The organism is Candidatus Dependentiae bacterium, from assembly GCA_018266175.1.
In the GTDB taxonomy this organism is placed as follows: domain Bacteria; phylum Babelota; class Babeliae; order Babelales; family RVW-14; genus JAFEAY01.
On sequence record JAFEAY010000021.1, the window covers coordinates 1 to 115,343 of the forward strand.

Here is a 115,343-nt window from a genome sequence, read left to right on the forward strand (position 1 = left end):
ACCCGTTCGCCACTTTACTCATCCCGAAGGACTTTCGCGTTCGACTTGCATGTGTTAAGCACGCCGCCAGCGTTCATTCTGAGCCAGAATCAAACTCTCCATATCAAAATTTAACAGAGATCCTCTTAACTCAGGTAACTTTTTATCGTTACCTCTGCACATTTCAAAGACGATAATTTTTTATCTTCTTCATTTCGTATTTGTCATCAATCGCTTAATTCGCGACTGTTTAAGAAGTATACTTACTTATTTTTAAAATTACAAGAAAAATTTTCATTTATTTTTTTCTGTTTTTTAAAGCTTTTTAGATATCACGTTACAGGGCCTTGAAAGAAGATGTACTTCTTCGACAAACCCTTGCTGATCAACCTTTTGGGCAAGCAACTTTCGTATATGTCAACGAAGAGTATTATAAACCATCCTCACCCAATGTAAAGAAAAAGTTTCATCTTTTTTAATCTTTTTTTAACATCTTTTTTGGACTATTGATTTATGCCCTATTTAAAAGGGTTTTCTCATTTAAGGATCTTATTTTAAATTCTTGAATAAGCTTGATTTTGATATATTCCACAAGCTAAGCTCCCTGTAATATCGTACCTCAACCCATAGGGAGATCTTATGAAGTATCTATGCAGAGTAGTAATAACAATCATTATCTTATCAATACAAAAGCTGCCAGCCCGGGAAAATACGCATACTCAACCTCCTAATCAAATGAAAACAGCACCTACTACAACCAATACAGCTATAAATGTTACTTCTGATACTGAAAAAGTCCTTTATCACCTTCTTAAAGGATGCTTAACTCAATTTAGAAAAAATGGGCTCCAAGCTGCGCTTGATGAATTTTATGTACTAGCCCACAACCATATCTTTCCAGAAGACAACTTTTTCCCAGTTCAAGAAGGACATCTCTATCGCTGTCGTCAGCTATCTGGTCAACGCTTTGCTCATTACATTGATAAATTCGGCATTAAAACAATTATAAACCTCCGCGGCGTAGAATCTCGCCCAACCTGGTGGCAAGAAGAAATAGCAGTCTCTCGCAAAAAAAATGTAAATCACTATGATATCCACATGGATGCAAAAGTCATGACCCCTAAAAGTCAACTTTTAGAACTCCTCTATATATATGACAATGCACCTCGACCAATATTGATTCACTGCAAATCTGGCGCAGACCGCACAGGAGAAGCCGCCGCCATTTGGGTATTAGATCAGATGGGACGTAGCAATACAGAAGCAGCTCGACAATTAGCAGTTGATTTTGGACATAGCCCTGGACGCTTCCCTGCAAAAGACTTTTTGATTAAAATCTGGCAAAATCGTCAATGGCTTATACGCGAATATAATCCATCTAACTATCCACAATTTGCGCGGTCAGGAAAAGGCGTACAATGTTTACAGAACAGATCGATTACACCGGTTGTAATCACTGCTCAAAAATAAGGTTCAATAATTTCGATACCTCACAAGGAGTATGTGCGTGAACGTTTTAACGATTGGCGGAGCAACACAAGATATTTTTTTGCACTATCCAGGCGCAGGGTGCCTCACTCTCACCAAAAAAAATCTCACGCTCAACTATATGCTTTTTGAATCAGGTGAAAAAGTTGAAATTGATAAGATCTTTTATAGAACAGGTGGCGGAGCAACCAATTCAGCCGCATCATTCAAAAAGCTCGGACTTGATGTAAGCTGTCTTTCAATCGTAGGAAACGATCACAGCGGACAAGCAATTATAAAAGACTTAGAGGCAACCGGCATTAACACCTCACTTATACAAACAACCACCCAAGAACAATCTGCCGTTTCTTATATCATTAACACATTCAAGTCTGATCGCACCGTCTTTGTTTATCGAGGAGCCAATCAACTGCTTGATTTAAGCGCACTTACTCCTGAATTATTAAAAAATTATAAACAGCTTTACATTACATCACTGACTCAACAAGCCTCGGAACAGCTTCCAAGAATTCTTTCTCAAGCAAAAAAGCTTGGATTGTCCATAGCTATTAATCCAGGATCAAGTCAACTGATTCGGGGAACTTCACTCTTAAAATCATGCCTCTCATCAATTGATACGCTCATTATGAATAGCAGCGAAGCAAAAACATTTATGTTCGCGCTTGTTGGCCTTGATACACAATTTAAAAAAGCACTTGAAGAATGCCAGCTCCAGGGCCCCTGCAACATCGACAATGAACAACCGTACCTCCTTGAAAGCCCTATCCCCTACGAAGACATCTACTTCAGTATTACTAAGTTTTTTTCTGCAGTCTTAAAAATGGGTCCTAAAGTTGTTGTCATCACCAATGGAAGCAATGGCGTATACGCAGCAACCAAAGATGGTGGATTTTTTCATCCCAGCATAAAAACTGATGCAATTAGCCCTGTTGGCGCGGGCGATTCATTCGGCTCATGTTTTATCGCCCATTTAATGATGGGAGCATCAATTGATAATGCCCTACGGAGCGGCATTGTTAATAGCGCTTCGGTGATCAATCATATTGGAGCAAAAGAAGGATTACTAGACCGCAACTCACTCGCTGAAAAAGTTAAAGCACTCCCTTCTCATTTGCTGCAAAAGTTCTCCATTTAAGAGGATTTTTTATAAACAAAAAAGAAGAAAAAATTAGGAAAGTAAGGGTGTTATGATTTTATTCAAAAAGCCTTCTATATATATAGAGGTCACAGACGCCACTCTTACCCTTGCAATAATCAAGCATACAAGGGGCAAATATCACTTTAAAAATATTGAGACTCTACCTCTCAATAAGCTAGATGTTATCAATGGTATTATTTTTAACCCAACCACTCTTTTCACGTCGATTCTAAAGTTTATAGAGGGCATCAATCATGTCCCAAATAAGTGCAATGCGATTATTGCACTGCCAATCTTAAACAGCATCCACAAAACTCCACCACACTGCATCACACTGCAAGCTGCTCTATGTGCTGCAAAAACAGGGTTAGCTGTTACTCAAGTTATTCCTACCTCACTCAATCCAAACTCAACAACACCAATAAGCAAGAATGATCCACTTAAAAATATTCACAATCTCCTGCAGCCCTTCCAAGCACAAAATAAACCACCCCTTGCTTGGTGCGCACTGGGCATTATGCTCTTACTTGCAAGCACAGCTTTGTACTGCATAGAAAAGATAAAAGGACCACTGGCATCACTACACACTGGCAATACGCACTTATTGCAATTGCATGAGGAAATTAAAAACCTCAGTCAAGCTGATTACAAAATAGAACCCGTCAAAAAAAGCATGCATGAAGCGCAAGTCAATATTACCAAGTTACAAGACTTTTCACGCACAAATATAGAAGCATCTCCACTTCTTCGGGCAATTATTCAGCATATTCCTGATAATATTATACTGACAACACTTGAACTTGGAAAAAACAAAAACAAGAATAGTAAAAAAAACCTAACCAAAAGAAATCTTACCAAGCAGAAAAAACAAATATACCTGGGTCAAAATTTTATTCTTACACTTAAAGGACTTTCGTGTGATGCCGATCAAATCATTGCCTTTAATAAAGCTCTAGGCTCAGTAAAACAATTAAAAAATGTCAGACTCACTCAGCTCAAACAACTCAAACCTAAAAAAATAGATCTAAGAAGAAGAAAAACAAACTTTCGGTACGAGTTTACCCTGCAAGCAGGAGTACTTGAAAATCTGTCTTAATAAACGATAAAAGCTTGACCTAAGGGGATAATTCTTGAATAAAAGCAAGGTTGCCCTTCTTTTTTTTTTTGCTATACTACTTATACAAATGGCAATTTTAGCCAAGTTGTATGTTTTCAATTTAACGTTAAATTGAAAGCGATGTTAGTTTAACCCTGTAACCGGCTCTGTCGACCTCCAAACAGGTTCTCTGTTTAATCGACAAGCATGAGGTAACTCTGAATGCTTAAAGAAAAAGGCATGATTAGACTCGCTGAAATGCCAGACATGGATTTCATGAGCGACCTTCTTGAGCAACAAGAAGCAAAACGCGATCAACTTTCAGCTCTATTCCTGGACATATCCGACAAATTCCAGCTTGGAAAAGTCATTACCGGATTTGTTGTTGCTAAAGATAGCAATGGCGTTTTGGTAAACATCCACTATAAATCAGATGGCTTGATTCCAAACTATGAATTTTCTGACTATGAGCTTAAAAATTTAGCTCAAAATGCAGAAATCGAAGTGTTACTTGATAGACTTGAAGATGAAAACGGTCAAGTTATTCTTTCCTACCAAAAAGCAAAAGCACTCAAAGCTTGGGATAAAATTGCTGAATTGGCTGCTAAAGATGAACCCGTTCGCGGTATCGTTACCCACAAGGTAAAGGGTGGCTTGAACGTAGATGTTGGTATCCCAGCATTCTTGCCAGGCTCACAAGTTGATACACAAAGAGTTACCGACTTCGACCAATTCGTTGGCCAAGAAGTTGTTTGTAAGATCTTGAAAGTAAATAAAAAACGCGGAAATATCATTATTTCTCGTCGTAAATATCTTGAAGAACAACGCTTCGAAGATAAGAAGAAAGCACTTGATACCATCAGTGAAAATCAAGTTCTCCAAGGTGTTGTTAAAAACATCACCAGCTATGGCGTCTTCGTTGACGTTGGCGGAATTGATGGCTTGCTTCATATCACCGATATGTCATGGGGCAGAATTGCTCACCCAAGCGAACTTGTTCGCATTGGTGACACCATCACCGTCAAGGTAATTTCATTCGATAAAAAGCATGAAAAAATCTCTCTTGGCATGAAGCAATTGACACCAAATCCATGGGAACATGTTGATCAGAAGTACCCAGTTGGTGACAAAGTTAAAGGTCGCATTTCAAGCATTACCGACTACGGCTTGTTTGTTGAAGTTGAAAAAGGCGTTGAAGGCTTGGTTCATATTTCCGAAATTTCATGGACCGAACGTATCAACAACCTTGCTAAGTACTTCAACCTGAATGACGTTATTGAAGCGCTTGTTGTGGCTCTTGATAAAGAGAACCGCCGCATGTCACTCAGCGTTAAGCAGTTGAGAGAAGATCCTTGGAGAATGGTTGCTTCCAAATTCAAAGTTGGCGACAAAATTCAAGGCAAAATCAGCAACATCACCGACTTTGGTCTATTTGTTCAACTCCTTGAAGGCGTCGATGGCTTGGTCCATATCTCCGACATCTCATGGACTGACCATGTAACACACCCAAGTGATCGCTATAAAAAAGGCGATACTGTTGATGCTATCATCCTTGCTATCGATCCAGACAACCGCAAGGTTTCTTTGGGAATTAAGCAACTTGATAAAGATCCTTGGACCAATGTTGCTGCTGAATACTCAGTTGGCGAAACTGTTGAAGGTATTGTTTCAAAAATCACCAACTTTGGTGCTTTTGTTAAACTTCCAACGGGCATTGAAGGACTTGTTCACATCTCTGAACTTGCTGATAAAGAAATTGCTAAAGTTGAAGACATTCTTAAAGTTGGTCAAACTGAAAAGTTCCGTGTTATCAAGGTTAACCCAGAAGAGCGTAAGCTTGGCTTGAGCTTGAAACCCGCACGTGCTGAACGACCAACAGAGAGTCAAAACCAGCCACAGCAAAATCAGGCTCAGTATCAGTCTTCAGCTGAAGTATCTGAACAACGTCAAGCTAAAGAAGCTTCACGTCAGCCTCGTGAAAGATCTAACGACAAACGAGATCGAGAAGCTGCGCGTCCAACAAGAACCGAAGCTCCTGCAATGAAGAGTGCCTTGCAACAAGCTCTTGAGGAGCATGCTGCAAAAAATAAACAGCAAAACGACGAGGAATAAACGCGATGATGGAAACAACATTTGCAATTATCAAGCCTGATGCTGTTAAAGCTCACTTTGCTGGTAAAATAATTGATCGCATCGAACAAGAAGGTTTTGAGATTGTTGGCATGAGAAAAATGAATATCTCACGCGAACAAGCAGAACACTTCTATGCGGTACACAAAGAGCGTCCATTTTTTGGAGAGCTCGTTTCTTTCATGATTTCAGGTCCTGTTATTGTGATGGCATTACGTAAAGAAAATGCAATCATGGCATGGCGCGATCTCATGGGAGCAACAGATCCTGTGAAAGCAGCTGTAGGCACAATGCGCCGTACATTCGGTGCAAATGTCGGAGAAAATGCTACACATGGTTCTGATGCACCGGAAACAGCTGCGCAAGAAGTTGCGTTCTTTTTTCCAGAACTTGCATAAATTCATAGCTATCAGCTATGATTAGTTAAGGGGAGCCCTCAAAAGCTCCCCTTTTTTTATGTAAGAAACAGATGGAGTTTTATGATTATTGGAAAACGATTTTTTATACTTCTAGCCATGATCAGTTGTTCAGCTCAGCTCAGCTTTGCAGCCGCTCCCCTCATGCACCTGTGCTTAGCATCAAAGTTTCTTGCGCTCCATGGCACAAAATATACCCCAGAACAAAAAAATTCATTTCTTCGTGGAACCTCTTTTCCTGATATTCGCTATCTCGGATGTATTGCTCGTGAAAAAACTCATGACAAAGATGTTACCCTACAAACCATAAGCACTACAGTTTCTCCTTTTGAAGCGGGCAAAAAATTTCATGTCTGGGTTGATGAAGTCCGCGAACAGCTTATTGAACAATGGAGGATCTATGAAACACTTTCAGAACTCAGTAAGTCTCCTCACCATAATCGAGGTTTATTTTTAAAACTTATTGAAGATGCCGTTCTTTTCAATAATACAAGCAATAAAGCGCTGGATGCTCTAATGCTTTTTTCAACAATTGATCCTGAGGCCCATGAGTACGGGATAAGCAGCAAAAAAATCGTGCAGTGGCACGCGATACTCACAACGTACCTGAGTATTCAACCAAGCTGGCTTCTAAAACTCAATTCATTACTTCTCTCAAAAGTACCTAAACTTTGGAGTACCGATGTACCACGCTTAGCTGAAGAAAAAATTCTTATCGATTACGTTGATCGCTTGCTCACAGAATTTGAAAAGCGCATTGCCGACTTTAAGCCTTAATCATTCAAAAGCAAAAGCCTGAGGGTGGCATGAGACAAGACATTCTCTTATGGGTTATTATTTTTTTATGCGTACCTCACTTCACAGCTCGAACAGTGGTTATCATCATTCACGGCTCCTTTGCAACAACAACCTCCTGGCCACAACCAGACGGAGATTTTTTCAAAGAACTTGAAAATCAAGCGCATCAGCTTGGACAAAAGGTCATTTCGTTTTGTTGGTCGGGCATCCCGACCGATCAAGAGATTATTAAGGGCGGCAAAATGCTTGCCCAGCTGATTATGAGCTACCCACCAAGCGAAGAGATCTTTTTGGTTGGGCACAGCCACGGGGGTAATGTCATCAACATAGCAAGTCAGCTTTTATACAAGCTGGCCCAAGAAGAAAAGCCAGAATTCAAGCAAGAGGTCAACCCAATCATCATTGAGATTCCAATTTTAATCACAACACCAAGCTTCGAATTGCTCGCAACCACCAAGACTGGCTCTCAAACAAAAGATCACGTACCTTATCATGAACATGCAACTTATGAGAAAGATGTCATCCCGGCCTCCGAGCCGGGATCCAACCAATTCACTGGATGCCGGATCAAGGTCCGGCATGACACCGGTAATTTGAACGATCTATCACAATCTATAACCTTTCAGAGCCTGCTGGCTCAAGCAACCTCAGAGCTTAAGCTCTGGGGCTCAAAATTTTTGACCCGAAGCAACGCAATCCCATCGATCCAGTTTTCATACCTCTTGGGCACGCCGGTGAATATGGCCAAATTTTGGCCTCATATGGAAATTATAAAAAACATGATTTTGTTTTATTCAGATGGCGATTTGGTTCAACCGGTGCTCGGGATATTTGAAAAAACCTATCCAGACCACAAAAATCGAGTAAATATTAAAGTAAGACTTTACAATTCTGACTCAAAGGGCAAAACACCGTCACACTCAGACCTACACCACCCCACCATTGGACGCTGGCTTCTATGCATCCCCAAAGTTCTTAGTCAGCTCAGAATTGGAAATTTTGAAAATTTTAATTTTTTGATTGATGGAACAATGCATTTTTATGAAACGAAAGAACCTTACTACTTCAGCTCAAGAGAATTCTTGAGGTGACCCAGGTTTAGACACACATCACCAAGCTTATGTCTTTAAACCCAGAGATTGTATTACTCAACCTTCGTTACTATCGGTACAACTGACAATTCAGAGAGCCCCTGTACTACTCCAGCCTGCTCAGGATCGTCAACAAATTTAATAGTAACCTGGTCACTAGACTCTGGCTGAGCTACATCCAATGCAACATATTTCTCTTGGCGTTGAAGCTCCCTGCCAACAGGCTCAAGATTTATTTCATACGGCTTTAAAAGCCAGTCATCATACGTTGGACCAGTCGTCAAAATGCCAAAGCAATCATAGGGAACAACTTGTCCTTCGGTTGCCGAAGTAAAAGTAAATACGGGAACATATTTTGCTATCTGAAACCCATTTGGATTTACTTGATCATCAGCTGAAGTAACTCGTCGCCAATTGTATGGGCCACAGGAGTAATTGCGTTCCCGCTGAAATGATAAATCAGTATCCCAAGCTATTTGATAGACAAAATCATCCTTGAAAAACATTTTTAACCCAAAAAGCTGGTCTTGGTGTCCTCGAAAAAATGCTCGTAATTTATTTTTTTCTAGATAACGAAATGTAGAAACTATGTCAGCTATATAGCCACCACCACGCGAGACATTCCACACAATGTTGCCCTTAAGCATTTCAAAGCCCTTTTTCATAAAACTATTAAAATCTATTTGCTGAATTGATAGACCTTTTCCTTGAAGATGATCGAGTACATCTTGGCGCACTCTATCTTCAATCTCTTTATTGTTCGAGTAACTCTGCGCAAAGTCACTCCAATTAAACCCTGCATAGTTATTGGGCTTTTCATCTTCGTAATAAGGAAGCTCTTCCGTTTCATTTTGAGAAATTGTTAATGATATTAAATCAAACGACTTATCTGATGCTATAAATGGCTTAGGGTCATAACCTGGCTCAACACCACCGTGACAACACTGTACAAATGCAAGACCTTCACCTTCTCCAGAACCTAAGAACAGTGCAAAAGGAAGCATTTCAAAAAAACGCCAAACAAAGTCATAAGGATTGTGCATCTTACGCATAAGCTGTGCATTAAATTCCTCTACAACTGAAGACTTTTCTTTTTCTTTCAAACTTTTTAATGCCTTTATTTTGTTTACACTGGCCTTTCTAAATAGTTCATTTATTCTTTTACCCTGCTCACCAAGTACAGCGAAATGCTTTATCTCAGGTTTTAGGCGCTCAAACTCTTCAACCAAACGAGCATACTGCTGTTTCTCGACATCAAAAGAAATAATCTTATCGTAAGTACTTACATCCACTTTTTTTGCATTCGCAAGCAACGATTCCTTGTACACTTTTTTAATATCACCGATCTCAAATTTTGCTTCAAGTTCAGACAAAAAACCATCACGCTCATTTAAATCTTTATCTTCATGATTTCCACGTAAAAGATGGATTTTATCCCAATTTGCAAGCTTTAATCGCATAAGTGTATACAAAACCTCAACCCCATAACGCCCTCGATCGACAAAATCGCCATTAAAAATCATATAGAATTCTGGTTTTTTAATCACAAAATTCTCATCCAAATAGCCTAAAGTCACAAGCCTCCACAAATTGCGTAAAAGCGAATGAATACTTCCATGCAAGTCTCCTATAAAGCAAACCTTACTTCCTGATGGAACGATAAGTTTTTGTACGAATGGATGAATTGGTTCACTGTAGTCAAAGACTGCGTTCGCATTAAAAAGTTCTTTTTTCAGAGTGCTCTCAGACAGCCACTGAGAATCATCTGCAAAAGAGCTCTTGCTCATACGCCGAATGAATGCTCGCGTAATGCGTTTAAACTCTCTAAACTTTAAAAAAGTTCGCGGAATATCCGCTCCTCGCTGCTCAGGATTTATTCTTGTTTGATACTCTTTTAATTGTTTAAAACAGCTATTAGTCCATTCACTAAGTTTTGTAATACTTTTTTGCCTTGGTTGATAACCATAAGCATCAAGCCATAAACTACTGATCAATACAAACAATAATCCACTACTCAAAAACATTTTTTTTGTGAGAAGTTTAATCATTGCTTGTACCTTTTTTTAAAATTTCAGAGAGCTAAGAAACTGTATAGTCCCTTAGCCCTCTGTAGTTTATTACATCTAATAACGACTATTTACCTTGTTTTTGAAGGTCAGCTTTTCCAAGATCAATACCCTTTAATTCATCTAATTTTTTGAGCTTATCCTTACCTGCTGTTTCATGAATTTTTGCATTTGTCCGCGCTATGATATCAAGCTCTTCAGGGGTTAAATCTTCAAACTCAGCTGCTTCTGGAGCATCCGCAGGCTTTACACCCTTTGGATCATTCAAAGCGATATATTTCAATCCAGCTGCATCTTCAGGTTCTTCTGGAAGCTCTCCAACAAGAGCATCGCTGCTTCTTGAAATAACAACAATACGCTCATACCCATCTGCACGAACTGGAACATTTATTTTCACTTTCTCTGACGCAATAACACTCGGTCTAATGTAACGAATAAGCATTCCCGTTTCAGGATCGCGATAATAAACACCACACCACGTACTTGAAACATATTCTGGCTCTACACTCAGGATACATCCTGGATAACTAGCTGCCGCATAAATCGTATATCCAAATCCTGGGAATACCCATGCTGGCCATAAGCCTGTTGCTATTAACGCTGCGCTCCAAGGAAATAAAGCAGCACTCAAGAATGGATTATAATAACAACCCCAACTTGATAAGCCAAAAAACCCAATACCTGGGAACCAGCTACAACCTAAGCCACCCCAATATCCACCTCTAAACGCCCAACCTGTTCCACAGCCTCGGCCAAAATAGCCTCCGCCTGAAAAATAGCCTGTACCTATACCGAGTGAAACACCAATAGGAGTTCCAAGCGCAGTAGTGGCAAGACCAACCCGAGCATCACCCGCAAGAGCAACGCCTGCTGCAACTGAACTTGCTGTTCCTACGCCTGGCGATACGCTCGATGATGCTAAAGAATTTTGAACACTTGTTGCGCGAGCAGCACTCGATTGATTTGTACGCGATACTGGACGGCGACCACCAGCTCTTCTACCAGCTCTTCTGCCAGCAGATTTACCTCTCGAGCGACCCTTGCCCTTTGAACGACCCTTGCCCTTTGAGCGACTTTTGCTTCTTGAGCGACTTTTGCTTCTTGAGCGACTCTTACTTCTTGAGCGAGCTTTGCTTCTTGAGCGAGCTTTGCCTTTTGAGCGAGCTTTGCCTTTTGAGCGATTTTTATTTTTTGAACCAGAGCGAGCTCGTGCACGTGAAGCAGAACGCGATCCACTTTTAGACGACGAACGTGAACGAGATGAAGAACGACTTCTATTTTTTGCTCCTGAACCTGATGATGAACGAGCCCTTGTTACAGATCTGCTACGCGCTGCTCTGCTGGCAGATCTAGGCTTTGATGATCTACTCGATAGTCTACTCGATGATCGATTTGAAGATCTATTCGATGATCGGCTTACTCTATTTGATGCACGTGATCGACCTGAAGAACCGGCTGACGTACGACTTCCTTTATTTGTATTTCTAGCTGCGGCATAAACCGACATATCACCAAGCATCATGAGAACTGCTGCAAGCAGCATAAAGACCTTTGACAATCTATTCATTATTTTCATTACACGTCTCCTTTCTTACAGTAAGTTATTTCCAATTTTTACTCATCATCCTGACTTTGATTAGGATCAACTTTATTCATATCTAAACTGACCTCTCGCAATGTATCTTTATAATTCTTAGAACCTTTGGAAGAACCTTTTTTCTTGGCCTTTTTCTGAATGGCTGCATCCGTTTTTTTAACGTACCCTTGATCTTCATCACTTAAACTTTCAAAGCGCATGACAGCATCATTTTCTTCATCACTATCACCGGAATCTTTTAAAATTATGTAGCGAAGGTCTTCGCGATTGCCCGGGTCAGTAGGGAGCTGATTGATAAGCTCATTCTCTTTTTTTGAAATAACTAAAACACGCTTGCGCTTATCTGCGCGAACAGGGACGTGCACTTTAACTTGATCATCAGCAATAATACGTGGGTCAATATAACGAATCAACCTGCCAGCATCTTCATCTTGATAATAAACAGCGCAATAGAAATCAGACGCTTGAGCATCTCGAACGACAACACATCCTGGATAGTCATTTGCCAGATAAAGCGAAAATCCAAAACCTGGGAACCACCATGATGGCCATAAGCCTAGTCCAACCGTCCAAGGGAAAAACCAGCAACCTAATCCTGGATACCAATGGCAACCCCATGCTGGCCATAACCAGTAGCCAAGTCCTGCATACCAAAAGCATCCACCCCATCTACGAAAATGGTGTGATCTACGATATCCACGACCGTGTCTACCATGTCTACCATGCCTGCCATGCCTACCATGCCTACGATGCCTGCCGCTTCGTCTGCCACCACTTCGACGCCCGCCAGACCGTGAACGAGATCCTCCTGACCTTCGAACACCAGAAGACCGCCGGCCTCCCCCGCCGCCACTTCTTCTACCTCCACCACCTCGACCACCGCCACCACCTCGACCTCGAGCATTGAGTGGAGCTTCAAATATCACAAACAACGCAGCCAAAAGCATAAGCATCTTTGATAATTGACTAAAAAATTTCATATCCTACCTCTTTTCCCATGGATCACTTATTTGAAAATATAAAATCTCAATAAAATATAATTCTTATAATGATTCTAACAGTTATATTTCCAAATAAGCAATTGTTTTAAAACAAAAAAAAGAGGCTCAAAAGAGCCTCAATAGAAGTTTTTCAACATGAATAAGAGCGCGATCCTAAGAAGTCCCCCCAAAAATCAATGGCTTACGCTTCAAGCGCTTTCAAGTAATAGTCTAGTGCAACATCCCAATTAATAATATTCCACCATGCTGAAATATAGTCAGGGCGACGATTTTGATAAAGCAAATAATAAGCATGCTCCCACACATCAAGCCCAAGAACCGGGATCAACCCTTCAGATAAAGGACTATCTTGATTTAACGAAGAGGTAACTACCAACTTTTTATCTTTATTCATGCACAGCCATGCCCAGCCACTACCAAAACGACTCAACGCAGCTTTATTAAAAAGCTCCTTAAAACTTTCAAATGAACCGAAGTTGAGCTCAATCGCTTCAAGTAATGTTGCTTGTGGCAAACCACCACCTTGAGGTGAAAGCCATTCCCAAAAGCGAGTATGGTTAAAATGGCCACCACCATGGTTACGCACCGCATCACGAATATCAGCTGGAATAGCATTTAGGTCTGCAAGGAGCTCTACGAGAGTTTTCTTCTGCAAATGTGGATGTTTTTCCAGAGCAGCATTGAGATTATTCACGTAAGCCTGATGATGCTTGGTGTGATGAATATTCATAGTTTTTTCATCAAAATGCGGCTCAAGTGCATCATATTCATAGGGCAAATCTGGTAAAGAATACGGATAGGTCAACGCTTCAAATACTTGTTTTTTCATAAATATTCCTTGATTTTTTTGACCCGATGGGTTTTTTTGTTCAGATGCAACTTTTGTTGAATTGCACCCACTCATTAACGTTCCTGCGCCAACAATCATGGCGATTAATAATTGCTTCATCTTTCTTTCTCCTTTTTTCTATCAAACAGCAAACAAAGCCTATCATGTTCATTCTTTTTTTCAAAAATTGTATGATTTGATTGAAACTATTTTTTACAATCGTAGCGCACCGAAATAACAAAGCCATTAAAAAAAGAAAAGGTTTTTCATGAAGACACTTCTAACGATCCTATTCATCATCTTTTTGAGTTCACCAACATCACCACTCACGGCTGTTTATGATGAAGAAAAAGAAGAAGAAATTCCAACACTTAGTTATGGAAAAAAATTTAGACGCCTGTTGGGTAATTTGGGTAAGGAAACTGCACACTGGGCTGGTAATCATAAAAAGACTGTTGCATTTTCAACGCTCACTCTTTTTGCCTTAGCAACAATGTATCATACGCTCATTATGAGTGATGAAAGCCTTTTTAATTACTCACCTATTGACCCTTGTACTTTTAATAATGATGGCATTTTTGATATACATGCTTGTGCTCATTATCTTGAATCATCTGTTAACACCTCAACACTTAACCTATTTCTTGCTAGTGCACAGGAAAAGTTCGCTGATGCATGGGAAAACGTGCCAGACAGTGAAACACTCAAAAATTCGCTTCTTCAGGTATGGGAAGCCTTACAAAGTCATCACTGCCATATTCACGATGAGCTGTAAATAAATCTCTTCGACAGAGCTTAAGTAGCAATATTAAGTCATTGCTTGAGTGATATATTTGACAGAAAGCTTCTTGTTTTTGTAGTTAAAAGAAAGGCCAATAAGAAGAATAGATTTACCCTCATGTTGATACTTTTCGTAATACCGTATCTTGAGAATCTGCCTCATTGCTTCTTCCGGGGTCCTATTAAATTTGAATTCAAACACATAGATTCGATCTTTGGTTCGAACTACAATGCTTGAATATTTAACGATAGCTTTTTCACCGCTTTAATCCTTGGAATTACAGGCCTTTCAACGCACACTCTACCAGTCTAGCATAACCTACTTCCCAAGACACGCCTCAAAGCAGCTCACATAAAAGTAATTGTCCCCATGTACACAAGAAAAGGGCCCACATTCCTGCAGGCCCCACTCATTCATAGATAATAGTTACTTATTTTTTCATCTGCTTCTTCGTGCTCTTCGAGCTTTCATGAAGATAAAGCTATAGCCACCAACCCAGCGAGCCAGCAAATAGTCATTTGCCGTTTTATTTTCTAGATCGAGCAAAGAATCATTCGCGCCACGTTCAATGAGAAAATGATACAGCTCAAAAAAACCAGATTGTGCGGCAATATGAAGAGCTGTAGAATCGCTTCGATTTACCTTGTTAGGCTTAGCACCGTTTTTAAGCAAAAGCTCGACCATACGTACGTCATTATTCTTCGCGGCAATATGAAGAGCTGTTTCCCCATACACATCTCGTTTGTTTACACGAGCTCCTTTTTCGAGCAGGATCTTAGCAACTTCTCTGTTTTCTGATTTTACAGCAATATGAAGCGGTATAAGTTCAGGGTCAACGCCTAAAGAGTCACTGGCAACTTCTAAATTAATAATTGCACCTGAATCAATCAATAGGTTAATTATTTCGATATCCTCATTCTTTACAGCCTCTCTCAGAGGTGAACAGAGTTCGTAGTTACCATTCTGACGTTTTGGATTGATACTTGCTCCTGTATTTATTAATGTTTTGACTAGCTCAATTGAAAAGCGCCTATTCTTTTTATTTAAACAAGATCTTATAGCAATATTAAGTGGTAATTCAAAATCTTGATCAACCAAATTTGGATCTACTCCAGCATGAATCAATAGGTTTGCTATTTCAAAAAAACCATATCTTATAGCATCATGAAGAGGCTTTCTGGCAAATTTTCCATATCTCCTTCGACATCGTCCTTTGGCATATCGCAACTTGTTTTCTTTATATAAAGTTTCTCCTATAGCTTGAGCAATGTCACTCGATATATTGCCCCACATGCCCAAGTATTGATCGTATATCTTTGATAAATGATTAATCCCAGAAATATGAGTGGCGCCTTTCATCCACTCTTCTGCAAAGGTTAAATCTGGATTTTCTCTATAATTAATGACTATTGGTTCTGGTTGTGGCTCATTGAGGCCAATAATATTGTTATTGTCATTTTGAATAGCTTCTTCGCTATCATTTTTTTGTTTTTTCGTAATATTATAACCTGAATGCGCACCAACAACTTCCAGCTTACGCTTTTTATCGTTTTGCACTTGCATCGCAAAATCATCATCGCTAATAACATCATTATTATTGTTATTAATAGCAAAATTATTATTGTGGAATTCGTTTATCTGTAAATTTTGAGCAAATTCTTCGTCAAGTTCTGTGACCATATCAATGGCAAGAAATGAGCCTTCATGCTGGTAATTAAGCAATGCGGCAATTCGCTGCAATTGCATTTCAAATTGTTGCAAGTACGATGCATTTTCAAGAACAAGAATTTCACTCGAAAGAGGGTCACTGTTTTGAACAGCCTGCACAATGGTAAGCATGTGAGCACGAAGTGCTTCTACTGCTTGCACAACTGCAGCATGAATTGATGCACGCAAACCAATGATTGAATGACCATTAATTTTCTTTTCAAGCTCGGTAATGATATTGCCCAGAAGCGTAAAAATTGCTTCATAACTTTGCACATCGCCAAGACCACGCGTGAATGCTTTGATTTCGTTTTCAATTGCAGCAATAAACTCGAGTTGATTTTGAATTTCTCGTTCTTGCTCATCTGCAGCTTGTTGTTGCACAACTTGTCGCTGCGCATCACCCTGCATCAATCTTTTTCTACGCTCGGCAAGCTGCTTTGCATACTCAGGGTTCATTGCATACATTATTGAACCGGGCAAAACTGCCAACGTTCCAAAAACCAGTCCTAATAATTTGATACTTTTATTCACGAGAAACCTCCATATTCCACATCGTACACTCAATTGAGGAGACCCCTAATTGGCGGTAGGCAACAATAATTAATTATCTATCTGTTAATTTTAATAATTTTTTAGGAAAAACACAAATGGGGGGGGGGGGGGGAATTACACACGCAATTTATCTTTGGTAGAAAATAGAGTATGTTAAATTTGTATTTTAATTTAATAAGTCGAATTAATAATCAGCACTCAAGAAAACAGAGCTGATAAGAAAGGAAAAACCATGGTTCAGCAAATAACCATGACATCCATTTGCCAATCACTTGTGATACCAGGATCAATCCATTTCAATGGCCGCGACGCCAAGACCTATCCAAAAGTCGAATCTCTTCTTAAATCAAAACGATTTTCTAAACAGAGCTAATTTTTTATTTAAAAAGTAGCCTGTCTCCTTTTATTACTTGATGAAGTTTTTATTTTCATACAAGACTACTTTGCTTATTTTTTATTTTTTTACATATGAACTCGGGCTTAATGGACCATGGTGTACGTTATAACTCGTTATTGCACAGCGTGCAGTATCCATAAGCACCGTATTTCTTGATGCGTAATATTTTTTTTAATGTTAGGAATAAATCATGAATTCTGTTCGCCTGTACAGCCTCTTTGGCTGCATATTTTTTATATTGTTTTTATCGTCATGTCGCAATCCCTCAACATCTTATACTCAAATAAAAAAGACCATCACCTTTGGCATGCTCCCTGCCGATGCACCATTTATGGCGGTCAATGAGCACGGTGAATACGAAGGATTTGATGTTGATGTTGCCCGTGAAATAGGCAAAGTATTGGACCGCCCCATACGAATTATCGATCTGGGAATGGCTGAGCTTTTTATCGCCCTTGATCGCAAAAAAATCGACGTACTCATGTGTGGCCTCTCCATCACCACGCAGCGCCGAGAACGCTTTAACCTTGTTCATTATCAGGGTCATGGGGTTAAAACCTTCCCACTCGTTTTTTGGAATCAAGCACCTGCCAATATTGGCTCCATGGAGGACCTACGTGGACACAACATCACTATTGCCGTTCTTCCCGGAACCTTGCAAGAAGGATTTGCTCAGCAGTTCGATTTTGTAAAGACCAAGGCGATCAATACCTATGCAGATATTATCCTTGAGCTTCAGTACAAAAAGGTTGATGCTGCGCTCTTTGATGAGGCGATTGAGAGCTTTGTTAAGCAGTTTCCTCAATTTCGCGTTATCAATGTCCCACTTGGCGACTTTGAATCTCATGGGCATGGCATTGCGCTGCACAAGACAAATAGTGAGCTTACTCAACAAATTGAACAAGCAATGCAAACACTCAAAAATAATGGCACCATTGCCCGCTTAGAAAAAGCCTGGCAAATGAATGGGGAAAACAATGATTAACGGACTATTTCTCTTTATCAAAACGTCAGGGCCTCTTCTCATCCAGGGGCTCTGTTCAACCATCCTGCTTTCACTGTGCTCTATCACTATCGGACTTTCATGCGGCATGATTTTTGGCATTCTGCTTTCGCACAAACTTAGAGTTCCTTTGATGGCGCACATACTTGGCTTTTACGTTTTTTGCGTACGAGGAATCCCATTTTTTGTGCAGCTTTTGGTAATTTACTTTGTCTTGCCTGATCTTATCGGTATCGAGCTGTCCCCCTTCGCTGCCGGAGCACTTGCTCTGGGCAACTGCTCCACCGGCTATGTCGCAGAGATTGTTCGGGCCGGCATTAATGCACTCCCGATTGGGCAGTGGGAGGCAAGTAATGCGCTTGGCTATAGCACCTATGAAACCGTCCGCTGGATAATCATTCCCCAAATGCTTACCCATACAACTCCAGCACTTTTTAATGAGTTTATTTCACTCATTTTAAGCACATCAATTATTTCACAAATCGGAGAGCTGGAGTTGACCAAAGTCGGGGCCAATATTATTGCCCGTCACATGAATCCGCTGCCCGTGTATGCAGCACTTGCAATGCTCTATTTGCTCATCACAACAATTGTTTCCTGGACCGGAAAATATCTAGAACGGAGGTTACGTTATGGTCATCGCTCATAATCTTTCACTGCGCTATTCACGCAGAGAATCGTTGATACTTGATAATATCTCAGTCACCTTTTTCGCTGGACGCATTACTTTATTACTCGGAAAAAGTGGTGCAGGAAAAACAACGCTCTTGCGCTGCATTGCAGGGCTTGAAAAAGCTGCCCAGGGGACAATTACCATCGATAGAAAAAAGTTGTCCCAACTCACCCCAGCACAACGCGCAGGACAAGTTGGTATTGTATTCCAGCAATACAATCTCTTCCCTCACCTAACCGTAGAAGAGAATTGCATGCAACCACTTATGGTTACACATGGGATACTTGAAGATCATGCTCGAACACAAGCTCATGATTATTTAAAATTGGTCGACATGGAGGGTTTTGCTCATCGCTATCCAGCACAACTATCAGGTGGCCAGCAGCAACGCGTCGCACTTGCCCGGGCATTATGTCTTGAACCTCAAGTCTTGCTTTTGGATGAACCAACATCAGCACTTGATCCAACCAATACACAATCACTGGTATTATTGTTGCAACGCCTTGCAGCAGAGGGACTTGCAATTGTTATTTCAAGTCACGATATGGAATTTGTTCGGAGTATACTCGATCAAGCATACTTGATTGAGAAGGGAAAGCTCGTTGATAAATTTGACCGCCTTAATACTCCATTAAGGTCCGATTCACCGATCAATCGATTCTTGATGCCGAAAGCATAAACCGTATAAAAAAACTATAGAAGCTAAGCAGGGGGCAATTACCGGGCCCCCTTAGACAGAGCAAAAAAACATGTTAAAATAGGCACTTTAGAACGCTTTGCAGGGGAATTAAGCTCATGAATAAAAAGATATTACTGTATTACAAATATGTTCACATCGCCAATCCACAAGAAATTCGTGATTGGCAGCATGAACTGTGCTCAAAATTAAATCTTGAAGGCCGAATAATTCTGGCTCATGAAGGCATTAATGGCACCGTTGCTGGATCTGAAGCCAGCACAGACGCCTACATTGCTACTATGAATGAACACCCTTTATTTGGGAATATCGATTTCAAACAGACCCCTGTTCCAGCAGAACATAACTATTTTGACCGCTTGCGCGTTGTTGTTAAGTCTGAGATTGTTAACTTGGGTATTAACCCGGATCAATTAAAAGCCGAAGACTGTGCAACGCACCTGACCCCTGCGCAAGCACATGAACTCCTTAAAAATAAGCCTGATGACTTGGTCATCCTTGATGGAAGAAACTACTTCGAAGCTCGTGTTGGCAAGTTTGAAGGGGCAATAACTCCTGAAGTTAATACCTTCAGAGATTTTCCAAAATACATCGAGCAAAATCTTGAGCAATTCAAAGATAAACAAGTACTCATGTACTGCACGGGCGGCATTCGCTGCGAACGAGCTTCTGCGCTCCTTCAAGAAAAAGGCGTAGCAAAAAAAGTTTTCCAAATTTTAGGTGGTATCCACCGCTATGTTGAACAGTTCCCTGAAGGATTCTTTAGAGGGAAAAATTATGTCTTCGATCGTAGAATAACGGTCAAGGTTAATGATGACATTGTTGGCACCTGCGACTTATGCAATGCTCCTTGCGATGACTACACCAATTGTTGCAATGCTTTATGCAATAAACATTTTATTGGCTGTAAAAATTGTGTTGAAAGCTATGCTAATGCATGCAGTAGCCAGTGCAATCAACTGGTTAAAGAAAATAAAGTTTCCCAGCGCCCCTACAGAATACGCGTCCAAATCTAAATATACTTACTCACTTTACACCTACTCACAAGGCAAAATTCCCCATGAAGTACTTCAACACTGCTACGATTATTTGCTTACTCCTGCTTTCAAATCCAGTGAACATCAATGCTCAACCTACAAAGAAAAAATTAACTAAAAAAAGTACAGAACTCATCTCAAAAGCTCCTCTTAAACCATTACCCATAAATATTAACGACTTTAAAAAAATTATTCTTGGTAAGTATTTCTACGTTGATAAAACTCGAGCAATTCATAATCTGTATCGAGGGGAAAAACAACATTTTTATTTTTTAACACGTCCGCAGGGATTTGGTAAAACCACACTCCTTTCAACGATTAAAGCTTATTTTGGAAACGATGCCTCACTCTTGGAAGGACTTTATGTTGCCAAAAGAAAACGCTGGAAAGAGATGTCACCAAAATCTGTTATAACGCTAGATTTTTCAACCATACCTCACCGGACGTCTGCAGAAGAATTTAAAGAATTCTTAGCAGAATCGCTCGATACAATTACTGAAGAACTCAACTGCAATACAAGCAAAAGTAAATCCCCAATCTTGAAAATGCGGAATCTTGTTAATAAGCTCTATGGAAGAAAAAAGCGAAAAGTTGTTATTTTAATCGACAACTATGATACCCCAATCATGGTCAAGAGCTCACATCAGAAAGCAATCTACCAACAACTCAAAGATTTTTATTCCGCACTCCATGGCCTAGAAGATAAAATTGAATTTTTATTTATTACTGGATTGTGTAACTTTTGGGAAAAAGATCTCTTAGCGCAACTTAATCTCATCAATTTATCTCATGATGAAAGAAGTAAAAAGCTCATCGGTTTTTCTCAAAAAGAATTAGCAAAAAATTTTACTCCGTATGTTAATGAGTTTGCACAATCAAGTAAAATGACTGCAATTGATGTTCTTAAAAAATTAGAAACTTGGTATGGAGGTTATGATTTTACCACTCAGGATGACGAAACCGAATACGTTGCCAATCCAAAATCAATTTTAAAAGCACTTTCACAGAGCTCATATAGTAGTTTTTTTGAAAAAAGCAGTTTATATGGCTTACTCAGTGATGCTGAAAAAGATTCAGAATCAAAGCGTTTGATAGCAAAAATAACCTCAGATGAACCATGTGAAATAGATAGCATGAGCCTTGATCTACACCCTGAAACATCACTTGGTCAAGACCTAAGAGTCATTCCTGTTCTTCACCAGCTTGGGATAATTGCTGCTCAACAATTATCATTAAAACCACCACGCTACAACCTTACTTGCCCCAATAAGGAAGCTCGAAATATTTTAAAAGATAAAGAAATACTCAAGCTCATGACACCAGAATTGAGCACTGCAATTAACGAAAACTTTTTGGCTGTGAAGGAAGCAATTGCAAACCATAATCCTGAGCTTTTAATCAGCACAATTAATAAGATTATTTTTGCCATCCCATCAAAAATTCGTATTGCTAAAGAAGCATACTTTCAGTCAATCATTCACATTATTTTAATGGGATTGGACCTTTCTCCAAATTCTGAATATACCTCAGGAGAAGGTGTTGCTGACACCGTTTTGTACACCGATGAAATGGATTATATTTTTGAGTACAAGCTCAATAAAAAAAGCATACATGGCTTCAAGCAAATATATGACCGACGTTATGCTAATGGATTTGCTCATAGAAACAAGCCGATTACTTGCATTGCAATGTCATTTTATTGGAAAGGCGATGATTCTACAGAAAAAACAACTCCTCCCCTGAGAATATCGTATCGTATTGGCTATATTGACGTAGACGGTAATTGTATCGACCCCCATGAACTGATTACCTACAAATCAATCGATGATTTTAAAAAATACTGCCTTGACCACCCTAAAAATCAAAAAACTCCTACAAAGCGAGCAAAAACCTTCGCTGATGCTCAAAAAGAGGCTCTCCAAAAAAGTGATGCCGATATGGAGGCTGAACTCATGGGCTGGAAAAAAACGGGCCTACAATCTTCAAAAGCAATCGTTTTTAAATAATTAAATTATAAACTTATGTCCTGTTAAATCTAAAATTGACGTATCTTAAATTTAACAGGCACTCCCTTTTCAACACCCAATCACTTGCTTCCATTTACATTGACCTGCAAATAAAAAAATTGATAGTTTCAAAAAAGCACTTAGTTCTATCAATTTTGCACAGATTAATGCCTTAGGAGAGCAATGAACAGATTTTTTTTAAGCTTATTTAAACGAACCAATAATCCTTTAAATCTGGCAATACTCTTTGCACTTATAAGTTCATTTGTATGCCAAGGCATGAATGAATCAAGGGAAAAACGGAAACTAGGTGATGACCCATCACCTAGTTCGAGCTTATTACAAGAAAAACGAAGAAAAGTTCTAGGTGATTTCCAAGATAGCTCAGAATCAAATTCTGGAGATGAACAGATGACAACCTCTGTTGAGCCAGAAGAACTCTTACCACCCCTTATGCCTGTACCAGAATTTCTTGCACAACTCAAAAATGCTCTTGATCAAAATAATATTTTTACTATTACTCGGTCATTTGATGACCTGATTAAATGTATCCCTCAAACACTTCAAAATCCAAATCATAACGAGGGATTTTATCACAGCTTAATTCATACACTCTTAAGATTGACAAACTACACCGTTTGCTCAGATATTCCAACAGGAAGCGGAGAAGCTGACACCTATATTCGAACAGCCAACAATATTTATCTCTTTGAATTCAAGATCAATCAGAAAGAAGCTCAAGAAAAAAAACAAAAGAATACGGTTCTTAATGCACTTAAACAGATTTTTGAAAACGATTATTATAAACAAAATCATCAAGATGATGTACCTATGACGCTTGCTGGCATTTCTTTTCATGGAATATCAGATCATACAAAAATTCAAGACAATTTTACTCATCTCTCATGTGCCTCGTTGGAGCTTAAAAAGGACCCTACAACACTCAGGGCATACCCTTTTGCTCAGCCAATAAAATCAATTGGAAACCATAATAGAGCCCCAAATCTCTGTATCCTTAAGAATTGGAATCAATTCCATGTACACAAAGATGCTCCTCGAGAAGACCTTGAGGCCGTTAGTAATGAGTCCTATTCACAAATCAACCTCTATCATCCAAATTTATATAAGATTCAAGAGGGGCTTCTCAACAATAATGTCCCTCTTGTTGTTAAAAATATCGAATGTATTCTGCATGCAATTCCATGGTCATTACGCAAATTTAATCGTGAATACTTTCAAGCAATCATCTATACATCGCTGCTATGCTCTGGAATAAATATTACTACAAACGAAAATAACATTAAAATTCAGACCGATAACTGTAGGTATAAATTTATTATTAGTTTTAGTCGTGATTCCAATATTCAAAAAATCCAAACCAGCTTGCAAAAAAAACTTAATGCCCTTTCCCTGAAATATATCTCAATCAAAAAAGCCCGTAGTGAGTGTAAGCCAGAAATGTTAATCCTGCTCAATATTAATCAGCCACCACAAGGTGAAAGTAATGCAAGCAAAATTCAATTAATTAGTCAGGGGATCGTCATAAAGAATAGAGTTATATATCACCTGGATGGAGAAACAAAAATTACGAGCTTAAAAAAAGCGTTACCATCAAGCATAATCATCACCAGTCCAAGCACAGTCACAAGACCGGCAAGGCCAACTATCTTTCAAGATGACCCACCAAGTCCTTATCAGCCACCTCGAGCTAAAATTATGCTCAAAGAAACTATTCAAGAACATGGCGATCTTTATTGAAATCAAAAAATAAAAAGAGCCTCGAACAAATCGAGGCTCTTTTTATGAAATTACATTCTTGAAACTTTTTATCAAACTTCTTTTTTTATCGCGCTTCTGGAACAGGATTGCTTTTTGCCCATGCATCCAAATCAATCAAATAACTCACAAGCTTTTCAAGATCAGCATGACGAATCATATTGGGTCCGTCAGAATGAGCCTGCTCAGGATTTTCATGCACTTCCATAAAAATTCCAGCTATCCCTTGCACAACCGCTGCGGCTGCAAGCGTTGCCACAAACTCTCGATTTCCACCAGAAGCACCACCAAGTCCACCAGGTCGTTGAACCGCATGCGTTGCATCCAACACCACCGGTTTACCGGTGCTTTTCATAATTGGATAATTACGGGAATCAACAATTAAATTGTTGTAACCAAAGGTAAATCCACGCTCACAAAGCCAGGTATTCTGATTGCCCGTTGATTCTATTTTTGCAATCAATGGCTCCATATTTTCAGGAGCTAAAAACTGCCCCTTTTTCAAATGGATAGGAAGACCTGTTTTTCCGGCTGCAAGCAGTAAATCTGTTTGTCGACATAAAAATGCAGGAATTTGAATAATATCAACAACATCAGCTATTGCTGCCATTTGTGAAATATCGTGAACATCGGTAATAACAGGTAAATCAAACTCTTGCTTCACGTGTGCAAGAATTTTAAGACCTTGATCAATACCAACACCACGCTTACTCGTTAAAGAAATACGATTTGCTTTGTCAAAAGAACCTTTGAAGATGAGCTTAAACGAAAGCTTTTCTGAAAGTTTTTTAAGAAACTCAGCAGCTTTAAACGTAAAGCTTTCTCCTTCAATGGCGCAGGGTCCAAGAATAAAAAAAAGCTGTTGATCGTTTCCAACCTTATAAAGCCATTCATATGAAGATTTTTTTATCATGTTTTCCACGCGCTCCCATCCATGCATCATTTTTTAGCTTCAGCGTGAGCAATTTTTTGTTTGAAAAATTCATCCAGTACACCATTAACAAATTTGTAAGCATCTTTTTCTGCAAATGTTTTTGCAAGCTCAACCGCTTCGTTAATGATAATTGAATGAATCGCATTGTCCTGACGTAGTTCCCAAAGTGCAAGGCGTAGAATTAATCGAGTGCAGCAACCTAGTCGCTCAAGCCTCCAATTTTTAAGATATGGCTTAACCTGTTCATCAAGCTCATCTCTGCAGTCAATAGCACCACGAGCAAGATCTAAGGTAAATGGATGTTCATCAATGTCAATTTCAAACCAATTGTCAAAATCTCTTACAGCTTTTTCAAGTGAAATAGCATAATCAAAGCGATCAACCGCGTAACACAAATAAAATGCTACACATCGTTCATCTCGACGAGAATCAAGTTTAATTAAGACCTCTTCAGATTCAACTTCTTGTAAAGCTTCTGCTTGCTGTTGCTCGTGATCAAGCTCAGCATCAATAGGCAAAGTATTCAACTCTTCAGGCAACAGAGACGCATCTTCAGATAGTACATCCAGATCTTCTGTTGATATATCCGTATCTTCAGTAGATTCTTCTGTTTTTTCAGATACTTCGATATTTTCAGCAGGTACGTTTAACTCTTCTTCAGATGAAAGCGGTTTCTTTTTCATGGTTTGAAAATTCCATATGGTATAGTAACAATAAGCTTTTCGCGAATAGAGGCAGCTGGATTAGTCTACTTTTTCAATGTACTTGTCTTCTCGTGTATCGATTCTCACTTTGTGGCCTTCGCTCACAAAAAGAGGAACTTGAACAACTACACCGGATTCAAGCTTTGCAGGTTTTGTACCACCTTGTGCTGTATTACCTTTTACACCAGGAACAGTTTCAACAACTTCAAGAATCATAAATGTTGGTGGTTCTACCAAGATAGGTTTACCTTCAAAGCGAAGTACGGTGTAAATACTACCTTCTTTAAGATACTGCTTAACTGCTTCAATTTGATCTTCACTGAAGTCAACTTGCTCATAACTATCTTTGTCCATGAAATGATACAAATCATCCGCATACAAAAATTGAACTTCACTGTACTCAAGATCAGGTTCTTCAAATTTTTCAGCTGAACGGAAAGTCTCTTCAAGCATTCTGCCCGTAATGAGATTTCTCATTTTTGTACACAAATATGTTCCACCTTTACCAGGCTTAACCGATTGGTAATCAACAATAAGCCATGGCTCATTATTCCACAAAATTTTTGTTGATCGTTTGCGAAAGTCAGATGTTGAAATCACAGCAAGATCCTTTCTTTAATTTTCAAACATACAAGTCTAAATATAGTTTTCTAAGCGTACCTGATAGAAAAAGCCCTGTCTACCCAAAAATGGGACATTCCGCTGTCCTACTAACTCATTCGGGTTGTTATTTTTTCAAACTGAATCTTTTTATTCCATTCTCAATAGAATAGCCGCTTGGTCAAGCATTATAGGTATTGCTTGTTCTTCTTGAGGCGTAAAAGGGGTTAAAACAAAATCACCAACTTCATCGCGATCAACCGGCCGCCCAATACCACAACGGACACGCCAAAAGTCAGCACCTATCGTTGCTATAATTGAACGCAATCCATTATGCCCTTTAGCACTTCCACCAAATTTTAAGCTTGCATCACCAAATTTCTTTTCAAGCTCATCATGCGCAACAACAATCTGCTCAGGCTTAATTCCTTTTTTTTGCAGAAATGGGAGGACTTGCCCAGAGCTATTCATAAATGTTATCGGTTTAATGAGATGAATCTCTCCTCCGGCCTGACCTATCCGTATAGTTGCATGCTCCATGTTATTAACCGTACGCCATGAACCTCCGTAACGCTCGCATAATACATCAACAAGGCGAAACCCTATGTTATGACGCGTTCGCTCATATTTTTTTCCAGGGTTTCCTAAACCAATAACCGCGCGAATTACTGATTGATCAAACTGAGCTTGCATGATGGTTCCTTACGCATCATTTGATGAATAAAAATTTCAATCTGTTCTACAAGATATGATTCTACCGGCACAATATGCACCATACTTGGCAAATGAGCGGTATCAATCATCATGGTACTGGACAAGAAAACAGCATCAAAGCAGCTTTCTTCCAAGCGCTTAAGCGACCCTGCCGAAAGCACGGCATGCGAAAAGCAACCAATAACTCTATCGGCTCCATAATCACGAGCAATTTCACATGCCAAGACTGCAGTACGAGCAGTATCAAGAATATCATCAATAATAATGACCGTCTTACCTGCAACATTGCCAACAAGCCCTTGCATGACTACTCGGTTTTTCTCTGGCCGATGCTTATACATACAAGCAAAGTCTGTACCAAGCGCTGTTGCAACGGCACGTGCACGCGAAAGGCCTCCCTGATCGGGTGATAAAATAGCCACCTGATCAAAGGTTATGTTCTGCTTATGGCAGTATTCTTGTAAAAATTGTACCCATTGACTATCCAAACAAACTTCTTGAATCCCTTGCACGCCTGCTGCACCACCGTGTATATCGGTTGCAACCACACTTCGAACACCAACGTGAGCCAGTAAGCTTAACGCCAGTTCAAATGGACTTGCAGCACAACAGTCATCTTTTTTTTCTTGACGAGCGTAAGGTAGGTAAGGAAGTACAAGTATCATACCCGCAGGCTGATGCTGCTTGAGGCGCTGCACGAGAAAAAGAATATCCAGGAATTGATGATTAACGCAGGTATACCGATCACCACCCGCTTCACGGTTAGAAGGCAAAAACTGATATACAATCAGAACCAATTTATTGGCTACATCAGCGCCATGCGTAAATCGCATAATAGATTCTGTGTCTGCAAAGTAATCGTGCGAAAAAGTATACAGGGGCGCGTTCAAACGCGTTGCAAGCTCTGTAGCAAGCAAAGCATCCTGCTTTCCAACGACACAAATATCCATGCAAAGAACTCAATTAAAAATTTTTTTTACAAAATGGCTTATTGATCCAAAAATGCCACGCCGACCAGCCTGCTTTTCAAGGAGCGTCTTAACATCACCTGCAAGCTTCACTACTTCAGGTAATTTATTCAGCGCAACCATGCAGCGTTTCCACTGCAAAAACGGCATCGATGGAATTCCAGCAACCGTTGAACCGTCCACAAGATTGCTCATCACACCACTCTTGGAAACAACTTTTACCCCTTTTCCAACAACCACATTATCTTTTATGGCAACTTGGCCCCCAATTTGCGTACCAACACCAATGGTAACACTTCCTGCAATGCCGGTTTGTGCCAAAATAGCGCAGCCATCACCAATCGTGACATTATGCGCAATGTGCACCAAGTTATCAATTTTTACGCCATTCCCAATAAGCGTCTGGTCAAATGATGCACGATCGATGGTGCAGTTTGCCCCAATTTCCACAAATTTGCCAACGCGAACAATGCCAATTTGTGGAATTTTTCGCAGACCGATTTTGGTAATTTGATACCCAAAACCATCTGAACCGATCACGGCTCCTGCATGGATAATTGTCCCATCACCGATAATGCATCGATCCAAGATCTTTACTCCCGGATGCAACACAACACCAGCACCAATCTGACAATCGCGACCAACAACAACTTGTGCTCCAATAAAGGTATGTTGCCCAATTGTAGCACCTTGCTCTATCACTGCTGATGGATGAACTTGAGCTGTTGGCGCAATAAGCGGATCATTTTCTGATACTTTTTGAGCAATAACATCAACAAGCTTTTGAAACGCTATAACTTCATCTTTGACTAACAAATACCGCTTGCCATCAACAACAGCTTTGCTTGCAAGAAAAATGCCCGCATTGCTCTGCTTAATTTTTTCGGTACTTACTGCGTCAAAAACCGATTGATCCCCGCGGTCCATGATAATAGCAATATCATCTGGTCCAGCTTGTTCAAGTGAAGCAATTTTTTTGACTAAAAACGAAGGCTCGATGTGGCATTCAACCACATCGAGCAAGCAAATAATATCTTGTAAAGTAAGGTTCAGATTCATTATGCAGCTCGTACGCCTTCTGCAGGAGTCTTATCTTTTGCAGATGCAGTCTTTACGCTGCCACTTTTGATTGTATTTTTGGTCTGCTCAACATCGAATGCAGCATCCACTTTTTTCAATAAATCGTCGGTTTTGTCGATTGCTTTTGCAACACACAAAACACCTGGTGTATTTTTGTCGATCAAAAGACCCCACTGCTCTGACTCAAAAGTTGCATTAACAACTTTCATTTGTTTGTCGCGCAACGCAAGTTGGTCTTTTTGAATGCTCATTTTAAGAGCTTCTTCTTTGTCTGCCAATTTACGTTCAAGCACTTTACGTTTTGAAGCAAGCTCATCGCTCTTGCGTTCAAGCTCTTCTTTGCTTAACTTAGTTGACTTCTCTGCAAGTTCTTTTTGCAAATCGGCCATGTCTTTTTGAGCTAAAGACACTTCGTTTTGAAACTTTGAAATGTCATCTTGTAACTTTTTAGTGAGCTTTTGACCTTCTTGTGACTTTTGCATAATCAAAATGCTATCGATAGATACAAGAGACTCATTTTTTGCTGCAACAAAGGTAATTGCAAGTAATGACATTGCAACTGTAGATACGATCTTTTTCATACAAAACTCCTTAAAATAATCTACTCCTCAACACTCATCTTATCGTGAGAATGTAAAATCCTAGCGCGATTATTACTACTCGTCAATCGGAATTGCGTTCAGCAGAAGAGAAGGCTTGGCCAACCAGTACTTCGATCATTTTTACTCAATATAATTTTTGACGGCATAAAGCGCCCAAGCTGCTTTTTGCCACTGATCAACGATTTCTTCATAAGCTTTTTCAGGGATAATAGTAGTTTTGTATGTTGTACTTAAGGCCTTATTAATTGTGCTCTGCAAGCTTTGCTTAAGATGAGGATGTATATCTTTCGGATTATATTCACTCATATCAGCCGCTGACATTCTTTTTATAATAACATTAAAAGATTTAATAACAGTTTCAGGGTCATTTAAATTTTCCAACTCAAATTCATCAAAAAATCCGTCCGGCGTATCTACCTCTGACTCAAGATTGCCCCCTTCAAAATAGGCTTTTATTTTATGAAAAATTTTAAGGCGCTTAAAGACACGCCCTGCACCTCTGACAATTCTCTTAAAATCATCTGTTAATGTATCAGTAAGTATCTTATTCGCTTGTTGATGAACTGGTAGATGGTCAACATATCGTGCAGCTTCATCACCAAGCGCTTGCTTAACTTCTGCTTGCTTCTCAATGATATTTGCATATTGATTATCATTAAAAAGCTCACGCGCAACAGATGGTCTACCCAAGTGATTATAGTTTTGAACAGGGCTTGGATACAGAGTCCCATCACTCCTTTGAATCTGTTTATTAATTTTGGCCAAGAGTGCTTGCTTCATATAATTACTTACAACATCTCGGACTTCACCAATTTTCTTATTTTGAGCAAATTGCACAAGCTTTTGAAACAGAAGATAATAATCTTGCTCAAGGCTCTTGGTGTAATTTTCAATAAACTTGTTTATGAAATAAGAAATAAAATTATCTTTACTCCTCACAATCGATTGTATCAATGCTCTCTGGGGATAAGAATCATTCAAAAGCTCATACGTATTAAACGAATCACAGACAAATTCATACAATGTCTCATTTTGTTTTACCAAACAAACCGTACCAAAATGACCATTAAAAATGGTACTGTTAAATCCAATCGCCCACGTTAAAATTGCGTTTTTCTGATTCCTAAAAAAATCAACTGATGGGGCAACAACATCTGTAATATAACGAGGATCAAGATCGATAACCCCCTGGTCGGTCGCTTCAGGTAGAAATATAAAATGACCATTTTCAATAAGCTCTCTGATGTCCGAATCTTGTGCTGCAATAGCTCTGAAATAATCTGGGCTCAAATCGCTTGATGATGCATCAATATCTTTAAGACCAAGTCCTGTAAGAATTTCTTTTTTAAATTCGACCATTTTTTTAGTAAAAATAGGTGGCGAAACGTGACCTCTCTGTTCACTAAAATAATCAATCGTTTCATCTATTTTAGGGTTTGAGCCTTGATCGGGCAAATTATTAATATCTACTTGTGTAAAATACCGAATAAAATGAATCGCATTAAAAAGTGCGTGATAGCCGCAATAATTGGAATCTGGGGTATTAGGTTGCTCACCAACAATCACATGAAAAGTTCTTAAAGAAGTACTTGGAAAAAACCAGAACGGATAATCAGAAAAAACATTTTTCTGGCGTGACCAGTCAGTTTCTTGATGATAATTCTTATCTTTTCTGAATTTTTCAGTCTCACTACAAGTATGATAAATTGTAACAGGTTGTAGATTTTCTTTTGTCTTAGGCAAAGACAAAACCTTCTCTGGAGCCTTCTTGGGCAAGCATGTGGTGATATCAGCTTTAAAACTCTTTTCAACGTGCTTGTCCCCGTCAACATCACCGCCACCAAGCTTACCAGCTAAATCGGTGAGCTGTGTTCGAAGAGTCTGCAGCTTACCCTTAAGCACTACAAGATTACCCTTAAGTTTGCCCAGCGACTGATCAAGGGTCATTGTTTGTACGTATGGTGAAGATGAAAAACAAAGCAAGCACAACACCAAAATAATCTGTATTTTTTTTAGGTTCATATCACCCTCTACCTTTATAAAAAATTAGTTTTTAAACGTAATCAATTACAAAGAGGATACCGTGAGATATGTTGAAAATTCGATGCTTTTGATGAAGCGCTCAGAACTGCTAGAAAATCTCATCAATTGCTTGCTTCACATCTTTGAGTGTAACTAGACCACCCATGTCTTTGTAAAACTCGTCGTTGTATTCACGCGTTTTGACAATCACCGGCATTGGAACTGCATGGCCAAGCAGCAAGACCTGTTGTTTGGTATCAAGCGTAGCAAGCACCGTGCGCAGGCCGCTGGCATTGCTCACACCGGTAAGCACTGCTTGAATATCTTTTTCGTCACTGAGCAGAGCCACAACTTTGGTGCCAATTTGAGAAATAATTTCTGGGTCAATACCAGAAGGACGTTGGTCTACAACCAACAATGAAACGTAATATTTACGCATTTCACGGGCAATGGTACCAAAAATAGTTTGACGCGCTGCGCTTGGATTCAAAAATTTATGTGCTTCTTCAATGGTAATCATGAGCTTTTTAGGCTCTTCGTCCTTGCGCTGTGAAGCTAAAAACTTTTCAGTCTTAGCAATATATTCTTCGTGCACACGGCGAGTAATGATATTGGCAATCAGGAGATAACTGAGCATTGAAGTGTGCGTACCAAACTCAAGTACCACATGAATGCCCTTATCTAAATACTCCATCAGACGATCGATCATCGACGTTGCGCCGGAAGTCTTACGCAAGAATGGGAAGCGCTCAAGTCGCTTGAGCTTGCGATGCAATGCACCAACGGATTCTGCATGTGCACCAATTTCAGCGGCAAATTCTTTAATAGTTCCCTCTTGCTCCAACAAGACTTGGAGCCAATTATTTTTATATTTAGCGGCAATCAAGTAAGCAGCCTCAAGTGCTGTGGGATGTAAATTGAGCTCGTCTTGCAGAGGCATGACATCTTCTACTCGAATATCTTGATACCCAAGAACCACTTCAACATCGGGCGAACAGCCACGGCGGCGTGTTGAGTCTGGGTCCAGCGAAAAAATCGCCACTTTGTGGGGAAATAGGGTTTTGAGTCCCTTTACAAACATCTGCCCTTGGCCCTCTTTACGTGCCTGAAAGCCATACTCGCTATGCATGTCAAAAATGAGATTCACCGCTTTATCGCTTTTCACCATACCGGCAAGAATCAGACGCGTGATAAAGGTTTTACCGGTTCCAGTTTTTCCAAAAATTCCATTACTTCGCTCAGTAAAACGTTCAAGATCTAAACAGACGGGCGCTTGCATATCAAGCGGAGCACCAATATTAAAATATTTCGAACCCATTTTTTCATCGCCAAAAATTTCGGCAATATCTTGGTTACTTGCTTCATACACCGGAGCAAAGTGAAAGGGAATAGTTTTAACCGGCATATGCTTTCTATTTTTATCAAGCATAAGCATAGGGCGCAGGGTTACACGAGCATAAATGTCGCGCTTTTTGAGCAGCTGACCCAAAAGTTTTTCTTTTTCAGTTGGAGGAAATAACAGAATATCAGGATTGGTTACCTGAAGCTCAAGGTCGATGATCATAGAAAAAAAGGTGTATTGATCGCCAATTACTGAGACAAACTTGCCGGTCTTAATTTCTTCAAGACTGCAGTCGGCATCAAGGCGCATGACCATGCCTTCAAGAAGCGAACCGGAGAGAATGTGACCAAGACACTTTTTTGACATTTGTAATTCCAATTAAATAAGGGCACTCTGTAAACTTTGGTCAGTTTTGCAAAGTACCCTAGAAAAATCAAATAGTACTCAATTGTTTGATATTTTATCCAATGCGCTCAAGAAGCTTGGACAGAATCTGTAAAAGCTCTTGAGAAAAAGAGTACGTTTGATTAAGAAACTGAGCAACTAACTCGGGTTGATCCGGGTACTCATGAGCCAAGTGATTTCTCAGCTCTCTCATTTCTTGCCAAACATCCTTGTCATCAATGATGTGAAATTTTTCAAGTTTATTGAGCTTATCAATCATAGTTAGGGCCTCATGCGGCTCTTGAGAAACATCTAAAAAAAGATTAATTATTTTGCTTCCAACAAAATCTTGCAACTTGGAAAATCGGTTGGTCATTAATTCAACAACCAAAAAATCATGTTCGTTCAAATTAAGCACTTTTTCTGCGGTAAAAGGAATAAGGTGAACAAGAGATTTCAACGCATAAGATAGTCTCTTTTCGTGGACTTGCGCGATCTTAATAATCTCTTCTTTGATTATCTTCTTCATACTAACAATACTCCCGTTTGCCGAGCAACTTCGTGAATCGGTAATTTTACCTTACTGGCAAGCATATTAATAACAATATCAATTTTTTGCTCACCAATTTGCTCATAGAGGGCTAAAACAAATTTATTTTTTTTAGAAAGAACAACATCTGCCTGGGAAATCTCAGTTTCTATGTATAAATCAATATCACCACCACGAGCAGTAAGATTTGTACGCGACCCAAAGATCCATAAGTGATCATTCTGGTGGAAATATTCTTTAAATAAATTCACAATCGCATCAATTTCATACTGCTTTAATCTCACTAAATCAACCATGTAAAATACTTCTTCCATAAGCTATTGAGGGTACCCTACAAACTTTGATAAGTTTTGCAAAGTACCCTAGAAAAATCAAATGACGGATATTGACTATATTGTTTTTACCATCCACTCTTTTGCTTTGGAATAGTCTTAATTTCAGTTTCTTTTGAAAGCCTAAACCATTTGTAGCCACTCATATCAAGATTATACTTCTCACCTATGCCGGGCACGGCAGCAAGCTGATCTTCAAGAAACCCAAAATAGTTAAATAAATTCTGAAATTGCGCAATATCATTTTCGTGCAAAAATGTAATTAATTCATGCACTTGATTATTCAAGCTTTTAAGCTTACTGAGAAAAACCGTTGTTATAAGCATTGGATCAACTGCAAAACCCGGTGAAGAGAACCTTATGCGCCCATCTTCTTGCTCAACAAAAAAAACGTGCCCGAGATATCCGTTATCCTCATCGATCATTAGAAGAATTTTTCTTTCTCCTTGAGCAACCTCATCCCATACATGTTGTTTAAAATCATTTAATGCTGTTTCTTTGGTTTTACCAGCAGGAATAGCAACGGAGTGCATTTTTTGATAAAAAAAACCAACATCATAATCGCTTATATTAAAAGAATCGATAACCACACATTGCGCGGCTTCAACCACCTGTGCTTGGTTTTCTTGCATAGCACTACAAGACCCAATACTCATCACAAAAAACATAGCTGCTAAAAAATTCTTCATAGAAACCCCTCTTCAAACTTATTAATAATAATAATTTCACCTTAGCTAATAACATAAATAAAAAAAGGGCGTTGTGTAAAACTTTTGCAAATTTTATACAACGCCCAAGAAATTTAAAAAAATCTTATCAAAAACTACTTAATTTCTTGAGCACCCGACAAGATGAACCCCTGAAACTCTCCCAGTTCAGCCCTCAGTTCTTCACTGTAATACTTAGCTGCATGCCCGGCAGGAATAATGTCATCATTTCGCTCAAATCCAAAGAGCTGAATAAGAGGTTCGTACATGGAAACATTGTTTTCTGGCAAAATAAAGGTTATATCCCAGAGCTTATCTTCGGGCAAAAAACACATATGACTTCTTAATTTTTTAAAAAAGATTTTAAGGGCAGGGACCATCTGAGCAGGGTTAGCAAAACCAGGGGTTGCGAATCTGATCAGATGCTTTTCTGCCTGCACGGAATAATACATATGCCCAATATAAGATTCATCTTTGCTGAGCATCAAAAGAAGTCTTCGCTCTCCGCATCTTACTTCATCCCATACAGTCTTTTTTAGTTTTTGAGCAACTTCCTCATCTTCAGGCAAAGTTCCTTGGATAATGGAACGCCCGATCATTTCAGTGTACCGCGCATACTCATCAGCATTTTGTCCATCAACCCAAGCAAGCTTTTCTGTACCGTCCAGCATTGCCCCACATTGCCCAATCCCTGCAATTAAAAATACTATCGCTAATAACTTCTTCATACACCCTCCTTAATAAAAATTATCAAAATTATTATTTAATTTCTGTATCAACAGGGAGTCTAAATCGCCTCATCTGAGCAACATATTCTTTGCTGAAACCATATTTTTCTGGCTGATCTTCACCCTCTATTGCAATGGCTTGATCATTAATAAACCCGAAGCAATTGATAAGAGCTTGAAATGCTGCAACATTTTCAGGTGGGAGAGAAAAAATGATTTCAGCATTAAACTGATTTCTCAAATATTTGAAAAATGTTGATAGTACAAGAATTGCATATCCAGAATTTACAAAACCAGGTGTCGTAATCTTTACACGACCATCTTTTTGTATGGTAAAAAATGTATGGCCTGTATACTCTTTGCCATCTTTGAGTATTAAAAGAAGCTCTCGTTCTCCTTGTGCAACTTCATGCAAAACAATTTCCTTAATGTTTTCTGCATGCTCTTGATCCTCAGGCAAAGCTTTTTTCTCGATTTTTTCTTTAATAATCTGTATGTATTCTTGACATTTTTCCATACAACTACTATTAATCAAAACAAGCTCAAAATCACCCTGAATCATCGCCGAACACTGGCTCATTGCTCCAATAAACAGCAAGCTCAATAAACCTTTTTTCATACAATCTCCCCATAAATATTAATTTATAATGACATTGTTCAAGACTAAAAAATCAAAAGAGTTATTGTCAATTCTCAGACTCATTAAGATTTATAAAGCTCGCATACAACAAAAGCAAGTACATGCTCTCGCTCATGAGAAAGTGATAAATGAATGTGCAGTGATGGAAGCTTTACGCCAATTTTTTGTTCAAGGGCTGCACAATCAACATGAAACTCAGGTACACCCCAAATCGTTATTTGAACTGAAGAAATTTGTGCTAAAAAACGAAGTGAAAATGTTTTTTGAGTATGCCCAAGCCTTACCAACGTAGCGCTGAGCGCTTTGAAGAGCGCCTCTTTTGCCGCAAAACGCGTTGCCAGTTTTTCGGGCAAGAAGTGCTTGGAGTTCTTTGGGTCTTGCGCAGCCATAAGTTCTGCTTCTGAAAAGAAGGTACGTAAGCGATCATACGAAAATGTGCTCATTGCAGCAAAGCGATTGCTCCCCACAATATCAGTACCTACCCCAAGAATCATTAGGAAACTTCTTCCAACTTCTGCTGTGCTTTTTCCCAAGAAAAATTGATGAGCTCGAGAAGCTCTGTCAATTTTATTGCAATTCCAGAGTGTCTAATTTCGTGTAAAGCCCCATTTCTTAAGCGAATGGCAATATAATCAAACCGATGAACTTGTTGATGTCGGCCATATCCAATAATTTCTTGTTTATTTTTCATTTTTACACTTGAGACATTTTTCCATGCAAACCAAGAGCCATTGCAATTAAGTCCATTTTTATCAAACTCTAAAACCGGTTTTTCATAGTAATCAAAATTGTAAAGAACAACTCCACCAATTACTGAAGATGCAAAACCAACTGCTCCCAGCGCCGATAAGAGCAACAGCGAAATCTCATCGCTCAAGAAGTTATTATAATCATTATCAAATCGACTAGAAGCGATATTATACATACCAAGCCCTGTAACGGCCATTGCACCTATGCCGGCTGCAGTAAGTATTTGAAGTGTCTCTTTTGAAAGAAGTGGAATACTATAAAACTTTATTTTCCCGTGCTCTTTTTTAATGTATTCATTATTCGGAAGTTTATAGGAAAGTTCTGAATCTCTTTTTTCTGGAATTGACTTGGCTTGAGCTGCATCAACATTGAGACTTAAAAAAGCTGCGAATACTAACAGTACTACATTTTTTATAAGCATAAGCTACCTTTTTGAGTGGGTTAAATTAATGAAGACATCGTATCATTAAATCGATAAAAATAAAAAATTTTAAAAGTAAACCAAATTTTATATCGATATCTTTTCAAGCTTCTGGTCAAGCGAACGATAAGTAATTGCCTCTTGAATATGTCTGCGTTCGATAAGATCAGACGCATCAAGGTCAGCAATGGTACGCGCAATTTTTAAAATTTTGTGATATCCGCGCATGCTGATATTCAACCGCTCAAATGCTCGCTTCATGATATCCTGTGCCTCAGGCGTCAACACACAAAATTTCTCAACCAGATCTGATGACATGAATGCATTACGCATCTGACCAAACCGTTCTTCTTGCCGAGCAACTGCCCGCTGCACGTTTTCATACATTTGCATAGAAGTCAGCCCATTAGTCTGACCATTTTGCAGCTCATCGTAGTTAACCGATGCAACATTGATATGCAGATCAATGCGGTCAAGCAATGGACCCGAAAGCTTAGATAAATAGCGTCCAATTTGGGTTTCACTACACACGCATTTTTTCTTGGAGTCCCCATAAAAACCACAGGGGCATGGGTTGAGCGCAGCAATTAAAATAAATGATGCCGGATATTCAACCGCATAACTTGCACGCGAAATAAGCACATGCTTGTTTTCAAGCGGCTCGCGCAGGACCTCAAGGGTTTTACGGTTAAACTCAGTGAGCTCATCCAGAAAAAGTACCCCGTTGTGCGCCAAGCTAATTTCACCCGGCTTTGGCCGTGTGCCGCCACCAACAAGTCCTGCTTGAGAAATGGTGTGATGCGGACTTCGAAATGGCCGCTGCACAACCAACTGCTCCTTGCCCAACATGGCAGCAATTGAATAAATTTTGGTTGCTTCAATAATTTCATCAAAGCTCATGGGGGGCAAAATAGTTGCAAGCCGTTTGGCAAGCATCGTTTTACCTGAACCTGGAGGCCCAATGAATACAATGTTGTGCCTGCCGGCGGCCGCAATTTGCAATGCACGCTTGGCAAGCAGCTGGCCCTTAACCTGAGAAAAATCTAACATTGAGGAGGCAAGCCGCCCGGTTATGCGATCAAAAGTACAAGGTGTTGGTTGAATTGCAATCTCGCCACGCAAATAACCGACCAGCTCGACCAAACTTTCCACGCCAATGACATCAATCCCTTTAATCAAGCTTGCTTCATGCGCATTTGCCTTGGGAATAATGACACGTTTTTTTCCTTCACGTTGTGCGCTGTGCACAATAGAAAGCACCCCGCACACAGGCCTGATTAAGCCATCAAGCGCAAGCTCACCAAGAAATAATGTTTCTTGAATGAAGTCTGTTGATAGTTCAAGCAACTTTGCCGCTTGCAAGATAGCAACCGCTATTGGAACATCAAAAAGAATATCTTCTTTTTTTAAACTTGCAGGCGCAAGGTTAACGGTAATCAGTCGCTCAGGAAGTCGCAATCCACTATTTTTAAAAGCAGCACGAATACGATCCTTGCTTTCTTGAATAGCTTTGTCAGGCAGCCCAACAATAAAGAACTTGAGCATTCCCATTGAAAGGTCGGCTTCAACTTCTACTGAGTGCGCGTTGATGCCCACGGTTGTTGCGGAAAAAACTTTGGCGTGCATTTATTTATTTTCTATTAAAAACTTTATCAAACTATTTAATATTTAATCGAGATATTGTATAACACTATTTTTTCTTATGAGCAACAAATCTTAATGTCATGAAGAGCTCTCATGCTCCTTAAGGGAATATCTTGACTCACGCAAGACCCATTTTTGTATACTATAAAAAGAAATAATGAATCACATAAAATCCTCACGAGGTAGCCTTATCTGTTTTATATTATCAATCTGAATAAATTATTGCGGGGGAGATGTAATGAATTTTAGGTCTTTTAAAATTATGGGATACATCGCAGTATTAGCTTGTACACCTTGTAGCCTCTACCCCGTCATTTCGGCTGAGGAGGTTACAAGCTATTTTGCTTCTCTCAATCCACACGAAATTAATCCAGAAACGTTTCTTGAAGAGCTTGTAGCGGAAAATCCTGAGCTTGCTTGCATCATACAAGAAAATAGCTTACTTGAAGAAGCGGTTACCCCACTCATGATTGCACACACAATTAATCCTGACTGGCTTCCAGTACTTTTTACTCTTAAGAGCAACGGCATGGATATTGTGCGCGATCTTTGCACTCGGGTTACTCAACGTGTGCACAATCAACAAGAGCTCGCTCCTGTTCCAACATATGCGGCAAATTTTATACAACGGCAAGCTGACCGCATTCTAGGAAGCTTGCAGCAAATACTAGGTTTTGCATCACAAGAAGATTTTGAAAAACACTGCAACAATAGCTTCTTTATGACAACATTTCGCCATAGCCCCATTGATGCTGCAGGCAACAGCGTACTGAACTATGCTCTTCACTACCAGGACAAAACTTTTGAAGCGATTCTTACTATGTATCCTGCCACAAAGAGCAATCCTGAATTTAAAGAGCCGATACAACCATTAGAATAAATTTTTAATGCAAGATCTTAGGGGATTGATAATGAAAAGCTCTTCAAGAACTCAGCTATTCATCACACTGCTTTTGTTATTTTTAATAACCTCCCCATGCAGGCTTGCAGCAAGTAGTCTTGAAAGTAAGTTACAGACTTTAAGCACAGCGCTCACCGGGCTTAAGGGCAAACTTGGAACGCTCAAATCAAAGCTTGGAGAATTACAAGGTAATTTAGCAGGAGTTCTGATACCACCTACCTTTGATGATGATGAAGCGTCAACGGTTGTAACTATGAGCTGGACACAGATAGATCCAAAGGTAGGCGGAGCTTTAAAAATACAAAATCATAATGATTTCCTCAATCATATTGTTAATCCAAATCAGGAAAATAGCACAACTGATATCATTCTTGACATGGATAAGCTGCAGGATAAGCAATTTAAAAAAAATACATATTTCAGTGAAAATGATAAGTTCAAAGCTCTTCAGAAACTTTTACAGTCAAAAAAATATTACCCTCATCTTAAAAAAATTTGGATTTATAAGAAAAAAGATTTTGGGTTTTTTGGTTATATGGCCGATTCTTTTGGCAATACCAAAGGCTATAATTATCAGCATACGGATTGGGAAATTGACTACCCATTCGCCTCACCTCCTACAATTCCTGCTAGTCCAATCCCTCCATCAAGCTCTGCTCCAGCAACTCCTGCCCCACAAAGCAATCAAGTACTGATCACACTTGTGCGTGGAGATATCACTAAACAGGAATTTGCTCATAAAAATACTGCTGCTATTGTTAATGCCGCAAACGAACAGCTTGCAGCTGGCGGCGGAGTATGTGGCTCTATTTTTGCTGCAGTTAACCATGCAGCCCTTCAAGCTGAATGCTATGACAATGCTAAAAATCCGATCGTAAGATCAGATGAACGTTGCCTAACTGGACAAGCTCGCATCACAGGTGCTCATGAAGATCCAGCAAGAGCCGTAGGATTTTCATACATCATACACACTGCTGGACCTAAAGGAAGTAATCCAAACAAAGAAAAACTTCTAAAAGAGGCTTATCAAAATAGCCTTAGGCGCGCTGATGAAAACGGCATAACAGCAATTGCTTTTCCTGCAATTAGTACGGCACTCTTTGGATATGATATTAACGATGCAACACCTGTTGCAATCAAGGCAATACTTGATTATACCCAAACAAACGCTACAAAAATTCAAGAAATTCGCCTTGTTACTTTTTCTCAAAACGATTATTCACTCTACAAAAGTTTTTTGGATGCTCATCCAGACAAAATTACCGCTACCGTAACCTCTCTCCCTGCTTACCTGCAGACCAATAACAGCTCTACAGAGCCGCCTCTTGCCTTTCAGCTAACACCTCCAGCATCAGCCCCTGCTCCAAGCACTAGTTCTTCTTCAAGCAGTTCTTCTTGGCAAAGCCCTTTAATCAATAAAAAAGTACGTTTGGTATTGGTTGCTGGAGACATTACACAACAACATTTTCAAGACTCTGAAAAAGCGGCCATTGTTAATGGCGCAAGCTCTACTTTTATTTTTGGTGGTGGAGTCAGTGCTAAAATTAGCGAAGCCCTTGATTCCAAAGCACGTGATATAGGTAATTATCTCAAAGAATTAACGTGGCACCAATCTGGTAGTTTAAAAAGTAATATTTTTATAACAAATGGAATAACATCTTCAAACAAGAACTATGGTCAAATGGCTATTGCTTTCCCTCCTGAACAAGTAAAAAATTTTATTGAAAATGGAAGACATAGATGGAACTACAATGCTGGAGACCCAAAATCAGGAGGCTGTATTGGATCTGCTCTTATCCATGAAGCATATACAGAAGAAAAACAACCACTTCCTTTTAAATACCTAGTCCAAGCTATTGGGCCAAACATGACAGAAGTATCTGGTCTAACAATTACAAAATTAATAACACCAACAAGCTATCATCAAAATCAACTAAAATTTGCTTACCAAAATGGGCTTTTGTGCGCAGACCAATTTCAGCTTAAATCAATAGCCTTCCCTGTAGTCAGTGGTGGAGTATTTCGTTACCCAACTAAAGAAGCTATTGAAGTTGCAGTAAAAAGTTGCGTTGATTATCTGGAAGAAAATGCCGCAACAACAAACATCAAGGAAATTCGATTTGTTGTTTGGCCTAGAGAAAAAGATAAACAAGATTCATCAGGAAATACGATTGATGGTGCAATATTTAGACTGAATGAATTTGATCACCAGATTCAAAATAGTACAATCAATAAGAAAGAAATCACGCCCCTAGATCAACAATATTATGAAACAAACAACCTGACTCAAGCCCCAGATGGAACACTTCGTGGATTTATAAAAGTCTATGAATTTGACCTTGGGGCAAATCAATTGCCTTCGAGCTCAAGCAGCGCAGCACCCTCTGCGTCAATCGACACCACACTCCTTGAGCAGCTTGCTTCTGATTTAAAATACTACAAAACAAGTAATCAAGATCACTCTGGGCATTTGTATGAGCACTCAATCTGGACGGCAATGGTCATTGATCGGTGGTTTGAAGAAAAGAATGGTACCGCTCCTGATAGCGGCCAAAGCGCTTCGAACTGGCTTGAAGGAATTAATGAAAGCGATCGGAATACCCTTGTGCTTGCAGGCTTTTTGCATGACGTAGGAAAAGCTTCAAATGTAAACTCAAACTACAATTTTGTTAACGCAAGCGCTTCACTCAATACTTCAGCTCTTAATTGTGCACAATATCCAACATATCATGTTATTGGAAGCCACCCTCAAGATGGTTTTAATTTCCTCCGATTGATAGCACCTTATAACCTTTCGGTAATAAAAAATGCAGCGGGATTATATAATGCTCACTTTAAAGCCAACGGTCAGCTTGATTTTGCTCAAATGTTTCAAGAGCTTGGCCTCACCGAAGAACAACAACAAATCATACAAATTCTCACCGGCATCCACTGGAGCTTTGGGGCAGATTTAATGATCCATAACAATCCTCAAAATTTCTTACTCACCTTAAAAAAATATGTAGGCGAAACAGACTACAACAATAAGAAAATTGACGATCGAATCCTGCGCCTTGCTATTGCAATTGGTGCTGCAGACGTTTGCGGTATGCAGTCAGAACCTGATGCATATTTTAATGAATTCAAACAACGATCCCCATACTTCCAGTCACCCGTCTTTGAACAACCAAAACAATATCATGCCACCAAAAGCCCAAAACAACAGTTCAATGACTGGGGCTATCGAGCACGAGGTATTACGCAAAGAAATAGCTTGTTAGCTTTTTTTACCAAAAACCCACAGTTAGCTCTCATAGCGCCGGTAGAAGTTCCTCACTTCTTTCAAACACCCTTTTTATACGCTTCTACACTCTTTACTCAGTATCATGAAACACTTAACCCAGGTTGCTGCTAAAAATCTAAAAACTGCCTCCTTGCTTAAATCCGTATTGACAAATAGACACTTTTATGTAAAATAAAATTATTACACCAAGTAACGTCAGTCAAAAAAAAATTTTTTATACATTAAGAGTGCAGGGGTTATCAGTGCTTAAATCACTATTCATAAGTCTTGGCGTGTTATTTATCATTCAAGCAGGATTACCGCTCAATGGAATGGATTCAACAAGCAGCGTGCCCGAGTCTTCAATGAGCTACGCACCTGCAACCTCTCAAACAGATCTTGCAACATCAAAAACAATAGAATCTCTTTTTAGAGAAATTATCACATCAAATTTTGTACAAAATACTTGGGGAATAGATGATCAAGCAAAAATTATTAACCAAGAAAAATTTTTAGCCTGCATTCAAGAAATTGTTACTTATCTTAAAAGAAGTCCAACTGAGTGCAATATTTTTGCCAGCTATTTTTCAGGCAACCTTAAATATGAGTATATTCTTTTACGTATTCTTTTAAAAATTGGATTTCCAATAACAACTATTGTTATTGCTGAACCAGAAATAACTGCCGGCTTTTATGAAAAAGATAAAGCACTGTCACTTCCTTTACAAGAAGAAAAAGAATGTGATGGGGCCTTTGTAGCTTTTAGAAATGAATTTCTCAATCAAGATATTTTCGTTCATCGTGATCATTTAAACCACCAATACATCTGTCGATTTCACGAGAAACTTCGCGCTGACCTCGTATTTATGGCACATCCTCCGCATGGATGCGCACCTGATATTTCAATGGCCCTTCTTGCAGGAGGAAGTAATATTCCAAATGCACAATACGATAAGTATAATGACGTAATTTTATTCAAAGCACCTACATCACGTGATACAAAACCCAATGCCCCAATTATCATCTACAACGATCACGCTCGCTCGCCCTTCGCCATTATGCCTCTTGATGAATGGGAATCTATAGCAATCGCCTACGCAAAGCTTATGTATTGTTATCATGAAAATGATTTGTCTGAATGGGTTATCGAGATAGAATTTATGTTTCAAGAAATTTCAAACCAAATAGCAGACAGCGTAGACACTATTGATAAAAAAGTGAAAAGTCTCAACTATCTCAGACAACGCGCAATTAATTTAATTGATCATATCAAACAAGAAATATTTCCTCGAATACTCTTAACACCTGAAATATCCCTAGAAATGCTTAATCAGATAGAAGACATTAAGATATCAATTGAATCATACGATCCATGGAACAATGAAAATGTAATACAATTTACATGGTCCCCAAACTTAGATTAAGCCACCGTTGGTGTAATAAAAATAAGAATTTGCTTATCTACTAAATGCTTGCGTGAACCTTTAAAAAGCCATCCAAGCACGGGAACATCTTGCAAATATGGAATTCCGGTTTTCATGCGTTGTTCACTTTTGACAATCAACCCGCTAATCAATGTGGTTTGACCACTCCGCAAAAGTACACGATTTTTTGAACGCGATGTCTCAATGGTATAGGTAAATAACCCGCCATTATTCACGGTCTGCCCTCCCGCAAGCGCCTGCTGAACAACCGCTGAATTTTCAACATAGACATCAAGAAATACCCCATTATTATCGGGGCTCACTACTGGTTGAACTTTAATTTTCATACCAATATCTTTGTATTGTGTTGTTGTAACGTTGGTCAACTTGCCTTCAATTGTTTCATCCACACGGGTCTCTTGGGGCAACTGTTCTCCCACCAAAATTTCAGCACACTCTTGGCTGTTCACCAACAGCGATGGCTTAAGAATAGTCTTAATTTCATTTCTTGTTTCAGCTGCGTTAAGCAACAAATTCAACCGCTTGGTGCTCAAATCTGGACCGCCAAAAACAATCGGTAGATTGAGGCCACCACTGGTTACCATGCCGGTTGGCAAAAAGTTGAGCGACCAACCAATCAGCTCCTTGAAAAGACCTCCTGTTGCAGCATTCTCCGCCATAGTCGCAGCAGATCCAAGACCAAAAAAATCAAAATGTTTTACGCTTGAGCGACGATCGTAAATACCAGACCACTGAATCCCAAAATTTTCATCGAAGTCTTTGTTTGCAATAATCACACGACCTTCAATTTTGACCTGTGCAATGGGCTGATCAATTTCTTTGAGATATTCTGCAAAATCATCTACCTCTTGACGCTTCGCCCGAAAAAAAATCTTTTTGCTCGCGTCATCAAACATGACATACGCACCATCTTTTGACGTCTTGCTCCCAACTACTCCTTGCCATAAATGTTCAACCCGTTTTTTAAACGCATCATCCCACTTCGCATGAAAAATAGTAACAACCTGCTGTCCATATTGCTGCTCTTCAAGAACGCCCAGCTGATCCCGTAACATAGTTGCTGCAACGGATAGCGTGACAACGCGCCAAACCTCATGGTGCTTAAGCAGTGCAAGTGGTGGATTATTGCTGCTGAGCAAAAGTTGTAATGCGCTGCCAACAGCTATATCATCAAGCTTAATATCTGAAATGTGCCCTTGAACATCGCCATCAACAACGCAAGTAATCCCGGCCATTTTTGCAACCAATTCAAGCCCTTTGCGAATATCAATTTTTTTTAAATGCACAGAGATTTTTTTTGTCGCAAGCTCAGGCGATGCAAACGATCGCTCAAGCAACTTATGCAAATGAGGAACAATAGATTCTTTGCCCTGAAGAGAAGCTTGCTCTAATAATTTTTTATTCGATTTTTTATTTGATTTCCTGGTGCGCTTTTTTTTTGATTTTTTACTTTTTTTGTCAAAAACTTTGGTCATAACGTTTCGTATTTTTTGGAGTGATTGACGCTCTTTATTGATCCGCTCGTGCTCAAGCAAGTTAAGACCCGTAGGTGGCAAGAGAGTTATGTCGGATAAGGTTGGCTGTCCAGCAAGCATTGCGCAACTTGCCGTAAAACACACCAGCACACTGCTTAAAATTTTCATGACCACCCCTTTTAACAAGCATTTAATTTTCTTTTTTTTCAAGAATCAGAGTAATTTGATCAGCTCCTCGCGTAAGACAAACATGCTGTTGATCAATTTTTTTTACGGTATACGAACCAAAAGTATCTCCTGCAAAAACAATTTTCGTTTTTTGCCCGCGCGCAAGCAATGCAGCACACCGCTGACCTTGGCGTACAATGCCTTTAAGTTGAGGATGTGCTAAAGATTTTTTTGCATACCGCAATGGTAAAGAAAACGGATCTGAGCGATCAGCCTGAACAACAATTACGCAACTCGTTACCAAAAATAGCGTGATTATTTTGAACCAATTTTTCATTGTCGCTCCTCTGACTGCGCAAGTACCTTGCAATAAAACTGCAACTCCAAACGATGTTGCCTCTTTTTTTGAACTGATATCCAGATCGGAACAAATTGTCGATTTGCCGCAAGGTCATCAAGAAATTGATATATCGCCTGAAACGATCCATAAGCCGTTGTCTGTATCAGATAACCGACAAAGTTCTCTATCTGCGTATCTTCTTGGAGTGAGGGAGTCATGACACGACACGTCAAACTATTTTGTTGTAATAAATTCATCAGGCTGTCCAATTGCACTCGAATTGGGGGTAAATCTTTAATCAACATGGAGAGCTCTTGTTTGGCAAGCAACTCTTTACTAACGGCTCCGCTAAAAGCATTTTTTTCGGCCTGAAGAATCGCTATTTTTTCTTGAAGCAACTTAAGCTCGCGCAACTGGTTAAGCACTTGCTGGTCGATTGGATTTTTAAAACAGAAAAACCAAATCAACACCAAACAACTCAAACTGATTAATGTTATGCTACACATCTGAAGCCATGTGAATGACGAAATACACCTGGTTCTTAAGGATGTATGAAAGCGGAACGCCATAGGCTGCCTCCTTACTTTATGCTAACCAGCTGATTTACACTGACAAATAAGGCGACTTTCACGCATTACCGCATCGATACGAGCATTTCCGAAACCAAGCTTGCGTAATACATCTTCATTGCCTGCAATATCTTTACACAAAATAATGCCTGCTTCGATGAGTTTTTGTGTAAACGTGAACGTCAAAGACGGGAGGCAGGTAATAGGATGCAAGCCTATTTGATCAATCAGCGTTTCTAACCCTTGCCCAAATGGATATCCCCACGAAAGCAAGTTAAGACCACGGCATTGCCCATAGTCAATCGACATGCTCGTAAATTTTGTATTAGTAACAAGCCAACAACCATTGTATCGTGGTCCACACGAAGAATCTTTTTCGCAAGCTTCTTGAATGTCGTCATAACGAGCTTTTACATACAAGGCTGTTTGAATTGAGCACCTGCCACCTTCTTGATGAAACTTGCACTCTACCAAAATCCGCTCGGTCTGATTAATTCCTAAAACATCAACTTCATGAACAATGCAGTGCCCCTTAACTTGTGCATCAACAGTAACTGAATAACCACGCGCTTTAAAAATTTGCGCAACATATTTTTCAAAAGGAAAGCCCGTAGGCCCTAGGCGCATGATTGCTTGCTTTAAATCGTAACGACCTGCAAGCTCATTTCTTGAAAGCTTTTGAAGCATAGAGCGCGTTCTTCGATGCAACTCTTGAGTGGTCATGCCATCACGAAGTTGACGACGCATCTCCTGTACAACGGTATCAACAATGTCATTTGGAGCGCCAGAACGACGAAGCGATTGACGGAATTTTTGCTCTGAAAAAGGAACCATGTCCCCAGAAAACTTAACAATCATAGGTTCTTGATTCACGATTCCCTTTCGGACTTTTACGCCTCTAAAGGCTCTTCGACATACGCAACCGATAACACTTCTTCAATACTGGTAAGTCCCGCTTTAATATTCCGCACACCGTCAGCACCAAGTGATGTCATGCCATCAGCCAAAGCCTCTTGCGCTATGACGGAAGCGTCAACGCGCTGTACAATCAACCGGCCAACTTTATCGTTCACTTCCATAATTTCAAAGACTGGAAGTCGTCCTCTGTACCCTGTCTTTAAACATTCCTCACAACCAACGGGCTGATAAAAAGTAACCCCTTGTGCGGTGACAGGTGTTAACCCAATACGACCCAACATCTCTTTGGTTGGCTCATACGGCGCCTTACATTTGGAACACAGGCGACGAACTAAACGCTGCGAAATAACGCACACCAGTGTTGATGCAATCAAGAAAGGTTCAATGCCCATATCAAGCAGTCGAGTAATCGTTGCTGGAGCACTATTGGTATGAATGGTGCTTAAGACCAAGTGACCGGTCAGCGATGCTTGTGTTGCAATTTGAGCTGTTTCTTTATCTCGAATTTCACCGATGAGTACCACATCAGGATCTTGTCGTAAAATTGATCGCAAGGCAGTTGCAAAAGTTAACCCAACTTTTTCATGCACTTGCACCTGACTAATACCACTCATCGTGTACTCAACAGGATCTTCAACGGTAATAATGTTAACATCTGGCTCATTGAGCTTGTTGAGAATTGAATAAAGCGTCGTCGTTTTACCAGAACCGGTTGGACCACTCACAAGAACAATACCATTTGGTCGATGAACAGTCCGCGAAAGCAACTGAAAATCACGCTCACTCATGTTAAGTTTTTCAAGGTCGACAATACCTTTAGTTTTATCAAGCAAACGCATTACCACGCGCTCACCAAAATTTGAGGGCAAAATGGAAACACGAATATCAAATGGCTTGTCAGCAACCTTAAGCTGAATTCTTCCATCTTGAGGTATACGCTTTTCAGCAATATTTAAATGAGACATAATTTTGATACGCGACACAATAGCGCTTTGATACCGCTTAGGCGGTATTACACGCTGATACATATTACCGTCAATACGATAGCGAATGCGCAACTCTTTTTCAAAAGGCTCAATATGAATATCAGATGCTCCCTCTTTGGCTGCTTGAAAAATAACATGGTTAACCAGCTTAACAATCGGAGCATCGTTAGCCATTTCCATGATATCTTTTTCTTCAAGCGGCTCAGCGCCAAGCTCAAGCTCTTTGTCTTCGCCTTCCTTGAGCTCATCCATCATCTCTTTGCTGGTCTCAAGAGGGTAATATTTGTTGATAGCATCGTTGATAATGACATCGGTAGAAACCGCATAGTTAACCACTCCACCCATCAAAAGCGCTAAATCATCAAGCGGCTGAAGATCGCGAGGATTGGATGTTACAATGGTATTATAGCCTTCGTAAACAATCGGAATGACAACATGTTGACGTAAAAATTTGAGCGGCACCTTACCAAGTAATGCAGGGTCGGCCATCTGTTCAGTAATGCGTTCAATAAAAATAAGGGTCACTTGCTGCGCAAGCGCACGTGCTAAATCTTCTTTACTGATAATTTTATGAGCAAGCAAAATCTGCCCAAGCAGTTTGCCTGATCCTTTTTGCTCATCAAGCGATTCTTGCAATTGTTGCGGTGTTAAGACATTGAGGTCTATTAATATTTCACCAATTTTTTTTCTGAGCATTCTGGTCTTCCACTAAAAAAGCTCTCAATAATTGTGTCAATATCAGCATGATAACAAAGGGACTTTTCTCACACAACAGTTTGTGAATGGCAGTAAAAAAGAAAAACATAAAGGATCCCCGACTCGCTCTATGAGCTCTCGAGGATGACAACCCCTATCGAAGTAAGTGGTTTTAAGCACCGAAGGGGGCAAAACTCAGGCCATTATCCCCCTACCAAGGAAGCTTTCTTCCAAGCATCTTGGCAAATTTCTGATTAAATGGCTCATAAAATTTTTCAAGATAACGAATTGTTTCAGGCCTAATTTGGCTTGCATCATACGTCGCCTTATTCCGTGGTTCATAAGAATTAATACGATAGTTCTTGAGGCCTAGAAAACCAAAAACTTTATTGAGTTCTCGCTCAGGAGCAACAGCAAGTTCTTCAAGAAACATAATATGAATATCTTTTCGAGGAAAAAACGATAACCAACGAGCAAGATGTTCACTATAACAGCCAGCACCAAGATAACGCCCAAAATTATAAGCACGGGCAATTGCTTGATCAAAGGGCAGCTTTTCCTCACCTCTTCTTTTAAGCCTAAAATATTCAGAAATCACTCGTTTGACCGGGTTTCTGCAAATGAGTATAAGCTTTGTACCTTGGCAATATTTGGCAACTTTTGGCAAACATGCCTTTTTCCAAAAATAACCTGGGGTTGCTTCTCCTGATAACTGTCCTGGCTGTTTTTTAGAGAAGTGTCGATTATACCAACCAAATCCCTTGTTATAATTTCCATCAAAAAAATGAATCTCTTTTTTTGCTCGCGAATGGATTTTAGGATGCTGAACCATCCAATTATAGAGCGATGTCGTGCCACATTTTGTAACACCAATAACAAGAAAGTCTGGACCTATTTTGCAGCTCAACACGTTAAAATATGCCAACACAATCGCCACTCCAAGCATCAATAATCTGTTCTTCACAACGCCTCCCCTTTTCGTTTAAAAGCATCACTTTCATCACATGTCTTTTTAACGTATAAAAGAAGCTGACGCTGAATCAATGTTTTGAGAAGATAAGAAATTTAGTTTGACGCTCTATGAAAACATCAAGACACAAAAAAGGCCTTGGAATTTTTCCAAGGCCTTTTTTGCTATCGCTTGCGTGATAGATTTTTTAGTTGATCAAAATTTCAGCGCGTCGATTTGGCGCGAGTTCATTAATCAAAGCTTTTTTATCACGAGCATCTGACCAAACAATTGGCATTTCGTTGCCGCAACCAACAGTCTTGATGTGCTTTGAGTCAACACCATGAGCAGTCATTTCTTTTTTGATTGCTTCAGCACGTCGCTGAGAAAGTGCTAAGTTGTAGGAATCGGGTCCGAGCTGACAGCTGTGACCTTGAACAACAACATCTTTACCTTCAAGAACAGCTTGCTGTGCAAGTTTGATATCTTCTTTTACAATTGGTGCTTGATCTGGTCGAATTTCATTTCTGTTTAAATCAAAGTGAACAGTCTTGAAAATAACGTTATCAAGGTCTTGAAACTCAAGAGAATCATCGTCATTCATGCCACGTTCAAGCTCATTGACTGACTCAACAAGGTCTTCAAGTGCTGCGGTTGTTAGTGCAGCTTCACCTTTAACGCGGTCCAGTTCTGCAATATCAAAGCCATCAGTAACCACTGAACCACCGTTTTCAATCATTGATTCATCATCAACAAAGGCAAAATCGGCTACTTTTTGATCATCAAAGAAATTTTCTGTCTCCATTACAGGAACATCGTTGCCAGCTCGCAATAATTTACCGCTTGTTTTATGAGATGTTTTCTCATGAGCGGATTTTTTCTTACCGCAACCGGACAAAAATAGAGCCAGAACGACACAGAGTAAACCGAGCTTCTTCATAAGATCTTCTCCTTGTAATAATTTTTTATTTTGTAGTAACATTGTTTGTCAACCAGAATTCATCAAATCCGGGGATACGTTACCATAAATTAGGCAATTTTCCTACTCACATTTTTTTATATAGGGTATACTTGATTGCGGGTACATTATGGATGATACTGAAAAATTTTTAAAAATCTACTCTCTTACAAGCGAAAGCAACAAGCGAGGCATTCAGACGTGAAAAAAATAATTGTCAACAAAGACATTTGGCAAACGCGCATTGCAATTTTATCAAATGATAAATTGCAAGATATCTACTTTGATACACACACCAAAGCAGATCTTGAGCGCTGTTACTTCAAAGGCCGGGTTTCCAAAGTTCTTCCTGGAATCCAAACAGCTTTTGTCGACATCAAACAGCCTAAAGCAGGATTTCTGCACATTACCGAAGTGGATCGCGATCTTTCGATGCAACGAATGCTTGAGTCAATGCAACCAGATGATCAACAAGAGATTAGTGAACAAGAACTCAAAAGTTCACTTGATATCGGTAAAGTTTTTACCGAAGGTCAGGATGTTTTAGTGCAAGTCATTAAAGAACCAATTTATGAAAAAGGGGCAAAGCTTACGACCTGCTTTACGCTTCCTGGTAAGTTTGTTGTCTTGATGCCCAACATTACACAAATTGGTATCTCAAAAAAGATTGAAAACAAAGAAGAGCGCACGCGCCTGCGTGAAGTTTTACAAGAAAGCCTTCCTCAAGGAATGGGTGCTATTGTCAGAACAACTGCAGACGGTCGCCTTGCTCAAGATATTCAAAAAGATATCGCATTTCTGGTGAATAGCTGGACTTCTATTTTAAAGAAGTTTAAAAAAGCTGAACCGGGCGATAAGATTCATGAAGACATTCCTCTGTGTCTACGCGTATTGCGAGACCACCTAGACGATGAAGTTGAGGTGATTATCACCGATGATCTTGAAGAACAAAAAGCTATGCATAAGTTCATCAAGTACTACACGCCGGAATATGCCGAAAAAATTCGCTTCTACGCCGGCCCACCTTCTCTTTTTGAACGCTTTGAAATTGATAAACAAATTGAAAAGGCGTTACAAAACAAGGTACCACTCAAGTCTGGCGGATCACTCATTATTGAAAGCACCGAGGCGATGACCGTCATCGACGTGAACACCGGCAAATTTACCGGCAACAGCAATATGGAAGAGACTATCTTAAAGACCAATCTTGAAGCTGCCGAAGAGGTTGTTACACAACTTCGCTTGCGCAACATTGGTGGACTGATTGTTATCGATTTTATTGACATGGCCTCATCGAGCAATCGGCAAAAACTGTCGCGTGTTCTTGAAAAAATGCTGAAAGAAAAAGATAAATTTCAATCGGTTGCACTCAAAGTTTCTGAATTTGGCTTGATACAAATGACTCGTAAACGGTCTGGTAAAACATTGCAGCAACAGCTGACCAATGTCTGCCCAAACTGTGCTGGCTGCGGTTATGTAAAATCAATTTCAAGCATCAGCTTTTATATCTTGCATCAGTTCAAAGAAGAAGCTGTACGCAAAAGCCTGAGAGGACAAGTGGTTCTTGCAGTATCGCATAAGGTATTTGACTACCTCATCCACAATGAATATCAATCAATTTTACAACTTGAAAAGCAACTCTCTTGCAAGTTAATTCTTGAAAGCAACGAGTCTTACGACGATGTACAATTTAGCATCAGTCCAGTTCAAGATAAGGGCTAACCTTTATTTTAGCGCAAGGAAACGGCATGGAAACCCCCCGCAAAACGATGCTTGAACGCTACCCAAACTTCCAAGCAACAATCGGTATTGAAGTTCATTTACAGCTCAAAACTGAATCAAAAATATTCTGTAGCTGCCCCAACAAATTTGGTGATCAGCCTAATACCAACATCTGCCAAATTTGCTGTGGACATCCCGGCGTTTTGCCAACACTCAACCGCAAGGTTGTTGATTACGCAATTATGGCAGGGCTTGCAACCAACTGCACTATTAATAGAAGCAGCGACTTTGCACGCAAACATTACATGTACCCTGACCTGCCAAAAAACTATCAAGTAACACAATCCGATCGACCAATTTGCTTGGATGGACACATTACGATTGATTGTGCTGACGGCACACAAAAGCAAGTTCGCCTTATTCGTATTCACATAGAAGAAGATGCGGGAAAAAATTTGCACAGCAACAAAGGCCACAGCTTGGTTAACCTCAACCGCGCCGGCACACCGTTACTGGAAATCGTCAGCCACCCCGACATGAACAGCCCAGAAGAAGCGCGTGCGTATCTGACACAGCTTCACAGTATTGCTCAGTATCTTGGCATTAGTGACGCAAATATGGATGAAGGCTCTTTTCGTGCCGACGTCAATATTTCTATGAACCGCAAAGGAGATACGGAGTATGGCACCAGAGTTGAGCTGAAAAATATCAACTCGTTCAAATTTATTGGCCAAGCAATTGAGTATGAAATTGAACGACAAGTTACCATGATTGAAGCGGGCCAGCGCGTTAAGCAAGAAACACGCTTGTGGGACAGCAAAAAACAGCAGAGCATTTTTATGCGCTCAAAAGAGGAGTCTCAAGACTATCGTTATTTCACCGAACCGGATTTACCAGTTCTTGAAATTGATGATGCCTGGATTGAACGCATAAGAGCAACACTCCCCGAACTTGCACAGCAAAAGCATGCACGGTTCATGAAGGAATATGGCTTGAGCGCCTACGAAGCAACAATTTTGACTGAAGAGCAAGAGCGTGCCAACTTTTTTGAACAGACAGTTGCACTGAGCAAGCAGCCAAAAATTACCTGTAACGTTTTGTTGCGCGATGTGCTGAGCTACCTGAAGGAGCATAAGCTTGACCTTACAGAGTCGCATATTACACCGGAATATTTTGCACAACTAGTAACAGCACTTGCAGCCAATGTGATTAATAGCACCACGGCACAAGAAGTCTTTTTAGAACTTGCTCAAAATGGAACCTCACCTGAGCAATTTATTGAGGATAATAATCTCAAGCAAATCGGCTCAAGTGATGAGATTGAGGCGGTTGTACGACAAATTATGGCAAACAATCAGCAATCGGTTACCGATTACAAAGCAGGCAAAACTAAGCTTTTTGGATTCTTTGTTGGCCAAGTCATGAAGGCTACACAAGGCAAAGCTAATCCAACCATGATTAATGATATCTTGCTCAAACTCTTGAGCGAGTAATTTGATAATTCAATAAAAAAATGCGCCCGCTTTTTGTGGGCGCATTTTTTATTCAAGAAAAATTTCTTAAATAACCATCAGCAATTTATTGTGCTCGTCTTTCTTGAGCAAGCTTACGATTGCTTTTGTATACTTTAACCGGCACAGCTGGTTTTTTTGGAGCAGCTTTGCTTGATGCAGCTTTTGCTGCTACGTGAGCTGGACGTGTTGCTGCCACCAACGGTGCTGATACTATTCCTGCAAACATCATTGCAAATAAAATCTTTTTCATACTCTCTCCTTGGATAAGGTTACCGATGTATCACATAGCCAGAAGTCTACCAAGAAGGATTTTTCTATTGCAAGCACCTGATGAGATTTTTTACTCATCACGATTATTTGTACCAACCTGCTGACTCATACGATAAAAAAGATCAGTCTTTTTATAAAAAAATTTCTTCGTCAGTTCTTCTTCTTGAGCAAGCATTTTATGCACATTCAGAGCCATGAACTGCTTGTCCTCAGTTTTTATGGTAACAAAATTATTACTCTGTTCTACTTCTCGTGCAAAGTCATCAAGCGTTTTGACCTTATTACCATTTACACGCGTAATAATATCTCCAACTGTTGCAACACGCGCAATTTTTGCTTGAGAGTTTGGAAAAATATGGGTAATAATCAGGCGTGATTTTTCTTGATTTTGCCGCTCTTTGTACTTCAATAACCGCTCAAAGGGAATCTGCACCAGATGGTTGAGTGCAAGCTCCATAACCACCATGCCCCCAATGATTTCATGCTTAACTTCTTCGTACGCAGGATAATATTTCTTAATCGGCACCGGGTTAACAAAATTAAAAGCAAAATTTTTAACTATTTTTTCCCCGTTACGGTATAACTCAATTTCCATATCTTGTCCTATCGAGCAACGGTTGAGCAGTGCAGAAACGGGAACTTTATCTTCGCTCCAGGGTACATTTGTTTCGCCATACAAATCAAACGTGTGACCATTAATTGCATAGAGCATGTCACCTGCCCGCACGCAAGCCAAGTCGAGCAGACTATTTTTATAAACACGTGAAATATACAAACCGCCCGGTTCTGGGTTGTTCAAAAAGGTGATCATATCTTTTGATCCGTAATTAAATTCACAACCAAGCATGGGCTTACGCAAAAACTTTGCATGCTGCAAATCGTTAATCACACTTTTTACATCGTTAATGGGAATAATGTACCCAACACTCTGAGCACGGTCCATGCCTGCCGTATTGATACCAATCACCTTACCACGACTATCAAGCGAAGGACCACCTGAGTTGCCCGGATTAATTGCTGCAGTAATTTGAATGTAAGAATCGCCATCCAAATGTTCGCGCCCACTCACAATGCCCTGCGTACTTTTGAGCTTCTGCTGCCCCAGCGGGTAACCAAGCGCCATAATTTCCTGTGTTCTGACCACCTGGTCCGAATCACCAAGCTCAAGAAATGGAATTGCCTGTAACCGATTACGTACAAGATTATAAGCATCAGGCGTCAGCTTGAGCAGCGCTAAGTCTCGCTCAGGATTGACACCCACAACCTGGACATCAAAGCGCTCTTTGCCAAGACTTGGAATCTGAATTTTAATGGTTGAGGCTTCATCAATCACATGATAGTTGGTAACCATGTATCCAAGGTCATCAATAAAAAAACCGGTGCCGTAGGCCTTGCCCTGCTGCGGAGATTTGTAGGGCTCAAGCCAGTTAAATTGAGCGGTATGAACAAAAATTTGTACCACGGTATCTTGGGCTCGCTTTTGCACTTTGCGCCAGACGCGGGTTTTTGCCGCCATTGGGTCGGCGAGTAATTTTTTGCCCTTGAGCTTTGATCGCTTACTTATGAATCGCTTTTTACGGGATCGCCTGCCATCTGCATCCCGAGTTATTGATCGCTTTTTTACCGCTTTGCCTGCTTGTGCTTCCAGCACCAAACCGCAACTCAAAGACAAAATAATGAATAATAAAACTCTTTGTATCATTCCTGCCATGACTCCCCCTCCTGCAGAAAAGTGAATAAGTATAGATCGCGGTCAGTAGCCGCTCGATACATTATTAAAGCACAAATAGAAAATATTATTCAAGAGAACGGATTATAAATTCTGAAAGAATTCGTGGTCGCATTGAGAATCCCACTCTTCAAAAGTATTTTGTTAGGCATAAACTAAGTTTTTCTCAATCATACTTCTTACCACGCGTCTCATGCCCCGAAAATAACAAAGGTCAACCGGTCTACTCAAATTTTTTTGAAGGAAATCTTTTAACTGACATCTTTTCTCAAACGAAAAATCATTAGTCTCAATTACCAAGTCAACATCACTTGCATCAGACTGCTCGCCTCGTGCAAAGGAGCCAAATAAAGCAATTTTTATTATACCGAATTCATTTTCAAGAACTTTTTTATTGCTCTTGAGAAATTGGATAATAACCTCTTTATCAAGATTTTGTCCTTGTATCATTTTTATTCTCCAAACAATTTTTAAGCACCATCTCCTCCAGCTTACCACAACTTGGCAGCACAGAAAGCAGTCGGTAAATTTTCATGATTTTTATTGATGTAAAGTGACAGGCCGGCCTCTCGACTCGCCGAAGCCTTGGCAAAGGCGGTTGGGCGCCTTGCGGACTTAGCCAAACCCCTTCGACTGGGCTCAGGATAAACTCCGACAAGCCGCTCCGCAGGAAAGTATGACATTGAGAATGACAAACTTTGGTGGGGTTTCCAAGGAGTAGGCCTCCCTGTCCGCCATAGCCTTGGCGACGGCTGGAAGCCCCCCTTGGCGGGTGTAGGTACCGCGTACCTACGAAACACGGGGCTTTGGGTAAAAATAGTAATTGAGAGAACATTAAAGATACTTGAGTTAAAGAGAGGATTACTTTGAATTTTTAATTGGATCCCCGACTCGCCCCTACAGGGCTCTCGAGGATGACAGACGTCCTAAAATCGCACTTTTAATAAAAAATTGTATCTCTCAAATCACATTTCGACTGTTTACCCTTTTTTCCAACCCAGCAAAAAACCCCCACATTTCTGTGAGGGCTCTTTGCGACTTTTTACACATCATCTTTGGTTTCCCAAAGAATCAGCATCTTTAAATCAAATCAAATCAGATTAGAAGCGTACGTTGAAACCGCCGTGCGCATCCATGTCTCTAAATACGTTCTGACCAGCGAAGGTTACTGCGCCACCCCAGAAAATATCCAAGTACTTGTTTGCTTTGTAGGTTGATTCCATACGAGCTTTGTGACTGATGCTTTCGGTGTTCTTGCGAGCAAGCTTGCTGTCAAGCTTTGGAAGAGGATGAGCTGCGGAGCCATCTTCACCAAGCCATGAAGCTTGTGTTGTCTTTTTGAAGGTCAAATGATCTTCGGTTTTGTAATAGATTTCATAGCCTAAAACAGTTGACAAGCAGCAGGTTTTTGGATGAACAAATTGGAAGTCTAAGCGACCAATAAAGTATCCCCAGTCAACATCTGCATCGGTGCAAGGGCCGATGTTCTTGACGGTTGAACCGGCAAAAACTGCAGCGCGTTGCTCTTTGCCTTCAAGGACAAAGTTGTATGAAAGGTCGAGCTTGAGGCTGAACCATTTGCATGCATCCCAAGCAAAGTTTGCACCAAGTTTAACTTCAAAGTGCTCGCCGTTGCCAAGTTTTGCAATTGCGCGGTATGGGTTGTTGCAGCTGTTTTTTGTTGTTCCTGTTGGAAAGCGTACACCAAGTACCAGTTCTGCAAGCATGTGCTTGTTGAAGGCGTGTTCGTAGAAGACATCAAGGTCGATGTCACCAAGGCCGGAGCGCTTGTAGCTGTCGAACACAAAACCTTGCTCAACTAAGAAAGTAAATGGGTCTTGATTTACACCTCGAAGACGATCTTGAAGCATACGATCAATTGTCTGAGCTTCAGCACTAACTAAACGACGATCATTATTAGTATTAGCTGCGCGTTTGAAGATTAACCATGAAGTGTCATCTGCAGGCAACCGCGCTGGCTGACCAGCAGCAGCTGGTGCAAGCCTAGAGTAATCGGTATTGTTATCAAAGAATGCAACATCTCCAGTTGCAACACCTGTTAAGGTATTTGCTGTAATCACTGCCATGTCAGCACCACCAGCAGCTGAACGATACTCGTTATTTGCCAAGCTCGCGGCCGCTGCTCGTTTCCAAGCAATGGATTCTGGAGCACCATCTGCTTTTTGTATCACAAGACCAACAGTTGCCAAAGCAGCAGTCGCATCAGCGTTGTTAGCTGTACCTGAAGCCCCATCACCAACAGCAATGTTTTGACCAAATATTGTTACCAAACCATCATTTGTAGGGGTAGCAGGATTAGTAGAATTTACAGCATTAAAAATAGAATTACCTGCTCTATCTATCAATGATGCAACAAAATCAAGACGATATGCTGTTGCCGATACTTCAGTAACAGTTCCTAATGCAGCATTTGAACCATCAATATTTTTGTCCACTCGAATAAGGTCAGTCTTCACAACTTTTGCTAATGCATTATCAACACTAGAAGTTTCTGGAGCAAAATCTTGGCGTTCAACTTCGATGGTACGGAATGGAATAGATGTTCTCAAACCAATACGACCTTTGACGCAGCCGTTATCTTCTTTCCAAATAGGAAAGTCGATACGTCCACCAAACGTTGCACCATATTCAAAGTATTTTGCTTTTGGTGAGTAGCTAAGTGTTCTCATGAATGGATTGTAATTTAGTGAATTTAAGGGAACATCAGCGCCAGGAAAAAATTCTTTGAATTGAAATGTGCTTTTATTAAAAAGCAATGCGGTCAATTCTTTGGAATCCGTTCCATGCTTCAAAAACGCTTTATGCGCTTCTTTGGTATGCACCGTCGACCAGGTGTTGATATTCATTTTTTTCTTGTTCAGCTTTTTAAAGCTGTGACGCAACGGTCCACGATCCGAAAGGTACGGAGTGCGGAACTCAGTTGCAAACGCTGAACTTGAAACCGCAAGGGCTGCAAGTAACAGCAGTCGTAGCTTATAGTTCATTATTTCTCCTCGCATCATAGATTAAACTCTACTAGCTTTTCTATCAGCTTTTTTTTGGTGGAAGAGAAAAGGGCTTGCGCCCTTTTCTCTTCTTTTATCAATTATTTATTATCAACGGTAAATGCTTCTGGGTTACCATCAACACCAACAGCGGCGTTGAGAGAACCAATACTTACAGCTTCGTCGATATTGCCACCATCTTGAACGGTTGATGGGCTTTCGATACGGTTGATCATGTTACCAACTGGATACTTAGGATCCGGGTTGACAAACACAGCCAATGTTTCTGCAACATTTTCTGCAACAACAACCTTAGGTGCTGCTTGATCTTTTAACGGATCTGAAGCAAGAGTCTCGATAAGGCCAGCACCGTTCGTCATGCTGAATGTTTGACCAGAGTCATTGTTGTCATCATCAGCCGTCTCATCACGAATGATTTGACCTGAGCTCATGACGCAGAAACGTGAGCCATTAGACATTTCTCCATCATAATCGGCAACGATTACTTTACGAGCAACGCCATCTGCTGGAACTTCCATCATGTTACCACCACCACGAACAAGTGCATGGTCTGCACCGCCCAAGTGAAGGGTAGCATGATCAATAGCACCAACTGCAAGCAAGCTTGCATCAGCATCAAAACCATCAGCAATTTGGTTATGTTCAACGATACCTTGATTGATATCCAAGTTGACTTCAGCAACGTTGTTCAATGACTGAACAGTCCATGCATGAGCAGGATCTGGTGTAAATACAGGCAAGCCGTCTTCACCAAGTACTGCAACACCGTTGGATGTAACAGGGTTGTTTTCAACCACTGCGTTACCGTTCATAACACCTTCTTTATTAACAACACCAGCGCCGAGTCCTACAAAGCCCGCACGGCCGATGCAGAATGTAGCTTCTGGTCCATTAAGTTTTAAGTTGAACTTGATGCTATGACCGGAAATCTTATCAACGTTACCAACTTCAAATGCACCACCAGCAACCTGTGCTGTTCCAATGTCAAACTGAGCTTGACGTTGAACACTGACGGTTACGTCGGTGATAGGAGTTAAAGCATCTGTTTGTACGCCAACAAGTGCATTGCCGTTTACCAACATGCTCGCATCCTTGTTCAACCAAATTTGACCTTGGCCAAGAATTTTGGTGCGATATTCATTGGTAGCAGCAGCATTTGCAAAGCGTGGTCGGTTGCTTCCTTGGCGTGATTGTGCGCCTTCGAATACAAGCTGTGACTCGTCATTGAAGTACAGAACCAAGCCATCACCTGATGTTGCATCAGGAAGACGAAGTGTTGCACCCGGTTCAAAGACTAAGCGCAATTGACCAGCAAACGCAATTTCTTGGTGCTGACCAGCTGCAAGGTTGTGTCCGAAAGAACTCAAGTCAAGTTCACCGTTAGCAGGTACACGAATTTCGCGTGGCTCTTCTGAGTAGAAGGTCAAGCGGTGTGCCTTGAAATCGGATGAAGCAACAATTGGAAGCCGATCGGTAACAAGCAAGTTGGAGTTAACATCTACAACACCATCACCCAATGGGCAAACAGTGACGTAGTCTTTACCAATCAAGTTCCAAGCGTTTACAGAGTGATCATTCCAGTTGCGTGTTCCAAGTCCAACATGTCCACCATGTTCAACAAAGAGCACTGCGTGTGCGCCTTCGCCGATGAAGTGTTCATGATGCAAGCCTGTTTGTGTTTTGCCAGAGACAAATTCACGAACAAGAGCTTCTGTTGGATTTGATTGCGCACCACGAACTGCCAAGTGGAATGGATCAGCTTGTGTTGCACCAAATACTTTGAACTGTGTTATGTGATCACCAGCACCAACAAAGAGTAAGTCGCCTGGACGAGTTACTGCGCCACCAAGGCTTTCAGTGGTACGTGTCAGATATTTCTGTGCACGGCCCATTTTTTTAACAGGAACAGCGTTTGATGGGCATTCGCAGTCACGGTTGTGCCATGCTACGGATACTTCTTCGCCGCCGGTCTTGTCAAAGCTTGGTCCACGATGACTGTTGATGTATGGTAAACGAACCCAACCATTGGTGTCATCACGATGACGTGCGAACATGTCTGTGGTGAAATTGTATGGTTGGATGGTGTAGTTATTAATAAAGGTTACTTGATCGTGTGGAAGATCTAAGCAGCCGGTGAACGCTGTTTGACGGAATTCACCAGTTGAGTCGAAGTCACTCCATACGCGTTGACCGATAATGGTGTCAACTACAAGCTCTGCTGGGATGATATTACGCAACGCAGCATTGCTTGCAAGATCAAGATCGTGTGTTTTGGTATCAGCGGTGATATCAAGACGTCCACCATGATCAACATACACTACACCTGTTTCATCAGATCCCTGGAATGGAACCTTACGAGCGTTACCCTTGCTGTCAAAAGCACCGAAGGTGATGATTTTGCCATCAACACGCAATACTGCTTGAGGGAAAACTTCGCCATCAAGTGTAAAGATGTTTGCACTGTCAAGTGCTGACGGTGTGCTTACAAGTGCATCACCTGGGTATGGGTAAACGTGAGGGAATGCTTTGCCATCGCCATATGGGTCGATGCTTGCATTACCTGTTTGCCAGCCAATATGAGCATTTGATTTGCCCTTATCAGTCATACCAAGAATGAACAAGTGTTGTGCACGTTCAAGGTCATACAAGTTTGATGGAACACAGGTGTCGTACTGATCACAGTTTTGCATTAACAAGCGAATGTCTGCAACGTCATCACCAGGTACACGACCACGGAATACGTTGAGGTAAGCGCTTTGCAATACTGAATTGGTACATGGGCGTTCACATGACAAGCATTCAGCAACTTCAACAGTTTCGGTTCCAGACATCTTGTTCAAGTTGCTACCAAGCATGAATATGCGGCCCCATGACGTGAGTTGGGTATCCCAACAGTCGCCATGATCTGCGAACTTGATTGCTGAAATGTTTGTGCCTGCTGCGTGAACATCATCAGAACAAACATCTGGACGGTCGGTTACAACCCAGCGTAAGCCGGTTGATGCAAGCGATTCGAAGAGATGTACGTTTGAATTGTAGAGTCTGATTTCTGGGAAGCGATAGCGATTTGGATCGCAATCAACAGCCCGAGCAGGTTCACCAACGGTACCACAAGCAGCATCAACAATAGATTCTGGAAGTTCTGTCAATGAGTAGTACAGCTTCTCACCACCGGTGATTGCTGGCTCTGAGTTACTTGGAACACCATCAACAACCTTGGTTGCATCTGAGTGAAGCAAGTTGGACTCGTACAATGACATGTTTGCGTTCAAGAAAATACCTGGTGAGTTGTAGCGGCAATAGATCTTCTCATTGAGTTTCAATGGAACACCATTGTCACCTGAGCAGCAGCTATCAATTGTGCAATCTGCAAAGATTGGGCGGTTAACCAATACTGGCTCGTTTACTTCGTTGAAGTAAATTTCACGACCAGCATGATCAACAACAACACTCAACATTTGAACAACACCTGCTGCATCAACTGTGCAATCATACTCGCGGTATGAAATTGGTGATACCCATGGATCAAGAACCGTTGCGGTGTTTGGAAGTGAACAAATGTTCAAGTCACATTCAACGTCAAGAACGTGAACGCCACCACAAGGTACAAGTTCTGTTTGAGTATTGCCGGTTAGAGCAAGACCGTCATACAATGACTTCTCTGCACAAACAATATCGGTTGGGCAGTTTGGATTACCAATTTGTGATGTTTGGAATGCACCAACTGATAAATGTTTTACATAGTCAAGGTCTGGGTCAAGTTCTGGAGCTGGTGTGCCATCTGCTTCATGAACATAGTCGCCAGCATATTCGAACCAATAGTTGAACATGTAGCAATCTACGGATGAAACACTGCTGCGCAAATAGGTTGCAGCATTACCACGAAGATGGATGGTTGCTTTTCGAACAGCATCACCTTGTGTAAATGGATTTGCAGCTTCGAATTCACTTGTTGCGCAGGTGTATGGATTACCGGTAAACAGTGTTCCACAACCTGGCTTGCAGAACAAGCGAGGATCTAAACCGTCAACAATAAATGCAGATGGGTTACGTTCTTTGATTGAGCATGGGTCGTAGCAACATGAAGCCAAATCATCGACTTTGTTACATGAACCGGCAACGTAATCAAGGAACAGGTCATGGCAAATATCCACAAGACCGTTAACACCAAGAACAAAACCACGACGAACGTTAAGAGGAATTGGTGGGAATACATCCAATTCACCGCCACAATCAAATGGGTCTTTGGTGAATTTGTTTGGATTTGAGTATGCGTACAACGCACCAACGCATCCTTGTCCGGTGACTGGATCAAATGGTTCTTGATATAAATCCCAATATGGATCGCATGCAAGTTTACCATGGTTTGCAACATCGTTGATAACCAACAAGCCGCGACGATCTGCTGCTTTGCGGCATTTGTATGCATCGCTGCAAACAAGGTCACAAATTGCGAAGATTGCCTGAATACCGGCTGGTGATGAATAATCAACGGTGGTACGAACTAATTCTGGTGTGAAAGCATCTGGGTCTGTTTTATCACATTCTACAAAATGACCAGCGATAACAACCGCGCCGTCGTTATATGGATAACGAGCAACGAGTGTTCCTTCGGTTTCATCTTGTGCAAATGAAATGTCGTAAGCGCCCTTAATCATAAGGACCATACGGCCGGATCCAACAATGCCTGCTTCAGCGTTATCGGTGTTTGAAGGGTCAAATGCTATTGAACCATAACCACCTGTGCAGAAACAACCACTTGTGTCTGGAAGACCAGTGAGATTGTCTGAAAGGTAGGTGATCAATGAGTTATGACCAACATAAATCAAAACACGTTTTTCTGGAGCGATGTCACATGGACCTGTGGTTGGGCAGCAAGGCTTAACAACACATTCACATGGACAATCAACACATGCTTCAGGACATGGAATTACAACACCAGCGCGTGTTTTAGCTTGAGCTGGAGCAGCCTTAATTCCTTTTGGTGATTTAACAACACCTGGGCATGCTGGGCATTCGCAATCAACAAGTGTTACTTCGTCTGAACGACGTTTTCTCAAGAAAGTAACTTTGTTTTGACCGCATGCTATTTGATCGACAGTTTGATCCATGGTGATGTACACCTTGGTTCCTGCACCACTTGCGTTGAACACGCAGGACTCAACTTCTTCACCTGTCTCATTGAGCGCAAGTGGCAAAGTTTCGTTACCGTTAACGTCAACCAAGATTGGTGTTGTATCGTCGATTTGTCCGTTAAAGAACACACCGGTACCATCAGCAAGCTTGAAGAATACACGACCTTGACCATTAAAAGTAACAATCATGTCGGTGAAATCTTCAGTTGCAGGATCGACGGTGCGACCACGGAACTCTAGATTATTGTCAACATTGACGGAAATGGTTCGGCCAGCCTCAGCGTTAAAATACACTTGGGAATAGCACAATCCATCGCTACCGGCAAACACACCGGTTGTTGAACCTTCGATTTGAGTTACACCAGCACTGTTGGAGTAAGGCTCAATTGCAACATCAGTATTAATATTAACGGTCATATCACAACCGTTGCACAGACGTGCATCAAGTCTCACGTCTCCATCAATTTTCAAACTTGCGAAAATTGGATTTCCATCAGCATCAAGTATTTCTTCATCAGGCACTCCGTCACCGTCAGCATCAGCTGATTCTGGATCGCGAAGTGTACCATAAATATCTAAAATGCAATCTTCTGGTGTCGAGGCAAAACTTGAGTTGAAATCACCTGGAGTCTCATCAATGAGATCACCATAGTTGTATAGGTCAGGGCTTACTGAAGAAAGCGCATAACCCTCTGCGTCGACATCTACACCCACAGGCGCCCATGTAAAAGGCTTGGCCTTCATGAATGGCGCACCTAAAAACGAGAGGGTGAGAAGCATTGCGCGAAGCTTTCTATTTATCATCGTTTCTCCCTTTTTAGGATAAACTTGAACAACACACACTATCTCTTCTGTTTTTAAGATTAGATCATTCTTATTGTTTCTTCGGCCCGGCCCTCCTTTCTCTGGATTACAAGGATCAGAAAGACATCCACCTCGCACCTGTAGAGTGTTTCTAGGATTGACCCAACATCTCCGAGACGATCGATAGATATTGAGTTGGATGAGATATGAAACGCGTGAAGTTGTTGTTCGTCAGAAGAAGATTTAAAGATACAGAAAAGAGATTATCGTTGGTTGAATGATTCAACGAAAGATTCATAGCACTCTCCCTGACACGCTTCATAACTACCTTGTCACGTTTCTCCGTTTCAAATTAACCTTAGCTCTTGTTATCTAAATGTCAAGGCCTTATTTTTTGTACCCAATCGTTGTTGTGAGCCTTGATGCAATGCATAACGAGAGCGGAAATTTTCCTACAAAAACTTGGCCTATAACACTCTTCAAACCTCATCAAAAACCCTTGCAAATTATGACTTTATAAACCTAACATCCATGCTATATTTATACGCTGCTTTGAGTATAATTCTCATATAAAAAATATCCGCGGCAGCAACCGTTTGAACATTGCTCCTGTGTGGGTATATACTTGTGCATATATTTGAGCGTACTGTTTTGGACGGCTGTTATAGTGTAATCGGTCTACGAGCACTAAAGTAAAGAGTTTAATCAAAAAATCCTGGAGTTCCTTATGACTATGCGTTCGATCCCCTTCTTTTCTCTTGAACGACAAACAAGCAAATTGCGCAGCAAGCTCATGTCCACTGTTGAATATGTCATCGATAGCCAACAATTTATTGGTGGCCCTTTTGTTGAACAGTTTGAACAAAAAGTTGCTCACTATTTTCAAGCAAACCATGTGATTGCATGTAATTCAGGAACCGATGCATTATGGATGGCATTGCATGCTTTGGGCACTCCAAAAGATGCAATTGTTTTGACCACACCGTTTTCGTTTATTGCTTCAAGCAGCGAAGTTGCAATGCTCGAAGCTCATCCAGTTTTTATTGATGTTGACCCTGCAAGCTACAACATCAACCCAGTATTATTACAAGCTTGGCTTGATGAAAATGCTCAGATGCGTGATGGCAAAGCATTTCATAAAACAACAAACCAGCCGATTGTTGGTATTGTTACGGTTGATCTGTTTGGACAACTTCCCGACTATCAAGCAATCAGAGCAATTGCTGATGCTTGGAAATTATGGATTGTTGAAGATGCATGCCAAGCAATTGGTGCACAGTTTGATGGTAAAAAAGCTGGAACATTTGGCGATATCGCAGCATTTTCATTTTACCCAACAAAAAATTTAGGCGCATTTGGTGATGCCGGATGCTGCACAACAAACAATCCTGAACTTGCTGAAAAGCTGCTCGTACTGCGCAACCACGGCAGAAAAAGTATGTACAACTACTTAGGCCTTGGCATTAACAGCAGACTTGACGCAATGCAAGCAGCGGTTTTAAGCCTTAAGCTTGAATATCTTGAAACATGGAATACTCGACGTCGACAAATTGCACAAGTTTATAACCAAGAACTTGCCCATGTTCCATTTATTAAAACTCCTACAACAACGCATGGTACTCACGTGTATCACCAGTACTGTATTCAAGTCGTTGATGCTAATGGAACAGGATACCGCGATCAACTCATCGAACATTTGACCAAGCACGGCGTCAATACACGAATTTTTTATGAAAAATCATTTACTGACATTGCGTTTTTGAATCTGGACCCACGACTCAAAACAGAGTGCCCTGTAACTCATGAGCTCACTCAGACAATTTTGGCGCTTCCTATTTGGCCTGAAATGACCGATGAGGAAGTTGAATATGTTGTGCATCAGATTAAGACTGCACCAATTCAGCTGATTCAGAAACCACAAGCTGCAAGCAGCTTACATCAATGCGCATGTTAACCCGTCTTCGTTTACTACGACGCGGTTCACTAAGAAAGATATGATTTAAACTATGAATAAAGGTTTTTTAATTTCTGTTGAAGGAATTGACGGGTCGGGCAAGAGCACTCTTGCCCGCAACCTTTATCAATTATTCCTTGAACGCAAACTTGATGTGTTATTGACCAAAGAGCCTGGCGCTACGCCACTTGGCAAATCATTACGCGAAATTTTGCACACGCAAAAAGCACTGGTTTGCGACAAGGCTGAGTTTTTGCTTTTTGCGGCAGATCGAGCACAGCACTTTGCAACCGTTGTGCAACCTGCACTTGATCAAGGAACACTCGTTATTTCTGACCGCATGCATGATTCATCGCTTGCATACCAAGGATTTGGACGAGGTCTTGATAAGGAGATCATAACTTCGGTCAGCAGATGGGCTATGAATAATCGGATGCCTGACTTAACAGTTTATGTTACGATTGATACCACAACAGCATTTGAACGACTCCATGCAACTCGAGCTGAGCTCACCAGTTTTGAACAAGAAAAAATTGATTTTTGGCAGCGCGTTCAAACAGGATTTACAACAATTTTTGCTGACCGAGATAATGTTGTTACGCTTGATGGGACACTGGATCAAGAAATACTTGCCCAGCAGGCATTTGATGAAATTATAAAAAAATTATGAATAAACTCCCTCCAGCACCGGTCATTCTCATCGTCGGCTCGCAAGAACATGCAGTTCTTTTTATTGAAGAAGAGCTGCAAAAACTGTTTTGCGCTCAAGCTCAAGCAGCTGACACACAAAACAAAGCAATTGATTGCTACTGCAGAATTTGTAGAAGCATCAAGCAACGACAACATCCGTCACTCGTCTGGCTTGCACCGGAGGGTAATTACACCGTAAAAGATGTTGATATTATTTTTCAAAAGACCCAATTTGCGCTGGAACAAAATTCAGAATTCTTTTTTGTTATCCCCGATGTTCATGCATTAAATCTTGCAACAGCAAATAGGCTGCTCAAGGTTCTTGAAGAGCCACCGCGAGGGTATCGTTTTTTGTTGTACACGCACAACGCACAAGCCGTATTGCCAACGATTCTTTCACGATCAGTCAGAGTTGATTGTGGGGTGAATCAACAAGCAGACTTTTTACATCCTCTTTTAAATTTTGTGTGCGACCAAAGAAAAATCGAAGACCCCCTCGGATTTGAAGGATTGTTAAAAAAAGAACATTTGAGCGATCAACAAAGCTTTGAGCTGCTTAATAATTTACTGAACTATTGCATAGGCAAGCTCAAAGAGCTCTGCGCTCAGCCTGAATTAGGCCCTGAAGAACTTCAAGCTCACGAGCGACTTGAAAATTCAATTAATTTTATCACCCAAGCACTCAAGCGCCCGCCCCAACCCGGTAGCTCTGATATTTTTTGGAAATATTTTTTTATTTGGTTTCCTCGGCCATAACCACTTATGAAACAACAATCAATAAAATTTTTAACTAAAACAAAACTCTGGTTGCTTTACTTCGCGTACACACAGGTAGTTGTCACACTTGTTGCACTGCCGGTTTTAGTCAGCTGGGGGCTTGGGATGTCTACGATGACCTTTGTCGGCAATCTTATTTTTACCCCCTTGCTTTCATGCTTTTTACTCACGAGCTCTTTAATTTTTTTTTCAGAGTTGTTGTGTATTCCTAATGACTATCTGATCATCTGCCTGGAGCACATCACGACCTGGTGGTATTGGCTGCTAAGCCTAGGCAAAAGTTCATGGATTATCTACTTTGCAAAACCACCAACATGGACGCTTTTTATCATTCCCTGTGCTGCACTTTTTATTATTCGGACAAACTCTATTTCGAGTTTACCAAAGCGACTTGCTTGGAGCTCTGGGCTTTTAGTCTTAGCCCTTGGTGCTTTTCATTGCTTTACGCTGCATGCAAAACGAACACCAAAAACACTCAAACTTTTTGGAAAATTGATCATTCAAAACAGTGGAACACAGATTACGGTTACCGATTGCGGTTATTTGAATCGACGAAAGTCTGTTGATAAGTTTATTGAATATGAACTCAAGCCGGCACTCATTACTACATTTGGAACACCGACGATTGACCAGATTGTCCTCAAAAAACCGGGTAGTGGGAGCTTTGCAACGGCTGCAAGCCTGTGCGCGAGCAAGCTTGTTAAATCTATTGTGCTACCCTACTTCGAGCCGTTAACTTCTAAAGCAGCATGGGCTGAATTTTTTAAAATGCGTACAGCAGCACAAAAGCACGAAGTCACTATTACTCGTGCTTTATGACTCCAGCAACCAAATCGGTAAACGATTGATCTTCAAAAATAAAACTATACGTTCCCTGTACAACAGGAAGCTTAAGTGATTTTTTTTCAGCTAACTGAATAAGCGACTGAATAGTATTAATCCCCTCGGGAAAAACACCTTCACTGCTGATATCGTGCAATAAAGCACCCTGACCAAGTAACTTGCCGAGCGTGAAATTTTTGCTCAATGAGCCATAACACGTGAGCACTAAATCACCGATGCCGGCAAAACTGTAAACCGTTTCTTGCTTGGCACCAAAAGCCTGAACAACGTCTGCCATTTCAGCTAATGCCCGTGTGAGCAAAAGTGCAACCGTGTTATCGCGTGCTTGTGCACCAAAGGCTATCCCTATGGTCAATGCAAAAACATTTTTAAGTGCAGCACACAACTGGACGCCCAGTAAATCATCTGATAGCGAGCAGGAAAAATAGTTATTAGTCAGAAGTGAAGCAATAGTTTGGGCTAACTTTTGATGATCTGATGCAACCATAACGCCGGTTGGAACCGCCTCAACTAAATCGCGTGCAAAGCTCGGACCACATACAACTACTTTTTGTACCGCATATTCCATTACGTCATCAATAATTTGTGAGGGAACATGAAATGACTCCAGCTCAATTCCTTTACTCAAAATTACCCAGATTTGATTTTTATTAATAAAAGTTCGAGCATGCTCAAGAACAGTACGTAAATATTTAACAGGCACCGCTTCAAAGATAATGTCTACCCCTTCCAGTGCTTCTTGAATGCTCGCTGTAGCACGGATATTGTGAGGGAGATCGACGTCGGGAAGATAAAAACTATTGGTCTGATTTTGATTAATTTCTTCGGTTAATTCTGGCTCATGACACCAGATCGTTACATCATGTCCATTGGTTGCAAGCAGATGAGCAATTGCAGTTCCCCAAGCTCCCGCTCCAAGAATTGTTATAGATTTACGCATTACTCACCAACCAAAATTTCGCTTAATACCTTTGAATTCATCAATGCATGCTTGAATTTTTTCAATGGTCATATCGGGCCAAAAAGAATCAACAAATTTGAATTCGCTGTAGGCGGCCTGAAAGAGTAAAAAGTTACTTAACCGAACAACGCCACCGGTGCGAATAATAAGGTCTGGATTTGGAATTCCGGCTGTCCAAAGCTCACGACCAACTGTTTCTTCATTTATTTGCTCAATACTCAAGATACCTTGAGCAACTTTTTGTGCCAAAGTACGTGCAGCATAGGCAATTTCTTGCTGTGCACCATAACAAAATAAAAGACTTAAATAGAGATTTCCCAAATCTTTGGTAGCTAACTCAACTTGATTAATAGCCTGGAGTACTTTTTCTGGAAACAAACTGGTATCACCAAGAAATTTAATATTAATGCCTTGTTCAACAAGCTTTGAAAGCTCCTGAATAAGTCCATCAGATAAAAGCTCAAATAAATAGGAGCGCTCTTCTTCGCTTCGTCTAAAGTTTTCAAGTGAAAAAGTATAAATTGAGAGATATTTAATCCCATTTTTTAAGCAAACATCAACGGCGGATAAAACTGCATCCATCCCTCTTCGATGACCAAAAAGCGATTGGAGCTTATTTTGCCGTGCCCAGCGGCGGTTTCCATCAGGAATAATTGCAAGATGTTGCATGTTCTCCCTCCTTTGCAAGCAACGCGTGATAGCAGCATTTCAAATTACACACATACTACCTGAATTTGAACAACTTTCAATCTATCTGAATAGAGGTCCCTCTGCACAATTTATGTCATAAATAGCACCATAAATTAACACAGCTTGGACGGCCCATATTTCAATAAACATTTCAATTTGACATAAATGACAAAAGGTGTATGCTGGTAATATGTTTACTTTCTCTCTTTTTTTAACATAAACTAATAAACATCCTGGGAAGGGGGAGAAAATTCTAAGCAATTAAATGCATGTTTGTTTCTACAATACCTTAAGGAGAACACCATGAAAGACATCAAAAACAGGGTAAAGGCGGTCATCTTCGATATGGATGGCACCATTATCAACACTGAGCAGATCTGGAAAAAAGTTACCTTTGATTTTTTAAGCGAGCACGGTTTTACAGAACTTGATGATAACGCACTCAAATTTTTGCGTTCATTTTCAGGGATCGGTATGACTCATGCTGCTGAACAGCTCAAAAGTTACTTTGGTCTTGCAATGCCACTTGAGCAAATCATCACAAAAAAGATTGATCTTGCAAATACGCACTTTGAACAAGCAATTGATTTTATAGAGGGCTTTGAGTTATTTCATAACAAATTGAGTGACAACCAAATTCCAACAAGTATTGCAACCAATGCAACGCTTTCAAATTTGGAAAAGCTTTCAACTAAAATGAATTTCACAAAATTCTTTGGTCAAAACCTTTACTGTGTTGATCACGTTGGCAAAGCAAAACCAGATCCAGCGTTGTTCTTGCACGCGGCCCAAATGCTTGGCGCTGATCCTGCAGAATGTGTTGTGTTTGAAGATTCTGTGTATGGATTTCAAGCTGCAAAAGCAGCAGGAATGAAATGTATAGCAATCAAGAATGATCTTAATCAGAATCATCTTATCGATATACATTCAGCAATTGATACATATCATGATGCAGAAGAAGCATTGAAGAAGATTTAATCTTCCTCAATGCCTTTGTGCCCCTTTTCTTCCCCCTACTTTCTTCTCTCTTTTTTTATTTAATTACTTATTTGGTCTAAAAAATCGGTGAACGCATATCCCACCTTTATCTTGCTTATTTTTTTTCAGAACAATAAATTCAAACGTTCCACTTGGTCCACGCTCGGATGCCCGTTCTATTGGATATCCTAATGAAGCTAATCGCCCCGGCAAAGAGATAAAGCATTTAAATCGATAACCATTACGATATTCTAAATCTTCCTCAGGCAATTCTTCAATAGACTCAAAACGACCATACGAACCATAGACTTCAACTAACTTGGTAAAAGCGTGATTATTGTCTCGAGGATTAGTAATTTTACTCAAAACTGAATAATCAAGGTTTTCAAGAGGGTTTATCGATTGTTGTTGATTATTTTTATAAACGAAAACTTCAATTTGATAGCCGCCTTGCTCTGCTCGCTGACAATCAAGAAGACAAATCAACCGTTCATCTTCGCAAAAAATCTCATCCTGCTTATGGGCTATTTGCTCAACCTCTTCTTGAGCTTCTTGCTCAATTTCGCCTAAACCAGGAATCCGCATCTGCAAGTGAGGGGGCAAGCAACTCATGACCGGTTTATCTTCAACACTCAGTGAATCAAACTGAATAGTTAAAGCTTCCGAAATTTCATTTGAATCAATATCAAGATTATCTTGGGAATGGAGAGATGAGCTTGATGACGATGACTGGTTACTAAAAAATGCAGCTTCGGGCTCGTCTAAAACTTCTATTATTTTCTTCGGTTTAGATTGTGGCACAGGCTTGCGTTTTTGCTTTTTTTTCTTGCTTTTCTTACCCACACTGATCTGCTTTGGCACCTGCACCGGCGGAAACAACGCATTAAGAGTCTGTTGTATTTCATCCATAAACCGATAGCAAGCTGGACCATCAAGAATACGCTCTTTGTATGAGCAAAATAAATCGGAATCAAGTTTAAAAGAGTAAGGCAAACCCTCACTGTACATCATCCCAACAATATCATCAAAATATGCTTTTAGAGCGGTAAGTGCACATGGTTGAATTCCTGCATAATTTCGATCTGCCTGCGCAAGCATACTCAGCTCTTGCTGAGCCTGAGGATGAAAATTATGAAATAATTGAGGAATAAGCGCACAACATTGCTCCTGTGAAAAGTCATTTTCAGAAACTTTAAATGTTTGTAACTTTGCAATTTCACCCGCCAAAATTCTTTTCTTTACATCCTTAATAGCCTTGTCTTGTCTATATTTATTTTTTTCTACAACAAGAAAGTCTTTTACTTTACACAAACGAACAAGCCGTAAGAAATCGCACAAGCGTACCCGAGCATCTGTTGGCGCACTAAAGCTTGTCGCTTCATCCAATGCAAAAATAGTTGGTAAAATTTCTGGATTAACAACTCCATCAGCACTGTGCGCATAACATTTATAAACCTGATCATAGACAAACTTAAGATGGATTTTATAATAATCCGCTTCAAGAAACATGCTGTAGAGCATCATTATCTGTTCAATTTCTTGAAAACATTCTGAATTAAACAAAAATTTGCGATAAGCATCTGGGCGCTCTTTTTTAAGAAATCGTGAAGCAAAAAATCTTCTAATATTCTGATAGCTAAAAAGGTCTTTGATTGTTGCTGATTTATGCTTATACGCAGCTAGTTGACTATTATTTGCTAATACTTCAAGCGTATCTATTGCTTGCTGTACTGCTGAGCAAGCTTCTGAATAAGCAATCTCTGCCTGAGTATAAAGATCCAAATTTTGATCAATTAAAAGAGATCTTAAAGACAAGCATGCTGAAAATTCATCTTTAACCAAATCATCAACTACCGAAGCATTGCGAGCACAAGACTCAAAGAACATCCCTTGCATAAGTTTTACGCGCTTATTCATAATCAGAAGAAACTGCTGAAGCTCTTCATGATTATCAGAAATTTTTACAAGCAAATTCGAAAGGTCATCTTGAAGCTGCACAACAGTAGGATTACTGCTTGCCTCTTTGATGTTCAACTGAACTTCCTGGACAACCTGCAAAAGATTGGGATCTAAAAAAGATTGCATTGAAAAGACTGAAACCCAAGCAAAAGGCAGTATCAATAACATAACAAAAAGAAATCTTTTAATACGCATGTATTCCTCATAAATTATAGACTAATATATTTATTTATATTCTAACAGAAAATTAGAATGCTCTCAAGTGGAATCTATTAATCATCATCTCCAAGAGAATTAGACAGCCTTGCTCAATAATTTATACTTGAGCACAAGTTTAATACTTAACAAACAAGTCATACATCAATATTTAAGGACAACCTTATGGACATTTGCACATGGTTTAATCAGGCGCTTTCTAATCAAAAACTGGTTGCTCAACTAAAAAAGCTTAAATTTATCGTCTGTGATGTTGATGGATCATTAACCAACGCCAATGTTTACTTTTCGCTGGAAGGTGAAGATGGCAGAGAGTTTTCGGTTCAAGATGGTTTTGCAATGGAAAAATCGGTCAAGGGTGGCCTTTTAATAGCTTTAATGAGCGGTAAAAGCAACAAAACAACGATGCTACGCGGCGTGCCGCTTGGCATCCCTGAAGAGCTGTGCATTGTTGGTGTTAAGCACAAGCCTTCAATTATCAAAGAACTTGCGCAGCGTTATAATGTAGAACTTGAACAGATGGCAATTTTTGGTGATGATTTTTTAGATGCTCAAGTAAAGCTTGAACTTTCTGACATGATGTTCATTGCCCCTGCCAATGCGCCTTTTTATCTTTCTGCACAAGCAGACTTAACGCTTCCTCTTGCTGGTGGCCAAAGTGCGTTTCGTCTATTTTTAGATTTACTCCTCTTTGTTCAAGGCAAACACTTTGCTCAAGAGCTCATTCAAAATTGCATACAACCAATTACATGAAAGTGACCGCGTCGCTCATGATAACCAGACCGACTCAAACAAACTTATTCACTTTTTTACTCATGCTGATAGTCCTTACTTCAGGACCAGTAGTGATTATAATTTTTTTAACACGCAATTTTTGGCATGCGCAAGAACATTTTGCGCGTGCTCAGCATCATTTTATCGAACAAAAACCGATACCGTTACTCCACATAATTGATGGAGTACTCCACGAAGTTGAACCAAATAATCGTTACGAATTAAATATTCAAGCCAAGCACACCGACATCATGCGCAGCTCATCACGTATTATATGCTCACATATTAATGGTGTTATTTTTGATAAAGAGAGAAAAGAAATTCATTTTACCAGTCCGCAAGGAATCATTGCGCAGGATGAAAAAACCCTTCATTTTCCGCTCGATATTCGTGGAACTTTTAACGATGGAATGTTTGAGGGTCATAACATTACCTACCATTTAGATAAGCATGAACTTTCAAGCGACCAAATTTTTAGCTTTAATCACCCGATTATTTCTTTTCAAAGTACAAGCGGCACGATGAATTTTAAGAATTCCCAAGGTTTTTTAAAAGGCGAAGTATCAACAACTATTATACCGCACGGCAAGCAACCACAGCGGTAATTGATGCTGGCTTTAAAGGAAGTAATGTTTTTGCGGCACTCATTAACGTTGCACCGGTGGTACACAAATCGTCAACCAATATCACATGCTTTCCCTGGACATTTGAAATACCTTTAAATTGATGCCAAGGATGAAGGGCAAATGCATCGAATACATTTTGCCGACGCTCTTCTGGATCTAGACGGGACTGAAAAGAAGTCCGCTTACTACGCACAAGCATTGAGTAAGCTGGTACTTTAAGCTCCTTACCAATCTCTTTTGCCATGATAACCGCTTGGTTATATCCGCGCTGAGCATAACGCCACCAATGAAGCGGAACAGGAATTACAAGATCTGCATTGATAACATCAAAAGGCATTGTCGCAAGCATAACATGTGCAAGTTGCTTACTTGCAAGCATATCGCCATTAAATTTTCTGAGTACCAGCGCCTTGAGCGGCCCCTGATAAGAACCTGCTGCAAAAACTGGCATACTCATTCCGGAAGTAATTGGTAAAAAAGTTGAAACAATCGGCTTAATTTCTTGAATACAAGCGGTACAAAAAACCGATTGTGGTAAGATAATTCGATCACAGGTTCGACACAATGATGGATAAATTACCTGCAATGCCGAATTAATAAACTGCCTTACCTGCTTTAATGCGCCAGCCACATTACTATCTTCAATAAAAGGTGAATAGATACTCCAGCCAGAACATCTCCAGCAACAATCCCAATAACACTCGGAAGCTTATTAAGCTGAATATCCCAAAACTTTGCAAGTACCCATGGCAAGGTGAAGTTTACGATATGAAACAAGGCAAAGCCGACTACATACAGTTTAATGGTTAATCCAAGCGAGCAATAAACAAGTGTAAGTCCCACCACTCGATCAAGCACAATCACTGATGAATCTTGTTCACTCGGCATGGAGAGCGTTATGTAAATTGCCAATATCGCCAAAAGTAAGGCTATACCGAGAAATGCATAGTAGAGCGTCGGATTAAACCAATAAAGCATGGAGCCTAAAAAAACCACTGGAAGAGCAATCAGTGATGCAAGGAGCCCTCCCAAGTGCATGGTCCCTAACGGACCACACGTAGCAATGCTGAAAAAAATTTCTTTTATGCTCATGATATGCCCCTATCTTGAACAAAATATTTATACATCATCACACCAACCCCGATAACCACCCACGCGTCAGCAAGATTGAATGTGTACCAATGCCATGGTCCCACATACAGATCGATAAAGTCAAGCACTGCCCCATACATAAAGCGATCAATCAGATTTGAGCACGCTCCTGAAAGGACAAAAAGCTCACCCACAATCTGCTCACCCTTACGCAACATGCAGAGCGCATGAATTGCAAGTATTGTGGTGACCAGCATAATGCCTGCGGTCAAAAACCAGAAATGCATGTCGGAGTTAAATTGCAGCATTCCATAAGAAATACCGCGGTTCCATGCGAGCTCAAAACTGAGACCTGGAAAGAGGTGGATATCTTGAGTCATTAAACTGACAAATGCCCACGCTTTTGATAGACGATCTGCTGCAAAGCAGGCGATAAAAATGAGGGGATAGAGTATTTTTTTATTCATTATTCCCTACGTTCGTAAAGTAGCACCATGCTTTTGCGCACAAGCAATGGCAGCATTCCAGGCTGCATCAATGTCTTCTTTTTCAAGCGTACGCTCATGGTGGCTCATCCAAAACCGAAACGTCAGTGAACGTTGATCTTTCCATTCTTCTTTTTCAAAGAAGTCTGCAAGTTCAACTTTGTAAACAAGCGGATAAACAGAAGCAAAAACCTGTTCAAGCATTGCAACGGTTATGTTCAGAGGCACCAAGATACTGATATCAAATGATGTTTCCTGAAACTTTGAAACTTTCTCCATACGCTTATTTGAAATAACAGTATTCAGCAAGAAATCAAGATCTAATTCAAAAATAAAAGCATCAGAACCTTCAATGATATCAAGCTTTGAAAGCAAAAGAGCATCAGCCTTACCTGCAATACCAATGAGTAAATCATTGTAGAAAAGCTCAAGCGTTTGCTGCTTATTGTACCAACCTGAAGTATGGGCAAAAGATTTCTTACAGGTGATCATACTTGCTTGCAGCCCAACTACCGCGAATAAATCAAAAATATATTGCTTACAGGTATAAAAATCGACCTGTGCTCGTTTATCAAACACAATACCTGCAACCGATTTACGCTCAATAATTGTCTGCTCAAAGAGGCTCCACTGCTTGCCGCATTCAAAAAACGCCAGCCTGTCGCGCCCTACATGATTATCTTTAACATTTTTAAGCAAGCCAGGAACCAGCGAGTCGATCATTCGATAATGATTTTCTGAAACAGGGTTGATGATATCAGCACTTTTTACCGGTTTTAAATCAACGTGATTCAAAAATGCTTCATCATGAAATGCATAATTTTGCTGTTCGGTCATACGAGCTGAAAAAGCTAAAAAGCGCTTGATAGCACGCATTCGCATTGTAGCAGTAAGACTAAATGGACTTTGAGCAAAGTGAGGGAGCACGTGAGGAATACGCTCAAAACCATATGCTCGAATTACTTCTTCCAAAATATCTTCTTTTATTTTTATATCTTTTGATGCTCGAAATGATGGAATAGTTACCAGATAAACTTTTTCACCCTGTGTATTGGAGCTTACCTGCACCTTAAAATCACGCACAATCAAAGCACCAACGACATCCTGCTCGGTCAAAGCAATGCCTGATCGTGCCTGCAAAAATGCATGGTCAACTTCAATTACTACTTCAGGAGTTTGCGAGCCTACTGCAATAACTTCTTGCGCGTGAACCACCTTGATATCACATTGCTCAAGCAATTTTGCAAAGCGCAGTGCTCCCTGAAGCGCTTGCTCTGGATCAAGAGTCTTTTCGTAGCGCGCAGATGAATCGGTACGCAACTTGTGGCGTTGTGCCGTTTTACGTACGCTAGTCGCTTGAAAATTTGCAGACTCAAAAAAAAGCTGCGTCGTTGTTGGCCCAACACCCGAATGTAAGCCACCCTTTACACCCGCAAGGCACATGGATTTCTGAGCGTCTGCAATCACAAGATCTTCATCGGTAAGCGAAATTGAACTGCCATCAAGAAGTTCTAGCTTTTCACCATTTTTTGCAAGACGAACAATAATTTTTTGGCCATTGATTTTTTGGGCATCGTAAGCATGGACCGGTTGTGACCAATCCTGCATGAGATAATTTGTTGCATCAACAAGAGCGCTATGCGGCTTGAGGCCAACTTTTAAGAGCCTACTTGCAACAAGCACGTTGCTGGGCTTGTGCTCAATTGAGGAAAAGTAGAGCCCGGTAAATTTTGCACACAACTCCGGTGCATTGTTTTGCACAACAAATGGCGTAGTCATTGTTGCTTGAGAGCATTCTTCAAATGTTTGAATAGAAATTGGCTTGAGAAATTCAGACTCAGGTTTCAGTGGCAAATTCAGAAACGCTGCTATTTCGCGCGCAAAGCCTCTATGTCCCCACATGTCTGGTCTGTGAGTAATGGATTTATTGTCCACTTCAATCATGACATCAGTGCTTTCAAACTGCTGCCGCCAATTACCAGAACGGTCAGCTGGTGGCACATCAAAGGCAGGCAATAATCCACCCTTTTCAAGATCAAAGTCGGTAGCAGTTGCCCATGAAAAATCGCTGCCCACACGCTTAAGCATAAAGCAAAGACCCGGCGTTAATGCAAGCAAGTCCTGTGCTTGCAAGCGTAATGGCAGTGAAACTTTTTTGCCCAACTCAGAGATTTCAAGCACAATGCTATCAATTGTTTGTTCAATCAAGGTTGCCATAAAAAAATTTTGCATATCAAAGTCTACAGGATGAATTTTTTCTATTTCTGCAGTAATGGCGTTAAATTTTTTAAAAATAAGCTGCACATCCTGCGATTTCCAGTCAGCTTTAATATGATCAAAGATCCAAGCAAGTGAAAGTTTCATAGAGTCCACCGTTTTTGCGTCAAGCCAGCACGTTTGCGATATCACGCCCCATCAAAAAGGGGTACCGGTATAGGGTACTCCAAGTAGAGCAAATCTCAAGCGGTAGCAACAGGATTAATTATTGCCCAGTCCTTCTTCTTCTTCTTCTTCTTCTTCTTCGGTATCACCCTAGTCACCTTCATCATTGTGCTCTTGACCATCATCACAATCATCAACAAGATCAGGAACCTCTTGATACCTCTGAGCATCTAATTCTTGCTGAAGCTGAATAAGCTGAGCAAGCTCATTTTCATCAAATAGCTCACCTATGTACTCTTCATCAAATACAGCTTGCTCATGTGCAAGCTCACGATAGTCTACTTCTTGAGCTGAGCGATGATTTTCTTGAGCTAAACCTTCATAGGCTCCATGATGCTGCAAAAAAAACTTGAGGTTAATTCCAAAATCAGCTCGGCAGCATGGACATAATGTGTGAACTCCGCTCTTGCCCGCAGGCTTTTGAGCAAACCACTCAAGCAGACATTGTGGGCAAAATGTATGCCCACAAAGGGTATTGATCACACTGTGCGGCTGCTCAAGACAAATGAAGCATTTATCCTCTTCTTGATCATTAACAACAGAATCGCACTCTCCAGCTGCCTTGCAAGTTTTTTTACAAATAAGTGAGTAATGATTTGCAAGATACCAGGCACCAACTGTTGCTTTGTAATCAGCAGAACCTACTTCACATTGACCACGTAAGCGAGCAAGTCGAACACGAACTTTTTTCTTACGCTTAGATCGCAAATCTAAATCACCACTTTCACGTTTTTTAAGCGTTGCAAACATTCCTTTGATTTGATTATGAAGTCTTGGTTTTATGTCCTCAGACATAAACCAATCAAGATTACCCACCATTTGAGTTGGAGTTACAGCACAAAGAGAAGAAATCGAGGCAAATAAAGCACATAGAAGAGTTATACCTAGAGCAACCTGCATGAGTTATTCCTTTAATAAAATAGATCTTTTTAAATTCAAGGCTCACAGCATATCATAAGCATAAAAGCATGTACTATAAAAAATATGTATTCCCTTACTAGACGGAAACGACAATCAATACATACAACAAAAACGCTCAAGCCTACAATCACCTCAAAATTCTCAAGATCACAGCTCCTCAAAGTCTGCAATATCCAGATCTGCCTCTAAATTAAGAGCTAACAACCTATCCTCAAGCTCCTGGTGCTCTCGATGCTCTTTCTTTTTTCTCAAATTTATTGACAGTTCTCGTCTATAACCAGACGTCGTATAGAGCGCTCGTTTAACTCTTTTTGAAAATGGAGCTCGACAAGTCGGGCACTGGCTATGAGCATTGTCTATTCTGGGCTTATCATAAGCAAACCAAGACATCAGGCAAAGCTTACAAAAATAGTGGTTACAGGCAGTTCTGACTCTGTCTCTGACATTTTCATGACAAATTGGACACTGAATCTCTCGATCAATAATCCGCTTAGATATAGAAAAATATTCAAGAAATTCCCGTAACGCTTTATTAAATTGTAAGCTACGGAAATCACCACCAGGCAAAGTTTCTAAATAATAAATATCTAGATTAACCTTCTTCATAATTTTGCGGCAAACTTTACCGGGTAAATTAATCACCCCACGCCTTTGAATATGCAAACTAAAGGTCTCTTCTAAGTAATTTTTCTCTTCAGGAGAAATTCCATCCAATTCTTTTGTCAAATAGGCCACCAAAGCATTTTGCTCAATTAACACTGCTACACAAATATAATTTGGCGAAAAAATTAATATAAAAAAAAGACTCAATTGAGAAAGCATACTTTTTAACTTCACTATCACCCTCTGATATTAATGGAACAGATAACACCCACTCTTTCTTAGAATAGATAGCATGTTTATTACAGAATCAAAGAAAAAATGTAAAGAATGATTAGACGATTTTAAGATATTTTTTACGGAATTCAAGAATCTTTTCACGTAACTGAATAGCCTTTTCAAAATCAAGATTTTCTGCCGCAAGGCTCATTTCAGCTTCAAGCTGCGTAACAAAAGCGCGCGCTTCTTCTTCACTCTTTGGCCTAAAGTTTTTAACTCCTGACCCAAGCTTAGACGCCTTCATGATATCTTCTTGAAGCTTAGAAATGCTCTTGGTTACCTCACGCTCAACGTTGCGTGGAGTAATGCCATGTTTCTGATTATATTCCATCTGCAAGGCTCGACGACGTTCTGTCTCTGAAATTGCTTTTTTTATTGAATCAGTAAGCCGATCGGCATAAAAAATAACCTTTCCCTGCGCGTTGCGTGCTGCTCTACCAATGGTTTGAATAAGCGACTTTGCATTGCGCAAGAAACCTTCAATATCGGCATCCATAACCGCAACCAGTGCAACTTCAGGCAAATCGAGACCTTCACGCAGCAAGTTGATTCCCACAACACAATCAAAAACCCCCAAACGAAGCTTATGTAATATTTCTGTTCGTTGCGGAGTCTTGATTTCACTGTGCATGTAACAGACTTTAATTTTTTTATGCTCAAGAAATTGCGCTAAATCTTCTGCCGCTTTTTTAGTCAACACCGTAACAAGGGTCCGATAACCCCGTTCAGTGGTTTGATTAATCTGTTGCATTAAATGGCTGAGTTGCCCCTCTCGGCCAACAATCTCAATTTCAGGGTCAAGAATGCCGGTTGGACGAACCACCTGTTCTACCACCTGTTTTGCATGCTCAAGCTCATACTCGCCCGGAGTTGCAGAAACAAAGATAACGTCTTTAAAGTATTTTTCGACCTCCTCAAATTTCAAAGGTCTATTATCATACGAAGCCTGAAGTCGAAAGCCATACTCGATGAGCGATTGTTTTCGAGCTCGATCGCCCTTGTACATCCCATGCAACTGAGGCAACGCGATATGCGACTCGTCAATAATTAACAAGAAATCACGATCAAAGAAATCAAACAGTGGATAGGGAGCTTCACCCGGTAAGCGACCATCAAAATAACGTGAGTAATTTTCAATTCCTGAGCAGTAACCTGTTTCTTGCAACATATCAAGGTCGTGCTTAATACGGGTTAATAATCGTTCTCGATAGAGCGGGTTCTCAATTTTTGCTGCTTCAAGCTCTAAATCTTGCTTGATAAATGCAACGGCATTATTGCGCTTTTCTTCGGTTGTTACAAAATGTTTTGCTGGAAAAATCAAAACATTATCAAGCGTTGAAAGCACTTTGTTTTCACGCTTATCAATAAGCTCTAAAAGTTCAATTTCATCACCAAACAGCTCTATGCGCAAGTTATCACGAAAATAAGGAAGATTAATCGTAATCGTGTTGCCCATGACACGAAAAAGCCCTGAAGTTGTTTCAACATCATTACGTTTGTATTGAATAAAAATGAGCTTATCAATGAGCTCCTTACGGGATATTTTTTGCCCAACCTTGAGCGAAAAGGTGAGCTCGCGATAATCCCACGGGTTACCCAAAGAATAGATAGCCGAAACCGATGCAATAACAATAACATCGTCTCTGTTGATAATTGATGCGGTAGCTTCAACACGTAACCGCTCAATTTCGGCGTTAATTTTAGTCTCTTTGGGAACGTAGATATCTTGGGCTGGCAGGTACGATTCTGGTTGATAGTAGTCATAATAACTGACAAAATAGCAAACCTTGTTGTTAGGAAAGAAAAGACTAAACTCTTCGTAGAGCTGAGCAGCCAACGTTTTGTTAGGCGACAAAATCAAAACTGGTCTGTTCTGCTTGGCTATAACGTTTGCAAGCGTAAAGGTCTTACCCGAGCCAGTTACACCCAGCAATATAGACTTTCCAGGACGGCCTTGGTTAAGCTGATCAATTGCCTCTGGCTGGTTGCCAGATGGCGCAAACGGAGATAAAAGTGAAAAAACGCTTTTTTTAGTACTCATTTTGTAAGTCTAGCACTAAAAAAAGCGTTTCTCAAAAGCTGTCTATTATTGGCAAAATTAATGGCTTAATGAAACATTAAGCTCATCCATGAGTCCACGCTTTGCTTGCGCAGTAAACTCAATATTAAGCCTGATAAATTCGTCAGTAGCCTTGCAATCACCTACAAATAACTCGGGATTTGTTTCGTAGAAATAGCAGGCAAAAGAATATTTTCCATAATCATCAAGGTGGTTATAACCTTTGATAATTGAGCTTTGTAGTTTTGCATGGGACGTTTTGAATATTTCATAGAGCACGCCTAAAAGAGGATTCACTGTTGCAAGTTCCTCAATTCGAACAAGTACATATTTACATTCTCTGGACAAAATCAATCCACAATAAACAAGGAGACCTTGGTTTTTAATAGCATCCGACCCGTAATGTAAAAAACGACTGCAATACCAATCAATATTTTGATCTGATGCTGACTCTTTATGCAATGCATAGAGTGATTTTAAGCTCAACATCCCATTAAGCTGACTACTCACGTGCTCAATTTCTAAAAATAATTGCTTTATCCGATTGCTCAAAACGGTCAACTCAGTGTCATAAAGCAAACGCGCTTGTTCTTCTGGGTCAAGAGCATAAACACGGTTACTCTTCATACCGTCACAAAAAGATGGCAACAGCATAAGAGCCGTTATAAAAACATATCTCAAGAATGACATAAGACCTCGTTAATCAGAAAACATTAAAAGATAAAACCGTTAAACCAAATGAGTGTGGAGAAGTATAAAACTGAAGCGTAAAAAGTCAAAGAATTGATAACTACAAGAAACCCATGAATATTTTAAAGTTGAGTAAGTTTATTAAAACCACAATCAACTTACTGTAAAAAGAGGGCACCATGTACATAGTGCCCTACAAAAAGAAAGTCATTCTAGAAAATAACATTTAATTAAAAAATCAATGTCCATGTTTTTTGGTAAGTTCATCAATAGTCGAAAAAGTTACACACGGTAGTTGATTAAATACAACCGTTGGAATACCAAGACGTTCTTCATACACAACATCGATACTACCAAAAAAAATCTCTTCAGCCTTAACATCAAAACGAGCTAACAAATCTTCGACACTTTTTTTATCAGGACCTTCTATTTCTACAAAAGGCTGAAGCCCTGGCCATCGATCAATAGTAACTTGGCAACCATCAATCTCCCAGGTCTCTCGATAATTTTCTTGATAAGATTTAATAATACATCCAGTAAGCTGCATAAATAGGCATGCTTTATCAAAATCATTCACATCAAGCTCCATTTCTCGAACCCCATCAATGCTTGTTGCTGATGAAAGATGCTTAACGGTCATTGTTATTCGGTCTCCCTCATCCCTCACCCTTCCCCACATATTTCTCTGAGCCTCTAAGTCGTCAACAGGAAGAATAAATGTTTTTCGGCGCATCAACCGATCTGATACTCTAAGAGTAGCCCCAACTTGTTCAAGCTTTTTTTTGAATAATTCAGGATCAACAAAAAATTTTGCTTCAAATTCAATATTCATAAGACTCTCTTGTTTATTACATTGCTCAAGTGAACTAATATATCGAGTCGCTGCAAACCCTAAATTATTTTTGAACCATAAAACTTTTTCTTTGCTTAATGGTACCGTTGAAACATCAAGTGATTCAATATCTTGGATTCGAGCAATTACCTCTTCTATTTCTTTTTTACAAGCTGATGAACTCAGCAAAATCTCGCCAAACAATGCAACTTTCAACAAAATATTTTTTAACGCGAACTCGATAATTCAAATTCTTTGTATTGACCCACTGGCTCAGTTGATTATCGATTTTCTAGGATGTCATCCCAAACTTGATTTGGGATCCAGCAGAATAAGTTACAACAAAGTTTTTTATACGATGGGATTTGATAGATATTATTGAAGCTTGTTTGATGGATTCCATCGATAATTTATGAATGAACAATGCTATCATGGTGGATCCCAAATCATGTTTGGGATGACATATTCTTCGATGATTCTGAAGTTAAATACATCTAAATTGATATCATTTACATTATCGAGTTCGCGTTCAATAATATTCACACTGAATCATACCTCTGTAAGAGAAATGGAAGGATAAACAATGATCTTCTATTTTTGATACATACTTGAACATAATTTGGGGGAGGGGGAATATTTAACCATTTCTTGCTTCTGGCCATAGTCGTTTTTTTGCAAATGCACTACCCGAACCAGATTTTAAATATTTTTCAAATTCAATCGCCGTAATTTCATCTTTAAAACACAGGTACATTATTAGTTGCCACGGCTTATACTTTGCCGTATGAACCGATCCACCAGAGTTATGCTTTTCTAAGCGTCGCTCTAGATTAATTGTATAACCAATATAGGTTTGATTAGGAAAAACTATTGATCTTAAGAGATATACATAATACACAAATCAGCCCGCCTTCGCTAAAGCTTAGGTGGGCAACTTTCGCTCACTGTTTCTATTAAATATGAATCATTTAAAAAAGGTGGCCCGCCAACTTTCGCTCCAAAGAGCTTCAGTTGGCGGGGCTGATGGGGCTCGAACCCACGACCTTCCGCGTGACAGGCGGACGCTCTAACCAAACTGAGCTACAGCCCCAACCGAATATTAATCCGACCATTTGGCAGGATTACCTAGTATTGTGCCAGATAAATTGATTTTTGCAAGAAAAATATCTAAAAATGTACCTAACGCAGCATGAGCTCAACAGCCTTCACAATAGCTTGTGCATCAATACCTGCAAAATTAAGCAGTTCTTCTGGTGTTCCCGAGCGAGACAATCCGGTCACGCCCATGGTTTGCACGGTAATACCGGTATTAACAAGAGCACTTGCAATAGCTTCGCCAAAACCACCCTGCACATAATGGTCTTCAACCGTAATAATTTTATTATTCGCGTCACGGGCTAGATCAACAAGCTGTTCAACCGGAAGCGGCTTTATTGAATACAAATCGACTACGGAAACACTAATATCTCGTGCCCACAAAGTTTCATGTGCTTTAAGCGCTTCAAAAAGCGTAATTCCAGCACCAACAATGCACACCTGATCGTTACCAGTACGTCTAATCACTTTGCATTCACCAAGAAGAAAGTTTTCATGCTTGCCATATAAAATCGGCACATCAGCTCGTGTTGTACGTATGTAAGAAATGCCATCATGATAATGACCCATCTGCTCAACAAGTTTATAGGTTGAAACGCCATCGCTTGGGTATAAAACAATTGACCCAGGAATAGCACGCATTAAAGCAATATCTTCCAACGCCATCTGCGATGGGCCATCTTGCCCAATTGAAACACCACAGTGAGAGCCACACAAGCGAACCGCATTGCGACCAATGCCCGCCATTCTAATTTGATCATGGGCACGGGTAAAAAATGCGCCAAATGTTGCAGCAAAAGGAACTTTTCCACGAGCCTGCAACCCTACAGCTGCTCCAACCATGTTCTGCTCTGCAACAAAGCATTGAATAAAACGATCTGGAAACTCCGCTTCAAATATATCGGTGTACGTTGAATTTTTCACATCGCCATCAAGCGCAACGACAGCACTGTTAGCTCGACCAAGGGCCGCAAGCGCATAACCAAACGCCTTACGGGTAGAAATCGATTTACCCTGAGCAAAAAGCGCACCATTAGTATCTTTAATGATGCTCAGTGGACCGCCAGACATACGATGATGCTCAAGCTCGTGACTTTCATGAGGTTGCGCCATAATAAATGGCTTTTTTGGGGCAAACTGAGAAGCTTCATGAAATCGCGCAACTAAACTTCTAATAGCATCTTCAAGCTCAGACATATTCAATGGTTTTCCATGAAAGCCATTAAGGTTTTCTATGCCTTCAAGCCCGTAACCTTTATATGTTTTTGCAATAATCATAGTAGGTTTTTCAGATACGGCTTGAGCTTGAGTAAACGCATCAACAATTTGATCAAGATTGTGACCATCAATAATCAATGTATGCCAGCCAAATGCGGCAAATTTATCAGCATGACGCTTTACTTCGTGATCATGCATTGTCTGCCCTGATTGACCAAGGCGATTGCAATCAACAAGAGCTATCAGATTGTTTAAGTGATAATGAGCAGCAAGCTCTGCTGCTTCCCATACCGAGCCTTCAGCTATTTCTGCATCACCCATCATAACGATAGTTCGATAGTTTAATTTTTCCATTTTGGCATTAAGCGCCATACCCACACCAACCGATAAACCTTGCCCAAGCGATCCAGTTGCTGCTTCATTATAAGCAAAACGTGGAGTTGGGTGGCCTTCAAGATGAGCATCAAAGGTACGCAGTTCTAAAAGCTCTTGGTCGCTCACAACACCAAGTTGTTTATAGGCTGCATAAACAATTGGAATCGCATGTCCTTTTGAAAGAATAAAGCGATCGTTGTTTCGATTTTTTGGATTTTTAAGATCATAACGTAAAATATGAAAAAAGATTGCAGCAATCATATCTGCTGCAGATAAACATGACGTTGGATGACCTGATTTTGCTTGTGTTGTTGCACGTAAAGAGTCGATACGCAATTGCAATGCAACATGCGCTAGAAATTGACGTATTTCATTTGGTAAAAATGCCACAGTTGTTCCTTATAATTTTCTTAATAAATTTTCTAGAGCCCTTGAGCTTGTAAGTGAGCAAATGCAAACTGACTCCATGTTTCCATATTTTCCACAAATTCAGCACATGCTTCAAGCGATAACAATGAACCATGTTTAAGTTCTGATCGTATGGCAATATGAGGAGAATCACCACGCAGAAGAAATGCAAACCCTACATGCACCTGTCCAACGGGATTGGTATCATCATTAATGAGGCCAAGTGGTTGAATTGATAATGAGCCATCATACTCAATTTCTTCTTGGAATTCACGTATCGCCCAATCAAAAATTGTTTTTCTAGTAAGATCACTTTCTCGAACATGGCCACCAATACCAAGTGTATATTTGTTTTTAAGCCGCTGCTCACCAGCAGTTCCTGCTCGTTGCATAAGAAAAAATTTATTATCGTGGGTAAAAACAAGATAAGGGATAATTTGCTTATACGCTAAATCTTGCTCCATTTCTGAGCGAGGCAAAAACTGCTTATGTTCTTCAACGATATTTTGATAAGCATCAAAATTACTGCACGGTAAAAACCCATGAAACGGCTGATCTGTAAAAATTTTTGCTCGTGGAACAACTAAAATATTTTCATTTTTTTGTGTCATGAATATTCCTTATTACAAAAGATAAACTGCACCTAAATTGAATAACCCTGCCGGTGCAGGGTTACTAAGGTACCTAAAATTGAGCAAGATGCAATATACACCTACTCAGCGTATTGCTTTAAAAAATTAAGCCAATTGCTATTTTGTGCAAATGCAGTCTGCCGATACGAACTATGAATCGCTCCTTTTGAAGGGTAATAAATTGAAACACCACGAGCTCGAGCACGCAAAGGTCCGGTAGCATTGCCAATAATCAGATTATTAATCTGAGCAAGCCCAGACGATAAGGCACTGCGCACTACCTTTGTTGATTTATTATAGGCAAGTCGCTTCCGAGCAGCAGGCTCTTTATCTCTACCTTTATCACCAAATCGCTTAGAAAGCTCCGCAAAAAATGTTCCCATATCAATATATTCACTAACATCCATTTGAAGAGAAGCTGCACGCGCTTTACGTACAACACTCTTTACTCCTATAGGATCAAGTTTTCTTGCTTCATTGAGCGTTGTTATAATTCTGCTCAATGCTATATCAAGAGCAGTTACTTGAGTTAGATCAAATGCGGACATGGTAAAATCAGCAGTATCACCACGCTTGCGATAATAACGAGCATATCCAGTGACTATGGTCTTTGCTAGTTGAGCAGGAGTGATTGTGGGCATAGTTGTTAATGCATTAAACATACTCGTATATTCCCAACCCTCACCAGGTTCAAGCTCTTGTGATGCAACAAAATAATCAACAAAATCTTTCACTTCATAAGCAATTTCAAACATTGCCATCAGGCATGCATCCATCCCAAGAAGATCAAGATTTCTTCCAATAATCCCCTTGATATCACGCAACGCATCGGACATCTCACTGTTCGTCAAACAAGTTCCTTGTGAGTCATCGTACAAAACACCACGTTCAGCTTGAGCATCAGGCGATGTGCCAACAAGTTGCAGCCATTTTGAATAATAACGACGCTTCTGACGACTTCCAGGGCTGTAATCTTCTACGCCACTTCCGTGATTCCACAAAATGAGTCCGTAATGTAATGCTGGATAGCTATTAACCACCCATTGCATACTATCAACAAGCTCTTGTCGTGGATGATATCCCATTTCAGAAGAAAGTGATTCGTCTTCAATTTTTCCGCCAGGAGTGATGCGGAATCGCCATGTTTTATTATCATTTGGACGGTCCCACTGCACCAGTGCATGAACCTGATCTGTTGCGCGTACCCCTTTCTGCATGGCTTTGACGTTAAAATAAGCAAAAGGATCTAAATTGTTATCGCCTTGAATGTACGTAAGAACTGACCACTGAGCAAGGCTACGAAGCATACTATTGCTCTTGCTGGCACTACACTGGGTCAAAGCAATAGCTGCTAAAAATGATCCGCTCAAAATAACCGTATAAAATTTTAGCTTCATGGCTGCACTCCTCTTTTTCTGCTTATTTTTCGATTATAATTTATGCACGTAGGCTCTTTAAGAAGGTCATCCAACTTGAATCTTGAGCAAATAATGTTTTTGCATATGATGAATCGATACTTCCTTTACTTGGGTAGTAAATAGAAAGGCCTTTAACATTTGCAAGAGCCGGTCCACAAACATTCATAATGACCGCTTTAGAGATGGTCTTCATAGCTGTTGTGAGGCATGCCGTAAGCTTATTTGCTGCTTGTTGAAATTCAGGCGTCATTGGCTTGCTTAATGGACGGTTGTTCTGCAAAAATTTTGCAGACTTGGGAGCAGTACGTTGCAGCTGATTCAAAAGCGCCGTACAGAACGAATGCAAATCAATATATTCTGGAGAGTACATCTCAATAGAGGCTTTTCGTGCTTTACTTAAAATACTTGTCATTGTTTGAGCATCGCAACTCACGCAAGAGATGATGCCTTTTGCTATGTCATCGATATTTGATTTGAGTTCATCAATCGAGTCCATTCTGACAGCAGAAAGAGTAAAGTCTCTTGCATCTGGGTGATATTTATAAAATTCTTTATACGCTTGAACAATTGATGTTGCAAGACCCAACGATCCAAGACTTGGTTTTGCTGTAAGCGCTGCTAAGAACGATCTATAGTTCCACCCTTCTCCCGGTTCTGTTTGTTGAGAGCCTACAAAGACATCTGCAAATTGACGGACTTGATAGCACACTTCAACCATTGCCATTAAGCATGCATCCATGCCGATCAAATCTATTTTTTTACCAAGCATCGTTTTAATAGCACTCATGGCACTGGAAAGACCTTGGTTTGTTAAGCAAGTATTCTGAGAATCATCGTATAAAATACCACGCTGACCATCGGTTATCTCGCTTAAATTTTTATGCGGCAGACCTGGAAGTTCTATCCATGAATGAATATGTTTTTGAAGAAGAACGCTCAATCGTGATCGACAATAATCTTCAATGCCAGAACCATGGTTCCACAAAATCAGTCCGTAATGACTTGCTGGATATTTGGAAACAGCCCACTGCATTGAATCGACAATTTCCTGAGAAGGATTAGTTCCCATCTCAAGACTCAAAGAATCATCTTCAATCTTTCCACCACGGACAATACGGTAACGCCATGTTTTATTATTACCCGGCTGATCCCACTGCACTAACATATTAACATTTGTATCGTCTAACATTCCTTTTTGCATAGCGGTCATGTTATAACTTGCAAATTCTGCCAAGCTATTATCTGCTTGTATGTAGGTAAGTAATGTCCATGCTTTCGTTGATGCTTTTGATTTAGTTACCTGATCATCGTGCAAGGCTACTGATTCTTGCGCTTGAGCACAAAAGAAAAAGCTGCATACAAGTAACTTGCATGCAGCTGAAATAAATCGCTTTTTGTTATCGCAAATTGCATTCTTCATGACTCTCCTTCCTAGAGAATTGAAAAAACCGTTATTCAACTCTTCACAGGGTATGGAAGGAAGTTACGTAAACGCAATAATTTTTCTTAACCGTTATCAGCGATAAACAATTTCTTTTAAAAAGTTAAACCATAAAGAATCTTTTGCAAAATCAGTATGTTGGTATGAACCATCAATATGATTCATCGGAAAGTAAATTGAAAGCCCTTTTGCTCGAGAAAGGTATGCTCCAGATGCGCTTGCAACAACACTCTGTTCAATGCTATTTACCGCTTTATTAACAGCACCTTTGAGCTGAACCACAGCATAATTACCCGAAAACTTTTTATCAAAAAGTAATGCAATGCTCTTGTTTAACTCAACAAAAAATGAATGTAAGTCGATATAACTGGTAGCACTAAATTGTAAGCAATTACGACGAGCTTGTTTAATTGCTTCAGCAAGAGAATCTTTATCAATACGTTGGCAAAGACTAAGATACTGAACAACAGTATCAAGGCTTGTTTTCAAGCCATCAAGATGTGATAAATCTATAGCAGACTGAGTATAAAATTGAATCTTATCTTTATAAAGCGATTGATAACTTGCAACAACCGATTGAGCCGCTTGCACTGGAGTCATTCTTCCACCTGCAAATGATTGCAAAAAGGTTAAATAATTCCAGCCATAAGCCAACTCAACCTCTTGCGAGGCAACCATGTAGTCCGCATAGTTACGAGCCTGATAACCAACTTCAAGCATTGCCATAAGACAAGCATCCATTCCTAAAATATTAATTTTTTGATTGTTCAGCACCGATGTCTTGATTTCGGAAAGCGCATTGGTCAAAACCTGATTATTCATATAAGTCTTACTTTGTTCATTAAAAAGAATACCTCTATGAACAGTTGTTGTATTATTCTGGTCTAAATCCGAGGGCTCAACTAAAATTGCATCCCCTGGATCATCACACGTGATACCATTGATACAAATTTTTGGATTATCTTTAAGGATGCTTGGATCTATTGCAAATTTACTTCCTGAAGACCAAGGCTTTTGATTTCCCCAAATCGGATCAACAATACCTATTCCATGATTCCATAAAATTAAAAAGTACTTTTCTGCCGGAAATTTAGTGGCAGCCCAACGCATCGAGTCAACCAAGTCATGTGCTTTATTGCCATCGGTATTAATAGGTAAGCAGACGTCAAGAATTAATTTTCCCTTCTCAACTTTGTATCGCCATACACCTTGTTGATCTGGTTGATACCATTGAACTAAAATATTAAGATTTGTTCCTGAACCAACAATCGCCATATCATTAAAGTTTTTATAAGCAAAATTACTTAAATTATTTTTTGCTTGCGCATAAACCAGAATGGTCCATTCAGCTTTTGCATTGAGTTGATGAACGCTGAGCAAAAAAGAAACAATCAAAAAAAGACGTACGCTTTTAAAAATAGTCTTACAGAATTTTTGTGATGCAAACAACTTCATAATCTCCCCCCTGAAGCACTATATTGCTTACTGAAAATATACTTTGGGGATTCTCTCGAAGCTCTTCCCCTGAGAAATGTATTCCCCACATCCTACTTTGATGCTACAAAATGGAGATTCGTCAAGTCAATAATTTATTAATTGTAAATTATTATGCAAGCTGGGCGTAAAAATAGTAAAATCAAACAAATGTAGTAAAATGACTGATAAATGCAGTTGCTGCCAATAAACCTTTTGATGCGTAGAGCTCAAAGCAATAAGGAATCTGTTATGAGTTATGATTTTAAAGCCGTAGAGACAAAGTGGCGTGAAGCGTGGAAAAAAAATCCATACTTCAAAACACGTAATGATCAATCAGGAAAGAAATATTACTGCCTTGATATGTTCCCCTATCCATCAGGTTCTGGCCTGCACGTAGGGCACTGGAAAGGTTATGTACTTTCTGATGTCTACGCACGCATTAAATTACTCCAAGGTTACAATGTCCTGCACCCTATGGGCTGGGACGCATTTGGATTACCTGCAGAAAATGATGCAATCAAAAAGGGTATTCAACCTAAAATTGGTACCGCAAAAAATATTGCGGTCTTTAAAGAACAGCTTGCACACATTGGCGCTATCTATGATTGGGATAAAGAGCTTGATACCACCGATTCAAAATACTACAAATGGACGCAGTGGATTTTCTTGCAAATGTTCAAAGCAGGCCTTGCTTATGAAGAAGAAACAGCTATTAATTGGTGCCCTTCTTGCTTAACGGGTCTTGCAAACGAAGAAGTTGTGAGTGGCGGTTGTGAGCGCTGTGGAACATTAGTACTTCCTAAAAAAGTACGTCAATGGATTTTGCGCATCACCAACTATGCTGAAAAGCTTCTTGAAGGGCTTGATCGTCTTGAATGGCCTGAAAAAGTTAAACTCATGCAACGCAACTGGATTGGTAAGAGTCATGGCGCTCGTATCACTTTTAAAACGGAAAACAACATAGAATTAGCGGTTTACACAACAACGCCAGAAACTCTTTTTGGGCTGACCTTTATTGTTGTTGCTCCCGATCATGAGATTGTTAGTTCAATCACAACAACTGAACAAAAAGAAAAAGTTTTGGCGTATCAAGAAGAATATCTTCATCATTCAACCCGTGAAAACACCATTGAAGTTCAAGAAAAAACTGGCGTCTTTACAGGCAGTTTTGCAGTCAACCCACTCAATGGTCGAAAAGTTCCTGTTTATCTTGCTAACTATGTACTCAAAGATTATGGAACTGGAATTGTTATGGGCGTTCCAGGAAACTGCCAAGTAGATCTTGATTTTGCACGTCTTTTTGACTTACCAGTTATTCCCGTGCTTAAACCTTATCAAGAGCAGTCAGATTATCTTGATGCTCAGGGTAACGTTGTTAAAGCATATGAACTTGACGGAACACTGGTCAACTCCAGTGAATTTGACGGCCTTGATCGAAAAGAAGCATTCACCAAAGTTGTAGAGTTGCTCAAACAAAAAAATTGCGCTGAATTTACTACCATGTACCGCATGCGCGACTGGGTTTTTTCACGCCAGCGCTACTGGGGTGAACCTATTCCACTCGTCCACTGTGCCGCTTGTGGTGTGGTACCCGTACCTGAAGATCAACTCCCCATCCAACTTCCTGAAGTTGAACACTATCAACCAACTGGAACCGGTGAATCTCCGCTTGCAGGCATTCATGAATGGGTAAACACAACCTGCCCTTCATGTAATGGTCCTGCAAAACGCGAAACCAACACCATGCCTCAATGGGCTGGTTCATGCTGGTATTTCTTACGCTACCCAAATCCAGATCTTGATACCGCATTTGGTAGCCCTGAAGATATGAAATACTGGATGCCCGTCGACCTGTATGTCGGCGGCATTGAGCATGCTATTTTGCATCTTTTGTATGCACGTTTTTACATCAAAGTACTCTATGACCTTGGACATCTTCCTTTTGATGAGCCGTTCAAGCAACTCTTTAATCAAGGCATGGTCTGCAAAAAGTCTGAAACTACCGGACGTGTTGAAAAAATGTCCAAGTCAAAAGGTAATGTTGTTAACCCTAACGAAATTGTTGAAGAGCTTGGTTCTGACACGCTGCGCATGTACATGCTCTTTATGGGACCACCTGAACTAGATACGGAATGGCAGACAGAATCTATTCGAGGCGTACGAAGCTTTTTAAATCGCCTCTGGGATTTTTTGAATAATCCAGCTCATGTACTCGCACCAGCTAAACAGGCTGATGAAAAGTCACAACGTCGCTTTCATCAATTCTTAAAAGCGTATCAAGAGCGTATCGAGCAATTTAAAGTAAATACTGCAGTTTCGGCAATTATGGAATATTTGAACGATATGCAATCTGGAAAATTGGTTTTTGATCAAGCATTACTTGAACAATTTTTAGTTGCGCTTTCAATTATGGTTCCACACTTTGCAAGTGAACTCATTGAGCAATTGCTGGGCAAACAACTGAGTGCATGCACGTGGCCTACATTTGATGCACAACTTGCCTATGTTAACGAAGTGGAAATTGCGGTTCAAGTGAATGGTAAATTGCGTGGAGCAGTTCAGGCAACGCGTGGAGCTTCTCAAACAGATGTTGAAGCTGCAGCTCGCAAAACCATAGAAAAGTGGCTTGAAAATGTTACGGTGGTCAAAGTAATCTTTGTTGCTGATCGCTTGATTAACTTTGTAATACGATAAAATAAATAAGGGCATCAAAAATTTTTTGATGCCCTTATAATTTTAAGGACTATTCGCATGGCTGTTAATGGCTACGCCAACTATATTTTAGATCTTTTACTGCCGCTCGGTAACATGAGGGCCCGCAAAATGTTTGGCGGTTTTGGTATCTACAAAAATGGCATTTTCTTTGCCCTCATCATCAATAATATTTTGTACTTCAAAGTTGATGCAGCCAACCAATCAGATTATGAATCATTCGATTCAAAGCCATTTACCTACACCAATAAAAACGACAAACTTGTGAGCATGAGCTACTGGGAAGTCCCTATCGATATTCTTGAAAATCAAAACAAGCTTGAGCAATGGGTTGAAAAGGCCGTTCAAGCTGCACAGCGTGCCAAAAAATAGTACTTGTACCTCTTCTTACCGCCAGACACCTTCACTCCAAATCAAAAGCAATTCTAAGTAACCGCTGGTGCTTTTTGCAAGGCGCCTGTCAAATCTGCCAGCCCTTTTTTCAAAGCCTCGAGCTTTTGCTTCAGACTTTCAAGCTGTTTTTTAAGCTCTGCCAGTTTTGCAGGAAGACCTGCTTTTTCCTCAAGTATATCCTTTATATCAGGGTAAATATCAAAAACAGATTTTCCATCATCATCTTTTTCGCTCAGAGCTTCTTCTAATATTTTTCTGTCTTTAACCTGCTTAATCAAAAATTTCAAAAAACACTCCCCATTCTTTTCTGGATGAGCCTCTACCAGATAAGGTGCTCGTGCAGCTTTTGCATCATAAGAAATATTTTTTTCGTAATATATTTTTACATCTTTAGGCTTAATCTTCAAATACTCTTCTTTCTTATTTTGTGCAACCACTGCCGCCCAATGTAAAGCATTTCTGCCGAAACTACCTCGCGCAACAATCGCCTCTTCTTTTTTATTATCGGATAGAAGCTCAAGGAGTCTTTCTACAAAATCAAATCGATCAATATCGATTGCATAGGAAATCATCTCGTTCTCTAAGATTCTTTTATTTCGAATATTTGCGTTGTCAGTATGTTTAAGAAAAACTATACAACACTCAATATCTCGCTGAGCGTTCTTATAAGGGTCATGGGCTAGTTTCTGGTTAATAATTTTATTATAATTTTCTAAAAAACTTTCCCACATACTGCCAAAAGGATAATGGCTCTGATCTAGAACTTTATACGAAAGAATAAGATCCAATGACCAAAATTTGTGATGGTTCGCAAGAACTTCAAGCAAATTATCACCATGAGTACCTTCCATGGTTGTGCAGGACTTTTGGCGAGTTTCAGGGGACATAGCATCTAAAATTGGCTTAAGAAATAATTCTTTTTCAAAAAAGGCTGCAGTTTCGAGCAAGCTGCCATCCATCTTATTTTTATGTAATCCCTTAATAAGGACTTCATCACGAACCTCTTGTGTGGATAGCGTATTTAACAATATTAAAAAAATTTCAAGATTTTGATTTTCCATTGTATATTTCAAAAGATTTACCCCAGAATATAACTGCGTTACAGCTCTGTCTCGGGCTTGATCAGATGATAAAAGTGAAAGAATAGCTTTCAGCTTCTGAGGTATAGCATCACGTATGGCTTTTTTCTGTTGTTCATTCGCATACTTTAATTCAGTGGTTTTATAGTATTTCATAAGATACATAAGCGGGTAATGATCTTGTAGGACCATACGATGACCTATTATGTACTCATCTTTATTGACATTGGCTGGTAACGATTCCAACAAAAATATAAGTGTCTCAAAGGCCAAATCGTGGTTTTTATCATGAGAAATTTTCTGTTCTTTGAAATCCATTGCTTCCAACACAAGCGTTATTAAGTTTTTTCCTTTCTTATGTTCACTCAGAATAACTGCTTGCTGGTCAGCACTAGTCAATTGCTCTATGAATAATCGCAATAACGAAAAATTTCTATGATTTTCATTTACAGCGGAACTCACTGGCGAGTCTCCATATTTATTTTTTGCAAAAGTGTATTACGTCGATCATCTACAGAAAGTACATCAAAGCATTGCTTTGCAATTGAATGGTTTTTATCAGAAGATTGTATTAAAAAAGTATGAAATAAATTGTTACCATAATTATCAAGTCGAACAACAGCAGCAGCTCTTTCAGCAAGGGAAAGAGAGTTAAAAATATTTCCAAACTCAGAGTTTTTATTGCAATTATGAAGGGGAAAGTCAGCCTTATCTTTTGCAGCCTGCTCTTTATACTGCTCTTCATATCGCTGCATCAATTCTCTCTCCATATTTTCTCTATCTTGACTCCAGAGAGCAAATATTCCCACAAAGCTTAACTGAGCTATCAATGTTAAAAATATTATTTTTTTCATAAAAATTCTTCCCCAAAGCTTACTTCTTCGAATTCTGATAAATAATCATAAAGATCTTAGCACCCCCCCCCCTGACAATAAACAAATATGAAATATCTCTTGTTTTGCATTGTAAAAATAAGATTTTTAAGGTAATTGTTTGGGATAAAAATTTTAAATCTCTTGCTTTGCAACATGATTCCTTATTATATTTATGTAAGAAACTGTCAAATAATGACAGCTTGTTGCATAAATATAGGGTTTACATGAAGAAAGATCTAAATTCTTTATTACACGACTGGCCTAACAATTTCATTCATGACACTGAACTTGCTCTGCTTTTGCAGAAATCAGACAATGCACGTTATTCTCTGGTAAAACGAGCACTCAAAGCAGAGGATTTAATTCGGTTAAGAAAAGGCCTTTATCTTATTGCTGATAAAATAAGGCAAAAACTTCCGAACGAGTTTGAGTTAGCACTACAGATCTATCAACCATCAGCAATCAGTTTAGAATCAGCTCTTTCTTTTCATGGGTGGATTCCTGAAGCTGTTTACACAACCACCTGTGTAACGCCAAAACGCGCACAGGAGTTTGAAAATAAATTTGGAGTCTTCAGCTATAAACATGTCCCAGATCAAGGATTTTATCGTGGCGTTAACCGCTCTTCCATTGGCACAGCTGTTATGTTTATGGCTGCTCCCTGGAAAGCGGTTGCAGATTTAATTTATACGCAACGTAAAGAATGGAACAACTTAGCACAGCTTGAAGAAGACCTTCGTATTGATCATGATATCATTATGAGTAGCGATAAAGTATTGCTCAAAGAACTTTGGCAAAATTATCCAAGTGTACGCGTACAAAAAGTATTAAAGCGTTTTTTATCTGAGATAAAGAAAAATCAAGGGAAAGCATCATGAGTATAAAACTTATAGAGGAACGGCTGAAAGAATATTCCCCAGCCTCGCAGCGAGACGAGTTGAATTCACTCAAAGAGATTGTCCAAGAGATTGGACTCTGTGCTCTTGCACGTGCTGATTTTTTTAAGATTGCAGCATTTCAAGGAGGCTCCTGTCTGCGCATTATTCATAAGCTCAATAGATTCTCAGAAGATCTTGATTTTATTATGCTCAAACCGGATAAAATTTTTGTATGGGAACCATTCTTAAAAGCACTGCAATTTGAATTTACGCTCTATGATTTAGCCTTTGAGGTAATTGACCGAAGTAAAGCAGATAGCGCCGTAAAGCTCGCATTTCTCAAAGATAACTCATTTGGCAAAGTCCTTCTTTTTAAACATCCACGAAGTTCTTCAGATAAACAATCGATTCAAATAAAACTCGAAATAGATACCAATCCACCATTAGGATCATCGTTCGAAAATAACTTTCTAGATTTCCCTTATCCTTTTTCAATTATCACACAAGATTTACCCAGCTTATTTGCAAGCAAATGCCATGCACTTTTATGCAGACCATACGTAAAAGGACGAGATTGGTACGATTTTATTTGGTATGTTTCCAAAAAAATTATTCCCAATTACATTCACTTACAATATGCACTGGAGCAGATAGGTCCTTGGCAAAATCAAAAAATTAATGTTACCGATAAATGGCTTATCGAAGCGTTAAAAGATAAAATAGCAATAATCGACTGGCACGATGCCAAAAGAGATGCTGAAAACTTTTTACGCGCTCATGAACGAGAAGCGCTCAAAGTATGGGGAGAAGAATTTTTTCTCTCAACCATTAAAAAATTTACTGATTATTTATAATAAAAATGAAACAGTTATTACTGCCTCAAGATTAAAGGACCTTTTATGAAACTTTTTATCGATACCGCGGATCGCACGGTCATCAGCCGATGGGCAAAGACCGGAATTCTTGATGGCGTCACTACCAACCCATCACACCTGAGCAAACAAGGTGGCAATATGCGTGAAGTACTTAAAGACATTTGCCAAATGCTGCCTGATGGCGACATCAGTATTGAAGTGGTTGAAAAAGAGCCACAAGCGGTTTACGAGCAGGCACTTGAAATTGCAGAGTTTGCTGAAAACGCTGTCGTTAAAATTCCATTTGCTGAAGAGTATTTACCCATTATCAACCGGCTAACAACGCAAGGCATTCCCCTCAACATCACCCTAGTTTTTACACCTCTTCAAGGCTTGATGGTTGCAAAACTGGGAGTCAACTATATCTCCCCTTTCATGGGACGATTAGAAGAAATTGGGGTAAGTAGCACAACGGTTATTCAAGACTTTGTTTCAATGATTGAAAATTACGAATTTGATACTGAAATTTTGGCAGCATCAATTCGTACACTCAGCCACTGGCACGAAGCCATGCTTGCAGGAGCTGATGTTGCAACACTGCCACCCGCACTCTTTGAGCAAGCGGTTAAGCATCCATTGACTGAAAAAGGCATTAAGATTTTTGATGAAGACTGGAAGAAGCTGGGTAAGAAGTCTTTGTTTGATTAAGACATTATTAACTACTAAAAAAGGCCCCACACGATACAGGGCCTTTTTTAGTAGTTAAATTTAAAAGTTAAGCATCATCTCGATCAAGCTCTTCTTGCAATAGACGAGCTGCTTGCGCATCAGCTTCAAAATCTTGATTACTTTGTTCTTCTTCTAACAAGCGTGCAAGATCGGCATCACCACCAACAACTTCATCATCTTGTGCATCTTGTAAAAGACGAGCAAGATCTTCATCATCAGCCGTGTAAACCTGTTCTTGTTGCTTATAATCACCATGAGCAATTTGCTCATCTTCTTCTGTGTACATATCTTTGAGCTCAACCGCAATTCCGCCTTCATAACCAACAATTTGGCAGATTATACTGAGTTGATCATTAATCGTCTGAAATTTGAAACAAGCTTTTTGAGCGATAGGGTTTGCTTCAATTTTTGTAACAATAGCATGAAGACCACTAAAGAGTTCCATAACTTTTGCAGCAAGAAGTTCGTTGCTTGATTGCTTTAATTCAGCAAAATCAAACCCACTCTCACCAAGAGTATCAGTAATAGTACCCAAACACCCGCATACATCATCAAAGTTTGATGCATATTCAAGTTCATTGATAAATTCCATCAATGTCAAAATCAACGTTTCAAGCGCATCAAACTGCGTTTGTTCGCTCTGGAGCTTTTGAATTTTTTCAGCTTGCTTTGCACGCTGTAGTTGCTCTTGTTCCTCGTGCGCTTTGCGCTCTTTTTCCTCTTGGGCTTGCCGATAAGCCTGGTATTGAGCTTGACGCTCGCGACGAATTAATGCCAATTGATCTTCAACTAAGTCTTGCTGCTCTTCAGATGCTTTTCTTTTACGACCATTCTCATCACCTGGTTGCATAGCAAAAACAGATGAAACGAGTAAGCCATAAACAACTGCTAAACCAAAAATAAACCGAATATTCATAGGACCTCAATTACGCTGATTATTTCACAAAGCCATGATTGCCTTACTCAATAAGTACAGATAGTTATTATATTTTTATGCGAGCCGTATGATATCACGATACATCTCAAGAATCAAACAACGTAAAAATGCTTTTTGTTTGAAATTTTTAAAACTGTTTTTGTTTAAAACTTGTATTTTTGCCAAAGTATACTAAGGTTAAAGAAAAGAGATGAGAGTAGTAATGGAGGTTATACTTTTCTATCAAAAGCTCTTCGTTTTCCAGTTATTTGAATTTTAAGATCAACCTTTCTAAGGTTATAGAGAATCAAAAAAAATAATGATCCATCTCTATACCTGAAAGAGGAAGCGATTTATGAAGTATTTATTGCGACAGATGTTATACACGCTGGCGATGATTATATCCATACAAAGCCAATGCTCTGCAAAACTTTCACAAGAGTTTCATCAAAGCTATAAAAAGATTAATGAAGAGCTCATTAGTATTCGCAAAGAGTTTAGCCCAACGCAACCCAAGGTCTATTTCCTTTTAGACCAAGTTGAAAAAGTAAACCGAATTATACAAGAAACGCTGGTCAAAAAAAATAATTATAAAAAGAAGTGTCGCGACCTCAGTACTCAGACCGATATCCTTAAAAATAAAAATCTCTTACTCAAAGAAAAAGTTCTTGTTCTTCAAAATGAACTTGAAAAGACAACGCTCAATCTAGCTCAAGAACAAAGTCTTAACTCCGTGCTAAGACAAGAAAAAGAGCAGCTCAAAACAGCCCCAACACAAACACCAGATCAATCCTCGTTTGCCGAGGCTACGGCGGCGGACAGGCAACCTCAAAGCCTCAGTCTCACCTCAACTTCAGAGCCGATTTCTCCACGCTGATCTTTGACCGCTCGCAAACTAATATCATCTGAAAGCATGTACTGAAGATAGAAAGAAAAATCATCTTGTAGATTAAAGTTTTTTTGAATCTGCGCATGGAACTGATCATTTAAATCAACCGACACCGTTCCTTTAATTCCACCCCGTCCGGACTGATCGGTGAAGTTTGGAGTGATCTGAACATATTGCAGTGGCTTAGTAAGCTTTTGAATGAGAGAAGCTCCATGAGGTATACGCCGCTTAGATCCAAGCAAAATTTTATGTAAATGTTGCATAAGCATTGCAGGTAAAGCAGCTTGAAGTGTTGTATCTTCCGAACCTGCAATCAAAAGCCCAAATACCTGCTCTTCGGTAAGCTCAGGTGATGATTCAAGAATAATAGTCGGCTTTTGAACAGAGCCGGTGACTTGAAGCATAATTTGATACTTATTAATTTTGTTCTTTGCGGTTAAATCAATGAGTGGGTCATTCATTTGATTTGTAAGAAATTGAATTCTTCCGTGTTCAATATGAAGCTGGTTACGTAAAAATTTTAAATACCCACCATCCAATGTTATTGCGCCGGTAATACGTGGAATCTGCAATACATCATTGTTGTGCTCATACTGAACGCGCATATCAAGATGAGCCGAACTTTCCAATGAATCAGTCACCACACGCATAGGCTTTTCGGTTGTGACGGCAATATCAACTTCTAGTTGGTGTGAACCTAAGTTAAACAAACCAACCGGCCCACTCACATTCCCAAGATCATCTTGAGATAAAATATTGTCCTTAAGCAAAGAACGTTCAAGAACAACATTGCCAGAAAGATTCATTCCCGAGTTTGGCATTTTTGATAACAAAAAGTTTCCATAAATAAAGCCATAAAAATCGCGCTTCCAATTAATAAACAAATGATCCATCGAAAGAGGTGCATGAATTGTACTGACCTCTCCATGCTCATCAAAGGAGATTGTTGCTCGGGGGCAACGGAGCACGCCCTTGCAAAATCCGATCGAAGTCTCAGTCAGTGCAATTTTTCGACGTGGCAAATCCAGAGAAAAATCTGTTGCAATACGTGTAATTAAGTTTCGGCTATCGGGAATGTAAAAACGACCTGAAGCAAGCTTAAGCGATCCATCAAGATGCTCGTATGAATTTTGGTTGAGCTTAAGATCAAAAGCACAATTACTTCCAAACATAGCTCGCTGAAATGTAGGATCAAAATAGGAATGAATGAGCGCGTATTTGATTGATCCTTCAAGCTTAGTCGGATCGGTCTTGAGTGCATGCAAATCAATTAATCGTTCATTTTTATTTTGATAGATAAATCGTTGAATAAGAAATGAAGGATCTCGAACAGCTTTAAGCCCAAACATACTTGGTCGCCCTGATGCATCGGCCTGATTTAAAAGAGTTCCCGATGCCCAGATTTGATCATCACGCATAAAGCATGTACCTTGCAACGATACTCGCTCATCGCTTGATGTGTCGACAACGTGACAGGAGTAGTGTGCCTTTGCAACCTCTTTATTCAACTGCAATGAAGCTTTTAATTGATCAGGTTTAATTAACCATTCTGCTCGCAAGGGGCCTCGAATGAGACTGATAGGTGTCTTGTTAGAAAGTTTTACAAGCCCCTGATTATCTTTGTAATTATAAGCAAATAATGTTTTAAGCATGAGCGAGGGTGAAAGATGCACCTCGGCAGATCCTGCAAATACAAATGGCTTTGGAGTCTTGCAAGCAATATCAATACGCTTCCATGAAATCGGCCCAACCAATCCATCACTCACTTGGCATGTTCCTTTGACATCACCATATCCATCATGAAAAGAGCCTTGCAAGTCTACAGAACAAAGCCCTTGGACGTGAAGCGCTCTACACGGTTTGGCTTGAATACTATTCAAAGAATGCACAACTGGGGTGAGTGGAATAACACCCGTGATACTTACCTGGTTTTGGGCGTAATTCATATTTAATTTTGTTGCATCTGCATTGGTTAGCTCAACGGCCCACTTATCTGGAGCCCAGGCAATATGTGCTTTATAAGAATTTACAGGGTCAAACAATGAACTCAAAAACGACAAGTCTGCCTGAACATCCCAGGAATCATTCTGCTTGTTTTTAAAGATTTGCCCACTTCCTGATGCCTGGTCAACAAAAATACAATCATCAATTTTTGTAGTTGCTGAGATCAAGTTTACATACCCTTCCCATGATCGGTCTGGGCGATGCTCATCTTTCTTTTTTGCAAGATAAAAAGTACCCTGCATACTCGATTTTATAATGCTCTTATTCCATGCACATTCAACATCGAGGTTATTAATTTTAATAGAAGATACTCTGATTTTTAAATCATCATCATCAATCTCAAACATGGTAAAAATGTGCTGAATAATATCAATTTGTTGCTCACTGACCTGCGTCTTTGCAGAAATCTGATTAAACGTAATTTCTAAACAAAGCCTTTTTTTAAAAATAAGATCAAAGGGGGAAACCTTAATCTTACACTCATCAAAGTGCCATGAAAACTTTTTATCATCTGTAGGCGTAAAAAAGCCTCCGACACAATACGCCGAAGATGTAAAAAAATTGAACTGTAAATTTTTGGTATCAACGCGAACTTTCCAACTCTCTTGCAGTGACGAAATAATTTTTTCAGATATCAACTGTTGAATACGATGATTATTTTGTAAAATCCACAAAGAAAGAATGAGTCCGCACAGACACGCTCCCGCAAAGCGGAATAACGTCTTTATCATAGCGCCTACTGTGAGTTAATGAGCTTCCACCGCTTGCCATCGTACAAATACTTCCTTATAGAGGATACCTGAGATACGGCACAAGTTAAAGCGCCTCCTACCGTATACCCTTGGTCACAAAGATAGATAGTACCGGATGAAATTTTTCCATTTGAAAAGAAATAGATGCGGTTTTCTTGCTCTACAGCATCAGCTAACTGTGCAAACGTAATAGGCGTTTGTACCGCTTCAGTTGCCTGCCATGGAGGACCCATGGTTCCAGGCATAACACCAAAGCGAATATTCTGGCTTAAAAATGCGGTCAACTCATTTTCCTGCAATGTTTGGTACCTGTAGGATTGCTTGGCAACATTGCATGTTAATTGCACATCAAGACCACAAGCCATAGCTCTTTGCTGCAAACTGTAAAAAAGCGCTTCAAGCCGGTCAAGCTCTTGAATGACCTGTTGTTGTGCATGCTTATGACCATGAGGAATAATCATGGTACAGATAAAAAGCATCAACACAAGGCTTATCAAAAGCTCAATAAGCGAAAATGCTTGATGATCTTGCTTCACCGCTCGGCCTGCTTGCTTGCCAAAAATGAAAGTGCTGCTCTGAGTAGTTGGTCGAGTGAGCAATTTTGCTGTGTATATTTTTCAGTTAAAAAATGTAAGGCGCCACCAACCTCTTGTTTTGAATAATTAAGCGAACTCAAAACATCGCTCACATTTTGCCAATGCACAAAACTTTGCTGCTGTTCCATGACATGACGATTTTTATCAATAAAGCTTCCAATCTTATGCTTCAGTTGAACAATAATTTGCTCCGCTTTCTTAGGTCCAATTCCATTAATAGCACTTAAGCCCGATTCGTTTTGACTTGCAACAACATCTAAAAATTGAGTTGGCGAAAGTTGTGACAAAATATTGAGCGCAATGCCAGGACCAATTTTTGGACAATCAATAATCATTAAAAAAACATCGCGCGCTAAAGCATCTTGAAAGCCATACAAACTAGGCCCATTTTCAGCGTTCCAATGGAAGTAAATGTAAAACGCACTTTCAGTGTCTTTACTTAAATCTTTGGTTGTAGGAACATGAAGACCAAAGCCTATTCCTCCAGCGATAACCGTCACTTTTTTGTCAGTAATATTCTTTATAACACCTTGTAGATAATCAATCATGAGCACCTTATCTATGTATTTAAAATCTACTCTCATCTACCCTGTAGAAAATTAAAACTATTATACTGAGATATGAAAACTTAAAAACAAAGCTGTTTATAAAAAGCCTCAAGCTTTTGAAATTTATTCGTTGCTAGAAAGGCTCTTTTTTTTAGGTTAAATGAGTCGCGACCAGTAACGAACGCAAATGCATTGTGCCCCATTTTTATACGAAGCGCAGAATTATCAATAAGAATTTCAAGCTTATCAACAACATCCTTGAGATCATTATTCTTAAATATAAAACCGGTAACACCATCAACAATCGTATAATCAGCCCCAGTACCGCATGCTCCTAGTGATGGTTTTTTCATAAGCCCTGCTTCAAGATACACAATCCCTAAAGGTTCTAATGCGGAGGTTAAAACATGAATATCGGTATAATACAAAAACGCTTCTACTTCTTTGCAAAACCCTGCAAAACAAATAAATTGATCAATACCAAGATCTTTACTCAGCTGTGCACACGACGCTCTATCGGGGCCATCCCCCAGAAACACAACATATGCTTTTTTTCCGCATTCATTTATTAATACATGCAATGCTCGGATCAAAAGCTCTTGATTTTTTCGAGATGCATAATCACCAAGAGGATTTTTAAGCTTGCCATAAAAGTTTGCCACCATGCTGATAACAGGAGCATCATGCTCAGAAACATCAAAATCATATTGTTTAAAAAAATCTTGTCGCGTAAGCTTTTTTGGCTTGAATTTTAAAAAACGCTCTTCATTAAAAAATGGATATATTTGAGTTATTTTTTTTATGCCCAATTTAAGCTGATTGTTTGCTTGCCTAATAAGCGGCTCATTGCTTGGATTAACGGTAATAACACCATCTAATTTTTCAAATTTTGAAAAATCAATGGCATCAATGCCGTGATACATCAAGACTATTTTTAGTCGTAATCCTTGAGTTGCAGCACGAACAAGCTGAGCCATTGCAGGTGTATGACATTGAACAAGCTTAATTTTACGCGTACAACAAATAATACGAATTTGTTGTTTGATTGATTGTTCCCAATCATTTTTATTTTTTTGAAGAAAAACGTTTGTAGTGTAATGCGGTAAATAAAGCTCTTGAATATACTTTTGCAATGGTGAATCTTTATAGACAAGCATGTAAGCGTTATATGAAGCCTGATGCAAAAGTTTATGAATTGCCAATGCACACATCTCAGCTCCACCCATCCAGTGGCTTGTAAAAATGGAAAGCACACTCATTTTTTTTTGCTTGTGCACAGAGCGCTGAGGAGGGCAGCAAGCACTGAGTAATTCTATGTGATTATGATCATGCGCATACATGATGGGCTGAATCAGTAGTAAAAAAAGAATATAAAAAAAAATTTTTTTGACGTGCTTAGTCATCATTACTCCGGTTAAGATAAAAAAGATAATTGCGCTTCATCATCTTTAGTGCACACTAAATAAAAAGTAGCGTACAAAAAAATCATCAAGTAAACGAGTATCATATGAAGTCACTAAAAATAAAGAGCTTAGGCTTGATTCTTTGTTGTCTGATCACTCCTCTTTTGAGCTATCTTTCTGACCAAGAAGAAAAAAAATATCTTGAAAAATTTCGCATCCCTCAGGAACTTCAGCTAGGTATTGATCTTTTCCTCTCTGATTCAACAGCAAGAACTTTTTTTGTCGATCGACCTCGACACCAATTTTTACCAAAACTTGGGGTTCGCAAGTTTACAGCAGGAGATCGACTTCGTTGGAGTCTTGGACAGAAAGAGCTTAAAAATAATTGGGAGTCTCAATATGTCCCCATTTATAGAGCTCTTTGCGCTGATGGTAAAATTACGCCACTGGCTCTTTTAAATAAAAATTCTTTTATTCTTGCATCTGATACCTATTGGCCGGGATATGTACTCAAAATGAGTAAAAGTGAGTGGATTGATTTTGAAGACAATCACGAAAGCAGACTGGTCCGTTATAAAAATATTAGTCGTGTTTTTTATAATGATAAGCTTCAAGAATTTATTAAACAAAACAATGCACAATTTCTCTATGCTGTGCAAAAATATCTCTACCATATACCAGGAATGCCTCGAGAACTTTCGGACCGTAACTATGCTGTTGTGGCAGAAAAAATAGAAAATTTACCAACATCACGCATGAGCAAAGAGAGCTTTGGAGCGATGCTTGACTATCAAAAGCTTGAAATTAAACCTGAGTTCCAACCAATGATCAGAGAACTCGTTCAAGCAACTTTTTATACCGGCATTGCAGACTTACGCCCTCACAATATCTTTTTAATTGAAAAAGACGGAGCTCAAAAGATTCTTATTATCGATACCGAACGACACGGGTACTATGATACCGATGAAAACTTCTTCCACAAAAATGCTCAAGAAATTCACCAAAGCGCTTTACGCGGGCTCTTTAATTTTGCATGCTATACACTCTGTTTACCTGAACGATCCGCATACCAGGTGGTCAAACATCTACAGGGATTACTTCCACCACCCATTAAGAAAAAGAAAGTTAAAACACAAAAAGAGATTGTTGCTCAAAGAAAAAAGAATTCAAAAATCAAAAAATAGCACGGAAAATCTGTCATGAATAAAAGCTCTTATAAAAAAACAAATACCTTGTCTGTCTTATTATCCTTATTCTTACTTGTTACATGCGCGCACGCAACGCCGTCACTTCAGCTCTGCGACAACATGACACAAATGCACGCTCCCACGATTATTGAAGGCAATCCTGGCGAGCTCTTACTTACTTTTTATGCAGGAACAAAAGTTCTTAATCCTGACAACAAAGAAGTAACCGATTGCAATATCTGGATTTCTCGCTTGAGCCAAGACGAAAATAGCTGGAGCGCTCCAGTAGTTATTGCCTCAAGCCAAGAAATTAAAGCTGGAACTCCGGTCCCATGCCTTGACCCTGTGCTTTGTAAAACTTCTACCGGAAAAATTCACCTCTTTTACAAAGTTGGAACAAGCACTGAAAATTGGACCGGATATGTTAAAAGCTCTGATGACAATGGAGCAACCTGGTCGACACCACGCTGCCTTGCTCCGTATGGCGCAACCGGACCGCATCGGTGCAAACCAGTTGAACTTGCGGATGGATCGCTTGTTTTTGCAGCAACTCGAGGAAGCTGGAATTTTCGTGCTAGTTGTACTGAACGAGCAAATGCTGATCTTACCCAATGGGAAGTAAGTGATCTTATTTGCAGAGAAAATTTGAATGAAATACTCCAACAACCAGCAATTTTCCGTACAGGAAATAATCTACGAATGCTTTTTCGCGTAAGAAATCTTGCAAACATCTATACGTCTGTCTTGAGTGATCATGGTCAAACATGGACACAACCATCACCAACGGTGCTTGCAGGTTGCGATTCCAGCCTTGACGTCGTTACACTTATCAATGGAACAACATTATTGGCTTATAATGATATTGTAGGAAGTAAGCGGTACAGACTTGTTCTTATGAAACCTCAAGATGAGCTGGCTCAAGAATGGGAACAAATAAAAACTATTGCTGAGTCTGAAGATCAAAATACTGTATTTTGTTACCCATCGATTATCCAAGATTCCAATAGACTTGTGCACCTGGTCTATGTAAAAGACTACCAAGAAATTTGTTATGAGACTTTTCACGAAGAAGAGTTAATCTAGTTTGGCGCGAACTCGATTAACTCAGAATAAGTTTCGCTGACAAAAAATCAACGAAACTTATTCTCTCAATTATACTCTCAGATCACTCAATCCGCTCTTCCTGAGTGTTTTTGCGTAATGTAATGAAGCAAAAATGTATCGAAGGATATGAGCGAATCCTTATTTTATTGAAATTTTTTCTTAGCAAGCCTTTTTATTTCGAACCATTGCCCTTTTATTAAAGCCTTTTTCTTTTCACGCGACCAACCTTTAATTTTTCGTTCGGCAGTAAAAGCTTCGTCTCGAGTTGGAAATGGTTGATGATAGACAAGAGCTACGGGCAACCGAGTAGCTGTATAGCCATCAATTTTTCCTGAGTTATGTTCGGATAGTCTTTTCTCAAGATCATCAGTATGACCAACATAAAAAGACCCATCACTACACTCAAGCATGTAAACAAAAAAATCTATCATAATGCGAACTCGATAATTCGATAAGTTTATATGTATTGATCAAATCGCTCATCCTGAGTGTTTTTGCGCAACGTAGTGTAGCAAAAATGTATCGAAGGACATGAGCAATTCTTCTTAGTTTATAAGGATCCGCTCATATCCTTCGATACACCAGTCTTCGCTAAAGCTATGACTGGTACTCAGGAAGAGCGGGTTTGAAATTTAATTTTTGGTTGTTATAAAATAAAGTTTACCCTGCTTTACAATCGTAGCTTTTAAAAAACGCTAGCGAGTTTGATTATATTTTTTACCAAAATGCTTCTGACGATCTTCCTCATCCAAAATCTTTGCAGCTATACTGCGATCATCAAGTACATTTTTTTTATCAAACGCAACACTGTCTTTTATCTTTTTTTGTACTTGCTGTAATGTACGTGGCTTAGATTTTGAGCAACCACTCAATAAAAAGACAGCTAACGTAAATACAACAAAAAAGGCACTGCTCCGACTTCTTAACATGAAACTTCTCCAAAATAAAAAGAAAATGCGTAAGACAGAATACGGCGCATCAGATCTCACGCACCTCATAAGTATCATTTCAAAATAATAAGTTAAATATGCAAAGCAAAGTTAAGCTTTTCTTTTGTTTTACGACAAGCTAACTCAACATTCAATTCGTGATGCATATCATCTGCTCGAACAAACATAACTTTGTTAAACGTAGAATCGGGCGCAATGACAATGCGCGAATTGCTACTAATCACGCGCTTGGCAAAATCTCTATCCAGCTCTTTATTCACCTGACTTGATTTAACACCTTCAACAATTGCAGGAATCAAAAATATTCCCATGAAGATACCAGGAATTGCATACTGAGCGACACGCTTTGCGGTATTAAGCTGCAGAGCTTTTACCACAACATCACGATCTTTAACTTGAATATTTAATCGAGCTGCATCAAATACATATGAGCTTGTACTGTTATTTTGAATGTACAGCTGAATAGGCTGATAACCTTTTTCAAGAACTCTTCGACTAAAGTAGTAACGACAATCTTGCTCGGTAAGCAATGCTGCACTAACTCTTACATCATTCTGTTCTTTTGCTTTGCTCAGCACGCTTTGCAATGGACGAGGTGTATATTTAGCACAACCAATCAACAAAAAACAAAACGAGGCTAAGATCACAGTACATACAGATTTTGCAACTCTCAACATAAAGACCCTATAAAAAATACTCAAATTGAATAAAAATTAATTAAATAAAACTAATACATAATAAGATTAAATCAATTACCTACAATCTTATTTGAAAATCTAAAAATAGCAAAAAGATTGGTTTTATTAAGGCTTTTGCTATTTCTAAATCATCTTTTAGACTAGGGCTCTATTATTAATAAAACTTGCTTTACACGAGGACTTAGTTTTCATGAAAAAAATTTTTGTATTTATCTTCTTCTTGGGATTAATAGTCGCTAACTTGTACTCAACACCCAAAAAAGCGCCCCTTACTCCAGAAGAACAGCAAGAGCTTGCCAATAAGAAACGTAAGGTTATAAGATTAACAAACGAGGTAATATTCTTTAGCCCTATAGGTCGCCTTTTTCAAGCAAAAGATGCGCTTATTGGTGGAGCTGTTAATCTTTTTTACAAAAGAAAACGCCCACTCAAAGCTTTAGATAATCAAGCTACTCAGGGATCATCTCAAGCCCCCACATCAAATCAAGCTCAAAAATCTGGAATAACTTTTCAAGATATAGCAGGGATTGATGAAGTGATTAGCCAGGTACAAGAGGTCGTTTCATACGCAAAAGAAAAAGAAAAATACCAAGCCCTTGGAGCTCAACCTCCACGCGGAATTTTACTAGAAGGTCCACCTGGAACAGGAAAAACACTCATTGCCAAAGCAATTGCTCAAGAAGCTGGATGTAGCTTTTTTTATGAATCAGCATCAGCTTTTATTGAAATGTATGTGGGCGTTGGAGCCAAGCGAATTCGAGAACTCTTTACCAAAGCATCAGCCAAACAACCTGCAATTATATTTATTGATGAAATTGATGCGATTGGCTCAAAAAGAACTGGTGGGACCAATGAAGAACGGCTTCAAACCCTCAATCAGCTCTTATGCCTCATGGATGGATTTGACTCCGAGTCTTCAATTATCGTTCTTGCTGCAACCAATAATGCACAGGCGCTTGACCCTGCAATCAAGCGATCTGGCAGGTTTGATCGCATTATTAAAATACCGCTTCCTAACCAAAAAAGCCGGCAGGCAATTTTAGAACTTTACATTAAAAAATTACCGTCAGTTCAAGTAGAAAAGTCCTTTATCGAAAAACTTTCAGTCCAAACGGCTGGCTTAAGTGGAGCTGATTTAAACAATCTAATCAATCAGGCCACGTTTGCAGCAGTCAAAGAAAATGCTACAGTAGTCACCTCTGAGCATTTAACAAAAGGGCTTCAGACTATACTCAGTCAACGTCAAAATAGAACTTCCTAAAAAATATTATTTTTATACGTCTAAAAAAGAGTTAAAGAAGGTTATTTAATGAATGAATTTTGTTTGAACAATGTATACAGAGCTCTTGTTATTATTGGATTAGCATTCGGTGCATGCGAGGCAAAAAGCGAAAAGCTCCTCAATAATGATCTGACCAAAAAGTTTGCACCTCAACAGACTGCTCTACATCAACTCAAAAATGCTCATTCATGGGAAGAGATCTGCAAGCAGTCCAAAGATGCTGTTTTTCAGATCTATTCATACGTTAGTATTCCTAATTTTCGTGAACCATTTAAATCTCCTGACCGTCAACTGAGTACGGGAAGCGGCTTTTGCATAAGTCCAGAAGGGCTTATTCTGACAAATTTTCATGTCATCAACTTGGCGTCAGTTATCATTATGTATCACCCAGCACTAGGCAGAGAGCAGTTTGAACTTTCTTACGTCAGTGGATGTCCTGAGCGCGATATTGCATTACTCAGACTGACTCCAGAATCATGTGAGCGATTAAAGAGCCATTTAAAAAAAGATACAATTCCCTATTTAGAATGTGGCGACTCGGACAAGCTTTGCGAAGCGCAAGAGATTATGACGCTTGGATTTCCCCTAGGCCAAGAGAATTTAAAAAGCGCCCTTGGCATTGTCGCAGGACGAGAAAATACTTCTATTGGAGAATGCATTCAAACCACAACTCCTGTGAATCCAGGTAATTCTGGTGGAGCTTTTCTTGATAAAGCAGGCAATGTTATTGGAATTTGTTCACTCAAAGGAGTCGATACCGAAGGTGTTGGATACCTCATCCCTATCAACAGCGTCATGCTTATGATGGAAACTTTTTTTGAGCAACCAATTGTTCGCTGCCCCTACTGGGGTTTAGAAATACAACCAACAACAGAACAAACTCTCCGCTACTTAGAATCTCCTTATAACAGAGGCGTTTATATCTCTAACGTTAAGGCAGGGTCTATTGGAGAACTCATTGGATTACAGAAGGGGGATCTTCTCCATCAAATTGATGGTTTGGATATCGATCGTCATGGCTACCTTGAGTCACCGTGGACAATGCGCAAAATTACGCTCGGTACCTATCTCAATCGATTGGCATTCAAGTCAACTGCCTGCTGTACCATTTTTCGGAATGGAGAAAATTTCACGTTTGAGTATCTTGTCACTCCTCGCCAACCAAATCCTATTGATTATATCCATCCATGGATCGAAGAAATGCCTGAATATGAAATTATTGGAGGCTTAGTTGTCGGGCAATTTACCCTCAACTATCTTTATGTTGCCCGAGAAATGTTAAGAAAAATGGGGGGCTCTGAACTTAAAGCCTC

The 115,343-nt window shown here is 39.8% G+C and carries 100 protein-coding genes, 1 tRNA gene and 1 rRNA gene (1 of these 102 running past the window's edge); 37 read left to right on the top strand and 65 right to left on the bottom strand.

Annotated features, from left to right (window positions below):
* Positions 1–105: ribosomal RNA gene (locus JST56_04155) — 16S ribosomal RNA — on the bottom strand; the annotation flags it as partial.
* Positions 106–618: 513 nt separating this feature from the next.
* Between JST56_04155 and JST56_04160 the strand changes: the two genes are divergently transcribed.
* The 7 genes from JST56_04160 (at position 619) to JST56_04190 (ending at position 8,136) form a co-directional block, all read left to right on the top strand.
* Positions 619–1,449 carry a tyrosine-protein phosphatase gene (locus JST56_04160; protein MBS1988159.1) on the top strand — a complete coding sequence of 277 codons (831 nt, stop codon included), beginning with the start codon at positions 619–621 and terminating at the stop codon, positions 1,447–1,449.
* A 37-nt stretch (positions 1,450–1,486) separates the two neighbouring features.
* A complete protein-coding gene (locus JST56_04165; GenBank protein ID MBS1988160.1) occupies positions 1,487–2,602 on the top strand; it encodes a carbohydrate kinase family protein in 1,116 nt (371 codons plus the stop codon).
* A 52-nt stretch (positions 2,603–2,654) separates the two neighbouring features.
* Positions 2,655–3,701 carry a hypothetical protein gene (locus JST56_04170; GenBank protein ID MBS1988161.1) on the top strand — a complete coding sequence of 349 codons (1,047 nt, stop codon included), beginning with the start codon at positions 2,655–2,657 and terminating at the stop codon, positions 3,699–3,701.
* Between the two features lie 222 nt (positions 3,702–3,923).
* Entirely contained in the window at positions 3,924–5,813 is a 1,890-nt protein-coding gene (locus JST56_04175; protein MBS1988162.1) for a 30S ribosomal protein S1, read from the top strand.
* Positions 5,814–5,821: 8 nt separating this feature from the next.
* Positions 5,822–6,229: a nucleoside-diphosphate kinase gene (gene ndk, locus JST56_04180; protein MBS1988163.1), complete on the top strand. Its 408-nt coding sequence runs from the start codon at positions 5,822–5,824 to the stop codon at positions 6,227–6,229.
* A gap of 81 nt (positions 6,230–6,310) precedes the next feature.
* Positions 6,311–7,024 carry a hypothetical protein gene (locus JST56_04185; GenBank protein ID MBS1988164.1) on the top strand — a complete coding sequence of 238 codons (714 nt, stop codon included), beginning with the start codon at positions 6,311–6,313 and terminating at the stop codon, positions 7,022–7,024.
* A gap of 29 nt (positions 7,025–7,053) precedes the next feature.
* The gene (locus JST56_04190) at positions 7,054–8,136 is read left to right on the top strand and encodes a hypothetical protein (GenBank protein MBS1988165.1); all 1,083 of its coding nucleotides are present in this window, start codon (positions 7,054–7,056) and stop codon (positions 8,134–8,136) included.
* A gap of 53 nt (positions 8,137–8,189) precedes the next feature.
* Here JST56_04190 and JST56_04195 read toward each other — a convergent pair whose 3' ends face one another.
* The 4 genes from JST56_04195 to JST56_04210 form a co-directional block, all read right to left on the bottom strand.
* On the bottom strand, positions 8,190–9,923 hold the full coding sequence (locus JST56_04195; GenBank protein ID MBS1988166.1) for a serine/threonine protein phosphatase: 1,734 nt from the start codon (positions 9,921–9,923) through the stop codon (positions 8,190–8,192).
* 346 nt (positions 9,924–10,269) lie between these two features.
* Positions 10,270–11,778 (bottom strand): hypothetical protein, encoded by a 1,509-nt coding sequence (locus tag JST56_04200; protein MBS1988167.1) that lies wholly within the window; start codon positions 11,776–11,778, stop codon positions 10,270–10,272.
* A 38-nt stretch (positions 11,779–11,816) separates the two neighbouring features.
* The gene (locus JST56_04205; GenBank protein ID MBS1988168.1) at positions 11,817–12,779 is read right to left on the bottom strand and encodes a hypothetical protein; all 963 of its coding nucleotides are present in this window, start codon (positions 12,777–12,779) and stop codon (positions 11,817–11,819) included.
* Positions 12,780–12,981: 202 nt separating this feature from the next.
* Entirely contained in the window at positions 12,982–13,704 is a 723-nt protein-coding gene (locus JST56_04210) for a superoxide dismutase (GenBank protein MBS1988169.1), read from the bottom strand.
* 193 nt (positions 13,705–13,897) lie between these two features.
* Here JST56_04210 and JST56_04215 point away from each other — a divergent pair, with 193 nt between their 5' ends.
* Complete coding sequence (locus JST56_04215) at positions 13,898–14,404, top strand: hypothetical protein (protein ID MBS1988170.1); 507 nt, start codon at positions 13,898–13,900, stop codon at positions 14,402–14,404.
* 33 nt (positions 14,405–14,437) lie between these two features.
* On the opposite strand, the gene JST56_04220 is transcribed toward JST56_04215, so the two are convergent.
* Positions 14,438–14,611 carry a PD-(D/E)XK nuclease domain-containing protein gene (locus tag JST56_04220; protein MBS1988171.1) on the bottom strand — a complete coding sequence of 58 codons (174 nt, stop codon included), beginning with the start codon at positions 14,609–14,611 and terminating at the stop codon, positions 14,438–14,440.
* Positions 14,612–14,848: 237 nt separating this feature from the next.
* Positions 14,849–16,651, bottom strand: coding sequence for an ankyrin repeat domain-containing protein (locus JST56_04225; protein ID MBS1988172.1), 1,803 nt, complete (start codon positions 16,649–16,651; stop codon positions 14,849–14,851).
* Between the two features lie 253 nt (positions 16,652–16,904).
* On the opposite strand from JST56_04225, the gene JST56_04230 reads away from it, so the two are divergent.
* The 7 genes from JST56_04230 (at position 16,905) to JST56_04260 (ending at position 24,243) form a co-directional block, all read left to right on the top strand.
* Positions 16,905–17,045, top strand: a complete 141-nt coding sequence (locus tag JST56_04230; protein ID MBS1988173.1) for a hypothetical protein — start codon at positions 16,905–16,907, stop codon at positions 17,043–17,045.
* Between the two features lie 214 nt (positions 17,046–17,259).
* Positions 17,260–18,054 (top strand): amino acid ABC transporter substrate-binding protein, encoded by a 795-nt coding sequence (locus JST56_04235; GenBank protein ID MBS1988174.1) that lies wholly within the window; start codon positions 17,260–17,262, stop codon positions 18,052–18,054.
* Entirely contained in the window at positions 18,047–18,721 is a 675-nt protein-coding gene (locus JST56_04240) for an amino acid ABC transporter permease (GenBank protein ID MBS1988175.1), read from the top strand. The genes JST56_04235 and JST56_04240 overlap by 8 nt, the downstream gene beginning before the upstream one ends.
* Positions 18,705–19,424, top strand: a complete 720-nt coding sequence (locus tag JST56_04245; protein ID MBS1988176.1) for an amino acid ABC transporter ATP-binding protein — start codon at positions 18,705–18,707, stop codon at positions 19,422–19,424. Before JST56_04240 ends, JST56_04245 begins: the two co-directional genes overlap by 17 nt.
* A 116-nt stretch (positions 19,425–19,540) precedes the next feature.
* Positions 19,541–20,458 carry a rhodanese-related sulfurtransferase gene (locus JST56_04250; GenBank protein MBS1988177.1) on the top strand — a complete coding sequence of 306 codons (918 nt, stop codon included), beginning with the start codon at positions 19,541–19,543 and terminating at the stop codon, positions 20,456–20,458.
* A gap of 44 nt (positions 20,459–20,502) precedes the next feature.
* A complete protein-coding gene (locus tag JST56_04255; protein MBS1988178.1) occupies positions 20,503–22,485 on the top strand; it encodes an AAA family ATPase in 1,983 nt (660 codons plus the stop codon).
* A 183-nt stretch (positions 22,486–22,668) separates the two neighbouring features.
* Entirely contained in the window at positions 22,669–24,243 is a 1,575-nt protein-coding gene (locus JST56_04260) for a PD-(D/E)XK nuclease domain-containing protein (protein ID MBS1988179.1), read from the top strand.
* Between the two features lie 85 nt (positions 24,244–24,328).
* Here the strand turns inward: JST56_04260 and kdsA are convergent, their stop codons facing one another.
* The 17 genes from kdsA to JST56_04345 all read right to left on the bottom strand — a co-directional run bounded on the left by kdsA (position 24,329) and on the right by JST56_04345 (position 39,365).
* Complete coding sequence (kdsA, locus tag JST56_04265; GenBank protein MBS1988180.1) at positions 24,329–25,174, bottom strand: 3-deoxy-8-phosphooctulonate synthase; 846 nt, start codon at positions 25,172–25,174, stop codon at positions 24,329–24,331.
* Between the two features lie 26 nt (positions 25,175–25,200).
* The gene (nusB, locus tag JST56_04270) at positions 25,201–25,878 is read right to left on the bottom strand and encodes a transcription antitermination factor NusB (GenBank protein ID MBS1988181.1); all 678 of its coding nucleotides are present in this window, start codon (positions 25,876–25,878) and stop codon (positions 25,201–25,203) included.
* Positions 25,879–25,938: 60 nt separating this feature from the next.
* The gene (efp, locus tag JST56_04275; GenBank protein MBS1988182.1) at positions 25,939–26,499 is read right to left on the bottom strand and encodes an elongation factor P; all 561 of its coding nucleotides are present in this window, start codon (positions 26,497–26,499) and stop codon (positions 25,939–25,941) included.
* A gap of 150 nt (positions 26,500–26,649) precedes the next feature.
* On the bottom strand, positions 26,650–27,192 hold the full coding sequence (locus tag JST56_04280; GenBank protein ID MBS1988183.1) for an aminoacyl-tRNA hydrolase: 543 nt from the start codon (positions 27,190–27,192) through the stop codon (positions 26,650–26,652).
* The gene (locus JST56_04285) at positions 27,165–28,163 is read right to left on the bottom strand and encodes a ribose-phosphate pyrophosphokinase (protein ID MBS1988184.1); all 999 of its coding nucleotides are present in this window, start codon (positions 28,161–28,163) and stop codon (positions 27,165–27,167) included. The genes JST56_04280 and JST56_04285 overlap by 28 nt, the downstream gene beginning before the upstream one ends.
* A 9-nt stretch (positions 28,164–28,172) precedes the next feature.
* Entirely contained in the window at positions 28,173–29,240 is a 1,068-nt protein-coding gene (gene lpxD / locus JST56_04290; GenBank protein ID MBS1988185.1) for a UDP-3-O-(3-hydroxymyristoyl)glucosamine N-acyltransferase, read from the bottom strand.
* Positions 29,240–29,842 (bottom strand): OmpH family outer membrane protein, encoded by a 603-nt coding sequence (locus JST56_04295; GenBank protein ID MBS1988186.1) that lies wholly within the window; start codon positions 29,840–29,842, stop codon positions 29,240–29,242. Before JST56_04295 ends, lpxD begins: the two co-directional genes overlap by 1 nt.
* A 141-nt stretch (positions 29,843–29,983) precedes the next feature.
* Entirely contained in the window at positions 29,984–31,885 is a 1,902-nt protein-coding gene (locus JST56_04300) for a hypothetical protein (GenBank protein MBS1988187.1), read from the bottom strand.
* A gap of 109 nt (positions 31,886–31,994) precedes the next feature.
* Positions 31,995–33,593, bottom strand: coding sequence for an ATP-binding protein (locus JST56_04305; protein MBS1988188.1), 1,599 nt, complete (start codon positions 33,591–33,593; stop codon positions 31,995–31,997).
* A gap of 94 nt (positions 33,594–33,687) precedes the next feature.
* On the bottom strand, positions 33,688–34,140 hold the full coding sequence (locus tag JST56_04310) for a hypothetical protein (protein MBS1988189.1): 453 nt from the start codon (positions 34,138–34,140) through the stop codon (positions 33,688–33,690).
* Positions 34,137–34,457: a nucleotidyltransferase domain-containing protein gene (locus JST56_04315; protein MBS1988190.1), complete on the bottom strand. Its 321-nt coding sequence runs from the start codon at positions 34,455–34,457 to the stop codon at positions 34,137–34,139. The genes JST56_04310 and JST56_04315 overlap by 4 nt, the downstream gene beginning before the upstream one ends.
* Positions 34,458–34,561: 104 nt before the next feature.
* On the bottom strand, positions 34,562–35,182 hold the full coding sequence (locus JST56_04320) for a hypothetical protein (protein MBS1988191.1): 621 nt from the start codon (positions 35,180–35,182) through the stop codon (positions 34,562–34,564).
* 134 nt (positions 35,183–35,316) lie between these two features.
* On the bottom strand, positions 35,317–35,928 hold the full coding sequence (locus JST56_04325) for a hypothetical protein (protein MBS1988192.1): 612 nt from the start codon (positions 35,926–35,928) through the stop codon (positions 35,317–35,319).
* A gap of 31 nt (positions 35,929–35,959) precedes the next feature.
* Positions 35,960–36,547 (bottom strand): hypothetical protein, encoded by a 588-nt coding sequence (locus JST56_04330; protein MBS1988193.1) that lies wholly within the window; start codon positions 36,545–36,547, stop codon positions 35,960–35,962.
* A gap of 83 nt (positions 36,548–36,630) precedes the next feature.
* Positions 36,631–37,062: a 4'-phosphopantetheinyl transferase superfamily protein gene (locus JST56_04335; GenBank protein ID MBS1988194.1), complete on the bottom strand. Its 432-nt coding sequence runs from the start codon at positions 37,060–37,062 to the stop codon at positions 36,631–36,633.
* Positions 37,062–37,739 carry a hypothetical protein gene (locus JST56_04340; protein ID MBS1988195.1) on the bottom strand — a complete coding sequence of 226 codons (678 nt, stop codon included), beginning with the start codon at positions 37,737–37,739 and terminating at the stop codon, positions 37,062–37,064. The genes JST56_04335 and JST56_04340 overlap by 1 nt, the downstream gene beginning before the upstream one ends.
* A gap of 87 nt (positions 37,740–37,826) precedes the next feature.
* Positions 37,827–39,365, bottom strand: coding sequence for a YifB family Mg chelatase-like AAA ATPase (locus JST56_04345; GenBank protein ID MBS1988196.1), 1,539 nt, complete (start codon positions 39,363–39,365; stop codon positions 37,827–37,829).
* Positions 39,366–39,621: 256 nt separating this feature from the next.
* Between JST56_04345 and JST56_04350 the strand changes: the two genes are divergently transcribed.
* The 3 genes from JST56_04350 (at position 39,622) to JST56_04360 (ending at position 44,970) form a co-directional block, all read left to right on the top strand.
* Entirely contained in the window at positions 39,622–40,263 is a 642-nt protein-coding gene (locus JST56_04350; protein ID MBS1988197.1) for a hypothetical protein, read from the top strand.
* A 31-nt stretch (positions 40,264–40,294) separates the two neighbouring features.
* Positions 40,295–43,678: a macro domain-containing protein gene (locus JST56_04355; protein MBS1988198.1), complete on the top strand. Its 3,384-nt coding sequence runs from the start codon at positions 40,295–40,297 to the stop codon at positions 43,676–43,678.
* Between the two features lie 131 nt (positions 43,679–43,809).
* Positions 43,810–44,970, top strand: a complete 1,161-nt coding sequence (locus JST56_04360; GenBank protein MBS1988199.1) for a hypothetical protein — start codon at positions 43,810–43,812, stop codon at positions 44,968–44,970.
* On the opposite strand, the gene JST56_04365 is transcribed toward JST56_04360, so the two are convergent.
* The 7 genes from JST56_04365 to JST56_04395 form a co-directional block, all read right to left on the bottom strand.
* Positions 44,967–46,634, bottom strand: a complete 1,668-nt coding sequence (locus tag JST56_04365; GenBank protein MBS1988200.1) for a hypothetical protein — start codon at positions 46,632–46,634, stop codon at positions 44,967–44,969. The genes JST56_04360 and JST56_04365 overlap by 4 nt on opposite strands.
* A gap of 22 nt (positions 46,635–46,656) precedes the next feature.
* On the bottom strand, positions 46,657–46,971 hold the full coding sequence (locus JST56_04370; GenBank protein MBS1988201.1) for a hypothetical protein: 315 nt from the start codon (positions 46,969–46,971) through the stop codon (positions 46,657–46,659).
* The gene (locus tag JST56_04375; GenBank protein MBS1988202.1) at positions 46,968–47,543 is read right to left on the bottom strand and encodes a hypothetical protein; all 576 of its coding nucleotides are present in this window, start codon (positions 47,541–47,543) and stop codon (positions 46,968–46,970) included. Before JST56_04375 ends, JST56_04370 begins: the two co-directional genes overlap by 4 nt.
* Before the next feature lie 21 nt (positions 47,544–47,564).
* Positions 47,565–48,416, bottom strand: coding sequence for an ATPase (locus tag JST56_04380; protein ID MBS1988203.1), 852 nt, complete (start codon positions 48,414–48,416; stop codon positions 47,565–47,567).
* 17 nt (positions 48,417–48,433) lie between these two features.
* Positions 48,434–50,143, bottom strand: coding sequence for a type II secretion system ATPase GspE (gspE, locus tag JST56_04385; protein MBS1988204.1), 1,710 nt, complete (start codon positions 50,141–50,143; stop codon positions 48,434–48,436).
* 211 nt (positions 50,144–50,354) lie between these two features.
* Positions 50,355–51,107 (bottom strand): sulfotransferase domain-containing protein, encoded by a 753-nt coding sequence (locus JST56_04390; protein ID MBS1988205.1) that lies wholly within the window; start codon positions 51,105–51,107, stop codon positions 50,355–50,357.
* A gap of 193 nt (positions 51,108–51,300) precedes the next feature.
* Positions 51,301–52,032 carry an OmpA family protein gene (locus JST56_04395; GenBank protein ID MBS1988206.1) on the bottom strand — a complete coding sequence of 244 codons (732 nt, stop codon included), beginning with the start codon at positions 52,030–52,032 and terminating at the stop codon, positions 51,301–51,303.
* Positions 52,033–52,251: 219 nt separating this feature from the next.
* On the opposite strand from JST56_04395, the gene JST56_04400 reads away from it, so the two are divergent.
* Positions 52,252–53,772, top strand: a complete 1,521-nt coding sequence (locus JST56_04400) for an Rne/Rng family ribonuclease (GenBank protein MBS1988207.1) — start codon at positions 52,252–52,254, stop codon at positions 53,770–53,772.
* Positions 53,773–53,819: 47 nt separating this feature from the next.
* The gene (gene gatB / locus JST56_04405) at positions 53,820–55,265 is read left to right on the top strand and encodes an Asp-tRNA(Asn)/Glu-tRNA(Gln) amidotransferase subunit GatB (GenBank protein ID MBS1988208.1); all 1,446 of its coding nucleotides are present in this window, start codon (positions 53,820–53,822) and stop codon (positions 55,263–55,265) included.
* 85 nt (positions 55,266–55,350) lie between these two features.
* Here gatB and JST56_04410 read toward each other — a convergent pair whose 3' ends face one another.
* The 5 genes from JST56_04410 to JST56_04430 all read right to left on the bottom strand — a co-directional run bounded on the left by JST56_04410 (position 55,351) and on the right by JST56_04430 (position 66,250).
* On the bottom strand, positions 55,351–55,536 hold the full coding sequence (locus tag JST56_04410) for a hypothetical protein (GenBank protein MBS1988209.1): 186 nt from the start codon (positions 55,534–55,536) through the stop codon (positions 55,351–55,353).
* A 90-nt stretch (positions 55,537–55,626) separates the two neighbouring features.
* On the bottom strand, positions 55,627–57,267 hold the full coding sequence (locus JST56_04415) for a trypsin-like peptidase domain-containing protein (protein ID MBS1988210.1): 1,641 nt from the start codon (positions 57,265–57,267) through the stop codon (positions 55,627–55,629).
* 162 nt (positions 57,268–57,429) lie between these two features.
* Entirely contained in the window at positions 57,430–57,735 is a 306-nt protein-coding gene (locus JST56_04420; GenBank protein MBS1988211.1) for a nucleotidyltransferase domain-containing protein, read from the bottom strand.
* Between the two features lie 650 nt (positions 57,736–58,385).
* A complete protein-coding gene (locus JST56_04425) occupies positions 58,386–60,290 on the bottom strand; it encodes a hypothetical protein (GenBank protein MBS1988212.1) in 1,905 nt (634 codons plus the stop codon).
* A 101-nt stretch (positions 60,291–60,391) separates the two neighbouring features.
* Positions 60,392–66,250 (bottom strand): hypothetical protein, encoded by a 5,859-nt coding sequence (locus JST56_04430; protein ID MBS1988213.1) that lies wholly within the window; start codon positions 66,248–66,250, stop codon positions 60,392–60,394.
* Between the two features lie 727 nt (positions 66,251–66,977).
* On the opposite strand from JST56_04430, the gene JST56_04435 reads away from it, so the two are divergent.
* Genes JST56_04435 through JST56_04450 form a run of 4 tightly spaced genes read left to right on the top strand, consistent with a single transcriptional unit; the run spans position 66,978 to position 70,490 of the window.
* A complete protein-coding gene (locus tag JST56_04435) occupies positions 66,978–68,204 on the top strand; it encodes a DegT/DnrJ/EryC1/StrS family aminotransferase (GenBank protein ID MBS1988214.1) in 1,227 nt (408 codons plus the stop codon).
* Positions 68,205–68,256: 52 nt separating this feature from the next.
* Positions 68,257–68,874: a dTMP kinase gene (tmk, locus tag JST56_04440; protein MBS1988215.1), complete on the top strand. Its 618-nt coding sequence runs from the start codon at positions 68,257–68,259 to the stop codon at positions 68,872–68,874.
* Positions 68,871–69,650, top strand: coding sequence for a hypothetical protein (locus JST56_04445; protein MBS1988216.1), 780 nt, complete (start codon positions 68,871–68,873; stop codon positions 69,648–69,650). Before tmk ends, JST56_04445 begins: the two co-directional genes overlap by 4 nt.
* Before the next feature lie 6 nt (positions 69,651–69,656).
* Positions 69,657–70,490 carry a hypothetical protein gene (locus JST56_04450; protein MBS1988217.1) on the top strand — a complete coding sequence of 278 codons (834 nt, stop codon included), beginning with the start codon at positions 69,657–69,659 and terminating at the stop codon, positions 70,488–70,490.
* Here JST56_04450 and JST56_04455 read toward each other — a convergent pair.
* Together JST56_04455 and uppS are read right to left on the bottom strand one after the other, a co-directional pair.
* Positions 70,474–71,454, bottom strand: a complete 981-nt coding sequence (locus JST56_04455; GenBank protein ID MBS1988218.1) for an NAD(P)-dependent glycerol-3-phosphate dehydrogenase — start codon at positions 71,452–71,454, stop codon at positions 70,474–70,476. The two genes, JST56_04450 and JST56_04455, sit on opposite strands and share 17 nt — an antisense overlap.
* 3 nt (positions 71,455–71,457) lie before the next feature.
* The gene (uppS, locus tag JST56_04460) at positions 71,458–72,144 is read right to left on the bottom strand and encodes a di-trans,poly-cis-decaprenylcistransferase (protein MBS1988219.1); all 687 of its coding nucleotides are present in this window, start codon (positions 72,142–72,144) and stop codon (positions 71,458–71,460) included.
* Positions 72,145–72,468: 324 nt separating this feature from the next.
* Between uppS and JST56_04465 the strand changes: the two genes are divergently transcribed.
* The gene (locus JST56_04465) at positions 72,469–73,143 is read left to right on the top strand and encodes an HAD family phosphatase (GenBank protein MBS1988220.1); all 675 of its coding nucleotides are present in this window, start codon (positions 72,469–72,471) and stop codon (positions 73,141–73,143) included.
* A gap of 63 nt (positions 73,144–73,206) precedes the next feature.
* Here the strand turns inward: JST56_04465 and JST56_04470 are convergent, their stop codons facing one another.
* A complete protein-coding gene (locus JST56_04470) occupies positions 73,207–75,297 on the bottom strand; it encodes a hypothetical protein (GenBank protein MBS1988221.1) in 2,091 nt (696 codons plus the stop codon).
* A gap of 186 nt (positions 75,298–75,483) precedes the next feature.
* Here JST56_04470 and JST56_04475 point away from each other — a divergent pair, with 186 nt between their 5' ends.
* Positions 75,484–76,071: a hypothetical protein gene (locus JST56_04475; GenBank protein ID MBS1988222.1), complete on the top strand. Its 588-nt coding sequence runs from the start codon at positions 75,484–75,486 to the stop codon at positions 76,069–76,071.
* 92 nt (positions 76,072–76,163) lie between these two features.
* A complete protein-coding gene (gene lptC, locus JST56_04480) occupies positions 76,164–76,697 on the top strand; it encodes an LPS export ABC transporter periplasmic protein LptC (protein MBS1988223.1) in 534 nt (177 codons plus the stop codon).
* Here lptC and JST56_04485 read toward each other — a convergent pair.
* The 16 genes from JST56_04485 to JST56_04560 form a co-directional block, all read right to left on the bottom strand.
* Complete coding sequence (locus JST56_04485; GenBank protein MBS1988224.1) at positions 76,666–77,349, bottom strand: ComF family protein; 684 nt, start codon at positions 77,347–77,349, stop codon at positions 76,666–76,668. The genes lptC and JST56_04485 overlap by 32 nt on opposite strands.
* Positions 77,334–77,810 (bottom strand): phosphatidylglycerophosphatase A, encoded by a 477-nt coding sequence (locus tag JST56_04490; protein MBS1988225.1) that lies wholly within the window; start codon positions 77,808–77,810, stop codon positions 77,334–77,336. Before JST56_04490 ends, JST56_04485 begins: the two co-directional genes overlap by 16 nt.
* Positions 77,807–78,277, bottom strand: a complete 471-nt coding sequence (lspA, locus tag JST56_04495) for a signal peptidase II (protein ID MBS1988226.1) — start codon at positions 78,275–78,277, stop codon at positions 77,807–77,809. Before lspA ends, JST56_04490 begins: the two co-directional genes overlap by 4 nt.
* A gap of 6 nt (positions 78,278–78,283) precedes the next feature.
* Positions 78,284–80,659, bottom strand: a complete 2,376-nt coding sequence (pheT, locus tag JST56_04500) for a phenylalanine--tRNA ligase subunit beta (protein ID MBS1988227.1) — start codon at positions 80,657–80,659, stop codon at positions 78,284–78,286.
* A gap of 168 nt (positions 80,660–80,827) precedes the next feature.
* Positions 80,828–81,637 carry a hypothetical protein gene (locus JST56_04505; GenBank protein ID MBS1988228.1) on the bottom strand — a complete coding sequence of 270 codons (810 nt, stop codon included), beginning with the start codon at positions 81,635–81,637 and terminating at the stop codon, positions 80,828–80,830.
* A 168-nt stretch (positions 81,638–81,805) separates the two neighbouring features.
* Positions 81,806–82,495, bottom strand: coding sequence for a hypothetical protein (locus JST56_04510; GenBank protein ID MBS1988229.1), 690 nt, complete (start codon positions 82,493–82,495; stop codon positions 81,806–81,808).
* A 97-nt stretch (positions 82,496–82,592) separates the two neighbouring features.
* Positions 82,593–84,578: an excinuclease ABC subunit UvrB gene (uvrB, locus tag JST56_04515; GenBank protein MBS1988230.1), complete on the bottom strand. Its 1,986-nt coding sequence runs from the start codon at positions 84,576–84,578 to the stop codon at positions 82,593–82,595.
* A gap of 57 nt (positions 84,579–84,635) precedes the next feature.
* Positions 84,636–85,286 carry a hypothetical protein gene (locus JST56_04520; GenBank protein MBS1988231.1) on the bottom strand — a complete coding sequence of 217 codons (651 nt, stop codon included), beginning with the start codon at positions 85,284–85,286 and terminating at the stop codon, positions 84,636–84,638.
* 238 nt (positions 85,287–85,524) lie between these two features.
* Positions 85,525–86,337, bottom strand: a complete 813-nt coding sequence (locus JST56_04525; GenBank protein MBS1988232.1) for a CYTH domain-containing protein — start codon at positions 86,335–86,337, stop codon at positions 85,525–85,527.
* Positions 86,338–86,755: 418 nt separating this feature from the next.
* A complete protein-coding gene (locus tag JST56_04530; protein ID MBS1988233.1) occupies positions 86,756–87,016 on the bottom strand; it encodes a GIY-YIG nuclease family protein in 261 nt (86 codons plus the stop codon).
* A 114-nt stretch (positions 87,017–87,130) separates the two neighbouring features.
* Positions 87,131–87,208 (bottom strand) — tRNA-Asp (locus tag JST56_04535).
* A gap of 89 nt (positions 87,209–87,297) precedes the next feature.
* The gene (locus JST56_04540; GenBank protein MBS1988234.1) at positions 87,298–89,196 is read right to left on the bottom strand and encodes a transketolase; all 1,899 of its coding nucleotides are present in this window, start codon (positions 89,194–89,196) and stop codon (positions 87,298–87,300) included.
* A gap of 32 nt (positions 89,197–89,228) precedes the next feature.
* Positions 89,229–89,825, bottom strand: coding sequence for a hypothetical protein (locus JST56_04545; GenBank protein ID MBS1988235.1), 597 nt, complete (start codon positions 89,823–89,825; stop codon positions 89,229–89,231).
* 101 nt (positions 89,826–89,926) lie between these two features.
* Positions 89,927–91,243 (bottom strand): hypothetical protein, encoded by a 1,317-nt coding sequence (locus JST56_04550; protein ID MBS1988236.1) that lies wholly within the window; start codon positions 91,241–91,243, stop codon positions 89,927–89,929.
* 40 nt (positions 91,244–91,283) lie between these two features.
* Positions 91,284–92,684 carry a hypothetical protein gene (locus tag JST56_04555; protein ID MBS1988237.1) on the bottom strand — a complete coding sequence of 467 codons (1,401 nt, stop codon included), beginning with the start codon at positions 92,682–92,684 and terminating at the stop codon, positions 91,284–91,286.
* Positions 92,685–92,780: 96 nt separating this feature from the next.
* Positions 92,781–94,160, bottom strand: coding sequence for a hypothetical protein (locus JST56_04560; GenBank protein MBS1988238.1), 1,380 nt, complete (start codon positions 94,158–94,160; stop codon positions 92,781–92,783).
* A 270-nt stretch (positions 94,161–94,430) separates the two neighbouring features.
* Between JST56_04560 and JST56_04565 the strand changes: the two genes are divergently transcribed.
* Both JST56_04565 and JST56_04570 read left to right on the top strand, forming a co-directional pair.
* A complete protein-coding gene (locus JST56_04565; GenBank protein ID MBS1988239.1) occupies positions 94,431–96,875 on the top strand; it encodes a leucine--tRNA ligase in 2,445 nt (814 codons plus the stop codon).
* A gap of 57 nt (positions 96,876–96,932) precedes the next feature.
* Positions 96,933–97,265, top strand: a complete 333-nt coding sequence (locus JST56_04570; protein ID MBS1988240.1) for a TfoX/Sxy family protein — start codon at positions 96,933–96,935, stop codon at positions 97,263–97,265.
* 53 nt (positions 97,266–97,318) lie between these two features.
* On the opposite strand, the gene JST56_04575 is transcribed toward JST56_04570, so the two are convergent.
* Positions 97,319–98,827 (bottom strand): hypothetical protein, encoded by a 1,509-nt coding sequence (locus tag JST56_04575; protein MBS1988241.1) that lies wholly within the window; start codon positions 98,825–98,827, stop codon positions 97,319–97,321.
* On the bottom strand, positions 98,824–99,219 hold the full coding sequence (locus JST56_04580; GenBank protein ID MBS1988242.1) for a hypothetical protein: 396 nt from the start codon (positions 99,217–99,219) through the stop codon (positions 98,824–98,826). Before JST56_04580 ends, JST56_04575 begins: the two co-directional genes overlap by 4 nt.
* A gap of 245 nt (positions 99,220–99,464) precedes the next feature.
* Between JST56_04580 and JST56_04585 the strand changes: the two genes are divergently transcribed.
* Genes JST56_04585 through JST56_04595 form a run of 3 tightly spaced genes read left to right on the top strand, consistent with a single transcriptional unit; the run spans position 99,465 to position 101,680 of the window.
* On the top strand, positions 99,465–100,118 hold the full coding sequence (locus JST56_04585) for a hypothetical protein (protein MBS1988243.1): 654 nt from the start codon (positions 99,465–99,467) through the stop codon (positions 100,116–100,118).
* On the top strand, positions 100,115–100,972 hold the full coding sequence (locus tag JST56_04590; protein ID MBS1988244.1) for a nucleotidyl transferase AbiEii/AbiGii toxin family protein: 858 nt from the start codon (positions 100,115–100,117) through the stop codon (positions 100,970–100,972). The genes JST56_04585 and JST56_04590 overlap by 4 nt, the downstream gene beginning before the upstream one ends.
* Before the next feature lie 45 nt (positions 100,973–101,017).
* The gene (locus JST56_04595) at positions 101,018–101,680 is read left to right on the top strand and encodes a fructose-6-phosphate aldolase (GenBank protein ID MBS1988245.1); all 663 of its coding nucleotides are present in this window, start codon (positions 101,018–101,020) and stop codon (positions 101,678–101,680) included.
* 67 nt (positions 101,681–101,747) lie between these two features.
* Here JST56_04595 and JST56_04600 read toward each other — a convergent pair whose 3' ends face one another.
* Positions 101,748–102,617: a hypothetical protein gene (locus JST56_04600; protein ID MBS1988246.1), complete on the bottom strand. Its 870-nt coding sequence runs from the start codon at positions 102,615–102,617 to the stop codon at positions 101,748–101,750.
* Between the two features lie 355 nt (positions 102,618–102,972).
* On the opposite strand from JST56_04600, the gene JST56_04605 reads away from it, so the two are divergent.
* A complete protein-coding gene (locus JST56_04605) occupies positions 102,973–103,494 on the top strand; it encodes a hypothetical protein (GenBank protein ID MBS1988247.1) in 522 nt (173 codons plus the stop codon).
* Here JST56_04605 and JST56_04610 read toward each other — a convergent pair.
* The 4 genes from JST56_04610 to JST56_04625 all read right to left on the bottom strand — a co-directional run bounded on the left by JST56_04610 (position 103,446) and on the right by JST56_04625 (position 108,809).
* A complete protein-coding gene (locus tag JST56_04610; GenBank protein MBS1988248.1) occupies positions 103,446–106,241 on the bottom strand; it encodes a translocation/assembly module TamB domain-containing protein in 2,796 nt (931 codons plus the stop codon). The two genes, JST56_04605 and JST56_04610, sit on opposite strands and share 49 nt — an antisense overlap.
* A gap of 5 nt (positions 106,242–106,246) precedes the next feature.
* Positions 106,247–106,798, bottom strand: coding sequence for a type II secretion system protein (locus JST56_04615; protein ID MBS1988249.1), 552 nt, complete (start codon positions 106,796–106,798; stop codon positions 106,247–106,249).
* Complete coding sequence (locus JST56_04620) at positions 106,795–107,406, bottom strand: Holliday junction branch migration protein RuvA (GenBank protein MBS1988250.1); 612 nt, start codon at positions 107,404–107,406, stop codon at positions 106,795–106,797. Before JST56_04620 ends, JST56_04615 begins: the two co-directional genes overlap by 4 nt.
* An 80-nt stretch (positions 107,407–107,486) precedes the next feature.
* Positions 107,487–108,809: a glycosyltransferase family 4 protein gene (locus JST56_04625; protein ID MBS1988251.1), complete on the bottom strand. Its 1,323-nt coding sequence runs from the start codon at positions 108,807–108,809 to the stop codon at positions 107,487–107,489.
* Between the two features lie 104 nt (positions 108,810–108,913).
* Here JST56_04625 and JST56_04630 point away from each other — a divergent pair, with 104 nt between their 5' ends.
* Both JST56_04630 and JST56_04635 read left to right on the top strand, forming a co-directional pair.
* Positions 108,914–109,993: a hypothetical protein gene (locus tag JST56_04630; GenBank protein ID MBS1988252.1), complete on the top strand. Its 1,080-nt coding sequence runs from the start codon at positions 108,914–108,916 to the stop codon at positions 109,991–109,993.
* A gap of 15 nt (positions 109,994–110,008) precedes the next feature.
* A complete protein-coding gene (locus JST56_04635; protein ID MBS1988253.1) occupies positions 110,009–111,079 on the top strand; it encodes an exo-alpha-sialidase in 1,071 nt (356 codons plus the stop codon).
* Between the two features lie 164 nt (positions 111,080–111,243).
* Here JST56_04635 and JST56_04640 read toward each other — a convergent pair whose 3' ends face one another.
* The 3 genes from JST56_04640 to JST56_04650 form a co-directional block, all read right to left on the bottom strand.
* Complete coding sequence (locus tag JST56_04640; GenBank protein ID MBS1988254.1) at positions 111,244–111,528, bottom strand: GIY-YIG nuclease family protein; 285 nt, start codon at positions 111,526–111,528, stop codon at positions 111,244–111,246.
* 267 nt (positions 111,529–111,795) lie between these two features.
* Positions 111,796–112,029, bottom strand: a complete 234-nt coding sequence (locus JST56_04645) for a hypothetical protein (protein MBS1988255.1) — start codon at positions 112,027–112,029, stop codon at positions 111,796–111,798.
* A gap of 92 nt (positions 112,030–112,121) precedes the next feature.
* A complete protein-coding gene (locus tag JST56_04650) occupies positions 112,122–112,727 on the bottom strand; it encodes a hypothetical protein (GenBank protein ID MBS1988256.1) in 606 nt (201 codons plus the stop codon).
* A 211-nt stretch (positions 112,728–112,938) separates the two neighbouring features.
* Here JST56_04650 and JST56_04655 point away from each other — a divergent pair, with 211 nt between their 5' ends.
* Entirely contained in the window at positions 112,939–114,009 is a 1,071-nt protein-coding gene (locus tag JST56_04655) for an AAA family ATPase (protein MBS1988257.1), read from the top strand.
* Between the two features lie 48 nt (positions 114,010–114,057).
* A protein-coding gene (locus JST56_04660) for a trypsin-like peptidase domain-containing protein (GenBank protein MBS1988258.1) crosses the window boundary here: on the top strand, positions 114,058–115,343 show its 5' portion. 340 nt of this gene lie beyond the right edge of the window; only the first 1,286 of its 1,626 coding nucleotides appear in the window; its start codon is at positions 114,058–114,060; its stop codon lies off the right edge, out of view.

Coding starts and splice junctions, on each gene's coding strand:
- JST56_04160 (MBS1988159.1), top strand. CDS start 619: ATGAAGTATCTATGCAGAGTAGTAATAACAATCATTATCTTATCAATA.
- JST56_04170 (MBS1988161.1), top strand. CDS start 2,655: ATGATTTTATTCAAAAAGCCTTCTATATATATAGAGGTCACAGACGCC.
- JST56_04175 (MBS1988162.1), top strand. CDS start 3,924: ATGCTTAAAGAAAAAGGCATGATTAGACTCGCTGAAATGCCAGACATG.
- ndk (MBS1988163.1), top strand. CDS start 5,822: ATGGAAACAACATTTGCAATTATCAAGCCTGATGCTGTTAAAGCTCAC.
- JST56_04185 (MBS1988164.1), top strand. CDS start 6,311: ATGATTATTGGAAAACGATTTTTTATACTTCTAGCCATGATCAGTTGT.
- JST56_04190 (MBS1988165.1), top strand. CDS start 7,054: ATGAGACAAGACATTCTCTTATGGGTTATTATTTTTTTATGCGTACCT.
- JST56_04195 (MBS1988166.1), bottom strand. CDS start 9,923: ATGAGCAAGAGCTCTTTTGCAGATGATTCTCAGTGGCTGTCTGAGAGC.
- JST56_04200 (MBS1988167.1), bottom strand. CDS start 11,778: ATGAAAATAATGAATAGATTGTCAAAGGTCTTTATGCTGCTTGCAGCA.
- JST56_04205 (MBS1988168.1), bottom strand. CDS start 12,779: ATGAAATTTTTTAGTCAATTATCAAAGATGCTTATGCTTTTGGCTGCG.
- JST56_04210 (MBS1988169.1), bottom strand. CDS start 13,704: ATGAGTGGGTGCAATTCAACAAAAGTTGCATCTGAACAAAAAAACCCA.
- JST56_04215 (MBS1988170.1), top strand. CDS start 13,898: ATGAAGACACTTCTAACGATCCTATTCATCATCTTTTTGAGTTCACCA.
- JST56_04230 (MBS1988173.1), top strand. CDS start 16,905: ATGGTTCAGCAAATAACCATGACATCCATTTGCCAATCACTTGTGATA.
- JST56_04235 (MBS1988174.1), top strand. CDS start 17,260: ATGAATTCTGTTCGCCTGTACAGCCTCTTTGGCTGCATATTTTTTATA.
- JST56_04240 (MBS1988175.1), top strand. CDS start 18,047: ATGATTAACGGACTATTTCTCTTTATCAAAACGTCAGGGCCTCTTCTC.
- JST56_04245 (MBS1988176.1), top strand. CDS start 18,705: ATGGTCATCGCTCATAATCTTTCACTGCGCTATTCACGCAGAGAATCG.
- JST56_04250 (MBS1988177.1), top strand. CDS start 19,541: ATGAATAAAAAGATATTACTGTATTACAAATATGTTCACATCGCCAAT.
- JST56_04255 (MBS1988178.1), top strand. CDS start 20,503: ATGAAGTACTTCAACACTGCTACGATTATTTGCTTACTCCTGCTTTCA.
- JST56_04260 (MBS1988179.1), top strand. CDS start 22,669: ATGAACAGATTTTTTTTAAGCTTATTTAAACGAACCAATAATCCTTTA.
- kdsA (MBS1988180.1), bottom strand. CDS start 25,174: ATGATAAAAAAATCTTCATATGAATGGCTTTATAAGGTTGGAAACGAT.
- nusB (MBS1988181.1), bottom strand. CDS start 25,878: ATGAAAAAGAAACCGCTTTCATCTGAAGAAGAGTTAAACGTACCTGCT.
- JST56_04280 (MBS1988183.1), bottom strand. CDS start 27,192: ATGCAAGCTCAGTTTGATCAATCAGTAATTCGCGCGGTTATTGGTTTA.
- JST56_04285 (MBS1988184.1), bottom strand. CDS start 28,163: ATGGATATTTGTGTCGTTGGAAAGCAGGATGCTTTGCTTGCTACAGAG.
- lpxD (MBS1988185.1), bottom strand. CDS start 29,240: ATGAATCTGAACCTTACTTTACAAGATATTATTTGCTTGCTCGATGTG.
- JST56_04295 (MBS1988186.1), bottom strand. CDS start 29,842: ATGAAAAAGATCGTATCTACAGTTGCAATGTCATTACTTGCAATTACC.
- JST56_04300 (MBS1988187.1), bottom strand. CDS start 31,885: ATGAACCTAAAAAAAATACAGATTATTTTGGTGTTGTGCTTGCTTTGT.
- JST56_04305 (MBS1988188.1), bottom strand. CDS start 33,593: ATGTCAAAAAAGTGTCTTGGTCACATTCTCTCCGGTTCGCTTCTTGAA.
- JST56_04310 (MBS1988189.1), bottom strand. CDS start 34,140: ATGAAGAAGATAATCAAAGAAGAGATTATTAAGATCGCGCAAGTCCAC.
- JST56_04315 (MBS1988190.1), bottom strand. CDS start 34,457: ATGGTTGATTTAGTGAGATTAAAGCAGTATGAAATTGATGCGATTGTG.
- JST56_04320 (MBS1988191.1), bottom strand. CDS start 35,182: ATGAAGAATTTTTTAGCAGCTATGTTTTTTGTGATGAGTATTGGGTCT.
- JST56_04325 (MBS1988192.1), bottom strand. CDS start 35,928: ATGAAGAAGTTATTAGCGATAGTATTTTTAATTGCAGGGATTGGGCAA.
- JST56_04330 (MBS1988193.1), bottom strand. CDS start 36,547: ATGAAAAAAGGTTTATTGAGCTTGCTGTTTATTGGAGCAATGAGCCAG.
- JST56_04335 (MBS1988194.1), bottom strand. CDS start 37,062: ATGATTCTTGGGGTAGGTACTGATATTGTGGGGAGCAATCGCTTTGCT.
- JST56_04340 (MBS1988195.1), bottom strand. CDS start 37,739: ATGCTTATAAAAAATGTAGTACTGTTAGTATTCGCAGCTTTTTTAAGT.
- JST56_04345 (MBS1988196.1), bottom strand. CDS start 39,365: ATGCACGCCAAAGTTTTTTCCGCAACAACCGTGGGCATCAACGCGCAC.
- JST56_04350 (MBS1988197.1), top strand. CDS start 39,622: ATGAATTTTAGGTCTTTTAAAATTATGGGATACATCGCAGTATTAGCT.
- JST56_04355 (MBS1988198.1), top strand. CDS start 40,295: ATGAAAAGCTCTTCAAGAACTCAGCTATTCATCACACTGCTTTTGTTA.
- JST56_04365 (MBS1988200.1), bottom strand. CDS start 46,634: ATGAAAATTTTAAGCAGTGTGCTGGTGTGTTTTACGGCAAGTTGCGCA.
- JST56_04370 (MBS1988201.1), bottom strand. CDS start 46,971: ATGAAAAATTGGTTCAAAATAATCACGCTATTTTTGGTAACGAGTTGC.
- JST56_04375 (MBS1988202.1), bottom strand. CDS start 47,543: ATGGCGTTCCGCTTTCATACATCCTTAAGAACCAGGTGTATTTCGTCA.
- gspE (MBS1988204.1), bottom strand. CDS start 50,143: ATGCTCAGAAAAAAAATTGGTGAAATATTAATAGACCTCAATGTCTTA.
- JST56_04395 (MBS1988206.1), bottom strand. CDS start 52,032: ATGAAGAAGCTCGGTTTACTCTGTGTCGTTCTGGCTCTATTTTTGTCC.
- gatB (MBS1988208.1), top strand. CDS start 53,820: ATGCTTGAACGCTACCCAAACTTCCAAGCAACAATCGGTATTGAAGTT.
- JST56_04410 (MBS1988209.1), bottom strand. CDS start 55,536: ATGAAAAAGATTTTATTTGCAATGATGTTTGCAGGAATAGTATCAGCA.
- JST56_04415 (MBS1988210.1), bottom strand. CDS start 57,267: ATGGCAGGAATGATACAAAGAGTTTTATTATTCATTATTTTGTCTTTG.
- JST56_04420 (MBS1988211.1), bottom strand. CDS start 57,735: ATGATACAAGGACAAAATCTTGATAAAGAGGTTATTATCCAATTTCTC.
- JST56_04425 (MBS1988212.1), bottom strand. CDS start 60,290: ATGAACTATAAGCTACGACTGCTGTTACTTGCAGCCCTTGCGGTTTCA.
- JST56_04430 (MBS1988213.1), bottom strand. CDS start 66,250: ATGATAAATAGAAAGCTTCGCGCAATGCTTCTCACCCTCTCGTTTTTA.
- JST56_04435 (MBS1988214.1), top strand. CDS start 66,978: ATGACTATGCGTTCGATCCCCTTCTTTTCTCTTGAACGACAAACAAGC.
- tmk (MBS1988215.1), top strand. CDS start 68,257: ATGAATAAAGGTTTTTTAATTTCTGTTGAAGGAATTGACGGGTCGGGC.
- JST56_04445 (MBS1988216.1), top strand. CDS start 68,871: ATGAATAAACTCCCTCCAGCACCGGTCATTCTCATCGTCGGCTCGCAA.
- JST56_04450 (MBS1988217.1), top strand. CDS start 69,657: ATGAAACAACAATCAATAAAATTTTTAACTAAAACAAAACTCTGGTTG.
- JST56_04455 (MBS1988218.1), bottom strand. CDS start 71,454: ATGCGTAAATCTATAACAATTCTTGGAGCGGGAGCTTGGGGAACTGCA.
- uppS (MBS1988219.1), bottom strand. CDS start 72,144: ATGCAACATCTTGCAATTATTCCTGATGGAAACCGCCGCTGGGCACGG.
- JST56_04465 (MBS1988220.1), top strand. CDS start 72,469: ATGAAAGACATCAAAAACAGGGTAAAGGCGGTCATCTTCGATATGGAT.
- JST56_04470 (MBS1988221.1), bottom strand. CDS start 75,297: ATGCGTATTAAAAGATTTCTTTTTGTTATGTTATTGATACTGCCTTTT.
- JST56_04475 (MBS1988222.1), top strand. CDS start 75,484: ATGGACATTTGCACATGGTTTAATCAGGCGCTTTCTAATCAAAAACTG.
- JST56_04490 (MBS1988225.1), bottom strand. CDS start 77,810: ATGAGCATAAAAGAAATTTTTTTCAGCATTGCTACGTGTGGTCCGTTA.
- lspA (MBS1988226.1), bottom strand. CDS start 78,277: ATGAATAAAAAAATACTCTATCCCCTCATTTTTATCGCCTGCTTTGCA.
- pheT (MBS1988227.1), bottom strand. CDS start 80,659: ATGAAACTTTCACTTGCTTGGATCTTTGATCATATTAAAGCTGACTGG.
- JST56_04505 (MBS1988228.1), bottom strand. CDS start 81,637: ATGCAGGTTGCTCTAGGTATAACTCTTCTATGTGCTTTATTTGCCTCG.
- uvrB (MBS1988230.1), bottom strand. CDS start 84,578: ATGAGTACTAAAAAAAGCGTTTTTTCACTTTTATCTCCGTTTGCGCCA.
- JST56_04520 (MBS1988231.1), bottom strand. CDS start 85,286: ATGTCATTCTTGAGATATGTTTTTATAACGGCTCTTATGCTGTTGCCA.
- JST56_04545 (MBS1988235.1), bottom strand. CDS start 89,825: ATGACACAAAAAAATGAAAATATTTTAGTTGTTCCACGAGCAAAAATT.
- JST56_04550 (MBS1988236.1), bottom strand. CDS start 91,243: ATGAAGCTAAAATTTTATACGGTTATTTTGAGCGGATCATTTTTAGCA.
- JST56_04555 (MBS1988237.1), bottom strand. CDS start 92,684: ATGAAGAATGCAATTTGCGATAACAAAAAGCGATTTATTTCAGCTGCA.
- JST56_04560 (MBS1988238.1), bottom strand. CDS start 94,160: ATGAAGTTGTTTGCATCACAAAAATTCTGTAAGACTATTTTTAAAAGC.
- JST56_04565 (MBS1988239.1), top strand. CDS start 94,431: ATGAGTTATGATTTTAAAGCCGTAGAGACAAAGTGGCGTGAAGCGTGG.
- JST56_04570 (MBS1988240.1), top strand. CDS start 96,933: ATGGCTGTTAATGGCTACGCCAACTATATTTTAGATCTTTTACTGCCG.
- JST56_04580 (MBS1988242.1), bottom strand. CDS start 99,219: ATGAAAAAAATAATATTTTTAACATTGATAGCTCAGTTAAGCTTTGTG.
- JST56_04585 (MBS1988243.1), top strand. CDS start 99,465: ATGAAGAAAGATCTAAATTCTTTATTACACGACTGGCCTAACAATTTC.
- JST56_04590 (MBS1988244.1), top strand. CDS start 100,115: ATGAGTATAAAACTTATAGAGGAACGGCTGAAAGAATATTCCCCAGCC.
- JST56_04595 (MBS1988245.1), top strand. CDS start 101,018: ATGAAACTTTTTATCGATACCGCGGATCGCACGGTCATCAGCCGATGG.
- JST56_04600 (MBS1988246.1), bottom strand. CDS start 102,617: ATGAATATTCGGTTTATTTTTGGTTTAGCAGTTGTTTATGGCTTACTC.
- JST56_04605 (MBS1988247.1), top strand. CDS start 102,973: ATGAAGTATTTATTGCGACAGATGTTATACACGCTGGCGATGATTATA.
- JST56_04610 (MBS1988248.1), bottom strand. CDS start 106,241: ATGATAAAGACGTTATTCCGCTTTGCGGGAGCGTGTCTGTGCGGACTC.
- JST56_04620 (MBS1988250.1), bottom strand. CDS start 107,406: ATGATTGATTATCTACAAGGTGTTATAAAGAATATTACTGACAAAAAA.
- JST56_04625 (MBS1988251.1), bottom strand. CDS start 108,809: ATGACTAAGCACGTCAAAAAAATTTTTTTTTATATTCTTTTTTTACTA.
- JST56_04630 (MBS1988252.1), top strand. CDS start 108,914: ATGAAGTCACTAAAAATAAAGAGCTTAGGCTTGATTCTTTGTTGTCTG.
- JST56_04635 (MBS1988253.1), top strand. CDS start 110,009: ATGAATAAAAGCTCTTATAAAAAAACAAATACCTTGTCTGTCTTATTA.
- JST56_04645 (MBS1988255.1), bottom strand. CDS start 112,029: ATGTTAAGAAGTCGGAGCAGTGCCTTTTTTGTTGTATTTACGTTAGCT.
- JST56_04650 (MBS1988256.1), bottom strand. CDS start 112,727: ATGTTGAGAGTTGCAAAATCTGTATGTACTGTGATCTTAGCCTCGTTT.
- JST56_04655 (MBS1988257.1), top strand. CDS start 112,939: ATGAAAAAAATTTTTGTATTTATCTTCTTCTTGGGATTAATAGTCGCT.